This window comes from Rothia nasimurium, from assembly GCF_928381705.1.
Taxonomy (GTDB): domain Bacteria; phylum Actinomycetota; class Actinomycetes; order Actinomycetales; family Micrococcaceae; genus Rothia; species Rothia nasimurium_G.
On the sequence record NZ_CAKMSR010000005.1, the window covers coordinates 1 to 115,343 of the forward strand.

Here is a 115,343-nt window from a genome sequence, read left to right on the forward strand (position 1 = left end):
CCTATCTGCGGCACGCTCGGCGATAAGGCGCACTCTCGGTCAAATCAGGGGTGCGCTGTGGTGGGGAGGCTACGGTTAGGGCTTACCGTGCAACCGTCGGGCATAATAGAGGTCATGACCAGCCCCGACCTTACCATCACCGGCCTGACCAAGCGGTTTGGTGCGTCCGCCGTGCTTGGCGGAATTGACTTGACCGTGCCCGGCGGCAGCCTGCTCTCCCTGGTGGGGGAGTCGGGGTCGGGCAAATCCACCCTGCTGCGCATTATTGCCGGGCTGGAACAGGCTGACGCCGGCCGTGTGCTTTTCGGCCACCGGCCGGTAGGCGTTGGGGGAGGCGCCCGCATCAAAGGCTCGGCCAAGACCCGGCAGGCAGGGGCTGTGCCGGTGGGGTTTGTCTTTCAAAAACCCGTGCTCTACCCCCACCTGAGCCTGGAAGAGAACATCCTCTTCGCCCAGCGCCTGCGCGCCCAGGAGCAGCTAGACCGAGACCACTACCTTTCCCTCGTCGACACCCTGGGGCTGGGGGAGCACCTGCGCAAGAGGCCAGCGCAACTATCGGGCGGCCAGGCCCAGCGAGCCGGTATCGCCCGGGCCCTGGTGCGTAAGCCCACCCTGGTTCTCTTCGATGAGCCGCTCTCCAGCGTCGATGAGCATCTGAGCGAAGCTATCCGCGCCGACCTGCTGACCCTGCACCGCCAGCTAGGGTTCACGGGCATCTACGTCACCCACAACCCCGACGAAGCCCTCGCGATGGGCCAGCAGCTTGCGGTGCTAGAGGGCGGACGCCTGGCCCAGGTTGCCGCCCCGGGGCAGGTACTGGCCGCCCCGGCGTCCGCGCAGGTTGCCCGCCTGCTGCACCCGCTCTACAACGAGCTGCGTGTGGAGGTTGCGGGGCAGTCTGTAGCGGCCGGTATCTCCGCCCACGGTTTTGAGCGGACGGACGCCGACACCCCGGGTACCCTGCCCGTGCGGGTGCTGGGCGTGCTCGCCCATACCGCAGGCGACCGCTACAGCCTAGAAACCACCCGGGCGGTAGACCTGCCGCACGAGGAAGGTACCGTGAGACTTCCCGCCGGTAGCCCGCTCACGGCTGTGCTGCCAGAAACCCCGGTAGGCGCGGAGCAGGGGCTCTACCTGAAACTCCGACAAGATGCTCTGCACTGTTTCTCAGGGCAAAGCTAGTTTGTACCACGTGCTGACCAAAAAACCTGCCTCATCTGGTCTGTATGCGGTACAAAGGTGGATAGAAGCGGCGGTTTAAGTGATTAAGCACCCTTAAACCCGGTTTTAACTTGCCAGGGCCCCGCTAACCGTGGTTAGATGAAGTAACCAAAGACCGCCGGTCTGTGCCTTTTACAGGTACGATAAGGGCTAACCAGCCCACCTGCGTAGGTGCCGATAACAGAATACAAACCAGTTATAGCTGGGCTTGTATTATGCCTCGATGCCTGCGCGTCGGGGCATTTTTTGTTGGCCTGGCGGGATAAGAACTGGAAGGAACACCATGGCAACACAGGATAAGATTGCTGCCGTCTCTGAGATCAAGGAACTCCTTGAATCCTCAAACGGCGTAATTCTCACCGAGTACCGTGGTCTCACCGTTGCACAGATGAAGGAACTTCGTCGTGCACTGGGTGCTGAGACCGAGTACGCCGTGGTAAAGAACACTCTGACCGCTATCGCGGCTAAGGAAGTTGGCATCGACGCATTCGATGGTCAGCTCCACGGCCCCAGCGCAATCGCATTCATCAAGGGCGACTTCATTGATGCTGCGAAGGGTCTGCGTGACTTTGCCAAGGCTAACCCCCAGCTGATCGTTAAGAGCGGTTACTTCGAGGGCGAAGCTCTCGACGAAGCTGGCATCAACAAGTTTGCAAGCCTCGAATCACGCGAGGTACTTCTTGCAAAGGTCGCAGGCGGCGCAAAGGGCGCAATCGCAAAGGTTGCTCGCACCGTTGACGCTCTGCGTATCAAGCTCGAAGAGCAGGAAGGCGCAGCACCCGAGGCCGAGTAATCGCCTCGAAGCTGCCCACCGCACAGACTTCGGCCCACTTGCCCGGGCCACCCCACAATTTTCAAGCTCGCAGGCTGAAATACTGAGGCTTGCAACTGAATCAAAGAAGGAGCCAATCTCATGGCTAAGCTTTCAATCGAAGAACTCATTGAAGCATTCAAGGAACTGTCACTCGTTGAGGTTTCCGAATTCGTTAAGGCATTCGAAGAAGAATTCGACGTAACCGCAGCTGCTCCCGTTGCTGTTGCTGGTGCTGCCGGTGGCGACGCTGGTGCTGCTGAAGAGCAGTCAGAATTCGACGTTATCCTCGAATCAGCTGGCGACAAGAAGATCGGCGTTATTAAGGAAGTTCGCGCCCTCACCTCACTGGGTCTGAAGGAAGCTAAGGACCTCGTTGACGGCGCACCCAAGCCCGTTCTCGAAGGTGTTTCCAAGGAAGACGCAGAGAAGGCTAAGGAAGCTCTCGAAGGCGCTGGCGCAACCGTCACCCTCAAGTAAGTTTCTTACTTTTCTTATCTTTGGCGCAGGGGCGGCACCCGTTACGGGTTGCCGCCCTTGCGGCTTTTTGTTTAAGGACGGACGCCGCCCTCACCTCTTCCCCTGCCTGCTGGTTTTGGTTAGGCTGGGGTCATGGGTAAGACTCTGATTCGTGCATTCTGGTGCCTGTTGCTGGCCGGTGCTCTGGCCTGGCTGGCTATCCTGGTGTGGCCGGGGCACCCGGTCACCGCCTGGCTGACTACCCGCCTGGTTATAGCCCAGGCCGTCGCCTTCCCCACCCTGCTTGCGGTGGCCGGGGCGGGCGTCCTGATTGTGTCCCTACTGGTTGCGCTACGACGTGCAACCAGCGGAGCCACCCGCGCCCTTGCCGGGCTGACGGCGGTAGCCTGTGCTGTCTCTAGTCTGCTGGCTGTCACCGACCCCTACGGGGCTGCGCGCTACCATGCGCGCGGGGTGCCTGCCATTGGGTGCGTTAATATGCAGGCCTACCGGGTCACTACCTACAACGCCCTCGACACCCTGACCGACCAGGGCCTGGCCCGGCTACTGGCTGATCAACCGGATTTTCTGGTGCTCCCCGAAGTCTCACCCGACACGCCCGCTCTAGCTGGCGGGGTGCCGGGCTACCAGGTCTTTGCCTCCGCGAGCCAAAAGCCCCATATTGCCCCAACCCTGACCCTGGTCAGCGACAGGCTGGGCTCCTACACCGCGCAGGAAGTGCCCATGACCTTCGGCGCCCTGATGCTGGCTCCTGAAAATGACGATAGTGGTCACCCCTCACTGCTGGCGGTGCACACGGCCCCGCCCGTGCCCTCCTACATGCAGCAGTGGCGCGATGACCTAGCCACCATCGACCGCCTGGCCCGCGATGAGAACCGCCCTGACCTAATCGCCGGCGACTTCAACGCGACCCTGCTCCACGGCGGCCTGGCCAGTTACGCGGGGGTAGGCTCATACCTGGGTGCGGATGCTGCCCTGGCCACCCACCGGATTGAGGGCACCTGGCCAGTCGGCGGAGTGCTAGGAATGAAAGCACCCATCGACCACATCATGGTGATGCAGGGGCCACCTGCTGGTGGTGAAGAAGTGACCTACCAGCAGGTAGGTAATTCTGACCACCTGGCAGTAAGTGCCGCCGTAGACCTTTGCAGCTAGGCGCGTGGGCTAGCCCATATCATAATCTGGAAGATTTGCCGGTCTGCTCTGCACACTGCCGACCTAAGACCTGGGGAGAGGGCAGAGGGTAAGCTGGATATGACAAACGATTGACATAACCCGCCACCGCACCCCACCCAAGGAGCCCCGCGTGACTAAGCCCGGACGTCCGGACGCCGCCGAACTGCTCGCAGCCGCTGAGCAAGCCTATGCCACCTACCACGAGCAGGTACGCACCGACCCCGACTACCCGGCCCTGCACCTGGCACCGCCGGTGGGCCGCCTCAACGACCCCAACGGGCTGATCTATCATGAAGGCACCTACCACGCCTTCTACCAGTACTCCCCGGTGCACCCCACCCGAGCCGTCTTCTGGCGCTACGCCACCAGCGACGACCTCACCCACTGGCAGGACCGCGGTACCGCCATCGCCCCCACCGACTGGTTCGACAAGAACGGCTGCTACTCCGGCTCCGGCTTCGTAGGTGAGGACGGCACCTTCGAGTTCTTCTACACCGGCAACGTGAAGGACGCCGACGGCAACCGGGAGGCCTACCAGGTACTCTTCACTTCACCCGACCAGGGCAAGACCTTCACCAAGCAAGAGGTCTTTATCAACGGCCCCGAAGAGGGCTACACCGCCCACTACCGCGACCCCCACGTAGTGGAGCGCGACGGCACCTTCTACGCCGTGATCGGTGCCCAGCGCGAGGACGAAACCGGGGCCGTGGTGCTCTACTCCTCACCGGACCGCCGCACCTGGACCTTCGACGGCGAAATCACGTTCTCAGACCCGGCCCTGGCCAAGCTGGGCTATATGTACGAGTGCCCCGGCCTGATTCAGCTGCGCGATGAAGAAACCGGCGAGCTCAAGGACGTGCTGATTTTCAGCCCCCAGGGTATGGAGGCCGACGGGGAGAAGTACAACAACATCTTCCAGACCGGCTACATCGTGGGCACCCTCACCGGCACCCATTTTGAGGTCACCACCCCCTTCACCGAGCTGGACGCTGGCACCGAGTTCTATGCCCCCCAGTGCTTCCACGGAGTGGGGCAGGACGGCTCCCATGCTGTGCTCCAGGGCTGGTTCGGCAACGCCGACCAGGACGACCACCCCTCCTGGGACAACCACTGGGTACACATGCAGACCTACCCCCGCCGCCTCACCCTGCGTGCTGGCCGTATCTACCAGAACCCCGTGGATCAGCTTGATAGCGCCCTGGCACCCGCCCCGGTTAAACCCGCAGCTCATGGCGAGATTGCAGAACTGGCGGACGCCCGCGTCTGGCGCCTGCGCGGTGAGGTAGCGGTAGCCAAGCCCGTGCAGATTATCGTGGAGGACGCCGCGGGGCAGGCCCTGGTGCTGACCCTGAGCGAGGACGGTGCCCACCTGGATCGCACCGGCAGCCGCTACGCCGTGGGCGGGGCAGAGCGCCATCGCACCCTAGAGCACAGCGCTACCCGCACCTTCGACCTGCTGGTCGATGCCTCTGGAACTGAACTCTTCCTCGATGGGGGAGCCGCCGTTTTCTCATCCCGCACCTACTTCACCGGAGCTAAGCGCACCGTCCGCCTGGTAGCAGACGAGGCGGCCGTGCTGAGCCTCGAAGCTGCCCGGCTTGTAGAAGACTAGGGGAGAGGGGCCGGTGCCTTAGTGCGCGGGGCGAAAAATTTTCCGTGACCTGGCACCGGTCGGGCTCAGCAAGACCTGTCTCACAGGTTACCGGCGGTGGTAGGCTGGTGGAGACGCCGCACACAGCGGCCCCATCACTCCCAACCACTGTGAGGTGACAACCATGGCAGGTTTCTTCAAAAAGCTCTTTGGCGGTAGCGACGATACCGTAGCGCAGACCCCCGCTCCCGCAGCTGCCCCAGCAGCACCGTCCGCCGCGGGCGCGTCCGCTCTGACCGCCCACATGAACGGTACCGTTGTTGAGCTTGCCGGCGTAAGCGACCAGATGTTCGCCTCCGGTGCCCTAGGCCCCGGCGCCGCTATTGAGCCGACTTCTGGCGTAGTGGTAGCTCCTGCAGACGGCGAAGTAACCGTTGCCTTCCCCACCGGCCATGCCTTCGGCATCCGTACCGCAGACGGTCTGGAAATCCTGATTCACGTAGGCTTCGATACCGTGGAACTGGACGGCAAGTTCTTCGAACCCAAGGTCAAGAAGGGTGATACCGTCACCCGCGGCCAGGTGCTGGTGGAGTTCGATCTGGAGCAGGTTAAGGCTGCAGGTTACCCCGTGACCACCCCGCTGGTTATCACCAACGCCAAGAGCTCCGTTGCCGACCTGACAGTTGCCAACGCAGGAAGCGACGTAGCAGCCGGTGCTGACTTCATCACCGCAGCTCGCAAGGGCTAAAACAAAGCGTGAGATAGGGTCGGTGGTCACCTAACACAGGTGGCCACCGACCTTTTGTAAGGGGCTGTTTTGGCCCCTTTTTTGGTGCTAGTATGTCAAACGATTGGCATATTTGTTTTTACGCAAAACATACACACTCGCGCCGAGGCAGAACCACAGATATAGGGGGGGAGCCTGGCCCATACACCAAGGAGAAGACATGGATCATAAATCCGTGGCTGAGCGAGTCCTCACCGCCGTTGGTGGCACGGACAACATCGCAGCAGGTGCCCACTGCGCCACCCGCCTGCGACTGGTGCTCAAAGACATGAACGTCATCAACCAGGACGCCCTGGACAACGACGAGGACCTCAAGGGTACCTTTAACAACTCCGGCCAGTTCCAGATCATCGTGGGCCCCGGCGACGTTGACGAGGTCTACAAGCACATGGCCGCTTCAGGTATGAAGCAGGTCTCCAAGGACGAACTCAAGAACGTCGCAGCTAACCAGGGTAACCTCTTTACCCGCTTCATCAAGGTCGTTTCAGAAATCTTCCTGCCGATTATCCCCGTGCTGGTCGGTACCGGTCTGCTCATGGCACTCAACAATGTGCTGACCGCACCCAAGATTTTTGACCCCACCAAGTCACTGATTGAGCTTTACCCCGCATGGGAAGGCTTCGCAGGCATTGTTAACCTGCTCTCCGCAGCCGCCTTCGCCTTCCTGCCCGTCCTGGTCGGCTTCACCGCTACCAAGGTCTTTGGCGGTAACCCCTACCTGGGTATGACCATGGGCGCTGCCATGGTCTTCCCCTCCCTGGTCAACGGCTACAACGTGGCTGCCGCCCTCGAAGACGGCACCATGACCTACTGGGACGTCTTCGGTATTCAGGTGCAGCAGGCTGGCTACCAGGGCACCGTTCTGCCCGTCATCTTGGTCGCCTTCATCCTGGCCAACGTTGAGAAGTTCTTCCACAAGATTCTCAAGGGCACCATTGACTTCATGTTCACCCCCACCCTGACCCTCTTGATCACCGGCTTTGCCACCTTCATGCTGGTCGGCCCGCCCATGTTCAAGCTGGGCACCCTGCTCGGTGAAGGTATCAACTGGCTCTACACCGCAGCTGGCCCCGTGGGCGGCTTCCTCTTCGGTCTGGTCTACTCACCGATCGTCATCACCGGCCTGCACCAGTCCTTCCCGCCCATCGAACTGCAGCTACTGGCAGCAGGCGGTTCCTTCATCTTCGCTATCGCCTCCATGGCTAACGTCGCCCAGGGTGGTGCCGCCCTCGGCGTCTACCTGACCACCAAGGACAAGAAGATGAAGGCCCTGGCGGGTGCTACCGCTCCTTCAGCCTTCCTCGGCATTACCGAACCGGCCATCTTCGGTGTTAACATCCGCCTGCGCTGGCCCTTCTACATCGCAATGGGCGCATCAGCTGTTGCATCAACCCTGATTGCTCTCTTCGGTGTCAAGGCATCAGGCCTGGGTGCTGCTGGCTTCCTGGGTCTGCCTTCCATCGACCCTGCCCAAGGCATGGGTTGGATGGGCTTCATCATCGCAGTCCTCACATCGGCCGTTCTTTCCACCGGCGCTTCCTTCATCTACGGTAAGCGCGTCTTCGCCGGCCAGGTCGCCGAAGAAGAGGTTGAAGCCGCCGCTCCCGCCGCTCCCGCTGCGTTTGTAGCTGCCCCCGCGGCGTCCGCTCCCGCAGCTGCTACCGAAGGCTACGAACTGACTGCCCACCTCAACGGTACCGCCGTTGAGCTCTCCGCGGTATCAGACCCCACCTTCGCTTCCGGTGCCCTGGGTCCCGGCGCCGCCGTAGAACCCACCGAAGGCAAGCTCTACGCACCCGCCGACGGTAAGGTCACCGTGGCCTTCCCCACCGGCCACGCCATTGGCATGCGCACCGACAAGGGCGTAGAAGTCCTCATGCACATCGGCTTCGATACCGTCGAGCTGGATGGCAAGCACTTCACCCCCAAGGTCGAAAAGGGCCAGGACGTCAAGCGCGGCGACGTGCTCGTCGAGTTCGACATGGCCGCCATCAAGGCCGCAGGCTACCCCCTGACCACCCCGCTGGTCATCACCAACGCCAAGAAGACTGTTGACTCAACCGCTCTTGCCGTTGCTGCAGGCTCAACCGTGGCCGCAGGCCGCGACGAGCTGGTCAGCGTAGTCGCTAAGACCGCAGCCGTCTAAAACCTTCCCAGGGAAGAAAACCCGCCCCGTGCCCGTCCTGCTGATAAGGACGCGCGCGGGGCGGGTTGCTTTGCGCTATACCAGTACGGGGGTGCCCCTACATCTTGGCTCGTGACCCTCTTGCTCCTCGCCCGGGGGCTCGTCCAGCCTCGTAAACTCGGCTGATTCCGTGCTCTCTTGTGTGCTCGCTCGCTCGCACCCGAGCACTTCATCACGCCAGCCCCGAGCCAACGAGCTGCGATGCAGGGTCACCCCCTCCGTAGAAGGTGCAAGGAAAACTCTCTCTAGAGCTTTCTTGACCGGGTAATCTTGAAAGGTAACACCGTACCCAGGAGGATTCCATGCCCGAGCAAACCTACGACTTTACCGTGCGCGAAGCGACCGAAGCTGACTACCCCGGCGTGATCGAGGCGCTGACCAATGCCTTTGAGCACGACCCGGTCATGAACAAGGCTATGGGCGGGGACGGCCGCACCGAGACCGTCCGCGGCCTTTTTGAGTTCCAGCTGCGCACCACCTACGCCCCGAAGGGCACTATCGATATCGCCGTCACTGCCGACGGCAAGGTGCTGGGTGCTGCCCTCTGGCTCTCGCCCGAGGCCCAGAAAGGTAACCTGCTAGCCGACATTAAGGCCCTGCCCGACTACTACCGGGTGCTAGGGAAGGGGCTGGCTCGTGCCACCGTCACCGAGCTGCGCCTGCTGGCAGCCCGCCCCAAGTTCGATCACTGGTACCTCTACACCATTGGGGTGCACGAGGACGCCCGCGGCCACGGCATCGGCTCCCACCTGCTCGATTACCGCCGCGAGCGCCTGGGCGAGGTTCCCGCCTACCTGGAGGCCTCCACTTACCGGTCAGCCTCCCTCTATGCCCGCCACGGGTTTGTTGAGCTCTTCCGTTTCAAGGGTGGCAAGCCCGCCCTGGGTATGTTGCACCCGGCGCCGGTGACTCAGGTGTCGCTTCACGACCACCATAGAAGCAAGTAATATTCTTTTTTCTCTGTTCAGGGGCGCGTGAGCGTGCAAGAATACTGTTGTTTGCCGGGCTGTCTGCTTATCCCCCATAGGTGGCAGTCGGGGTGCTACCGCTACCACCGGTAGCACCGGGCAGGCACTACACACGCAACACGGAGAAAGAGCACCCCCATGCCCCTTTTCACGCTGCCACATACCCGAAAAGTTGCCAAGGCACAGCTTGCTGCTGTTACTGCGGTGACCCTGCTTGCTAGTGGCACTACCTATGCAAGAGCAACCGAAACCCCCGATGCTGCGGGAACCTACCAGGCCGGGCAGATGGGCGATAGCAGCGCCCTGGTTAAAGAAACCGACCGCCTGATAGTGACCTTTGCCGAGGGCACCACGACCGAAGAGCGCCAGACTATCGTTGACCGCGCCCTTGAAGATACCGGAGCCCTTGAGACGGCAGAGGTGGTCAAAGAGTCTGTGGGTGAGGACGCCACCACAGGCGTGATTGAAGCCAACCACCCCCTGAGTGAGGCCGAGCAGCAGAGCGCTATTGAGGCGCTGGAAGCTGACCCGGGCGTCCTTGCCGCTGAACCTGACCAGCTGGTACGGGCCGTGCAGAATGTGCACGGTACGGCCACCGGCGAACCCCTGTATAGCACCCTCTGGAACTTTAGGGCAGCTAACGTGGCCCCCGCCTGGTACCGGGCGGACGGGGCCGGAACCACCATCGCGGTGGTCGATACCGGCATCACTTACCACCCCGATCTGGCCCCTAACCTTGTGGCCGGGTATGACTTTATTTCTGATGATTCCTACGCCCGCGACGGGGGCGGACGTGACGCCGACCCCACCGATATCGGCACCTTCTCTGGTTCTACCCCCTCGAACTGGCACGGCACCCATGTAGCCGGTATCGCGGCGGCAGCAGCCCAGGGCACCGGGCTGGCGGGGGTGGCCCCGCGCGCTAAGATTCAGCCAGTGCGGGTGCTGGGCGTGAACGGCTGGGGCTATGCCTCGGACATCGCGGACGGTATCGCTTGGGCCTCCGGCGGGAACGTGCCCGGCGCGCCCCGGAACGCGACCCCGGTAACCGTCGTCAACGCCTCCTTGGCCTGGCCGTCTGATACCTGCCCGGCTGCCCTTGACGCCGCTATTAAGGGAGCCTACTCCCGGGGCGTTCCGGTAGTTGTTGCCGCCGGGAACGCGGGCGCTAACGCAAACGCCTGGACACCCTCTAACTGCTACTTCGCTATTGTGGTGGGAGCTACCGGGGGTGATAATGCTTTGACCGGTTACTCTAACTGGGGGTCAACCCTCGACGTTCTGGCCCCGGGAGGGACCGCCTGGCAGCAGGTGAACTCAACCTCTAACGCGGGGCGCACCACCGCTACAACCGCCAGCTTTGGCGGGCTCTACGGCACTTCCCAGGCAGTCCCGGTGGTAGCGGGCACTATCGCCCTGATGAAGCAGGCCAACCCTAACCTCACCATCGAGCAGATCCGAAACACCCTAAAATCTACCGGTAGCCCCGCCAGTGGCTACCGCCTGGTGAACACCGGTCAGGCTGTAGCAACCGTAACCCCGCCCCCACCTGCCTACCGGGTGATGGGCGGAATCGGTTCTTACTACCAGGCCAACGGTGGTGAAGCTGTTTTTGGTAAGCCCACCCAGAACGAGTTTGGCTCGGTCGGGGGCGGCGCTATTCAGAACTTTGACCGCGGTTACGCCCTGTACTGGACGGCCACCTACGGCACCCACGCGGTGAAATGGGGTACCGGTATTGGCGAGCACTACCGCCAGAACCGCTGGGAACTGGGCCACCTGGGCTACCCCACCAGTAGCGAGTACGCCTATTCTTACGGAGCCGCCCAGAATTTTTGGAACCCCGTGACAGGTTCCCGCTACGCCGTACTGTGGAGTGCAGAGACAGGAACCCACACCATGGTGGGTGGAGGAGCAATCGCCGGTAAATGGTACAGCATGGGCGGGCCGGACCGCCTGGGCTTCCCGTCCACATCAGAAATCGCTTTGAGCGGCGGTGGGGTAGTGCAGTTCTTCCGCAAGGGCGGCAGCCTGACCGCTATCTATTGGCACCCGGTGCACGGTACCCGCAGCGTGTCGGGTACTGGGGCTTTCTACCACTACTGGCTAGCAAATGGCTACGTCACCCGTCTGGGCTACCCGGTTACCGATGAACACCTGGGGGCAGACGGACGCATGCACCTGCGGTTCTCGTCCGGCGCTCACCTGACCTGGAGCGCGTCCGAGGGGCTGCGCCGGGTGCGCTAGCTTATGCCACCGCGCTCTCTGCCCAGAGCAGGGAGCGGGTGCTTGACCCTTCATGGAGGCTCACCGGTAGCACATCGCTGCCGGTGAGCTCTTTTTCTTCGCTATTCATGGCGTGCATGAGCTGGGCGACGGCCCGCTGGGCCATTGCGTCAATCGGCTGCACGATGGTGGTTAGCTCGGGTAGGAGGGCTCGGCTGGTTTCGGTGCCGTCAAAGCCGATGACCTGCAAGTCATCGGGCACCTGCCGGCCGCTAGAGCGGGCATAGCCCAGCACCATGGCGGCGTAGACATCGTTTGAGGCGAAGACAGCATCAACCTGCGGGTGCTCGTCGAGGTAGGTGAAGATGCGCTCGCGTTTGGTGGCCTGCGGGGTGGTGAAGCCCAGTTCGAGAATATGCGGGGTGTAACCGGCTTCGGTGACCGCTAGCTGGTAGCCGCGCTGGCGGGCGTTGTCGAGGGAGATGGTTGAGGTGATGTGCAGAATATTCGTGGCCCCGCCGTCAAGGAGTAGGCGGGTGGCCCGGTAGGCCCCGTCGAAGTTGTCGCAGCTGATGTTGGGGCCCCGGCCGGTGTGCTGCCGGTCGATGGTAATCAGGGGTGCACCCAGGTGGGGGAAGTTGGCGACGACCTGGGAGTGGGCGCCGGTGATGACGCCATCGACCTGGTTGGCTATGAGCATATCGAGGTAGCGCTGCTCTGATTCGGGGTGGTCGTTGCTGTTGCAGAGAATGGTCTTGTAGCCGATATCGGCCAGGTGGGATTCGATGCGGTAGGCCATTTCCCCGTAGAAGGGGTTGGCGACGGAGGGGAAGACTAGGCCGATGAGCTGGCTTTTTTGCCCCTGCAGGGAGCGGGCGATGGCGTTGGGCCGGTAGCCGAGCTGCTGCATGGCGTCGAAGACTTTGACGCGGGTGGTTTCGGAGAGGTAGCCCCGGTTGTTGAGCACGCGGGAGACTGTGGTGGGGGAGACGCCTGCCAGCGCAGCGACATCGCCGAGTTTTGGTTTGGGCACGCGGGGCTCCGGTCTGTTGGGGTGGGCTCGGGCTGTTCTCAATTATAGGGCCTGTCTAACAGGCCCTGGGAAGTGTTGAGCTGTGTGACGGAAGCTAAGCTGTGTCCTGAGACTGACGGCGCCGCCCCGGTAAGGGGCTAGCTGGGAAGAGGAAGGTAGGAGACAGCCTGACCGGCAGCAGCTCCGTCTGGTGGGATGAGCGCCAGAGCGTCGGCGGTGGCAAAGGAAGTGAGCATATGGGACTGGGTCTTGGGCAGGGGGGTAAGCTTTCTGCCCTCGGGGGTGGGAGTAAGGGTAGCCGGTAGCAGGCGCAGGTCGTGTTTGCGGTAGCCGGGTACCTCGTGGGTGAGGACACCGGTGGGCAGTTCGGCTAGGGGAGATGCGGTGGTGCCTGTGAGCCAGGGGGCGAGATAGGAGTAGAGGGCGGTGTAGGCCGCCAGCGGGTTGCCGGGCAGGCCCAGGACGAGCGGCGCGGCCGGGTTGCTGCTGGCCGGTAGGTGGGCGGCTAGGGCCGGGTGGCCGGGACGGATGGCTACAGATTCGAAGAGGTAGCTGGCCTGAAGGTCGTGGAGGGCACGGCGTACCCAGTCGGCGGTGGAGGTGGAGGAGCCGCCGGTAATCAGGAGCAGGTCGGCGCGGGTTGTGGTGAGCCAGTCGGTGAGTTGGGCTTTGCTATCGGGCAGGCGGGAGGTGCTGGTGACTGCCGCCCCGAGATCTTCGATGATGGAGGGGAAGGCCAGGGAGTAGGCGTCGCGCACCTGGCCGGGGCCGGGCAGACCTGCGGTAATAATTTCGTTGCCGGTGTAGGCGATAGCCACGGTGGGGCGGGCGGTTACGGTCAGGGTGTCAAGGCCGAGCGTGGCGAGGGCGCCGAGGTGCCGGGCGGTGATACGGGTGCCTGTGGCAAGCACGCTACTGCCTGCGGGGAGTTCTTCACCGGCGCGGCGGATGTCGGCCCCCGGGCTGGGGTAGCCCCGTCCACTAAAAAAACGGGGGTCGGGGCTGAGCATGTTGCCTTCTCGCAGGGCGTGTTCCTGGCGGATAACAGCTTCGGTACCCGGTGGAAGCAGCCCGCCGGTCAGAATGGGGGTTGCCTGGCCGGGGGCGAGGGGGAGGGTTTTGCGGTGGACGTTCTCGCCGTCGGCAGCTGGCGGGTGGGTCAGTACCTGCCAGGGCGGAGCCCCGGCGGTGGCGTAGCCGTCCATAGCTGAGGAATTGTAGTGGGGAACGGGCAGCAGGGCACGGGCGTCACGGGCCAGGGCTCTGCCCATGGCATTGGCGAGGGGGACCTCTTCTTCAGTGAGGGTCAGAGCTGCCCCCGCCCGGTGGAGGAGCTGCCTGGCCTGGTGCCAGCTGGTGTGGTGCACGGTGGTCCTCCTTAGGGCTGGGGCGGTGCCTGGGTGTAGCCTGCGGCGCGGGCAGCCTCCCAGGTATCAACATCGGCGGTCAGGTCGGCAGGTAGCTCTAGTCCTGCGGGCTCAAGGGGGCTGAGAAAACGGCGGACGGAGGCGTTGGCGGTATCTCCGGCAAAGGCAGGAGCCAGGGCCGCGGCCCGATAGATGCCCAGCAGGGGCTGGGTGATGCCCTCAGAGACAGCCCAATAGCCGGTGACCTCATCCGGTGCGGACGCTGCCGCCTGCAAAAATAGGGGCACAGCGGCCCGGGCTCGGGGCAGGTCGCAGGAAAGCACCAGTACCCAGTGGTGGGAGAATGCCGAAAAGTCAGGCTGGGCTGTGGCTAAGGCAGCAAGCCCGGCAGAAATACCGGCTGCTGGCCCGCTAAAGACCGGTTCTTCCCGGGTCTGTAGGACGCCTGCGGGCAGGGTGAGCTCTGCCGGGCCGACGACCACGCGGCGCTCCGCACCCGTGCAGGCGGCGAGAACTCCGTCGAGCAGGGTGTGCTCACCGTTGGAGAGCAGGGCCTTGGGTACCCCGCCGAGGCGGGAGGAGCGTCCGCCCGCCAGGATCAGGGCCGAGTAGCTGGGGGTGTTCACCGGGTTATCCTCCTAGCCACCGGCAAAGGGCGGGAGCACATCCAGGCGCTCAGCCTGCTTCAGGAGCGCCGGGTCATCGAGCTGCTCGCCGCTGGCGGCAACCCCGTCGACGAGGAAGGTGCAGCGCGGCAGAATATCGGCTAGGGTCTGGCCCGAGGGAGTGCTGCCGGTGAATTCTTCTGCCAGGTAGGTACGAACCCCGGCAAGAGTGGGAGCAGGTAGCTGGGCTGGGTCGAGGGTGAGGCTGGGGCGGCCCGCTGCCGCCCGGGCTGCGGCGAAAAAGTTAATCTGCATAGAAAGTCCTTGAATCTTAGCCGCCGATGGCGCTCATGGATCGAGTAGGTTGGGTGAAATCGGGGGTATCGAAGCCGACCGTATCTTTGCCGTGGGCCTTGGGCTTGGCCCACATGGCTCCGCGCCAGATCTGAGCCAGTTCAGTATCGCTGGCTCCGCCGCGCAGGGCGCCCATGAGGTCGGTTTCGGTCAGGGAGAAGAGGCAGGAGCGCACCTTGCCGTCGGCGGTGATGCGGGTGCGAGTGCATGCTGAGCAGAAGGGCTCGGTGACCGAGGCGATAATGCCTACCTGGCCCAGGGGCTCTGCTGTGCCGGCGTGACCCAGTGGATAGACGTCCCAGAGGGCTGCGGGGGAGGCCCCGCGCGGACGCCCGTGGGGCAGCAGGTCGTAGTGGTCAGCCAGACGCTGACGAATCTGCTCGGCGGTGATGGTGCCTTCGCGGGTCCAGTTGTGGTCGGCGTCCAGAGGCATCTGTTCGATGAAGCGGAGCTGGTAGCCGCCCTCTAAAGCCCAGGTGAGGAGTTCATGGCCCTGCTCATCGTTGACGCCGGCCATGAGGACCGCGTTGATTTTGAGGGGGGTGAGCCCGGCGGCAGCTGCGGCTTCAATACCTGTGAGTACCGAGGCTAGCTTATCCCTGCGGGTGAGCTGCGCGAACGTTTCGGGGCAGATGGTGTCGAGGGAGACGTTGACCCGGTTGAGCCCGGCCTGAACCAGGGCATCTACCTTTTTATCGAGTCCGATGCCGTTGGTCGTCAGGGCGATGGGCAGGTGGGGGTGTTCGGCGCGGACGGCAGCAATAATGTCGGTGAGGTCAGCTCGTACTAGGGGCTCGCCACCGGTAAAACGTACTTCTTCTATACCTAGTTCTCGTACGCCTACCCGCACCAGCCGGGTGACCTCATTGAGGGTTAGAAGCTGTGTTCCGGGAAGCCAGTTGAGGCCTTCAGTGGGCATGCAGTAGACACAGCGCAGGTTGCACTTGTCCATCAGAGAGATGCGCAGATCGGTGGCGGTGCGTCCCCAGCGGTCGGCAAGGGGGCCTGATGAGGGCACGCCCGGGTGTGCAGCTGCGCTGGCACCGCCGGTCACAACCGGGATAGAAGAACCCAGGGGCACCGGGGGGTTGAGGGCTGAGGACTGGGGCATACCCGCACTTTCACAAATCTTAATCGGCATTTCAGATGTAATATTTAGCCTAGCTAAACCGGGTGAAGAACACCACCTGGCTCTACACTAATCTATAGACAAAGACCCTCTGCTAGCCACTGTTACCCCGTCATTGGAGACCCCATGCGCCGCCTGAGCACCCTTCTCGTCCCCCTTCTATTGGGTCTTACCGCCTGCGGGGGAGCAGCAACCTCCCCACAGGGGCAGGACGCTGAGGTACAGCTCTTTGCCGCGGCCTCCTTAGGAGCTGTGGGCGATGAGCTCATAGCAGCCTATCGTCAAGAAAACCCGCAGGTCTCTATCACTGCCACCTACGCAGGGTCATCCCAGCTGGTTACGCAGATGGTCGAAGGCGCTACCCCCGACCTGCTCATTACAGCCGATAGCACCACCATGAACCAGGCTCTTGAAAAAGTTGAAGAGCTCGCCGATTCGACCCCTGAGACTATTGCCACCAACGCCCTGGTGCTGGCAACTGCTCCAGGTAACCCTGCCGCCATTGATAGCCTTGATGACCTGGCTGCACCCGGCGTCCTGACCGCTATCTGCGCCGAGCAGGTGCCCTGCGGACGCCTGGCCCACCAGGAACTTACCCGCCAGGGTGTAGAGCTAACCACCTCCACCGAAGAAGCTAACGTCTCGGCAGTTTCCACCAAGGTAGCCACCGGCCAGGTGGATGCCGGCTTCATCTACTCCACCGACGCCACCGCTATATCAGCCACCGACGATATCACCGTCATCACCCTGCCCCAGGTCGAACGCAACGCCTACCCCCTAGCCCTCACCGGCAGCGGTCAAGGTAAGGAAAGCGCCCAAAACTTTGCGAACTGGCTGGTCACTTCTGAGGTAGCAGCTCAGATTCTGGCCGACTATGGCTTTGAACCTGCCTAAACTAGAACTATGAGCACACCCGGCCCCGCACCCACCCCGCCGCCACGAGGACGGGCCAGCTCCTTTACATCCGTCCCCGTGCACGCCGTGCTTCCCACCCTGCTTACCCTGGCACTCATCGCGGGTCCCCTGCTGTCTCTCCTGGTTCGTACGCCCTGGGGGAGTCTGCCCCAGCTGCTGGCAGAACCAGCTGCCCTGGCTGCCGTCCGGCTCTCGGTGCTCACTGCTCTAGCTGCTACCGCTGTATCAGCCCTGCTAGGCACCCCTACAGCCCTGGTGCTGGCCACGGTTCTCGAACGGTCTCGCGCTCGCCGCCTGAGCTGGGCACTCTACGGGTTGATCTACACCCCCATCATTTTCTCCCCGGTAGTCTCTGGTCTGGCTCTGCTTTTCTTCTGGGGCAGGCGAGGGCTGCTCGGCTCCTGGCTTGAAACGGCAGGCCTCTCGGTGGCCTACACCCCGCTGGCTGTGGTTCTGGCCCAAACCTTTGTGGCCCTGCCCTTCTTTGTGGCCACCCTGGTCACCACACTGCGAGCGCTGCCTCCTGAATACGCCGAGATTGCCCGGCTTGAGGGGGCAAGCCCCACCGAGGTTACTACCCGTGTGCTCTTGCCCCTGGCTGCCCCCGGGTTGCTGACGGCAGCCGTCCTGACCTTTGCCCGCGCCCTGGGGGAGTACGGTGCCACCGTCACCTTCGCCGGGAATATTGAGGGTGTGACCCGCACTCTTCCGCTGGCTATTGACCTGGCTTTAAGCTCTAACCGCATGGACGCTGCCCTGGGGGCGGCGCTCATGCTGATCGCCCTCTACCTGGGCCTGCTGGCCGCCGGAGCCTTTGCCCTCTGGCTGGGCCGACTGAAAGGAAACCGCCGAGCATGACACAAGCCCAAGAGACCCTTGACCGGCTGCTCCCCGAGGGGGAGAGTATCGCGCCGGGCGCCTATGCTGCCTGTGTGCGTGAACTGGTCGCTGCTACCGTCACCCCCACCAGTCAGCGGTTACCCCTCCAGCAGGCCGCCGGGCGTCAACTCGCCGAATCCCTCTACGCCTTGATTCCGCAGCCCTCCTTCGCCAACTCCCAGATGGACGGCTACGCCCTGACCAGTGCAGCGGCGCAAGATGACTGCCGTGTTTTTCGGGTAGGGCCCGATATTCCCGCCGGGGCGCCCGTGGGCGGACTGCCGGTGGCTGATGATGTGGTCTACCCCGTCATGACTGGCGCTCCCGTGCCTGCTGGGTACACCACCGTGGTACCGGTTGAGCGCAGCCGCCCGCTGGTAGGGCAGCCGGACGCCGCCGGGTTTGTGGGCGAGGGTGGGCAGGTTGAGCTACCGCAGGCTTCTCCCGGTACCTTTGTGCGCTGCGTGGGGGAGGACGTTGCCGCCGGTCAGCTCCTGGCCGACGCCGGTAGCCGCCTGACTCCGGCCCTGCTTGGTGCCCTGGCTGCCCAGGGGATTGGGGAAGTGGAGGTCTACCGCCCTCTGCACCTGCTCATCATTACCGGGGGCGATGAGGTCGCTCCTGCCAGTGCTGCCCCGGCCCCGGGGCAGATATTTGATGCCAACGGGCCGGTGCTCACCGCCCTGGCCTACCAGGACGGTTGCACCACCGACCACCTGCCCATCGGGGACTCGGTAGAAGATTTCTGTGCGGCCCTGCAAAGTGCCCTAGCCCAGCGAGTACCTGATTTTATTGTGACCAGCGGCGGTATCAGCCACGGCAAATACGAGGTGGTGCGTCTGGGGTTAGCGTCTCTGGGTACTGCTCCTGCCGGTGGGGGGCGGGTGAGGGCCAGCTGGTTTGGCCATGTTGCCCAGCAGCCCGGCGGCCCCCAGGGCCTGGCCCTGCTGGGTCTTCCTGCTGGCAGGGTACTGCCGGTGGTCTGCCTGCCGGGTAATCCGGTCAGTACCCTCATCAGCTACCACTTGCTGCTGCGGCCAGCTCTGGCTCATCTGGTGGGCGAAGAACGGGAGGACGCCTGTGGCAGGCTGGTGCTCGAAGCTCCCCTTGCTGCTCCGGAAGGTAAAACCCAGTACCGGCGGGCTCAGCTTACCCGGCAGATCCAGCCGGACGGGGGCGTCCTGACCCTGCTGGCTCCGAGCGCGGCTACGGGCTCCCACCTGCTACTACAGGCAGCCCGCGCCGATGCCCTGGTGGAGCTGGAACCCGGGCGCACCTATCGCGGCGGTGAGCTGGTGCGGTATATTCCCCTGTAGATGCACCAAAAGTTACCCCGCCTGCAAATCACGTATAGTAAATACTGATTAATTTTGTGTTGAGAGGCTAGCCAAGAATCATGACCGCCCCCACCCCCACAGACCAGCTCACCCACGTGCGCGCCGACGGCAGCGCCCACATGGTCGATGTCACCGAGAAAAACGAAACCACCCGCACCGCCGTGGCTGAGGGCTATATCGTTACCCGGGCAGACGTCATTGAAAAAATCTTTGACGCCGACCTGCCCAAGGGCGACGCCCTGCCCGTGGCCCGCGTCGCCGGTATTATGGCAGCCAAGAAAACCCCCGAGATCATCCCCCTCTGCCACCCCCTGCCCCTGGGCAAAATCACCATCGACTTTGAACGGCACCCCGACCGTATCCGCATCGAGGCCCTAGTCAAAACCCACGGCGTCACAGGTGTAGAAATGGAAGCCCTCACCGCTGTCTCCGGGGCAGCGCTGACGGTCTACGACATGATCAAGGCCGTTGATAAACAAGCTGTCATAACCGGTATCAGGGTGCTGGAAAAAACCGGTGGTAAATCCGGTGACTGGAAGGTAGAACAGTGAGCAGCAGCTACACCCTGCCCAAGAACCGAACCGGCCTGGTCATCGTAGCCTCCACCCGGGCTGCCCGCGGCATCTACGAAGATAAATCCGGCCCCCTAGCGGTCACCTGGCTGCGCGACCAGGGCTTTGAAACCCCCGACGCCGTCGTCGTAGCGGACGCCGACGTCCCCGCCTACATCGACCGGCTAGTCGCTGCCGGTAACCTACCCACCTTCATCCTGACCAGCGGTGGAACCGGCCTCAACTCAGACGATACAATCGTCGAAGCTGTGCGCCCCCATCTGACCAAAGAAGTACCCGGCATCATGCACGCCTTCTGGAATCAGGGTCTTAAAAACACCCCCGCAGCTGTGCTCTCCCGCGGAATCGCAGGCGTCATCGGCACCAGCTTCATCATGACCCTGCCCGGCTCCACCGGAGGAGTCAAGGACGGCTGCACCGTACTCGAACCCCTCGTTACCCACATCTGCCGCCAGCTAGAGGACTACCATGACCACTAACCACCCAGACCCCACAGGAGCCAACCCCTACGCGGGGCGTCCGCTCGAACCGGTGGACTCCACAGTCGTTCACGCCTCCATTACCGAAGACCCCCTCGAACCGCTCCTAGCAGGAGCTAAAGAAGCGACCATGACCCGCGCCATGGGCGCCCTGGTCGTCTTCGACGGTATCGTGCGCGACCACGACCACGGGGAGCCTGTAGCGGCCCTGGCCTATACCGCCCACCCCCAGGCAACCGACTACCTGGAGCGCGTCCTGCACTCGGTGGTAGAAGAAATCCCCGGCGTGCGCCTGTGGGCAGCCCACCGTATCGGTCCCATCCCCATCGGCGAATCCGCCCTCACTGTCCTTGTGGCAGCAGCCCACCGCGGCACAGCCTTCACCGCCTGCTCCCTGGCCGCCGACCGCATCAAGGCTGAGGTGCCCATCTGGAAAGAACAAGAACTCACCGACGGCAGCGTGCAGTGGGTAGGAATCGATACGCCTACCGGCTAGAAAGGGCCCACCATGACCTCTGAACTAACCTCGCTGGCCTATCAGCTCTACGGGCGGCAGATGATCCTGCCGGAGCTGGGGCAGAAGGGGCAGGAAAAACTGAGCGCGGCAACGGTTGCGGTGCTGGGCGCTGGCGGGCTAGGCTCACCGGCCCTGCTCTACCTGGCAGGAGCAGGCGTCGGGCGCATTGTCGTAATCGATGACGACACAGTAGAAACCTCCAACCTGCACCGCCAGGTGGTTCACTCCTACGCCCGGGTCGGGGCTTCCAAGGCAGATTCAGCCGCCCAGACCCTGCGTGAACTCAACCCCCTGGTTGCGGTCGAAACCGTCAAGGAACGCCTGACCGACGCCAATGCAGAAAAACTGCTGGCCGGGGTGGACGTGCTGGTGGACGGCTCCGACAATTTCCCCACCCGCTACACCGCCTCCCGCGCCGCAGCAGCCCTGGGTATTCCCCACGTCTGGGGCGCAATCCTCGGGTTCGATGCCCAAATGAGCGTCTTTTGGGCAGGGCACGGGCCGGTCTACGAGGACCTGTACCCGCTCGAACCAGCCCCCGGTTCGGTACCCAACTGCGCAACCGCAGGGGTGATCGGTGCCCTGGCTGGGATCGTTGGAACCGCGATGGCCCTGGAAGTTATTAAGCTGCTGACCGGTATTGGGCAGCCGCTGATGGGCGAGGTGGGCTACTATACCGGTCTGACCGGCCGCTGGGAGTACATCCCCCTGCTTGCCTCTACCTCCCGCGCCGCTTCTGGTTCGGGCACCGACCCGAGCGCCCGCACTGCGGGTTCCGGTGCGGACGCCGGTGGGCAGGTAGCGGGGAAGGGGCAGGCCCCTGCACCCCTGCGTCCGCCTGCTACCGACTGGGAACCCGCTACCGCCGAACCTGACCAGTACGGTATGGAAGTTACCTGGGCTGATATTGCTGGCTCACCCTACTTTGAGGGGGTTCCCCTCATTGATGTGCGAGAGCCCCACGAGCACGCAGCGCTGGCTGTTCCGGGTAGCTTCAACCTACCCCTGTCGCTGATTGAGGCCGCTTCCACCGATCCGGCTCTAGGGTCGGCTATTGACACGATCCTGCCCAGTCACCAGGGGCGCTATGCCCTCTACTGTGCGGCGGGGGTGCGCTCGCTCAAGGCGCTGAAGCTGCTTACCGATGCTGGTTTCAGTGATCTCTACAGCGTGGAAGGTGGCATTGACTCCTGGCTGACAAGCCAGGGGTAGGGCTTCTGAGCGGGTGGTTTAAAGCCCTGCCGCCGCTGAATGTGTGTATGCCTGATGCTTAATTAGCGAAGATTTTTATTCGGTATTTATTGTGCGAATTATTGGGTAGACTGGTGCCCATGACACAGCAGGCATCACACACACCTGGGCCCGACGGGCCGCTCACTGACAAGCTCATCAAATTCGGCAAATTCTTCACCAAGTGGGACGAAACCGACGACGGCCGCGCAGCCTTCCTCAAAGGCGGCCGCGCAGGCGACGTTTTCTACCGCAACCGCTGGAGCCATGACAAGGTCGTCCGCTCCACCCACGGCGTCAACTGCACCGGCTCATGCTCCTGGCAGGTCTTCGTCAAAGACGGCGTAATCACCTGGGAAGCCCAGGCCACCGACTACCCCACCGTCGGCCCCGACCGCCCCGAATACGAACCGCGCGGCTGCCCCCGCGGCGCGGCTTTCTCCTGGTACACCTACTCACCGACCCGCGTGAAATACCCCTACATCCGCGGTGTGCTGCTTGAAATGTACCGCGAAGCCCGCGCCCGCCTGGGCGACCCCGTCGAAGCCTGGGCCTCGATCGTCTCTGACCCCGAAAAACGATCCCGCTACCTGAGCGCCCGCGGTAAGGGCGGCCTGGTGCGCGGCTCCTGGGCCGAAGCTCTCGAAATGGTGGTCGCCGCGCAGATTCACACCATCAAGACCTACGGGCCCGACCGCAACATCGGCTTCTCACCCATTCCGGCTAAGTCCATGGTCTCCCACGCCTCAGGCGCTCGCTACATTGAGCTCATCGGCGGCGTGATGACCTCCTTCTACGACTGGTACGCCGACCTGCCGGTTGCCTCACCCCAGGTCTTCGGTGACCAGACGGACGTGCGCGAGTCAGGTGACTGGTGGGACGCCACCTACCTGATGATGTGGGGCTCCAACATCCCGGTGACCCGCACCCCCGATGCCCACTGGATGGCAGAGGTGCGCTACCGCGGTACCAAGGTCGTCTCGGTTTCCCCCGACTATGCCGATAACACCAAGTTCGCCGACGAGTGGCTCCCGGCCCAGGCAGGCACCGACGCTGCCCTGGCCATGGCTATGGGTCACGTAATTCTCAAGGAGAACTTCGTTGACCGCCGCGTTGAGTTCTTCGAGAACTACGTGAGCACCTATACCGACTTCCCCTTCCTGGTCACCCTTGAGGCCCGCGAGGACGGGGTGACGGTGCCGGCTAAGTTCCTCACCGCCGCCAACCTCACCGAGCACGCCCAGGTGCCCGATGCGTCCTTCAAGACCGCCCTGCTCAACCGCGAAACCGGTGAGGTTGTGGTACCCAACGGTTCACTGGGTTACCGCTACAACGCAGAGGACGAAGGCAAGTGGAACCTGGACTTACAGGGGGTCAAACCCGCCCTGTCCATCCTTGATCTGCCGACCGGCGCCGAGCGCGCCGTCGAGATCCAGATGCCCGCCTTCGACGAGCCCTCGGGCCGCGGCAAGATTATTACCCGTGGCGTACCCACCATCACCGTCGAGGGCAAGACTGTCACCACCGTCTTTGACCTTATGCTGGCTCAGTACGGCATTGGCCGCCCCGGTCTACCCGGTACCTGGGCCACCGGGTTTGAGGACGCCGACACCCAGTACACCCCGGCCTGGCAGGAAGCCATTACCTCCGTACCCGCCGATGCTGTGATTCGCACCGCCCGCGAATTCGCCCAGAACTCCATCGATTCGGGTGGCCGCACCATGATTATCATGGGTGCCGGTATCTGCCAGTGGTACCACGGTGACACCACCTACCGCGCGATTCTAGCCCTGCTCATGATGTGCGGCGCTGAAGGCCGCAACGGCGGCGGCTGGGCCCACTACGTCGGCCAGGAAAAGGCTCGCCCCATCACCGGCTGGTCCCACATGGCCAACGCCCTGGACTGGATTCGCCCGCCGCGCACCCAGGCCGGCACCGCCTTCTGGTACATGCACACCGACCAGTTCCGCTCCGACGGCCGTACCACCGACTCTCTGCAGTCACCCCTAGCCAAGGGGGATTTGCGCGGGGTTCACACCGCGGGCGTCCTAGCCCGCTCCGTGCGCATGGGCTGGATGCCCTTCTACCCCCAGTTCCCCGAAAACTCCCTGGATTTGGCGGACGCCGGTGCCGCAGCGGTTGCCGCTGGCACCGCCGAGTCCCCGGCAGACTACGTTGCCCAGCGCCTGAACTCGGGCGACCTGGACTTCTCGGTGGAGGACGTCGATAACCCGGTCAACTGGCCCCGCACCCTGGTGCTGTGGCGCAACAACCTGCTGGGCTCGTCCGCCAAGGGCGAGGAATACTTCCTCAAGCACCTGCTCGGCACCCACAACTCGGTCATGGGTAAGGACGCCGAGGATTTCAAGCCTGCCGAGGTTAAATGGGCCCAGAGCGCGCCCGAGGGCAAGCTGGACCTGCTGGTGACCACCGACTACCGCATGACCTCATCCACCCTGCTGTCGGACATCGTCTTCCCCGCCGCTACCTGGTACGAGAAGCACGATATCTCTTCCACCGATATGCACCCCTACATCCACGCCTTCTCCCCGGCCATTACCCCGCCCTGGGAGACCAAGACCGACCACCAGGTCTTCAAGGAACTGGCCTATCTGTTCTCCAAGTGGGCAGCCAAGCACCTGGGCAAGCGCAGCGACCTGGTATCCGTGCCCCTGCAGCACGATACCCCCGGCCAGCTGGCCCAGCCCGGCGGCCATGCGCCTGACTGGAAGAACCAGGGAATTGCCGGTATCCCGGGCAAGAATATGCCCATCTTTACCGTGGTGGAGCGTGACTACCCGGCTATCTACGACATGTACACCTCGGTCGGCCCCCTGCTCTCCAAGCTGGGCACCACCACCAAGTTTGTGACCGTGGACGTCAACGAGCAGCTAGCCCAGCTGGCTGAGGAACACGGCGTCATGGGTAGCGGTAAGGGCGCTGGCCTGCCGGCTCTCGACACCGATATTAAACTGGCCGACACCATCCTGGCGCTTTCGGGTACCTCCAACGGCCCCGTGGCCCTCAAGGGCTTCAAGGCTCTGGAAAAGCGGGTGGGCAAAAAGATGCACCACCTGGCCGAGGGCAACGAAGAAAAGCGTATTACCTTCCGCGATACCCAGGACCGGCCCTGCCCCGTCTTTACCTCACCGGAATGGTCAGGTTCTGAGACCGGCGGACGCCGCTACGCCCCCTTCACCCTCAACATCGAGCAGCTCAAGCCCTTCCACACCCTCACCGGTCGTATGCACTTCTTCCTCGACCACGACTGGATGAGTGAGATGGGCGAGCAGCTGCCGGTCTACCGCCCGCCGCTGGATATGCACAACCTCTTCGGTGAACCTGAAATTGGTGAGACCGGTGACCTGTCGGTAGCTGTACGTTACGTGACGGTGCACAACAAGTGGGCTATCCACTCCTCCTACCACGACAACCTCTACATGCAGACCCTCTCCCGCGGTGGCACCCATGCCTGGATGAGCCCTCAGGACGCTGCCAAGATCGGGGTCAAGGACCATGACTGGATCGAGTGTGAGAACGCCAACGGCGTCTTCGTGGGCCGCGCGGTGGTCTCCCACCGTATGCCCGAAGGTGTGGTCTACGTGCACCACGCCCAGGAGCGCCTGGTCAACATTCCCAAGTCAGAGGTGTCGGGCAAGCGAGGCGGCATTCACAACTCCGTCACCCGCATCATGGTCAAACCCACCCACCTGATCGGTGGCTACGCCCACCAGGCCTACGCCTTCAACTACCTGGGACCCACCGGTAACCAGCGAGATATCGTTTCAAGAATTCGCCGCCGCAAGCAGGAGGTAACCTACTAATGCGCGTCATGGCACAAGTTTCAATGATCATGGCCCTCGACAAGTGCCTGGGCTGCCACACCTGCTCCGTCACCTGTAAGCAGGCCTGGACCAACCGAGCCGGAACCGAATACGTCTGGTTCAACAACGTCGAAACCCGCCCCGGCCAGGGCTACCCCCGCCGTTACGAGGACCAGGAAAAGTGGAAGGGCGGCTGGGTGCTGAACAAGCGCGGCCGCCTAGAGCTCAAGAGCGGTAACCGCTTCAAGAAGCTCTTTACCCTCTTTGCCTCCCCGGTTCAGCCCGAGCTCTCGGACTACTACGAACCATGGACCTACGACTACGAGAACCTCACCAGCGCGCCCCTGGGCGATGACTTTCCCACCGCGCGTCCCAAATCCCTGATTACCGGTGAAGATACCTCCATCGAGTGGGGCCCCAACTGGGACGACAACCTGGGCGGCGCCCACGAATCCGGCCACCTTGACCCCCTCGTGGAGAAGGTACGCCAGCAGTCAGAAGAGAAGATCAAGTTCGAATTCGAACGCACCTTCATGTTCTACCTGCCCCGCATCTGCGAGCACTGCCTCAACCCCTCCTGCATGGCATCCTGCCCCTCCGGCGCTATCTACAAGCGCGAAGAGGACGGCATCGTGCTGGTCGACCAGAACCAGTGCCGCGGCTGGCGCCAGTGTATCACCGGCTGCCCCTACAAGAAGATCTACTTCAACCACAAGAGCGGCAAAGCCGAAAAATGTACTTTCTGCTACCCCCGTATCGAACACGGTATCCCCACCGTCTGCGCCGAAACCTGCGTGGGCCGCATGCGCTACATTGGCATCTTCCTCTACGACGCTGACCGCGTCACCGAAGCTGCCTCTGTGCCCGATGAAAAGCAGCTCTACCAGGCACAGCTTGACATCATGCTCGACCCCTTCGACCCCGAGGTGATTCGCGAGGCAACCAAGCAGGGCATTCCCGACTCCTGGATTACCGCAGCCCAGAAGTCCCCGGTCTACAAGCTGGCCAAGGAATGGAAGATCGCCCTTCCCCTGCACCCCGAATACCGCACCATGCCCATGGTCTGGTACGTACCGCCGCTCTCACCCATCATCGACCTGCTCAAGGAACAGGGCCACGACGCAGAGTCCCAGGCCAACCTCTTCGGAGCCATCGACTCCCTGCGTATCCCCGTCGAATACCTTGCCGAGCTCTTCACCGCAGGTGACACCACCATCGTGGTCAATGTGCTCAAAAAGCTAGCCGCCATGCGCGCCTACATGCGAGACATCACCCTCGGCGGCGTCGGCAACGAAGAGATTGCCCACGAAGTCGGTATGACCGGTGCAGAAATGTACGAGATGTACCGCCTCATGGCCATCTCCAAGTACGAAGAACGCTACGTCATTCCTCCCGCCCATCTGGAAGACGCCCACAACCTCGAAGAAATCGGCTGCTCCCTCGACACCGACGGCGGCCCCGGCATGCTCTACGATGGAGCCTTCACCGACCCCGGCGATCGCCCCGTGCCTGTCTCCGCAGGTTCCTACGCTAACGCCGCCCGCGCCGACGGCAAGGTCGATATCTTCATGTGGGACGGCAAAACCCGCCCCGACTCCCTCTTCCCCGATACTTCCGGAAGCAAGAAGGTCTAGCCGTGGCAGGATTCTTCTCCAAACTCCTCAAACGCAACGCGGCGGAGGTGGAACCACCCACCCCGCCCTCGGGCGACCCCTTCGACATGGACTGGGGGAGCGGGCACCCCACCGACGCCGTGGTCTACCAGCTCACCAGCGTCCTCATGCGCTACCCCAGCGAAGAAACCCGCGCCCTGCTGCCCGAACTCACCGCGCTTGCCCAAGAAACCGGCAATGACTACTTAATGCGCGGTGTAGCCCGCATCAAGACCTGGTACGAGGCAACCGAGCTCGACGCCATGCAGGCTGAATATGTGCAGGAATACGACCTGTCGCGTCGCCACGCCTTCCACCTGTCCTACTGGACCGAGGGGGACACCCGCCGCCGCGGCAAGGCCCTGGCCCGTTTCAAGCAGATGTACCGCGACTCCGGCATGGTCACCACCCTGCACGGGGAACTGCCGGACTACCTGCCCATGGTTCTTGAATTCACCGCCCTGGTGGACGCCCGTGCCGGGCGGGCAGCGCTTCAGGCCTACCGGCCCTCCCTGGAACTTCTTCGCCTGGCCCTGCGCGATGACAACCTGCCTTACTACGAGCTGATTGAGGCGGTCTGCCAGACCCTGCCCGGAGTTTCCCCAGAAACCCAGGCGGACGTGCAAAAACTGGTCACCGCAGGCCCGCCCGCAGAAGCTGTCGGCCTGGCCCTGGCCCCCGGCGACCCCCGCCTGCTACCCCTTTTGCTGCCCCACGAACAGACACCCGGCGCCACCATCGGTGCCGACCATAAGAACGGAGCCACCCTGTGACCGGCACAGTTAACGCCCTCGACTTCTTCCTCTGGGGCATCTTCCCCTACATCACCCTCGCCATCGTCATCGGCGGAACCCTCTGGCGCTACAAGACCGATCAGTTCGGCTGGACCACCCGATCTTCCCAGATGTACGAGTCCAAGCTGCTGCGGATTGCCTCCCCCATGTTCCACTACGGCATCCTGGTCGTGCTCGTGGGCCACATCGTGGGTCTGGTAATCCCCAAGTCCTGGACTGACGCGGTTGGCATCTCCGAGCACTTCTACCACATCAACGCCCTGGTGCTGGGCTCCATTGCAGCGGTCGCCACCCTCATCGGCCTCTTCGCCATGATTTACCGCCGCCGCACCTCCGCCACCGTCTTCCGCGCCACCACCTGGAACGACAAGATGATGTACGTGGCCCTCACCAGCGCCATTGTCCTCGGCTCGGTAGCAACCCTCTTCAACGCTATGGAAATTGAAGGGCACCACAACTACCGTGAAACCGTCTCAGTCTGGTTCCGCTCCCTCTTCTACTTCCAGCCCAACGTCGAGGCCATGGCCAGCGCTACTACCTCCTTCCACATCCACGTCATTGTGGCCATGATCCTCTTCTGTCTCTGGCCCTTCACCCGCCTGGTGCACGCCTTCACCGCACCCCTGCACTACATCTTCCGGCCCTACATCGTCTACCGCTCGCGGGGCAAGCGTAACCACGCCCGCGGCTGGTCGCCGGTAGGCACCGCAGACTCCGTGAATAAGGACGCCCGCACGGTCGAGCGCCAGCACCACCACCACTAAGGAAAACACCATGTCTACTACGGCTGTTGCTGCGAAAGATCCGCAGCTTGCTGGCCAGTTCAAGTACGTCATTATGGCGGCCCTGGCCTCCATGATTGGCTTCTGGGGCTGGACCATGATTGGCCCCCTGGCCAAGTACTACACCGAAACCTACGGCCTGACCGAGGGACAGCGCTCCCTACTCATTGCTACCCCGGTAATCGTTGGGTCCCTGGCCCGTATTCCGGTGGGTGCACTGACCGACCGCTTCGGTGGGCGCATTATGTTCACCATCATGCTGACCCTTACCGGGTCCATGGTGCTCGTTACCGGCCTGGTGGGGCAGATGGGTAACTTCTCCCTGCTCCTGCTGGCAGCCTTCTTCCTGGGTATTGGCGGTTCTATCTTCGCGGTGGGCATCCCCTTCGCCGCGGCCTGGTTTGAACCCCACCGCAAGGGCCTAGCCACCGGTATTTTCGGCATGGGTATGGTCGGTACCGCCTGCGCTGCCTTCTTTAACCCCCGTATGCTGGCTGCCTTCGGCTACTTTCCCACCCACGTCATTATGAGCTGCGTCGCCCTGACCTACGCCGTCATTGTCTGGCTCTTCATCCGTGACTCACCCGTTATGAAGGCCCGCACCCCCGAGCCTGTTCTGCCCAAGATTCTGGCGGTGTCCAAGAAACTGGTGACCTGGCAGCTCTGCTTCATCTACGCTGTGGTCTTCGGCGCCTTCGTGGCTTTCTCCAACTTCCTGTCAACCTACATGCAGAACATCTACGGCTATGAGGCCGTTGCTGGTGGTACCTTCGCCGCCATGTTCGCAGCCTGCGCCGTGCTGGCCCGCCCCTTCGGCGGTGTCGCAGCCGATAAGTTCGGCGGCAAGCTCACCACCCTCATCGTTTTTGTTGCTATGACCGTGCTGGCTGTCTGCATCGCCTTCGAGCCCGAGAGTACCGCTGTGAACACCCTGCTTCACGTGGTCATGGCCCTCTTCGTGGGGTTCGGTACCGGCACCATTTACGGCTGGCTGGGCAAGGTCGTTCGCCCGCAGGACACCGGCACCGTATCGGGCCTGGTCTCAGCAGCCGGTGGTCTGGGCGGCTACTTCCCGCCCCTGATTATGGGCGCTGCCTACACCGCTTTCGGCAACTACTTCTGGGGCGTTCTGGCCCTTGGCGCGACCTGCGTCATCTCCATTGCGGTTTCCCTCTGGATGGCCTCAGATAAGAAGCCTGCCCGCGCCGCTTAAGCCCAGTTTGGCTCTCTCTGTTCAGGGAGATATCCGGACGCCTGCGCCCCGCTTTCCTGCCTTTGGGCAGGGGCGGGGCGCGGTTGCGTCCGCCCCGTACAATCGACTTTTCCACCCCAAAAGTCCCTCATGTGGTGCTTTGGGTGTAAGGTATGGCACAATAAGGGTTGTTACAACTAAAACGCCGTTACAACTGGTGCGGGAGAGACCGTACATGCTCGAGGTTGAGGGACCACGGGCACCGGCGCCGAAGGAGCAAACCCTCCCCGGGAAACTCTCAGGCACATGTACCGCTCAGTTAGGCAACTCTGGAGAGGGGCGTCAAACCCCCACCGAAGGGGCAAAATTCGCGCCCGCTACCAAGCGTGATGGGTAGCTGCGAACCAAAACTCTCAGGTTTTAACAGAGCGGGGAGGGCACCACCACAGGGCACCCCTGTGGGCAGGTTTACCCTCTACCCCTGGAGAGTCACCATGTCATTCATCGACCGCCACCTTGGCCCCCGCTCAAACGACCAAGAAACCATGCTCTCGGTGCTGGGCTACGACAGCCTCGGCGCCCTTATCAACGAGGTCATCCCTTCCAATATTCGCCTAGAGGGCGACCTCAACCTGCCCGCCCCCCTGACCGAGCTTGAGGCCCAGAACAAGATTGCCTCCTACGCCGCCCAGAACCAGGTCAAGCACCAGATGATCGGTGCAGGCTACTACGACGCCATCACCCCGGCCGTTATCCGCCGCAACATCCTCGAAAACCCGGGCTGGTACACCTCCTACACCCCCTACCAGCCCGAAATCTCCCAGGGCCGTCTCGAAGCTCTACTGAACTTCCAGAACACCGTCATGGAGCTGACCGGCCTGCCCATCGCCAATGCCTCCCTGCTCGATGAGGCAACCGCCGTCGCCGAGGCAGCCGTCATGATGCACCGCGCCAACCGCAAGGTTAAGAACGGCTTTTTCGCTCTCGACGCCCGCGCCCTGCCCCAGACCCTCTCGGTCGTCCGCGGCCGCGCCGAAGCTCTGGGCATTCCCTTTGTAATCACCGACTTCGCTGACGGCCTGCCCGAAGGTGACCTCTACGGCGTCATTATCTCCAACCCCGGCCACGACGGCGAAGTCCGCGACATCGAGCCGCTCATCAAGGCTGCCAAGGACCGCGGCGCCCTGGTCACTGTCATTGCCGACCTGCTGGCCCATACCCTGCTGACCGCCCCCGGCCACCAGGGTGCCGACATCGCTGTTGGCTCCTCCCAGCGCTTTGGCCTGCCCTTCTGGTATGGCGGCCCCCACGCAGCCTTCATGGCCGTCTCTAAGGGCATGGAACGCAACCTGCCCGGCCGTCTGGTCGGTGTCTCCAAGGACGCCTTCGGCAAGCCCGCCTACCGCCTGGCCCTGCAGACCCGCGAGCAGCACATCCGCCGCGAAAAGGCCACCTCTAATATCTGTACCGCCCAGGCCCTGCTAGCTATCGCTGCCGGTGCTTATGCGGTCTACCACGGCCCCGAGGGCCTGCGCGCCATCGCCAACAGCCTGCACGACAAGGCCTCCCGCATCGCTGCTGCCGGTACCGCAGCCGGCCTGAAGCTGGTCCACGACACCTTCTTCGACACCGTCGCCTTTGAAGCTGAAGGACGCGCCGACGAGCTGGTCGCCAAGGCCCTGGACGCCGGTATCAACGTCCGTAAAATCTCAGCAGATCGTATCTCCATCTCCGTGGGCGAGTCCCACACCGATGAGGTCCTGGAAGCCCTGGCAGCTGCCCTGGGCGGGGAACTGGGGGAGACCGACGCCTACGAGCTGCCCGAAGCCCTGCTGCGGACCGACGACTACATGACCCACCCGGTCTTCCACCTCTACCGCTCTGAGACCTCCATGATGCGCTACCTGCGCTCCCTCTCAGACAAGGACCTGGCCCTGGACCGCACCATGATCCCCCTGGGCTCTTGCACCATGAAGCTGAACGCAGCAGCCGAGATGGAACCCATCTCCTGGCCCAAGTTCGCCTCTATCCACCCCAACGTGCCTGCCGACCAGGCTGCCGGCTGGAAGACCCTGATTGACGAGCTCTCTGCCTGGCTAGTTGAAATCACCGGCTACGACGCTATCTCCCTGCAGCCCAACTCGGGTGCGTCCGGCGAGTACGCTGGCCTGCGTGCTATCCGTGCCTACCACGAGGCTAACGGCGATACCCAGCGCACCGTCGTCCTGATTCCCATGAGCGCCCACGGCACCAACGCTGCCTCTGCCGCCCTGGCGGGTCTGGCCGTTGCCGGTGTGGCAACCGCTCCCGACGGCTCTATCGACGTTGAAGACCTCAAGGCCAAGATTGAAAAGTACGGTGATACCATCGCCGGCATCATGATTACCTACCCCTCCACCCACGGTGTCTTTGAGGAGCAGGTCGTTGAGGTCTGCCAGCTGGTGCATGACGCCGGTGGCCAGGTTTACGTAGACGGCGCCAACCTCAACGCCCAGATGGGCCTGGCCCAGCCCGGCAAGTTCGGTGGCGACGTCTCCCACCTGAACCTGCACAAGACCTTCGCCATCCCCCACGGTGGTGGCGGCCCCGGCGTCGGCCCCGTCGCTGTTGGCGCCCACCTGGAGAAGTACCTGCCCGGCAACGGTTATGAGGCGGACGCCGACGGCCAGCTGGCAGATGCGCCCCTGCCCATCTCCCAGGCCATGTTTGGTTCAGCCGGCGTGCTGCCCATCTCCTGGATGTACATCGCCATGACCGGTGCCGAGGGCCTGCGCGCTTCCTCGGAGACCGCCATCCTCTCGGCCAACTACATCGCCAAGAAGCTGGGCTCTCTCTACCCCGTGCTGTATGCGGGTGAAACCGGCCTGGTGGCCCACGAGTGCATCCTGGATCTGCGCGAACTGACCGCCGCGTCCGGCATCACTGCCGAGGACGTCTGCAAGCGCCTCATGGACTACGGCTTCCACGCCCCCACCCTGGCCTTCCCCGTGCCCGGCACCCTCATGGTTGAGCCCACCGAGTCAGAGTCCCTGGCTGAGCTGGACCGCTTCATCGAGGCAATGACCAACATCCACGATGAAATCCAGGAAGTTATCGACGGCAAGGTCAGCGCCGAGGAATCCGTACTCCGCAACGCCCCGCACACCGCCGAGGTCGTCACCGCCGACGAGTGGACCCGCCCCTACCCCCGTTCGCAGGCCGCCTACCCCGTGCACGAGCTGCGCCTGAACAAGTACTTCACCCCCGTTGGCCGTATCGACGGTGCCGGCGGCGACCGTAACTTTGTCTGCGAATGCCCGCCCATGGAAGCCTTCGACATCGAAGTCCACAGCGCTTAAGGCTAGAAAGGTTTACCCCTATGTCACCCCAGAAAACTGCCCTCTACCAGGTCCACGTTGACCTGGGTGCCGCCTTCACCGACTTTGGCGGCTGGGATATGCCCCTCAAGTACACCAACGACGTTGAAGAGCACAAGGCCGTGCGCTCAGCTGCCGGTCTCTTCGACCTCTCCCACATGGGCGAATTCCGCGTTACCGGCCCCGACGCCGGCGCCTTCCTGGACTACGCCCTGCTCTCCAACATGTCGATTCTCAAGGTGGGCAAGGCCAAGTACTCCCTGCTTCTGGCTGAGGATGGCGGCGTCATCGACGACCTGATTACCTACCGCCTGGGTGAGGAAGAGTTCCTGGTCATTCCCAACGCCGCTAACGTGGCAGTCGACTACGAGGCTATGAGTGCCCGTACCGAGGGCTTTGACGTGACCCTGACCAACGAAACCGATGCCACCTCCCTGGTTGCGGTTCAGGGCCCTGCCTCAGAGGCTATCCTGCTCGATATGGACCCCTCCGACGCCGAGACCATCACCTCCATGGGCTACTACGCCGCTGCCCCCATCCGCTTCGGCGATATTGAGGCCTTGCTGGCTCGAACCGGCTACACCGGTGAGGACGGCTTCGAAATCTATGTCGCTAACGAGGACGCCGCTAAGCTCTGGGCCCTGGCGGCCGAGCGCGGTGAGAAGCACGGGGCTATTCCCGCAGGCCTCGCGGCTCGCGACTCCCTGCGCCTTGAAGCCGGCATGCCTCTCTACGGCCACGAACTGGGCCGCGACATTACCCCCTTCGAGTCGGGAATGGGCAAGCTGGTCGAGATTGCCCTGACCAAGAAGTCCGCCAACTTCGTGGGTAAGGACGCCCTGGTCCAGCTCTCTGAGCAGACCCCGGCTCGTTCCCTGGTCGGCCTTAAGGCCCAGGGCAAGCGCCCCGGCCGGGCGGGCTCCAAGCTGGTAGACGAGAATGGCACCGAAATCGGTGAGATTACTTCGGGTATTCCTTCACCTACCCTGGGCTACCCCGTTGCCATGGCTCTACTGGCCACCGAGCACGCTACATCAGGTGCGACCGTCAACGTCGATATCCGTGGTAAGGTTGCTCCCTTCGATATCGTCGAGCTGCCCTTCTACAAGCGCGAGAAGTAAGCCGCTCAGCGCGCCCCTATTTTAGAACCCTGTGCTACTGCCACCCCGTCACAACCGGCCTTGGGCCGGTTGGTAGCACAGGGTTCTTTCTGACCTAGGCCCCCTTGACACCCCGAAGGAATATCACCTATGGACCTCAACGACGCCCCCGACTACCTTTCTGATCCACCCCATTCAGAAGCGCAGACCAAAGCAGAAGCCCTGGACTATGACATCTCTGTCTTCGAGATGTTCTCCATCGGTATTGGCCCCTCCAGCTCCCACACCGTGGGCCCGATGCGAGCCACCAACCGGTTCATCGCCGAGCTGATTGACGCAGGCTCACTCAACGACGTCACCCGGGTCCACATCGACCTCTACGGATCTCTGGCCGCTACCGGCTCCGGGCACGGCACTATGAGCGCAGCCATTAAGGGGCTGGCCGGCTTCGTGCCCGAAACCATCGATATCGCCGCGGCCGAGGCCCTCATGGACCGCAACCAGGTAGACGGCACCCTGCCCCTGGCAGGCTACCCCTCAGCTGCCTTTGAGTCCGGCGCCCCCGGCCCCGAGGCAACCAAGGTGGGCGGGCCCGTCCTGACCTACAAGGAAGCCGATATCACCCTGCGTCCGCTCACGGTGCTGCCCCGCCACACTAACGGCATTAAGGTCACCGCCTACGCGGGGGAGAGCGTGCTGCTGGAGCGCACCTACTTCTCTATCGGTGGCGGCTTTATTGTTGAAGAACACGAAGAATCATCAGGCTCCACCGGGCTCTCCAAGGCGCCCTACCCCTTTGGATCGGGTGAAGAGCTGCTGGACATGGCCAACAGCGCGGGGCTTTCCATCGCCCAGCTCAAGATGGAAAACGAGAAGACCGAGCGGAGCGAGAGTGAAGTGCGCGCCGGAATCCTGCATATTCGGCAGGTCATGAAGGAATGTATTGGCTCCTCCCTGGAACGCATGGGCTACCTGCCCGGCCCCCTCAAGGTGCGCTGCCGAGCTGGCCAGTGGCACCGCGACCTACTGGCTGAAGACCCCAAGAAGTCCCCCGAGTTCGCTATTGACTGGGTTAATCTGATTGCTCTGGCCGTCAACGAAGAAAATGCCTTTGGCGGGCGGATCGTCACCGCCCCCACCAACGGGGCGTCCGGCATTATCCCGGCCGTGCTGCACTACGCCCTCAACTATGTGCCCTCGGTGCGTCACCGCGGTCAAAAGGTCATTGATGATGCTGTCGTCGACTTCTTCTTAGCGGCTGCCTCCATCGGTGCCCTCTACAAGAAGCGGGCCTCAATCTCTGGCGCTGAAGTGGGCTGCCAGGGCGAGGTTGGCACCGCCTCCTCTATGGCGGCAGCCGGTCTTGCCCAGGTCATGGGCGGTACCAACGAGCAGGTAGAAAACGCCGCCGAAATTGCCATGGAGCACAACCTCGGCCTGACCTGCGACCCCGTCGGTGGCCTGGTGCAGATTCCCTGTATTGAGCGCAACGCTATGGCGGCCTCCAACGCCGTTACCGCCGCCAAGATGGCCCTGCGCGGGGACGGCCAGCACCGGGTCTCCCTGGACCAGGTCATCGAAACCATGCGCCAGACCGGCGAAGATATGTCGCACCGCTACAAGGAAACCTCCATGGGCGGCCTGGCCGTCAACGTGGTGGAGTGCTAGCCGGAGTTTGCAAAAGTCGCAGAGATTGGGTATAGACAGCGCAAATGTTTTGCTGTAGCATGAATATTTGCGCTTCCCTAATCTTCTGTGCCTTCATATAGCGGTGGGCAGGTTGTAACAGGTTTTAAGTACGCCCCAGTACCCCGAACATCAATCTAGCCACTATCCCAGCACGGCACAGGTGCTATAACAGGCTAGTTTGCCTCTTCAACGGGTCCTTGAGTGTACCGCCCCTGGTGGGGGAGCGGGTACGAACAGACATGTCTGTGGAAGGATCCAATCTTGGTCGCCTCGAGCACCTCTAATACTGAAGCCGCTAACGGCGTAGGTTCGCAGCGCCGAATCTCATTCGCAAAAATTGCTGAGCCCCTGCAGGTTCCCAACCTGCTCGCGCTCCAGCTCGACAGCTTTGATCAGCTCGTCGGTAACGAACGCTGGGCAGCTAAAGCAGCTGTAGCAGCAGAAACCGGCGATACCTCCGTCAGTCAGACCTCAGGTCTTGCCGACATCTTCGAAGAAATCTCCCCGATCGAAGACTTCCAGGGCACCATGTCCCTGTCCTTCTCCGATCCCGAATTCGCTGACCCCAAGTACACCATGGAAGAGTGCAAGGATCGCGACGCGACCTACGCAGCTCCCCTGTACGTCAAGGCCGAATTCATGAACAACAACACGGGCGAAATCAAGCAGCAGACCGTGTTCATGGGTGACTTCCCCCTGATGACCGAATCCGGCACCTTCGTGATCAACGGCTCCGAGCGCGTCGTTGTTTCCCAGCTGGTTCGTTCACCCGGCGCCTACTTCGAAAAGACCGCCGACCGCACCTCCGATAAGGATATCTACACCGCGAAGATTATCCCTTCCCGCGGTGCCTGGTTCGAACTCGAAATCGACAAGCGCGACCAGGTTGGCGTCCGTCTGGACCGCCGCCGCAAGCAGTCCGTCACCACCCTGCTCAAGGCCCTGGGCTGGAGCGAAGCCAAGATTCTGGCTGAATTCGGTGAATTCGACTCCATCCGCGCCACCCTCGAGAAGGACACCGTCCAGACTCGCGAAGAGGCCCTGCTTGATATCTACCGCAAGCTGCGCCCGGGCGAACCCCCCACGGTTGACGCTGCCCAGAACCTGCTGGACAACATGTACTTCACCCCCCGCCGCTACGACCTGGCAAAGGTCGGCCGCTACAAGGTGAACCGCAAGCTCGGCATCGACACCCCCGTCAACGACCCCTCAGCATCAGTGCTGTCCCAGGACGACATCGCAGCCATGATTCGTTACCTGGTCACCCTGCACGCAGGTGGCACCAGCATCAAGGGCATCCGCGACGGCCAGGAAGTCGACATCCGCGTTGACGTTGACGACATCGACCACTTCGGCAACCGCCGCATCCGCGCCGTGGGCGAACTGATCGAGAACCAGATCCGCACCGGTCTGTCCCGCATGGAGCGCGTCGTTCGCGAGCGTATGACCACCCAGGACGTCGAGGCCATCACCCCTCAGACCCTAATCAACATCCGCCCCGTGGTTGCCTCCATCAAGGAATTCTTCGGCACCTCCCAGCTCTCCCAGTTCATGGACCAGAACAACCCGCTGGCAGGTCTGACTCACAAGCGTCGTCTCTCCGCTCTGGGCCCCGGTGGTCTCTCCCGTGACCGCGCAGGCATGGAAGTGCGAGACGTGCACCCCTCCCACTACGGCCGTATGTGCCCCATCGAAACCCCTGAAGGCCCCAACATCGGTCTGATTGGCTCGCTGGCAACCTACGCCCGCATCAACCCCTTCGGTTTCATCGAGACCCCCTACCGTATCGTCAAGAACGGTCAGGTCACCGACGAGGTCAAGTACCTCACCGCCGATGACGAAAAGGGCAACACCATCGCTCAGGCTAACGCGCCCTTGAACGCAGACATGACCTTCGCCGAAGAGCAGGTCCTCTGCCGTGCGGGCGACGGTTCTGGCGAAGCTGTGCTGGTAGACGCCTCTGAGATTGAGTTCATGGACGTCTCCCCCCGCCAGATGGTGTCTGTGGCAACCGCCCTGATTCCCTACCTGGAACACGACGACGCTAACCGAGCACTGATGGGTGCTAACATGCAGCGTCAGGCTGTGCCTCTGCTCGAATCAGAGGCACCTGTCGTTGGTACCGGTATGGAACGCTACGCAGCTCTTGACTCCGGTGACTCCGTCGTTGCTAAGAAGGCCGGTGTGGTCTCTGAGGTCTCCGCTGACCTGGTAGTCGTTCGTAACGACGATGGCACCACCACCTCCTACCCCATCCTCAAGTTCCAGCGCTCCAACCCCGGTAACTGCTACAACCACCGCGTTGTTGTTAAGGTGGGCGACCGCGTTGAAGAGCGCAGCCTGATTGCTGACGGCCCCTCAACCGACAAGGGCGAACTGGCACTCGGTAAGAACCTACTCGTGGCCTACATGTCATGGGAAGGCTTCAACTTCGAGGACGGCATCATCCTGTCCCAGCGCATGATCTCCGACGACGTGCTCACCTCAATCCACATTGAAGAGCACGAAATCGATGCCCGCGACACCAAGCTGGGTGCCGAAGAGATCACCCGCGACATCCCCAACGTCTCCGAAGAGGTGCTCTCAGCCCTCGACGAGCGCGGCATCATCCACATCGGTGCCGAGGTTGAGGCCGGCGACATCCTGGTCGGTAAGGTCACCCCCAAGGGCGAAACCGAACTGACCCCCGAAGAGCGCCTGCTGCGCGCCATCTTCGGTGAGAAGTCCCGCGAAGTCCGTGACACCTCACTCAAGGTTCCCCACGGCGAGTCCGGTACCGTTATCGGCGTCCGTATCTTCGACCGCGAAACCGACGACGAAGACCTGCCCAGCGGCGTCAACCAGCTGGTCCGCGTCTACGTTGCCCAGAAGCGCAAGATCACCGTCGGCGATAAGCTGGCAGGCCGCCACGGTAACAAGGGTGTTATTACCAAGATCCTCCCCATCGAGGACATGCCCTTCATGGAAGACGGCACCCCCGTCGACATCATCCTCAACCCGCTGGGCGTTCCCGGTCGTATGAACATCGGTCAGGTACTCGAAGTTCACACCGGCTGGCTGGCCAAGCAGGGCTGGAAGATCGAGGGCAACCCCGCCTGGCTCGACAAGCTCCACAACTTCCCCAAGGAAACCGGCCCCACCAACGTCGCAACCCCCGTGTTCGACGGTGCCGGTGAAGAGGAACTGTTCGAGCTACTGGACCACGCTAACCCCAACCGCGACGGCGACCGCCTGATCAACCGCTCAGGTAAGGCCCGCCTGCTCGATGGCCGCTCCGGCGAGCCCTTCCCCGAGCCGGTATCCGTTGGCTACCAGTACATCCTGAAGCTGCACCACCTTGTCGACGACAAGATCCACGCACGCTCCACTGGCCCCTACTCCATGATCACCCAGCAGCCCCTGGGCGGTAAGGCCCAGTTCGGTGGCCAGCGCTTCGGTGAAATGGAAGTGTGGGCACTGGAAGCATACGGTGCCGCCTACACCCTGCAGGAAATCCTGACCGTCAAGTCTGACGACGTTCACGGCCGCGTGAAGGTCTACGAAGCCATCGTTAAGGGCGAGAACATCCCCGAACCCGGTGTGCCCGAGTCCTTCAAGGTCTTGATCAAGGAAATGCAGTCCCTCTGCCTGAACGTTGAGGTTCTCTCAACCGACGGTAAGACCATCGAAATGCGCGATGTAGAAGACGAAGGCTTCCGAGCAGCAGATGACCTGGGTATTGACCTGTCCCACGCAGAGCCCAGCTCTGTCGAAGAGGTCTAAACCCTCCCATCTGTTCGAACAAGACTTCAAAACACTAGGAAAGAGATAAGGACCAAATGTCCAACGAATCTTCACTTGGTTTGATGCGTATTGGCCTGGCGACCTCCCAGAACATCCTGGACTGGTCGTACGGCGAGGTTAAGAAGCCCGAAACCATCAACTACCGAACCCTGAAGCCCGAGAAGGAAGGCCTCTTCGACGAGCGCATCTTCGGCCCTACCCGCGACTGGGAATGCTACTGCGGTAAGTACAAGCGCGTACGCTTCAAGGGCATCATCTGTGAGCGCTGTGGCGTAGAGGTAACCCGTGCCAAGGTGCGCCGCGAGCGCATGGGCCACATCGAGCTGGCAGCTCCCGTGACCCACATCTGGTACTTCAAGGGCGTACCCTCACGCCTGGGCTACCTGCTTGACCTGGCTCCCAAGGACCTGGAAAAGATCATCTACTTCGCCGCCTACATGATTACCCATGTGGACGAAGAAGCCCGCCACGAGGACCTGCCCAACCTGCAGGCCGCCCACGACCGCGACAAGAAGGTCCTGCAGGACCAGCTTGCAGCCGACATCAACCTGATCGCCCGCGAAACCGAAGAGGAACTCGCCAAGATCGAGGCTGACGGTGGCAAGGCCGCCGAAAAGCGCAAGCTGCGTGACGCAGCCGAGCGCCAGATGGCGTCCGTCCGCAAGAACGCAGAACGCGAAATCGAGCAGCTCGACCGCATCTGGGACCGCTTCAAGAACCTCAAGGTCGCTGACCTTGAAGGCGACGAAGCCCTCTACCGCGGCATGGTCGACAAGTACGGCATGTACTTCGAAGGCTCCATGGGTGCAGAAGCAATCAAGAAGCGTCTTGAGAACTTCGACATGGAAGCTGAAGCAGAAGCCCTCAAGGACATCATCCAGACCGGTAAGGGCCAGAAGAAGACCCGCGCCCTCAAGCGTCTGAAGGTTGTCAACGCCTTCCTGACCACCGACAACTCCCCGCTCGGTATGGTACTGGACTACGTTCCCGTCATCCCGCCGGAACTGCGCCCCATGGTGCAGCTCGACGGTGGCCGCTTCGCGACCTCCGACCTGAACGACCTCTACCGTCGCGTCATCAACCGCAACAACCGCCTCAAGCGTCTGCTGGAACTCGGTGCCCCCGAGATCATCGTCAACAACGAAAAGCGCATGCTGCAGGAAGCTGTTGACTCCCTCTTCGACAACGGCCGTCGCGGTCGCCCTGTCACCGGTCCCGGTAACCGCCCCCTCAAGTCCCTCTCTGACATGCTCAAGGGTAAGCAGGGTCGTTTCCGCCAGAACCTGCTGGGTAAGCGCGTTGACTACTCGGGTCGTTCCGTTATCGTCGGTGGCCCCACCCTGCAGATGCACCAGTGCGGCCTGCCCAAGCAGATGGCTCTGGAGCTCTTCAAGCCCTTCGTCATGAAGCGCCTGGTTGACCTCAACCACGCCCAGAACATCAAGTCTGCTAAGCGCATGGTCGAGCGTTTCCGCCCCCAGGTGTGGGACGTTCTCGAAGAGATCATCACCGAGCACCCCGTGCTGCTGAACCGCGCACCTACCCTGCACCGTCTGGGTATTCAGGCCTTCGAACCCCAGCTGGTCGAAGGTAAGGCTATCCAGCTGCACCCCCTGGTCTGTTCAGCATTCAACGCTGACTTCGACGGTGACCAGATGGCAGTCCACCTGCCCCTGTCACCCGAGGCTCAGGCCGAGGCCCGCATCCTCATGCTGTCCTCCAACAACATCCTGAAGCCCTCAGACGGCCGCCCCGTTGCGGTACCTGACCAGGACATGATCATCGGTCTCTTCCATCTGACCACCGCCCGTGACGGTGAGAAGAACGAAGGCCGCCTGTTCTCGTCCTACGCAGAAGCCATCATGGCTATGGACCGCCACGAGATTGAGCTCTACACCAAGGTCAAGATCGTGCTGGACGACTTCGTACCCTACGAAGGCTGGGAAGCCCCCGAAGGCTACGAGCCCGGTCAGCCCGTCCTGGTAGAAACCACCGTCGGTCAGGTCATCTTCAACGAGACCCTGCCTGCCGACTACCCCTGGTACACCGGTATTGCCGACAAGAAGTCCCTGGGTGCCCTCATCAACGACCTTGCTGAGAAGTACCCCATGCACGTGGTAGCCAAGACCCTTGACGCGCTCAAGAACACCGGCTTCTACTACGCTTCACGCTCAGGTGTGACCGTTGCGGTCTCCGATATCGCAGCGCCCCCCACCAAGCCCGCCATTATGGAAGGCTACGAGGAGCAGGCAGCCAACATCGAATCCCAGTTCGCCATGGGTCTGATCGACGACGTCGAACGCCGTACCGAACTGATCGACATTTGGACCAAGGCAACCGACGAGGTCGCCGAGGCAATGAAGGAAAACCTGGCTGAGAAGAACACCACCATTAACCGCATGGTCACCTCGGGTGCACGTGGTAACTGGATGCAGGTTCGTCAGATTGCAGGTATCCGTGGTCTGGTGTCTAACACCAAGGGTGAGATTATGCCCCGCCCGATTAAGTCTTCCTACCGTGAAGGCCTGTCGGTTCTGGAGTACTTCATCGCAACCCACGGTGCTCGTAAGGGTCTGGCAGATACCGCGCTGCGTACCGCAAACTCCGGTTACCTGACCCGTCGTCTGGTCGACGTTTCTCAGGATGTCATCGTGCGCGAGCACGACTGTGGCACCCGCCGCGGTCTGACCCTGCCCCTGATTGAGAAGGACGCCTCTGGCAAGGTTTCCCTGCACGAGAACGTCGAGTCCTCAATTCACGGCCGCGCTCTTGCTGTTGACGTTGTGGCTGAAGACGGTACCGTTCTGGCTGCTGCTGGCGCTGACGTCTCAGATATCGTCATTGACGATCTGTTCAAGGCCGGTATCGAAGAGGTTCGCGTCCGCTCCGTCCTGACCTGTGAGTCAGCAGTTGGTGTTTGTGCCCTCTGCTACGGCCGTTCCATGGCTTCAGGTAACCTGGTCGACATTGGTGAGGCCGTCGGTATTATCGCGGCTCAGTCCATTGGTGAGCCCGGTACCCAGCTGACCATGCGTACCTTCCACACCGGTGGTGTCGCATCGGCTGACGATATTACCCAGGGTCTGCCCCGTATTCAGGAACTCTTTGAGGCCCGCACCCCCAAGGGTGTTGCCCCGATTTCTGAGGTCACCGGTCGCGTCACCATCGAGGACACCGACAAGTCCCTGAAGGTTGTTGTCACCCCCGATAACGGCGATGACCCGGTAGCCTACCCCGTGCTGCGTCGTGCCCGCCTGGAAGTTGCTGAAGGTGACCACATCACCGTCGGTACCCAGCTGGTCGCCGGTGCTGTTGACCCCAAGGAGATCCTGCGTATCCGCGGTCCCCGTGAGGCTCAGAAGCACCTGGTGGACGAGGTCCAGGGCGTGTACCGCTCCCAGGGTGTAGGCATCCACGATAAGCACGTTGAGGTTATCGTTCGCCAGATGCTGCGTCGTATCACCGTCATCGACTCCGGTGAGACCAACCTGCTCCCCGGTGAGCTGGTTGAGAACATCGCCTTCCAGAACGCCAACCGTGCGGCTCTGGCTGAGGGGAAGCGCCCTGCCTCAGGTCGCCCCGAGATGATGGGTATTACCAAGGCGTCACTGGCTACCGAGTCCTGGCTGTCTGCCGCCTCCTTCCAGGAAACCACCCGCGTCCTTACTCAGGCTGCGATGGAAGGTAAGGAAGACCCGCTGGTCGGCCTCAAGGAAAACGTCATCATCGGTAAGCTCATCCCCGCCGGTACTGGCCTTGCCATGTACAACGACATCGAGGTTGAGCCCACCGACGAGGCTCGCGAGGCTCTGTTTGCTCAGACCGCAACTCCCTACAATGATTTCAGCTACGCCGAGACCAACGAGGGTGCTATCAGCCCCGAGTTCCAGGCTATTCCGCTGGATGACTACGAGTTCGGTAAGTAAACCGTCCGCCGTTAGCCCGGTATAGGTAAGGCCCTTCCCCGCACTTCTGCGGGGGAGGGCCTTGCTTGTAGGGGTATGTTTAGTCTGCGCGAGGGAACAGGTGGACGGAAGGGCGCCTATTTGCGGGGAAATCTTAGGTGAGCTGGTTGCCCTGTGCTGCCAGGAGCCTTTCGAAGTGAGTAAGGAGTTCTGCCCTGTCTGGGCTCAGGCCGGTGATGAGTTCAAAGGCATCGGCTGCCTGTCCCACTGCCATGAGCCCGCCGGGTAGTACCCGGCAGCCTATAGAACGGGCTTTCTGTATCAGCGGTGTGTTTTGCGGTAGGTAGATGACGTCGAAGACCCAGAGCTGTGAGTGCAGGTAGTCCAGGGGTAGGGGAGCGCCGGGGTGATGGTGCATGCCGATGGGGGTGGCGTTGACCAGGCCGGTAGAGGCAGCAAGAACAGCAGCTAGCTCATCCTCAGTGACGGCGCGGACGGTTGCGCCCGGGTAGAGCTCGGCCAGCTGCTGGGCTTTGGCTATAGCCCTTTGAGTATCGAGGTCAAATAGATTGAGCGTTCTAGTTCCTAAGCTGAGGAGGGCAGCTGCGGTGGCAGAACCCGCACCACCCACACCCAGCTGGGTGACCACCCTCAGATCACCGGGGGTAGGCTCAAGGTCCTGACTTAGAGCCGAGGCAAAACCACTGATATCGGTGTTATAGCCCAGGAGCCTGCCTTCTTTCGCTACCACCGTATTGACAGCCCCCAGGCGGGCGGCGGCGTCCGACACCTCATCGAGGTGCTCAAGTACCGCTTGCTTGTAGGGGAAGGTGATGTTGAAAGCGTTAAAGCCAAAGTCAAACCCCCAGTGCAGCAGATCTCCCACGGGCAGTACACCCGCTGCTCGCGCCCCGGGGCCCAGAGCATCAAGATCAACGGGGCGGTAGAGATAGCGCACACCTGCCCGGTCTGCTGCGAACTCGTGCAGGGGCGGAGTAAGAGAGGCCGTGATACCGCTACCTAGCAGGCCGACCAGGTAAGACTCGTTGGGGGTGCTCACTCGTGCTGTCCTTTTCGTGGGGTTAAAGTTCTTCCGTTCTACCACGAATCGCGGGGCAAGCCCAGCTAGCTGGAAGAGGCCCCGGTCGGTAGGCTTAGGGGAGCACACACGGGCGGGTATAAACCCGCCTATCTTTTCGCACATCTTGAGGGTTGAATGAAACTATCACGACATGTAGGGGTCAAACTTGGCGTCTTTGGGGCTGCCCTGTCTTTAGCCGCCGGGGCCTATCTGATCCCGTCCCAGGCCGACGTTGAGCTGACACCGGCGGGCGTCAATGCCCAGAATCTGGCCCAGTTGGTGAACTCCACCCAGCCTACCGCTGATAACCCCTACCTGGTCGGGGCGGGCGTAGCCGACATTACCGGTGAGGTCGCCGAGGTGGCCTTCGTGGGCTACGGTACTGACACCCAGAAGGGGTCTGGAATTCACTCCCGCCAGTACGCCCGTGCCTTTGTGGTCATTGACCCTGCCACCGGTTCCCGCAACCTGATTGTGGTACTCGATGCTCTGAGCGCCTGGAATAGCATTCGCGCTGAACTGGTGAACCGTATTCAGGCCGAACTCGGCCCCGAGTTCACCGAAGCGAACATCATGATTACGGCCTCCCACAGCCACGCCACCCCCGGCGGCGTGAGCAAGGACGTGCTCTACAACCTGGCAACCCTGGGCTTCAACGAACCCACCTTCAATAACCAGGTCAACGGGTCTATGCAGGCTATCCGCGAGGCCCTGGCCGACCTGGCCCCCGGCAACGTGACGGTCTCCAGCAGTCAGCTCACCGGTGTGGGCGTCAATCGATCGGCGGTGGCCCTGGAACAAGACCCGGCTAACCTCACCGACGAACTCATCAACGGGGTAGACCCCACCAGCACCACCTTCCGTTTTGAGCACGACGGGGTGACCCGCGCCGTCCTGAACTGGTTCGCTATTCACCCCACTTCTCTGACCAACCAGAACACCCTGGTCTCTTCAGATAACAAGGGCTATGCCCAGTACCTGCTCGAAACCGTAGACCACGGGGTCAACCTGAACGCGGGGGCTGAAGATGATGCCTTCATCGCGGCCTTTGCCAACAGCAACACCGGTGACGTCTCGCCCAACACCATGCTGCAGCCGGGTATGGGCCCCACCAACGACATGTTCACCAACCTTGAGATTCAGGGAACCAAGCAGGCGGACGCCGTCCGCACCCAGCTAGCAAGCGCAGGTACTCCAGTGGGGCAGGGCCTGGATTCCCGCATCACCTACGTGGACTTCTCCAAGGTGCAGGTGGACGCCCGGTGGACGGGCACCGGCTACGCGGGCTCTACCTGTAATGCCTCGCTGGGTGCCCCCTTTGCCGCCGGTAGCGTGGAGGATGGCCCCGGCGCAGCCGGCTTCAATGAGGGAGTTAACGCCAATAAGGTCTGGAGCGACTTCAACTGGCTGGCCTACAGCTCATCTGCCAGCTTGAGCGCCTGCCAGTACCCCAAGGCTAACCTGCTGGCCGTCCACGAGAAGGTGCAGCAGAAGCTGCCGGTGCAGGTCATGCGCTTCGGTAACTACTACCTGCTGGGTATGCCCGGCGAGCACAACGGTGCGGTCGGTGTGCAGTACCGCCAGGATATGGCGGCTCTGTTGGGAGTCGATGAGTCACAGATTATCGTGCAGGGCTACACCAACGCCTACAGCCACTATGTGACGACTCCGCAGGAATACGTTTCGCAGCAGTACGAGGGTGGGGCCACCGTATTCGGTATCAATACCATGGGGGCCTTCCGCCAGACCCTCAACACCGTTGCAACTTCCCTGCGCGATGGCACCGAGCTGCCCCTGGGCGATAAGCCCACTGTACGCACCCCCATGAAGAGCGCTGTGGGTAAGGTCTGGTACGACCTGCCCGGCGCTGGCCACTACTACGGTAAGGTGCTCACCCAGCCCGCCAACACGGCCCGGGGTGCAACCGTCAGCGCCCTCTTTGTGGGTGCCCACCCCAACAACGACCAGCAGCTGAACTCCAGCTACCTTGAAGTTCAGCGTCTAGAGGGTAACCAGTGGGTGACCGTAGCCGGTGATAACGACCCGGCTACCCGCTTCCGCTGGAAGCGGCACCTGGCGGCCCAGTCCCGCGTGACCATCGAATGGAAGATTCCTGCCGATGCGGTTCCCGGCACCTACCGGATTCTCTACCACGGGGATTCCAAGAACGGGGTCGGCACCATCACCCCCTTCACCGGGGCAACCCAGAACTTCACCGTCAGCTAGGCAGGCAGGTTCCTTCAGGATGCGGACGCCGGCACCCCCTTTCCCCTGGCAGGGGAGGGGAGCGCTGGCGTCCTTGCTCTTTTAAAAGCCTTAAGTGCCAGACATCACCCCGATTAAAGAGCTTAAAGCTGCCCCCAGAGCACACAGGGGGTAGATTAAGCCTTTCTAACCAGCTAGAGTAGTACCTGGAGTACTTAGCAGTAGTATCTACTGCCCGCACAGACACGTTCTGAGCAGTACATAAGAACCAATGGCAGAATGGACACCGTCCTTTGGCCTTGTTCGCCCGGGCATCTAGCCCGAACAGCGATCTTGAGGCCTAAATGCCATTTTTTGTTGTGTCTGGGCTCCTGCTAAGTCATAAAGATTTTCTTTTGCGCTTATCCTAAGTGACAGAAGGCAAGTAAACCGGTAGCCCCTAACGGGGCCGCCGATACCAAACGGAGAACAAGTGCCTACAATTCAGCAGTTGGTCCGTAAGGGCCGTGCACCCAAGGTCGTAAAGACCAAGGCGCCCGCACTTAAGGGCAACCCCATGAAGCGTGGCGTATGCACCCGTGTATACACCACCACCCCGAAGAAGCCGAACTCAGCACTGCGTAAGGTCGCACGTGTTAAGCTCAACGGCGGCGTCGAGGTTACCGCATACATCCCCGGTGAGGGCCACAACCTTCAGGAACACTCCATCGTGCTCGTTCGCGGTGGTCGTGTGAAGGACCTCCCCGGTGTTCGTTACAAGATTGTACGTGGCGCACTGGATACCCAGGGCGTTAAGGGCCGCGGTCAGGCTCGTTCACGCTACGGCGCAAAGAAGGAGAAGAAGTAATGCCTCGTAAGGGTCCCGCTCCTAAGCGTCCCCTCGTAAACGATCCTGTTTACGGCTCACCGCTGGTTACCCAGCTCATCAACAAGGTTCTGCTGGACGGCAAGAAGTCAACCGCTGAGCGCATCGTTTACGGTGCCCTCGAAGGCGTTGCCCAGAAGACCGGTGCAGACCCCGTAGTAACCCTCAAGAAGGCAATGGACAACGTCAAGCCTTCACTCGAGGTTCGCTCACGCCGCGTTGGCGGCGCGACCTACCAGGTCCCCGTCGAAGTTCGTGCAGGCCGCGCAACCGCTCTGGCCCTGCGCTGGCTCGTTGGCTTCTCAAAGCTCCGCCGCGAGAAGACCATGACCGAGCGTCTCATGAACGAGATCCTGGATGCATCCAACGGTCTCGGTGCCGCTGTGAAGCGTCGCGAAGACACTCACAAGATGGCCGAGTCCAACAAGGCCTTCGCACACTACCGCTGGTAATTTCTTCGTAGCCTGCCGTTATTACATACGTACATAGCGGCAGGCTTTCGGAGTTTCTCACAAGGGAGAACAAAGTGGCACTAGACGTGCTTACCGACCTGAATAAGGTCCGCAACATCGGTATTATGGCGCACATTGACGCCGGTAAGACCACCACCACCGAACGCATCCTCTTCTACACCGGTATCAACCACAAGATCGGTGAAACCCACGACGGTGCGTCCACCATGGACTGGATGGCTCAGGAACAGGAACGCGGTATTACCATTACCTCCGCGGCAACCACCTGCTTCTGGAAGAACAACCAGATCAACATCATCGACACCCCCGGCCACGTTGACTTCACCGTTGAAGTTGAGCGTTCACTGCGCGTCCTCGACGGCGCTGTTGCAGTGTTCGACGGCAAGGAAGGCGTTGAGCCCCAGTCTGAAACCGTTTGGCGCCAGGCTGACAAGTACGAAGTTCCCCGCATCTGCTTCGTCAACAAGATGGACAAGCTGGGTGCAGACTTCTACTTCACCGTAGACACCATCGTCAAGCGCCTCGGCGCTAAGCCCCTCGTTATGCAGCTGCCCATCGGCGCTGAAAACGACTTCATCGGCGTCGTTGACCTGCTCACCATGCAGGCCTACGTCTGGCCCGGCGATGCCAAGGGTGACGTTACCATGGGTGCTTCCTACGAAATCCAGGAAATCCCCGCTGACCTGCAGGAAAAGGCAGAACAGTACCGTGCCGAGCTCGTTGAAAACGTAGCAGAAGCCTCTGAAGACCTCATGGAAAAGTACCTCGAAGAGGGCGAACTGACCATCGAGGAAATCAAGGCAGGCGTTCGCGCCCTGACCGTTGCTAACGAAGCCTACCCCGTCTTCTGTGGCTCAGCATTCAAGAACCGCGGTGTTCAGCCCATGCTCGACGCAGTTCTCGACTACCTGCCCTCACCGCTGGACGTCCCCGCGATGATCGGCCACCTGCCCTCTGATGAAGAGGTTGAGGTAACCCGTAAGCCCTCAGCTGACGAGCCCTTCGCAGCTCTGGCCTTCAAGGTTGCAGCACACCCCTTCTACGGTCAGCTGACCTACATCCGCGTTTACTCCGGTAAGGCAGAACAGGGCCAGCAGGTTCTGAATGCCACCAAGGGTAAGAAGGAACGTATCGGTAAGCTCTTCCAGATGCACTCCAACAAGGAGAACCCTGTTGAAGAGATCCAGGCAGGTCACATCTACGCAGCAATCGGTCTGAAGGACACCACCACCGGTGACACCCTCTGCGACACTGCTAACCCCGTAGTTCTGGAATCCATGACCTTCCCCGCCCCCGTGATCTTCGTGGCCATCGAGCCCAAGACCAAGGGCGACCAGGAGAAGATGTCAACCGCTATCCAGAAGCTGTCTGCTGAAGACCCCACCTTCACCGTTTCACTCAACGAAGAAACCGGCCAGACCGAAATCGGCGGCATGGGCGAGCTCCACCTCGACATCATCGTTGACCGTATGAAGCGCGAATTCAAGGTTGAGGCTAACGTTGGTAAGCCCCAGGTTGCTTACCGCGAAACCATCACCAAGAAGGTCGAGAAGGTCGACTACACCCACAAGAAGCAGACCGGTGGTTCCGGTCAGTTCGCGAAGGTTCAGGTCTCCTTCGAACCCATCGCCCTCGATGCTGAAGAGCTCTACGAGTTCGACAACGTCGTCACCGGTGGTCGTGTTCCCCGCGAATACATCCCCTCCGTTGACGCCGGTATCCAGGACGCAATGCAGCTCGGTATCCTCGCTGGCTACCCCGTTGTTGGTGTCAAGGCAACCCTGATCGACGGTGCTTACCACGATGTTGACTCGTCTGAAATGGCCTTCAAGATCGCTGGTTCAATGGTCTTCAAGGAAGGCGCACGTCGCGCTGCTCCCGTCCTGCTGGAGCCCCTGATGGCTGTTGAAGTACGTACCCCCGAGGACTACATGGGCGACGTTATCGGTGACCTGAACTCACGTCGTGGTCAGATTCAGTCCATGGAAGATGCAGCAGGCGTCAAGATCGTTCACGCTCTTGTACCGCTGTCAGAAATGTTCGGTTACATCGGTGACCTCCGTTCAAAGACCCAGGGTCGTGCAGTCTTCTCCATGGAGTTCGACAGCTACGCCGAGGTTCCCAAGAACGTCGCTGATGAAATCATCCAGAAGAGCCGCGGCGAGTAATTCTCACCCGGGTGCGGCTCACCCCGTGTGAGCCGCACCGCTTTTCAAAAAAACCTTGTAATTGAACCCGTCTTCGGGTTTCGCCCCACCGGCCTTATCCGCTATTGTGGTAGCTAGACCGCCTTTTACGGCGGAGTGCGCCGGTGTGAAACCCGAGTGCAGGTTCTCAAATCTTCTCTATAGGAGGAATACTCTTGGCTAAGGCTAAGTTCGAGCGCTCCAAGCCTCACGTAAACGTCGGTACCATCGGTCACGTTGACCACGGTAAGACCACCCTGACCGCTGCAATCTCCAAGGTTCTGGCTGACAAGTACCCTGACCTGAACGAGCAGCGCGACTTCGGTATGATCGACTCCGCTCCTGAAGAGCGCCAGCGCGGTATTACCATCAACATTGCTCACATCGAGTACCAGACCGAGAAGCGTCACTACGCACACGTTGACGCCCCCGGTCACGCTGACTACGTCAAGAACATGATCACCGGTGCTGCTCAGATGGACGGCGCAATCCTCGTTGTTGCTGCCACCGACGGCCCCATGGCTCAGACCCGCGAGCACGTTCTGCTGGCTCGCCAGGTTGGCGTTCCCACCCTGCTCGTTGCTCTGAACAAGTCAGACATGGTTGAGGACGAGGAACTGCTCGACCTCGTTGAAATGGAAGTTCGCGAACTGCTCTCCTCACAGGAGTTCGACGGTGACAACGCTCCCGTTGTTCGCGTTTCCGCTCTGAAGGCTCTCGAAGGTGACCCCGAGTGGGTTGCTAAGGTTGAAGAGCTCATGGACGAGGTTGACAACTACATTCCGGACCCCGTTCGTGAGAAGGACAAGCCCTTCCTCATGCCCATCGAAGACGTCTTCACCATCACCGGTCGCGGTACCGTTGTTACCGGTCGCGCCGAGCGCGGTACCCTGAAGATCAACTCCGAAGTTGAGATCGTTGGTATCCGCCCCATCCAGAAGACCACCGTTACAGGTATCGAGATGTTCCACAAGCAGCTCGACGAAGCATGGGCAGGCGAGAACTGTGGTCTGCTGCTTCGCGGTCTGAAGCGCGACGACGTAGAGCGTGGCCAGGTTGTTGTTGAGCCCGGCTCAATCACCCCCCACACCCAGTTCGAGGCTAACGTCTACATCCTTTCCAAGGATGAAGGCGGCCGCCACAACCCCTTCTACTCGAACTACCGCCCCCAGTTCTACTTCCGCACCACCGACGTTACCGGTGTTATCACCCTTCCCGAGGGCACCGAAATGGTTATGCCCGGCGACAACACTGAGATGACCGTTGAGCTCATCCAGGAAATCGCAATGGAAGAGGGCCTCGGCTTCGCAATCCGCGAAGGTGGCCGCACCGTTGGTTCAGGTCGCGTTACCAAGATCATCAAGTAAGTTCCTTACTTCCCGATCTGAACTCCTGCTAGCGTCCAGCTAGCGGAGGGCGATAGAGGGCTGGCCCCCGCAGAGCAATCTGCGGGGGCCAGCCCCTTTTTTTTGTTTCTTGATGAGCCCCTGATAAGCAGCGTGTCTATTGATGCTTAGCCCAGGGGATAACCGGAGTCTCACGATTGCCCTGGCTCTGAGGCTGGACCTGGTTCTGAGGCTGGCTCTGGCTCTGGGCTTGAGGCTGCATTGCAGGTTCTTCTGCCCGAGCAAGGAGCCGCCAGATAACGAGCCCCATGAGAACAAAGCCCAGGAAGAGGAGCGACCAGGCATTTAAACCGTCTAAGACATAGAGCACCTGGTAGGTCAGCAGTAGAGCCGTGAGGGGAGGAGCCAACTTTTTCCCTACCATGGCGGAGGCCCCGAGAAGCGTGCCGGTGGCAGCAAGCAGCAAAATCGTATCGTAGGGGGCTAGATAGGGATAGTTGAAAGGGAGAATGAGCAGGCTATAGAAGACCTGGGCGCTAAAGGCTAACCAGAAAAGACGGGCAGGGCGATTGCTCAGACGCGGGACGCCAGCAGGCTGGGCACGCATCCATATCGGTAGCACATCAGGGCGGCCTACCATGGCCAAAAGTGCACAGCTGAGGGTAAGGGCCTGGAAGAAGTAGAACACCCCGTTATCCATATCGTGATAGAGCAGGGTCTTCAGGAGCAGGCTATTGAGCCCTAGAAGCAGGATTGCGGGCCGGGCGGCAGGGGAGACCAGCAGGAACCAGGCTAGGGTAAAAAGCAGAACAAGAAGCAGCGAGAGCGGCAAACTTTCATCGGCGAAGTATGGATAGACCCCGGTGAAGTGAGCGATAATCAGACCGGTGAGTGACATGGCCCGGTTGTGCTGGTAGCCCCACCGTCCTAGCGGGTCAGCAGGGCGTACACGCAGAGGCACACGACCCGGAACAGGAGGACGGGCAGCTTGTGCTGCTGGCAGCAGAGCCGCTCCCAGGGTAGTAATTACTAGAATACTTGCCGTAATCCACGTCAAAACAGCGACGGTGCTGAGGCTTGTGAGCCCCCATAGCAGGGTGGCCAGGCCCACGGTGAGGGCAACCGAGATAAGGGCTGACTGGGCAGCAAGGACGCCCTGGGTGCGGGGTGCTCGCAGCCAGATGAGAGCAAGCACTAGGAGTATGAGGGAGCCAAGAGCCGTGGCGGGGTTCCAGTCTGCATCTATAAGGAATAGGCCCACGGCGGCAGAGACCCAGCTCAAGACGAGGCCCACCATGTATTCCATCGGGCTTTGAGACGGAGTTCTACGAGATAGCAAGAGTATGGAGCAGGCGGCCAGGAGAGCAGTAATGCTCAGGAAGACCAGTAGCCGGGTGCGACCGGTGAAGGAAGAAAAGCTCATCAGGACGACAGCGGCGCCCACCAGGTAAATCCTAAAGGTAACCAGGGCATGAGAACGCGCTGGGGAACTCAGCAGGGGGAAGGCAGCAAGGATGCCCGCCGCCGCGACTGCCAGGGCAAGGAGAATGTACTTAGCCGGTAGGGGGCCTGCGCACAGCATGATGAGAGCCAGGGGTACAACCACATAGAACGTGGTCAAAAGCCCTACCGGTTCAAGGCCGCCAGGCGAGCGTAGCTGGGCTGGGGCGTCCTTACTGTAGGGGGAAATGAGGGGATCCGCAGCCCTGCCCTGTATTGTGCGGGTAGCCAGAGCTCTGCTCAGGGTGAGAAGGGCAGCGCAGAGGGTCAGCCCGGTATAGACCCCGAGCCCAAGGCTATGAATGCCGTACCCTATCGGTTCGGTATGAGCCATGAAGGTCAACGATACTGAGGGGCGCATCGTAATAGCTGCCGTTGTTCCGAGAAGGCCCGTGAGGAGAGCAAAAAAGGGCAAGGTCTGGGAGACAGGAAGACGCCTGTGGGGTGCAACAGGTTTTGTTGCCCGGGAACGTAGGAGAAGCTCGGCTAGGAGGTAGCTAGTGGACGCTCCTGCCGCCAGAAGGACTAGCCCCAGGTAACGGGGGCTACCTGCTACGAACCCTAGAGCAAGAACCGCGACAGCAGTGAGCGTGAGCGTGGCGAACTGAGCCCAGCGGACGGGGCGCAAGCAGGTAGCGTTGCTGCCGTCGATTTCTTGAGCGATGCCGCTCGCTGCTGGCAGGCAGAAAGCCCCAAGCAGGATCAGGGTAACCGCTAGGGGAACCGGTGGTAGAACGAAAAATCCTACCCACGCCAGAGCTAAGGCACCTAGGGGAAGATACTGACTGAGCCGGGTGCGGTAGGCCAAAAGGCCGAGGGAACCGCAGGTGGCGAGGCTGAGGAGGCCCAGGAACACCGTGCTCGAAAGATTCTCCTGCGTGAAAGAAACCAGCGGTGGTGCGGGAGCGGTATCAATAAAGGTGGGAACTGCCTGCATCTGGTCTATGAGCCATGCGAGGGCAGACGCAAGGAAAGGCTGGGCGAGTGCCCATGTAACCCAAGCATCGACGTCCGTCCGCCAGGGTAGGGGAGGGCGGGCCCAAGCCAGTACAAGCGCACTTGCCACCAGGAAAAGGGCAATAGGAATAGAGAAAGGGAACGAAATGACGCTGCGCTCATGAAGCCACAGGGCTAGGGCAGCTACTGCTAGCAAGGAATAGATACGGGCCTGGAAGTAGTAGAGCCAGGTGGGCGGCTGCCTGAGCTGGGCTCCCGCATAAAGGGTCGCCAAGGCCGCAATGATGCTGATTTCCCAGGGCGCCAGGCTGGTGTAGAAAAGGGCAGCGCCTACAGTTGCCGGAACGAAAACACGAGAAGCATCGAGAAAACCCGCGGCAAGTTGAGTAGGCATGCGGTCCTGGAAAGCCCGCAGCCAGAGAGTAAGGGCGGTTGCAAGGACGAGGAGAGCAACGAAATACCAGATCAGCGCGACTTGCAGGTTCTTTGACATGGCCAGGACGTCAGAGACCAAAAAGGCTAGGGCCAGGTAGCTCATCACCCGGGCCTGCATCAGGGCTAGGGCGCCGCAGGCGGCAAGGGTGCCGATGCAGGAAACCAGTAGCCAGAGTAGGGGCCCTGACTCCGGCCAGATGAGGGTGTAGAAAGCGAACCCGCACAGGGGGATAAGAGCTAGGGCCGTACCGGTAAAGGCGTAGGACGCCAGTCGCAGCTTGGGAACCCAGCGAAAGGTGCCCAGCCCCGCTGTATAGAAGAGAGCGGCAAGAGCAGACAGCAAAAAGGCCTGTTGCGGCGCTGTGGCTAGAGAGGTGGCCAGCAGCCCGGCGGCGCTGATAATCAGAAGACTGCCCAGGTATAGACCGATATTGAGCAGGATATTCTCTGTAGAGCGTCGGTGAGATTGGGGCCGGAAATCTGGGTGTGTGCTCATAGTTTTATCCTAGTGAGGGCGCGCACTATTGCTCGGTATATGACAGGCTTCTTCTCTCTTCTATGCAGTGCGCGGACGCCCGTGATTGAGTAGAAGAGGAAAGGAAATGCGGGCTGAATGTGGGGCTGGGCACTTCACACAGAAAAACCTTGCGGGGAAGCCTGGACTCTGGCAAGATGGATAACGTTGTTCAAGCGCTTACCGCGTGAAAGTAGCCCTGATTCCTTCTCGAATCGGGTGAAGGTAAGCCCAAATATGACCCAATCGATCAGTTCGAGGGAAAAGTGCGCTCCTTTTTGCCCTAGCAAAAAAGCGACACGCCCGAGTTCGGGGGTCGGTGCCTCGGTAGGGTGAGGAACCCGGCAGATGTCGGATTCAGCCTACGCAGAGGTGGCGCGAAAGAGACGAAGAATCATCTCTTTACCTCAAGCGCCAGATAAAAGGAGCAACCGCTCCGTTACAGGGAAGTAGACAAGAAAGAGAGTCCGACAGATGGCGGGACAGAAAATCCGCATCCGTCTGAAGTCATACGACCACGAGGTCATTGATTCTTCAGCTCGGAAAATCGTTGAGACAGTTACGCGTGCAGGCGCGACGGTAGTAGGCCCCGTGCCGCTGCCCACCGAAAAGAACGTTTACTGTGTTATCCGTTCGCCTCACAAGTACAAGGACAGCCGCGAGCACTTCGAAATGCGCACGCACAAGCGTCTGATCGACGTCGTTGATCCGACCCCCAAGGCTGTTGATGCCCTCATGCGTCTTGACCTTCCGGCAGACGTAAACATCGAAATCAAGCTGTAGAGGATCGCATCTAAATGACTAACAAGTTCGAGCGCCAGGTTAAGGGCCTGCTGGGCACCAAGCTTGGCATGACCCAGGTCTGGGACGAAAACGGCAAGTTCGTGCCCGTTACTGTCGTCAAGGCCGATTCCAACGTTATTACCCAGCTGCGCAACGCTGAGACCGATGGCTACGAAGCTATCCAGATCGGTTTCGGTGCAATCGAAGCTCGCAAGGTAACCAAGCCCCTCGCCGGTCACTTCGAGAAGGCAGGCGTAACTCCTCGCCGTCACCTCGTTGAACTGCGTACCTCAGACGCCGCTGAATACTCACTCGGTCAGGAACTGACCGTTGAGCTCTTCGAAGCTGGCCAGAAGGTCGACGTAGTTGGCAAGACCAAGGGTAAGGGCTTCGCCGGTGTTATGAAGCGTCACGGCTTCGCAGGTGTAGGTGCATCACACGGTGCCCACAAGAACCACCGTAAGCCCGGCTCAATCGGTGGCGCATCATACCCCGCACGCGTTTTCAAGGGTATGCGCATGGCAGGCCGTATGGGCGCTGCACGCCACACCACCATGAACCTCACTATTCAGGGTGTAGACGCCGAAAACAACGTTCTTCTGATCAAGGGTGCTATCCCCGGTCCTAAGGGCGGCGTTGTTCTGGTTCGCACTGCTGTGAAGGGAGCCTAATAAACCATGGCTGTCAAGACCGTAAAGGTAGACCTGCCCGCTGACATCTTCGACGCTCAGGCCTCTATTCCCCTGCTTCACCAGGTAGTAGTAGCCCAGCTCGCAGCAGCACGCCAGGGTACCCACAAGACCAAGAACCGCGGCGAAGTTTCCGGCGCAGGTCGTAAGCCTTTCAAGCAGAAGGGCACCGGCCGCGCACGTCAGGGCTCAATCCGTGCACCCCACATGACCGGTGGTGGCATCGTACACGGCCCGACCCCGCGTAGCTACGCACAGCGTACCCCCAAGAAGATGATTGCAGCTGCACTGCGCGGCGCTCTCTCAGATCGCGCTCGTCACGACCGCGTTCACGTTGTTGAAGCTCTGGTAGAAGGCACCAAGCCCTCCACCAAGGCAGCTAAGGCAGCAATCGCAGAGATCACCAGCCGCAAGAACGCACTGGTTGTCATCGACCGCAAGGACGACCTGGTAGCACTGTCAGCACGCAACCTTGAGAACGTTCACGTCATCTACGCAGATCAGCTGAACACCTACGATGTTCTGATCTCAGACGACGTCATCTTCACCAAGGATGCCTACGACGTATTCGTCGCAGTTGCTTCCAAGGCTAAGAAAGAGGCTGCTAAGTAATGTCTGTTACCACCTCAACTTTCAAGGATCCCCGCGACGTGATCATCGCTCCCGTCGTGTCGGAAAAGAGCTACGGTCAGCTCGACGAAGGTAAGTACACCTTCCTCGTAGACCCCCGCTCCAACAAGCTGGAAATCAAGCAGGCCATCGAGACCATCTTCGATGTCAAGGTTGCTTCCATCAACACCGCTAACCGTCAGGGCAAGCGCAAGCGCACCCGCTTCGGTTGGGGTGCTCGTAAGAACACCAAGCGTGCGATTGTAACCCTCAAGGAAGGTTCAATCGACCTCTTCGGCGGTCCGGCTGCATAAGCACCGGAGACCACTTTAGCGAAGGAAAGAAATATCTAAATGGGTATTCGTAAGCACAAGCCGACGACCCCGGGTCGCCGCGGCTCGAGCGTCTCAGATTTCGCAGAAATCACTCGCTCAACCCCGGAAAAGTCCCTGGTTCGTCCGCTCCCCAAGAAGGGCGGCCGTAACAATACCGGTCGCATCACTACCCGTCACAAGGGTGGTGGCCACAAGCGCCAGTACCGTCTGATCGACTTCCGTCGTCACGACAAGGACGGCGTCGACGCACGCGTTGCACACATCGAGTACGATCCCAACCGTACCGCCCGCATCGCTCTGCTCCACTACGTTGATGGCACCAAGCGTTACATCATCGCCCCCAACAAGCTCGCTCAGGGCGACATCGTAGAGTCAGGTCCCTCTGCCGACATCAAGCCCGGCAACAACCTGCCCCTGCGCAACATCCCCGTTGGTACCGTGATTCACGCTGTTGAGCTCCGCCCCGGTGGCGGCGCCAAGATGGGCCGCTCTGCTGGCGCATCCATCCAGCTGGTCGCTAAGGAAGGCAAGTACGCCCAGTTGCGTCTGCCCTCCGGCGAAATCCGCAACGTGGACGTCCGCTGCCGCGCAACCGTCGGTTCCGTCGGTAACGCTGAGCAGTCCAACATCAACTGGGGTAAGGCCGGCCGTAACCGCTGGAAGGGCATCCGCCCGACCGTCCGCGGTGTCGTCATGAACCCCGTTGACCACCCCCACGGTGGTGGTGAAGGTAAGACCTCAGGTGGCCGTCACCCGGTTAACCCCAACGGTAAGCCCGAGGGTCGTACCCGTCGCCCCAACAAGGAAAGCGACAAGCTCATTGTTCGTCGCCGTCGTACTGGCAAGAAGCGCTAAGGAGCCTGAAACATGCCTCGTAGTTTGAAGAAGGGCCCTTTCGTTGATCAGCACCTTTTCGTAAAGGTTGCAGCTCAGAACGAGAAGGGCACCAAGAACGTTATCAAGACTTGGTCCCGCCGCTCGATGATTATCCCCGACATGCTCGGTCACACCATCGCAGTGCACGACGGACGCAAGCACGTACCCGTGTTCATCACTGAGTCCATGGTTGGTCACAAGCTCGGCGAGTTTGCGCCCACCCGTACTTTCCGTGGCCACGTTAAGGACGACCGCAAGGGTAAGCGTCGCTAAGCTACGGTTCACCCCGTACCTTAGAAACGTTTTCCTTTCGGCAATAGACGAAAGAGAGATAGGCAATGGAAGCCAAGGCAACTGCGTCTTACGTACGCGTTACGCCTATGAAGGCACGCCGCGTCATCAACCTTATCCGTGGTAAGCAGGCGGAAGAGGCTCTGGCGATTCTGAAGTTCGCTCCTCAGGGCGCTTCAGAACCGGTATACAAGATCGTTGCATCAGCTGTTGCAAACGCTCGCCAGAAGGCTGCCCAGCAGGGCGTCCCCTTCAAGGAAGAAGAGCTGTTCATCAGCGAAGCATACGCGAACGAAGGTCCCACCATGAAGCGATTCCAGCCTCGTGCCCAGGGCCGTGCGTTCCGCATCAACAAGCGCACCAGCCACATCACCGTGGTAGTCGCTACCCCGGAGAAGGAGGAGGGCCGCTAAATGGGTCAGAAAATTAACCCCAACGGTTTCCGACTTGGCATCACCACCAACCACGTCTCAAAGTGGTTCGCTGACTCCAACAAGGAAGGCGAACGCTACGCAGACTTCGTTCGTGAAGATGTAAAGATCCGCGAACTCCTGTCCAAGGGCATGGAGCGCGCAGGCATCGCCAAGGTCGAAATCGAGCGTACCCGTGACCGCGTCCGTGTGGACATCCACACCGCACGTCCCGGTATCGTTATCGGCCGCCGCGGCACCGAAGCTGACCGCATCCGCGGTGAGCTCGAGAAGCTGACCGGCAAGCAGATTCAGCTGAACATCCTCGAGGTTGCTAACCCCGATCTGTCAGCTCAGCTGGTTGCACAGGGCATCGCAGAACAGCTCGCTTCACGCGTTGCTTTCCGCCGCGCCATGAAGAAGGCAATCCAGTCCGCACAGCGTGCAGGCGCAAAGGGTATCCGTATCCAGTGCTCCGGCCGTCTGGGTGGCGCTGAAATGTCACGTTCCGAGTTCTACCGCGAAGGCCGTGTGCCCCTGCACACCCTGCGTGCGAACATCGACTACGGCTTCTTCGAAGCAAAGACCACCTTCGGCCGCATCGGCGTCAAGGTTTGGATCTACAAGGGTGACCTCACCGACAACGAGCTTGCTGCACAGCAGGCTGCCGGTAACCGTCGTGGCAACGGCCGCGGTGGCGACCGTCGTCGCGCAGGTGGCCGTGGTCCCCGCCGTGAACGTCGTTCCGACAACGCTTCAGCACCCGCTGAGGCTAAGACTGCAGAAAACGGTGAGGCATAAATGCTAATTCCCCGTCGAGTAAAGTACCGCAAGCAGCATCACCCCAAGCGTTCAGGTATGGCTAAGGGTGGCACCGAGGTAGCGTTCGGCGAGTGGGGCATCCAGGCCCTGACTCCCGCATACGTCACCAACCGCCAGATTGAAGCTGCACGTATTGCAATGACCCGTCACATCAAGCGTGGCGGTAAGGTTTGGATCAACATTTATCCCGACCGTCCGCTGACCAAGAAGCCTGCTGAAACCCGTATGGGTTCCGGTAAGGGTTCACCCGAATGGTGGGTCGCAAACGTCAAGCCCGGTCGAGTCATGTTTGAACTCTCCGGCGTATCCGAAGAAGTGGCTCGTGAAGCTATGCGCCTCGCAATCCACAAGCTCCCGATGAAGGCACGCGTTGTGCGTCGCGAAGGTGGTGAATAGAAATGGCAGTTGGATCAAAGGATCTGAGCATCGACAAGCTGGCAGAGCTCTCCAATGAGAATCTGGTAGAGAAGCTGCGTGAGTCGAAGGAGGAGCTGTTCAACCTCCGTTTCCAGGCAGCCACCGGTCAGCTTGAAAATCCCGGTCGTATCCGCTCGGTCAAGCGCGACATTGCACGTATTTACACCGTGCTGCGTGAACGCGAGCTCGGTATTCGTCCCGCAACCGAAGGTTAAATCACATGAGTGAAGTAAAGACTGAAGAGCGCGGCTACCGCAAGACTCGCCGCGGCTACGTAGTGTCCGACAAGATGGACAAGACCGTAGTCGTTGAGGTCGAGGACCGCGTAAAGCACGCCCTGTACGGCAAGGTTATGCGCCGTAGCTCCAAGATCAAGGCACACGACGAGCAGAACGCTGCTGGTATCGGTGACCTCGTTCTCCTGGCCGAGACTCGTCCCCTGTCAGCCTCCAAACGCTGGCGCATCGTCGAGATCCTCGAAAAGGCTAAGTAAACCCTAGGTTTTCTTAGAAGGACAAGATAAAAGGCTCCTGTTTTCCCCTTAGGGGAAAACAGGAGCCTTTTGCCGTATCAAGGACTTTCTACCTTATTCGTCAAGCCTAGGGGAACAGGCATAGCTGAGCAGACAGGGAAGGCGAGAATCTGAGCCTATGGTTTTGAGGCTGTACTCTTCCTTACCCCTGCCGCTCAAAGTGGAATCTAACAATGGTCTTTCACCTAAAGTTTCGACCAAAGATTCGCTTCCCGTCAGCTTATACAGGGCTTCGCCACGGGTCCACAGGGTCAAGAAGGTGGGAACAAAGCATCCTGCCTCTAGGGCTTGTTTTAAACGAGCCTGGTCTGCCGGGTGAAAATAGCGGATGATCCTGATCGCCTTCTGCTCAAGGAGGGGAGCTACTCTAAGAGATTCGCAATCAATCCCTAGGTTATATTCGCCAGGGCCAAGAAGAACAGCCAGGTAATTAGCTGAATGACTGACTGAGACCGAACAGGTGGGCTGAATTGGCTTACCTGTAGGAGTTGTCTCCCAGCAGATATTTTCTATTCTCTGCCCTGTGTATGAAGCAATCGCCCTTTTAGCCAGCCACCGGTGCAAGAGCCACTGCTGGCCTAGGTGCCGGTGGCTAAACTCCTGAGCCCGTTTGTGTTCTCCTGGCTCTAGTTCTTCCCGATAGAGTGAAGGCGGAATCAAGCCCATAATCCTCTGTGAGTCATAAACCGCCATTTCTAGCTGGTCACTCCTGTGGGCGAATAGGGGTTTTATGGGCACGATGAAGCAAAGACCATGTTCGGACTGAGAATGTTCTGGCAGGCTGAAAGGATTGTTTGCATCTTTGCCTCAGTTTCTGCCAGTTCTAGGTCTGGTTCAGAACCCTGCACGATTCCAGCTCCAGCCCACAGATCAATCGTCGATCCGTAGATATGAGCTGACCGTAGGATCAAGGACCAGCGCCCCTGACCTGCTCCGTCCATCCAGCCCACGAGCCCTGCAAAGTACTGACGGGGTGTTCGTTCAAGACGGGTTATGTGGGGGAGGGCAATGGCAGCGGGAGTACCACCCACAGCTGGGGTGGGGTGTATCTGTAAAGCCAGCTGCAAAGGATTGTAGGCAGCAGGTACCTGGGCACTCATCGGCGTTCCCAGATGATACATAGAATCTGTTTCAGTGATTTCTGGTGGGCAGATAGCTCCAAGACGAACCCCCGGCATGTTCTGGAGCTGCTGGCGGATATGCTCAACCACGAAAGAATGCTCGTAGAGATCTTTGGAGGAATTGAGGAGAACCTGCTGGGCTTCTTTGAGAGTTGAGCAGGTTTGTTTGTGCCGGGATCCAGCCAGCGGGTGAGTGTAAAAATGGTGGTCACGAACATCTGCAACGACTTCGGGGCTAGCGCCTACCCACTGCTGCTGATCTGCGGTTCTTAGGCAGAATGTATCAGCTCGGGGGTTAGCCCGGTGAAGGGCACCGGCTAAATCTATCCCCTGTAGGGGTTGGTTTTCGGCTACCGTATACCGTTTATACCTTCCCAGAACAATTTTGTGCAGTTCACCCTGCTTCAGGATAGTGAGGGCTCTTTCAACAGCTGACAGGTAGTGGCGCTCTTCTGCCTGGTTGAAGGAAATATCTGCTCTTAACCTGGAAGCCGCAGACGCTTGAGGTTCTTCCCCTGGGCTAAAAAGTGTGCCCTTACCTACCAAGCCCGCGGGATCTTGAGCTTGAGGCTTGGGGGCTGCAAGCAGGTAGGCGGGTTCTTGGGGGTTGAAGGGGATGATTCCACAGACCACTTTGTCTTTGGCAGGTTTTCCCTCGCTGGAGGTAAGGGCCTGCCGGATAAATTTTCTAGCCTGAGCGGATCGTACCGGATCTTGGCAAATAGTTGAGCTTCTTACTCGATAGAGTTTTTGCTGGGTGATGAAATCAAAAGTCGCTGTATGGTTCATCGCTGGGTTGCCCCTCCATCGACGGTTAGCTCTGCCAGATTGATGTGCCTAGCCGCAGGAGACAGGAGAAAAGCAACAGGGTGGGCGATATCTGAAGGATCTGCGACCCGTCCAAGTGGAATTCCTGTTCTGTAGAGCTGAGGATTGCCGGCGATACTTTCAGCAGTTCGGTCTTCGCCGCCCCACATGGTGTGGACCATAGGGGTTAGGGTAGTGCCAGGGTTGACGACGTTGGTCCGTACCCGCCACGGTGCAAGTTCTAAGCCGAGTGATGTGGTGAAATGAGCAGCAAAGGCCTTGGACGCCCCGTAGGCTGCCATGTGCGCCCGTGGCCCGTTAGCAGCGTTGGAGGCAACAGTGACAATGGAGCGGTCTACCCCTTCTGTTTCCTGGGCCTGATTCACCATAGCGCGTGCTACTGCTTGGTAGAGGTGGACCATGGCGGTGACATTGAGAGCTAACAGAGAATCGAATTCTCGCAAATCAAGTTCTAAGACCGGTCCATGGACAAGAACACCAGCTACATGGGCCAGACCAATAAGGTCGTAATCTTGCGCTATAGCAGGAACGAAGGACCTCACCGCCTCGTGGTCGGTTAGGTCGAGAGCTACAGGGATTACTCGTGATGGCCAGCTTTTGGTATATACCTGGGCTTTTTCGAGGTTTTGGGCTGTATCGCTGGCAATGAGGTGGCAGTGCGAGAAGTCGGGCAGCTGGAGTAACAGATCGAGCAGGGCGGATCCGATTCCTCCTGCTGCGCCGGTGATGATGATTGCTTGTGGTTTGGTCATGAAAGTTCTAGGAGCTGGTTGGTGGTCGTGACGTAGCCACACCGGCTGGCGACGTAGCTGAGAGCTGAGCGATGGTAGGTAGCGTCGAAATCTGCCTGGGCATCTGAAATAAAGAAGACTTGGAAGCCCTTCATGAAGGCAGTGAGCGCGGTTGTTTGGCACCCGATATGCGAGTAAATACCGCTGATCCAGAGTTGATTTTTCCCAGCTGCCCGAAGACGTTCTTCGAGGTCTGTGCGGTAAAAGGCACAGTAGCGCCATTTCGTGAGAACGGTATCTGCGTCAGTGGGGGCAAGCTCAGAAATGATGAGGGCGTCTTCTGTTTGGGTGAGTCCTGGCCCCCAGAAGTCGGTGAGTAGGGCCCTGTCGCCAGCAGTTTGCCGGGGCGGTTGCGCCGTGTAGATTACTGGCTGTTGGTGCTGATGAGCTGTGTGGATCAGGCGTGCTGTATTGGAAATTGCGGTCTGGATAGCGGACCCAGGTGCCCGGTCGAAGGCCTGCACAAAGTAGTTTTGCATATCGTGTACTAGCAAGGCTGCGCGTTCCCTAACTGGAATCCAGTCGACGGTGTTGGGAGGAAGGTCCTGAGCGCTAAGAGTGTAGCGATCGATGGTAGGGAGCATAATCGTCCTTCAATGAGGTGGGGGTCTACAGGGGTATAGGTGACGCTGATCTTCTGCCCCGAGCTAGGCTCTCAATAAGGGTAGAAAAATTTTGCGTAATTACCATCATTAAAGATAAGGTTAGCCTATCCTGAAAAACAAGTAATGACTCCCTGAGTCCGAAGGACAGTACTGTGCCTCTTACCCGTCGACATCTTTTCCTTACAGCTAGTTTCTCTGCCTTAGCACTGTTTACTGCCTGTGCTGAAAAATCCACCGAATCTGAAACCCCATCAGATTTTGGGGCAGGACGTACGGTAACAGATATCGAGGGCAACACGGTTGCCCTTCCTGAAAACCCCCAAAGAATCGTGACCCTCTCCGAACCAACCCTTGACGCGGTATTAGCCTTGGGCATTACCCCGGTCGGAGCAGTTGCCGGACGGGGGCAAAGCGGCGCCCCCCATTACCTGGGGGATAAGGCAGCAGGTATAGAAATCGTTGGCACCGTCTCAGAACTACAGTATGAAGCGATCGGTGCTCTCTCCCCAGATTTAATTTTGGCGGACGGTACCAGTATCAATAACAGGCCCGATGTCCTCGAGATCCTGCGGAACATTGCCCCGGTCGTCTTCTGCGGCTATGCTGGCGGGCTCTGGGAAACAAACTTCACCTATGTCGCCCAGGCCTTAGGTAAGACAAGCGAAGCTGAATCTTATCTGCAGGACTACAAGGCATTTGTAGCGGCCACAGCCCAAGAACTGAACCAGAAATATAGTTCTTCAACTTTCTCTATCGTTCGATGGCAGGGGAGTGGGCCATCTTTAATTCTGAAAGAGCTCCCTGCCGGTCAAGCCCTTGAAAGTCTTGGGCTACAACGTCCTGAAAGTCAAGACAGGATGGGACGGGGCCATTCAGAACCTGTTTCTCTGGAGAATCTGGCCAGCATAGATGCGGACTACATGTTCTTGGGAACCCTGGGGGGAGCCAGCCAATCTGACCCTACAGCTGAAGGCTTAGCTAATGTCCAGGGGGCGCAACAGGCGCTAGAGCAGGCCGCAAAAACCTCCGGCTTCACAGATCTGAAAGCCTACCAGGCCGGCCGGATCCTGCTGGTTGACGGTTCGCTATGGACCTCTACCGGTGGCCCCCTGCTGATGCGAGGAATCATCGAAGACGTGAAAACACATTTGCTCTAAAACAATTTGAGAAAACATACCATGAAAACACCACAAAGTTTGTCATCCGTTCAGTACCTGCCGACCCTCACCGGACTTGCCCTGGCCGCAAGTGTTGCCGCCTCAGGTCTCGTCCTGCACCCAATCCTGGCGCCTGCTGCATTTTTGGAAGGAAGTAGCCTGGCTATTGCCCAAGAAACCAACGCTACAAAGCAGGTCACCGTAAGCCAGGTGCTGAACGATGATGGAACGGTGACGGTGAGCGGTAGTGGCTGGACCTCAACAGCCCCAGACCGCGGTGCCGTGGTTGCCTTTAAATGGGATGGGGGAGCGGTGTTCAATCATGAGCTTCCGGCTCACCCCCTGACCGGACAGCCCTTGACCGAAGCCCGTTTTGCAAACGTCAACTTCTATACGGTGGCATCACCCGACGGCACCTTTAGCGTCAATATCAAGCTGCCAGACTCAACAACAGCCCAGGTGCAGGACACAGACTGGCAGGCAGGCAGCTCTCACACACTTCAGGCCCTGGCAGGTTCGCTGGCTGACGGTGATTCCCCTGGCTCCGTAGCTGCCTCATTTACTGTTCCCTCTACAAGCCTTGAGGACACATCAACCTGGCCCTCTGTAACAGCGGGTTCTGCACAGGTGCGTATCTCACCTGTAACAACAGGGGAGCAAGCCACCATTCGACTGATTGGGCAGGGCTGGACTAAAGAGGATGGCACCAGCGCTTCAACAGTATCGATCAAACTGGAATATCTGGATACAGAAGGCAAGGTTCGCCAGTATGAACGAACCGATAGGGCGATTTCATCCTATTTGCAGTCTGTTGGGCGGGCAGCAGATCCTACGAGCTGGGGTCTGCTCATCCCAGATGCAGAGCGTGCCCAACCTGACCAGGGGCTACTAGCTGTTGGCGCTGACGGTAGCTTCGATATTGAACTCGAACTGCCTGAAGAAGTACAGAAAGGCTCAGCAGGGGACTACCTGGCAGTCTTCATACAGTCCGGGCGAAACGCTGAGGCCGATGTAACTCGTTCTGTTCGTTCTGAACCAATACCGGTCAACGGGGTAGCTGGTTCTCTTCCTAGCGATGATGACCATCAGACCGTCTGCGCCACAGACCTGGATAGCCCCACGTTTGAAATTGTCAACCCCACCGTTGAACTGGGTGGGAAACTTCGTGTCGTGGGAGAGGGCTGGTGCAATACCGAGAACCAGCGGGCAACCACTGTTGCGGTGAAAATTGATGACGGTGGAATCAGCCGGCTTGATACGTCCCTTCACTCAAATCGTACAATCTGGGCTATTTTGCACCCGGATCCCGCCACCGGCCGCATCGACGCCACCATCGACTTGCCTGACGGAACTACAGCAAGTTCTTCCCCCGCTCTGGCAGAGGGCAGCCATTCGCTGCGAGTGCTCTCTGGCTCTCTTGCCCCAGGGGACCGGGCCGTTACCTTAGGCGGCGTCGGAAAACTGGACTTCGTGATTGGGCAGTATTCTCCTCACGCCATACCAGATACGCTCTCAAGCGAAGACCTATCAGCTGCTTCTCAAGGTCACATGACGGCCCAACTCACGGGTAGAAATATGCGCGTAACCGTACCCGGGGCAGAGGCCGGCCAGTGGGTGATGATTAATCCCTATATCGGTGGGTCTGTGCGGAGCAACTGGGGCTCAGGCTGGGTCCAATTAGATGCCAATAAGTCTGTGAGCTACCTGCTACCGGAAGATCTAGCAGCAGGTGACTATCAGGTTGTCGCCCAAAGCGGGGAGCTAGAAAATTTTGGTGCCCTGCTGGGTTGGGCATCCCTCTCTGTCGCAGAAGCTCATCAGGAGACTGCGTCCACCCCGGCTACTCGACCCAGCCAATCCCAGGTGAGCGGGGCAACCGGCAACCTCTCAGCCTTCCCTGTTTCAGCTGCAGCTGGCTACAGCCTAGCTGAATCTGTCGCCCACAGCCCATTAGGTTCATCTGCCACCACAGCTGTTGGAATGAACGTCCCAGTCAGCCAGCTGGCCTCGCTGCCTTCTCAGGTGCTGCGGGCCCCCGCCCCTCGTCAGAATGTGGCCAGCCCCGTCACGAGCCCCACCGTAAAACCTGCCAGCACACCACCAGCCCCAGGAAAGGTCACCGAGCAGCCCGAAACAAGCAATAGCTCTGTTGTTCAAGCCGAAAACCCGGCAACAACCAGAAGCTCCTCGCTCCTTGACCCCAATAACCTCTTGCTGTGCGCAGCTGCAGCAGTTTTGCTCGCCACCCTCGCCCTCACCCGCCAAAAGAAAAAGTCATAAGGAAGAAGTATGTCTGTTTTCCCCAAAATGAGAGTCTTCTGCGTTGCGCTTGGTCTAGGAGTAGCCGCCTTATGCGGTCCAGTAGGTTTGGCACCTGCCCATGCCCTACCTCCGGGCGGAGCCGCAACCTCCAATACCCCCGGCACCAGTTCTAGCGTTTCACCTGCAAGCCTTCAGGCAGGCGATACTCTCACCTTCTCAGTCTCCGGTTTCCCCGCAGGCGAACAGCTCTACATCAAGGTTGATGACGGCGCAGCCTGCCCCTCAGACGCTGCCCAAGGCGCCTGCGTCGTCCACCAGCAAAAAATATCGAGTAACGGTACCGCTTCCGGTTCTTTCATCCTCTCGAAGGAACTGAGCGAAGGGCCCCATACCCTCCGCTTCCTGGCCACAGAAATTATGTACGATGCGGACGGCAACTATCAGGGGTCAAAGGGCTACACCAACCGATCGCCCGAATTTACCATCTCGGGTGTGAACGAATCATCAAGCGGTGGTACGACCGTCAACGTTGATCCGAGCGTCATCAATAGCATCGAAGAAAACGTAGCCCAGGCTGAAACTTCTAACCAGAACCAGATGGCTACTAACCCGGCCACAACAGATAGCCAGAACCAGGAGACTACTTCCTCATCAGCTGAATCTAGCGTGGCTACCGTCAGCACCGACACCGCAGCAGACGGAACCACCATCTACCTCGATGCTGAGGGTAATCCTATTAGCCAAGAAGAATATGAAGCCCTGCTAGCACAAGAAACAAGCACAGCTTCAGCCCCCGAAAGTCAGCAGGCCAGCCCATCAGCCACGATGAGCCCAACCGCCGGTGAAAGCTCAACAGCGTCAGCTCAGGCCCAAGCCAGCGCAAGCCAGGAACCCGAAGAAGAGACTGCAGCAAGTATCGCTCAGCAGGGAACCTTCCCATGGATGGGTGCGCTTGTCTTTGGGGCATCAATCATCGTGGCTGCCTTCGTCCTGCTGCGTCGTCACAAGACTTCTGAGAAATAAGCTCTCCTGAAACCACCGTATGACTACCTCACCTGTGCGCTCGCGCCTGCGAGACAAAGCCCTAGCCCCTCGGAGATACCTGGTGCTGACGGTCTGTGCGGCTGCGCTGGGTCTGACTCTTTTGCTATCCCTGAGGTTCGGTTCTAACGCCCTAGAAGGCCAAGACATATGGGCTGCTCTTGCAGGGGATAGCACTAGCCCTGCCTACACCATTGTCTGGGACCAGCGAATCCCGCGTACCCTCCTTGCCCTGGTGTGCGGGGCAGCTTTGGCTGTCGCTGGATCCCTGATGCAAACTCTGACGCGCAACCCGCTCGCTGATCCCGGTCTTCTGGGGGTCAACGCGGGAGCCTCTTTAGCCGTGGTTCTTGCCGTGGTGATTTTGGGGCCCCTCCCCATCCTGACTCTCATGGGCGCTGCTTTCATGGGAGCTTTGGTGAGCGTGGGGGCAGTCTTTGCCCTGGGTAGCTCAAAAGGGCAGTCGATGTCGCGTTTTATTTTGGCCGGTGTTGCTTTGGCAGCGTCCCTGACCGCCATCGCTCAGGCACTCCTGCTTGCTAATCAGACGGCCTATAACGAATTTCGTTTTTGGGCAGCTGGGTCCCTTGAAGGACGCGGGTATGAGGTGCTGCTTCCCGCCTCCGTCCTCGTTGGCTTAGCTCTGATCCTAGGATTTTGTCTCATTCCCTCCCTGCGTACGCTAGCGCTCGGGGCAGAAGCTGCACTGGCGCTGGGAACCTCAGTGAAAAAAATTACCTGCCTTACATTACTGACGGTGTCTCTCCTAGCGGCAATATCAACCGCCGCGATTGGCCCTCTTGCCTTCGTTGGGCTAGCGGTACCTTTTATCCTCCGAACCCTTCTGGGCAACAAGGTGGGCTGGGTGACTGCAGGGGCTGTGCTGGCAGGTCCCGCCTGGCTCATTGCAAGTGACGTTTGTGCTCGCACTATCATGGCGCCTGCAGAAATTCAGGTAGGAATCATCACCACCCTGCTTGGAGGCCCTCTCTTCCTGGCCCTGATGTCTCGACGAAAGGTACGCGAGCTATGACCTACCGCATCCGAGCCGTCACCCTCTCCGCCCTACTTAGCTCTTTACTCCTCGGACTGTGGGTTTTGATGCAGGGGGATTACAACCTCACAGTTACAGACGTTGTAGCTGCCCTCAGCGGCTCCGAAACAGGGCTGGGAAGCTATTTCGTCCGGGAAATTCGAGCTCCCCGAATACTAGCTGCCCTCCTCGTAGGAGCTGCCCTGGGACTATCGGGGGCAATTTTCCAAACCATCACCCGCAACCCTCTGGGATCCCCTGACGTCATAGGGTTCACGCACGGGGCAGCTACCGGGGCCCTCTGCGCCATGATTGTGTGGGGAACCAGTCCCTGGGGTACTGCCCTAGGCGCAATCGTAGGAGGAGCTGCCACCTCCTGCGCTGTCTATCTGCTTACTCGATCAAGAGGCCTTGAAGGGTTTCAACTGATCCTGGTTGGCCTGGGGCTAGGCGCAACCCTAGCGGCAGTAAACTCCCTGCTAGTAGTGCAGGCCTCTGTGACACAAGCTCAAACAGCAGCAGCCTGGCTGGCAGGCTCCCTGAACAGTATGACCTGGGGCAAAGTAGCCCTTCTAGCTCTCCCGCTTGCCCTGGTAGCCCCGCTACTTCTCTGGCTTGCCAGGCCCCTGCGGACCCTCAACTACGGGGATACCCTGGCCCAGGGCATCGGGGTGCCAGTAGCCAGCGTCAGGCTAATAAGCCTCATTCTGGGAGTGCTCCTGGTCGCCCTAGCAACAGCACTGACTGGCCCCATTGCCTTTGTTGCTCTTGCAGCTCCTCATATCGCCCGTCATCTGAGCCACCAAGCAGCTGGGAACCTAGGCACAGCAGCCTGCACGGGTGCCTTCATCACCCTAGTGGCAGACGCCCTAGGCCAGTTTGCCTTCCCTACCTCCCTCCAAGTCGGAGTCGTCACCGGAGCCCTCGGCGGCCTGTACCTCATTTTCCTCATCTACAGAGCACGACGTAAGGACAGCAGTGAGTAAGTTAAACGAGAGTGCGCTAGAAGCCAAAGACCTCCATGTCGCCTACGAGAAGCACCCCGTACTTCACGGTATCAACTGCTCAATCCCTCGCGAAGAGCTAACCGTGATTCTAGGTCCTAATGCCTGCGGCAAATCAACTCTTCTCAAGACCTTTGCGAGAATCCACCAGCCAACAGCAGGAGAAATATATCTTCAAGGGCAGAAAATTACAGACCTATCAAACCGGTCAATAGCCCAGACTCTAGCCCTACTACCACAGAGCCCCCACGCGCCAGACTCCGTCACCGTCGCGGACGTCGTGGCTCTAGGACGTTACCCCTACCAAGGCTTCCTGGGAAGAATGCGGAGAGAAGACCACCGTATCTGCCAAGAAGCCATGGATGCCTGCGGCATAGCAGACCTCAAAGACAGAACCCTACAAGAGCTATCCGGCGGCCAGCGACAAAGAGTGTGGATAGCAATGACCCTAGCCCAAGACACACCCCTGCTTTTACTTGATGAGCCCACCACCTACCTGGATATCACTCACCAGCTCCAGGTGCTCGATCTGGCAGCTGAACTTCACCGGCAGGGGAAAACGCTTCTGCTGGTGCTACACGACCTCAACCTGGCTTTCCGCTACGCCACTCACCTCATCCTGATGAAAGCCGGAACAATCATGGCAGAAGGTTCACCCCAAGAGATTGTCACCCCGCAAATCATTGAACAGGTCTTTGACATCAAGGCCAGTATCATCACCGACCCCCATAGCCATACCCCGCTCATGATTCCCCACGATACCCGCAACCCCTAGACCTTCATGAAACATCCAGTAGCCATGAACCAGACCCCCCAACCTCCCAAACGTCCCCGTCCTAGCCCCGTCCCTAGAACCACCTCACCCCGTATCTCAGCCCTCCTGGAGGCACGAAACTCCGGGTACCTGACGGACCAAGACCTCAGCACCCAGATCAGCCACCTGATGCATCAGCTACCCCTCCTTGAAACGAGCAAGCCTAACCACAGCATCGTCACCTTTATCTACGCCCAAACAGAGCCCCTAGAATCAGTGCTCCTGTTCGCAAATCGGCTGACAGATGAGACTAATCTTGAAGCAACACTTCTCGAAAAAATCCCCGCAACCCCCTACTGGTATGCCTCCTTTGAGCTAGAAAATAACTGGCGAGCCTCGTACTGCTTCTTACCCACCCCTCAAGGCCAGCAACCCGCCTGGCTCAGTAGCACCCACCACCCCCAGCTGAGGGCAGCACTCGATGCCGGCCAGGCAGACCCCGCCAACCCCCGCCACTGCCCGAACAGGGGAGGTAACCTGCTCTCCGTCGTTGAGCTGCCGCAGGCGCCAAATGCCCCCTATCCAGCTGACTATCGCGTACCTTATCAGCCTCACTGGAACACATACACCCCCCCAAAACTCCACCCCGATCAAGGCGCCCTAGACTACGAACTCCTTCCCATCGGCGTCCCCACCGATACCTCGCCACTCTTCATCATCTTTGACGGAGAAATATGGTCCCACCAAGGCCTGCCCGCAGCAAGTGCTCAAGCAGTCAAGGACGAAAAACTACAAGACCACTACCTGCTGCTGATCCACTCCGGCGGCCGCGAACAACGCTGGAAACAACTCGGACAAGACAGCCCCCTGCTGGCAGAGATCGCCACCGGCCTGCTGCCCCACCTGGCTCACACATACGCCCTCAGACTCCGCCCAGAACGGGCCGTCCTTGTGGGCCAAAGCCTCGGTGCGCTCGCAGCCCTCACCGGCGTCCTTACCTACCCCCAAATCTTTGGAATTGCCCTAAGCCAGTCAGCCTCCCTGTGGAACCCCTCCGCAGAACAAGCCCTGGAGAAAGCCAGCTCCACCCTGCCTCCCTCCCAAAGGCAAAAAATCCGACTCTACCTAGAATGCGGAACCCAAGAATGGGTACTCCTCGAACCCCACCAGGATTTTGTACAAGCTGCCCACACAGCAGGGATTGACGCCCAACTCACGACATATAACGGTGGCCATGACTACGCCTGTTGGAGAAACAGCCTCGTGGGCCACTTAATCCAAATCTTTCCTGCCCCTCAAAACGAAAGCTAACGCCCCATGACAAAGACGTCGGCCCGCAGCCCCCTACAGCCCATCGCCCCCATGCCCGAAGAGTTTGCCCGTACCTATCGGGAGGCTGGCTACTACCAGCCAGAGACCTTCCCCGAATTTATAGAAAAGATCTTCAAAAAATACCCCGATAACATTGCTGCCCATGGAATTAGTACCCGGGGAAACTACCCGGTATCCAGCACCGAAACTCAGAGCTGGACCTACCGGCAGCTAGAGCAGGAAGCCCATACAGCTGCCCACCATATCCGGAGCTTCGGCATTAGCCCGGGCGATCGCGTCATCTTACAGCTTCCTAACACCCTTGAATTTCTCGCCTACATGCTTGGGGCTTTTATCGCCGGTACCCTGCCCATCTTTGCCCTCCCGAAACACCGCGCTCAAGATCTGGCCCACTATGCGCGAACCACAGACGCAGCCCTGCACCTCTTTGCCCAAGGCGCAGAAAACACAGATTACTGGGCTCTTTACGCCGACTACAGTAAGCAACTCCAAAAAGAAGGGGTAGAACCTCCCCAGGCCCTAGACCTGACCCAGGCACCTGCTGTCCATCAGGAACAAGACCTGAAGTATGATCAGCCAATAGCCGACCGCGGGGCAAGAATCCTCAGCGAAAATACGGCCCTCTTCCAACTCTCTGGCGGAACCACCGGGCTATCCAAACTCATTCCCCGAACCCACGCAGATTATCTCTACTCCGTTCGTGCCTCAGCAGAAATTTGTGGGGTAACAGAAGAGACAACTAACCTCGTGGTGCTCCCTGCTGCCCATAACTTCACCATGAGCTCGCCAGGTATTTTAGGCTCTCTCTACCGCGGAGCGACCCTGGTCTTTGCCCACGACCCTAGCCCCCAAACCTCTTTTGCCCTGATTCAACGCCACCAGGTAACCCAGGTTTCCTTAGTGCCCCCGCTCCTACAGAGCTGGTTGCTCTTGGCTGAGCGTCGTTCGCTGAGCTTGCCCAGTTTAAAAGTTATTCAGGTAGGTGGGGCCAAGTTATCTCCTACCCTGGCCCGAAAAATTACGCCTCAGCTAGGGGCAACCCTGCAACAGGTCGCTGGTATGGCAGAGGGGCTGGTGAATTACACCCGGTTGGGCGATGATCCCGAAACAGTGTGTTCCGCCCAGGGCCGACCCATTAGCCCCCACGATGAAATCAAGGTCGTAGATGAACGGGGTAGGGAGGTCGGCACCGGTCAGGTAGGGGAATTGCTGACCCGCGGCCCCTATACCATCCGTCAGTACTACGGTGCTGACACCCAGTCAGGGGCCAACTTTACTGAAGATGGCTTCTACCGCACAGGGGATTTGGTGAAGATTGACGGGCTGGGAAACCTTGAAATGGTAGGCCGTATCAAAGACCAGATTAATCGCGCAGGAGAAAAGATATCGATTGATGAGCTTGAGGACGCTGCCCTGCAGTTGGCAGATATCAAGGACGCTATTGCCATCGGCATCCCAGATGAACGGCTAGGGGAAAAGGTGGGTCTGGCTCTCACCCTTCAGGAACCAGCCCAGTGCCCCACCGTGCAGTCGGTGAGGAAGCAGCTTCGGGCGTTAGGGCTGAGTGAGTACAAACTCCCAGACCAGGTTTTCGTCCTCAATGACCTACCCCTGACCAATGTTGGAAAAATTTCACGAAAAGATCTCAGGTCCCAGCTCGCACAAGAGCTGCTCGGCCCCAAGCACTCACAGTAAGGACGCTCCTATGTCACTTGACCAGCTAAAAGAACTTCTCGCCGCCTATCTTCCCCAGGGCTCACAGGATCTTGAGCCGTCTAGCAATATTTTTGATGCAGGTCTAGATTCAATGGGGGCTTTCCTCTTACTCGATGACCTGGCATCTGCCGGGTATCAGATTGAATTTACAGACTTAGTTGCCCATCCCACCCTTCACTTTTTGAGGGAGGCGACTGCCTAAGATGTCACTGACCTGGTACCCTCTTCCTCGTTCTGCTCAGGGAATCTTTTTTGCTACTGAGCTTGAGCCTGAAGGTTCTAGCTACATCACAGCTGAGCTGATAATGTTTGAAACCCTCTTGGACGCAGGGCTCCTGCGACGAGCTATCCGAGCAGTTTATGCGGAACACGAAACCCTAAGAACTGTCATTGAGCTAGGGTATAGGGGCCAGATCCAGCGGGAGGTGGTGTGGGCTGCGCTTCCAGCGGAGGAGCATAGTCAGCGTCTACAGATTCTAGAAGAGCTATCCCTTGAGGCAGCACCGGGAGATGAAGAAGCAACCGTATTAGCCTGGGCCCAGCAACGGCGCCAAAAACCCATGCCCGTGTGCCAGGGGCAGGGACTCGATTCTGCCCTGGTGCAGGTCAACGGCCAGCACTGGTTTTATCATTCCATTCACCACCTCCTTGCTGACGGTTTTGCTGCCTATGAGATCCTGCGGCAGATTTTTTCTGCCTACAGCCAGCTAGAGGCTGGCGCAGTAATGACTTTCCACAAGCGTCCTTCTCTGGCTGAGCTTGCTGAAGAAGACGCTCACCTTCAGCAGGAGCTGGAGATTCAGCGTGCCGCCTACCTGCAGAAACTACCGGAGCTTGCCTGGGGTGAGGACCCGAGCCTGGATGTTGCTCCTGGTGCTGGTGGCCCAGGGGTAGCAAATGACGTTGTGCGTGTTCGAGTCCCACTCTCTTCTGAGTTGCAGAGCACCTACCGGAAAATTGGTGACCTCGCGAGGGCTTCTTGGCCGCACATGATGGTTGCGGCAGTAGGTGCTTTTCTGGGCAGGCATCAGGGGGTGGACTCCTTCCGGGCTCTGGTTCCGCAAATGAACCGGCTGATACCGGGGCTCCCTCCTCGGCTGAGTGCTCAAACAGCTTTGAGTGCTGTGAACCTGCTTCCGCTTGTCTGCCCTGCCCGTGGTAAGGCCCGGAAAGCGCTAGAAGCGGTGCAAGCTGGGATGAAATATAACGCCGAACATGCCCTTGCGCCCTATGAAGATCTGCAGGCACGCGCCTCCCAGGAAGGGGTACTGCTGGGGGGAGCCCAGATTAATATCGTGCCCTTCGATGCCCACTTTAGTGCCGGCAGTGCAGGGAGAGGGCGCGTTATCAACGTGGCAGCCGGGCCTGTTCCCCATATGACCGTGACCGTCCGCGGGATGCCCTATCGGGGGCATGAGCTTTCGGTAGAAATCGACATCAACGCTGATCTGCTCCTGGCCCAAGATGCTGATGCTTTAGCGCAGCGACTTGTTCATTGGCTAGGCAAGTGGGCTCAGATTGCCCTCGACGATGGTTCTATGGACTCTCTGTCTTTGCTGAGTCCAGGCGATGAAGTTCTGCTGGAGTCTTTGGAGGGGGAGCACGTTGACCTAGATTTTAAGCCCCTTGCAGCTATCTTGGAGCAGAAGGCACAGGAAATCCCTCATCAGGTAGCTTTTGTTGAGGCTCCTGCCTACCAGCAGGGTTCCTGGAATTTTCAGGGGGAACGGGAACTGACTTATGCCCAGCTTCGAAATAGCAGCATGAGTTTGGCTCTTGAACTGGCTAGCTGGGGAGTAGACCGGGGGAGCAGGGTCGGGGTCCGGGGCCACCGCAGCCTCGAGTTCATGGTTGTGGTTTTTGCTCTAACCTATCTTGGAGCGGTCTATGTTCCCCTTGAGCCTTCTCTTCCGGGTAGTAGGGTTCGTAGCATGTGTCAGGACGCCGAACTTGGGTTAGTTGTGAGCAGCGATTACTTGAGTCAGCTGCAGCTTGAAGACCTATCCCAAGAGTACGGGGTGAAGGTCATGAGCTTCCCGGAACATCTTGAAGATAGGGAAGCAGAGGGTGATCTCGCTGCGTTGAAGGGGCAGACTCTTGGTGCTGATGAGCTGGCCTATATCTTGTTTACATCCGGTTCTACCGGCCGCCCCAAAGGCGTGGGTGTTAAAGCCCTAGCCCTCCACAACCGCCTCGCCTGGCAGAGTCAGCTCATTAGCCTGGGGCAGGAAGACCGGGTCTTGCATAAGACTCCTATTTCCTTTGACGTTCATATCTGGGAGCTCTATTGGGGAGTGACCCAAGGGGCGAAAACTGTGCTTTGCGCCCCGTGGGGGCACCGCGACCCCGCTTATCTAGCGAGGGTTATCAGGAGTTCTGCAATTGATGTGCTTCACTTTGTGCCAAGTATGCTGGCAGCCTTTGTGAGGTCGAAGCAGGCGCAAGAGCTCATGCAAGGATGGGATGGGCCGCGGGCCCTAGTGTGTTCCGGGGAGGCTCTTGACGCATCCTTGGTTCGGCAGACCCACCAGGTGATGGGCGCAAAAATCTATAACTTTTATGGGCCAACTGAAGCTGCAATTGACGTCACGGCTTACTGCCTGGATCTCGGGCAGGTGCCTGATCTTGTGCCCATGGGGAAACCTGTATGGAATACTGCAGTATCGATTCGGGATGCAGCGGGCCAGCTGTGCCCACCGCTGATGCGCGGTGAGCTCTACCTGCACGGAGTGCAGGTGAGTGACGGCTACCTTAACCGGCCAGATATGACAGCTGCAGCTTTTTCGTCTGACGATTTCGGTCAACCGGTCTACGCCACAGGCGATGTTGTGGTGTGGGGTAAAGATAACCTGCTGTATTACCGGGGGCGGCTAGACCAGCAAATAAAAATCCGGGGCCAAAGGGTTGAACTTACAGAAATTGAGACTGTTCTTTCTGAAGCCCCTTCTCTTGCCAGCAGCTGCCTTATCTACCGTCAGGAAGGGGCTAAGGAGTACCTCCTCGCCTTTGTCGAGGTGGCTCCCGGAATGGGCTCTGAGGAAGCGGTAGATCTTGCCCGGAATCATGTTGCCCGGCACCTGAGTGACTACATGATTCCTACCCACTGGCAGGTTCTTGAGAATCTTCCGCTGACTGTTAATGGGAAGATTGACCGCTCCCAGCTGATGGGCTATCCCCTGCCGGAGGAAGAAGTTGGGGAAGTACCCCCACCAAGTTTTACGGTTGAACGGTGTTGCCGGGTCTTTAGTCGTGTCCTAGGGCAGGAGGTGGGGGCTGCTACTGACTTTTTCTCGGCTGGTGGTCACTCCTTACTGGCCATGGTTCTGGCAGAGGAGCTGGGTCAAGAATTCGGGTGTGAGGTTTCTGTGGTGAGTATTTTTGCCAACCCTACGCCCGAGGGATTTGCTGCCAGCATGTTTCAGGAGTATTTGGACGATTTTGATCCCTGCTTGATGCTGCGTTCTGGCGACGGCGGTGCCCCCGTCATCTTTATGCCTCCAGCAGGAGGGCTGGGCTGGTGCTATGCTCCTTTGCTTTCAGCGGTTCCCGAAAGCAGCCCGGTTTTTCTGATTCAGGCTGAAGAATATTCTGGGGCCAGCAGAGGGGAGTCATCTTCTCTTACGGAGGCAGCTGGTAGGGCCCTTGAAAGACTGCTTGAGATGCAGAACTCTAACCTGCGAGGAGCTACTCTCGTGGGTTGGTCTTTAGGCGGCATGATGGCACAAGAATTGGCTTGCAGGTTGGAGGCAAGGGGGCTTCCTCCCCAGAAAGTTCTTGTTCTGGACGCCTACCCCCAGTCCTACTGGAGGACCTTCCCTCCTGCCCAAGAGGAAGACCGCTGGCGGGCTATTGCGAGATTGGGCGGCCTAGAGCTACAGCAGGAAGACCTGACAGAAGCTGGTGTCATAGAGGCCCTGAGGCTAAGTGGTAGTGCCCTTGGCTCTTTGCCGCCTGAGCGATTACAGGTCTGTTTGAAGCTGGTTCAAAAAGCGATGGAGTGGGTTCGTCAGGGAACTCCTTCCCCTCTTGAAGCTCCCCTCGTTCTACTAGCGGCTCAGCAGACATTGGATGCAGGTGCCCCCGGCCAGGCCTGGAAGGCGTATTGCTCAGATTACGAGCTTGTCGTGGCTGAGGGGGGTCATACGGACGTGCTGAAAGCGGCTCTGATTGAGCAAATTCTGCAAAGTCCTGCCAATTAAGAAAGAAAAATATGACCTAATGTGGAAAAATGCTTGCCTCTAGTCATTAATTAGGTAAAACTTAACTATGTATTCGGTAAGGCTATCCTTATATAGCGCTGAATGTATCCTAATTGGGCCTCGTTGCCCTGCCCCACCACACATGTATTAAGAGGACAGATGAAACTCACTCATCAGACACCCCGCCGTACCCGCTCCCGCTTCCTGCTTACCGGTAGTGCAACAGCAATGATGCTCGGTGCTCTTCTGGTTGCTCCTGTCACCTCAGCAGAGAGCGCATTTGCAAATGATCCTGCCCAGAACTGCACCTTCCGAGCGTTTAACGTTGCCTCAACCCAGTACCAGGGCCTGCCCGGGCAGTACCAGCTGGGGTACTCAGCGGCAAACGATACCCTGTGGGTTACAGGTTCCAGCGGGCGTCCACCTATCATGACCTCAACCCTTGCAAAGGTTGACCCGGCAACCATGCAAATTACCCACACTGTCGGTCTAAACACTGCCAGCTACTCACCTCGTGGTTGGGAAGGGGAAAACCCTGCTGGATTCCAGGTCGCGGGTGCCTACGGCGTTGGAGTTGATGACGTCAACGGCACCGTGTGGGTCACCAATACCCGCACTAACAGTGTGACGGCCTTTGACCAGACCACCATGAAGCAGGTCTTTACGACCTTGGGTCTTCCTGAGGGCCAGGCCATCACAACCGCCCATCCGCGCGAAGTGCGGGCCTCGCAGGGCAAAGTCTTCATCGGAACCCAGGGGGCTATCGTCGTTCTAGATGGCGCCACCTACCAGCATCTTGCAACCATTCCCGTCAGTGACACTTCTGGCCGGGCCGCAAGCGTCATGAATTTCGCCCTGGATGATGAAGCAGGCCTAGGCTATTTCCCTGTCTTTGGCACCCCTAAGCTGGTTGTTGTCGACCTCAATACGCTTACTGTCGTCAATGAATTTGCCCTGCAGGGTAACGACGCCAGTGCAAACCTCGTCGCATCAGATGTCACCTTTGATCGCTCACTCAACGAACTCTATGTATCAAGCCAGGGATCCAAGGGCGTCAACGCAGGCGTTGGGGTCTACGATAAGACCACCGGTGCCTTCAAGAACTGGATCAATTTTGGGACCCAGGGGCTTTCCATTGACGCTGACGAAGCCCGAGACCTGGTCTATGCAACCGACCTAGCCACCGGCTCCTACTACGTCATCGACGGGCAAACTGACCGAATTGCCAGCACCGTAACACGTACCGTCGGCGAAGGCATGGGGGCAAACGACGTTGTTGTAACCCCCCACGGTGTTATCGGTCTTGAGCGCGGAACCGCCTTTACCGGTGTGGAAGTACCTTTTACCCTTGACTACAAGACCGGCAAATACGTTACTGCCTCAACTGAAATCAAGGGCCTGCGGAATGTTGCTGCAGAGGGACAACCTGCCGACTGGCAGGAGGTTGAAGCTATACCCATCAACGCTCATGCCATGACAAAGTTCGTAGTTACCGACAATGGCACAGTGGCAGGTCAGGCGGTTACACCGGCTGAAGCAATCAATAGTTTTGAAGGCTCCAGCGCTGATGGGGCAAAGCTGGTTGTTACAAACGTTTCTGAAAATGGCCAGATGACCCTCACTGGAACCGGATTCACCCACCCCTCCGGTGGTGGCTCAGTATTGGGTCTTCTGTATGACGACAGGGCAACCCAGATGAAAGATGGTGAAGGCAACGTCGTTCGGACTATTGAAGCTGAAGCGCAAGGCAAATTCTCTGTCACCCTGCCTGTACCCACCGCGGAGAACTCCAACAACGCCTGGTTGGCTGGATCAACCCATAGGGTGCGAGTTCTCACCGGTAGCCTGAAGGACGGGGACCAGCCACGAAGCATCCCCGTGGAGGTTACTGTTGCTCCGGCTCCTCAGACCACTTGTGGAGCTCCCCAAGCCACCACAGTTGCTTCAACACTGGCAGCTTTTGCCGGCTACGGAACCTTCGTAGACTCAGCTGTAGGTATTGAGCCTACCCCTGTTCCTAGCGTTGAGCCCACCCCTGTTCCTAGTGCTGAGCCCACCCCTGTTCCTAGTGCTGAGCCCACTGCTGCTCCCAGCGTTGAGCCGTCTGTTCAGCCCACCGAAGGACCTGCGGCTTCACCCAGCACAGAACCGACCGGTGCCCCCAACTCTGACCCCAGCTCTGCACCCAGCGCAGAAGCAACAGGGCAGGCTGGCAATGGTTCAGCAGGCTCACAGCAGCAGGCGGCAGGAGCTAACCAGAGTGCCAGCGGTGCAACAAGCTCTCAGGCAGGAGCAACCACCCAGCAGACAGGTAAGCAGGCCAGCGGTGGCAGTCTGGCTCAGACCGGCGCTTCGGTTGCTGCACTAGCAGGAATCGGTGCCCTTGCACTGGTTGCAGGCTGGGTGGTATTCGTCGCTCGCCGTCGCGCTTCCTAAGCTGTAGCACGGTAGGCGGTACAACATCACTCAGTAGTAACTCCACACATTAGCTCAGGGTGGGGAGTCTCCAACGGGAGGCTCCCCACCCTGAGGCATTTACGAGGTTGCAAGATGTGTTGAAAACAACGTGCTGCTAGGACTCTTTGTAGGGAAGGTCTCTTTTCTAAGTGCTGATTAACTGGTAGAGTTTTGATTCTGTGTGGTTCTCTATGCCCACACAACCACGGTTCTTACCGTGCCACAACATAATGCCGCTACCTGGCGGGGTTCGCCCGCTCACGCGGGTCTAGATGTTCGTCGGCATGATAGGAGCCCAGGCGTGTCCGCCAACTCTTCATTTCCCTTGAGAACTGAAAGAGACCGGCGCGTCAACATCCCGTAGAAATGTTCCGCAAGGCTGGCTCACAAAATACCGTGTGTCGGAACCGGCGAGACGACAGGAGAAATATGATTCAGCAGGAGTCACGACTCAAGGTTGCTGACAACACCGGTGCGAAGGAAATCCTGACCATCCGTGTTCTCGGTGGCTCAAAGCGTCGTTACGCAGGCATTGGCGACATCATCGTCGCAACCGTCAAGGACGCAATCCCCGGCGGTACCGTAAAGAAGGGCGACGTTGTTAAGGCAGTAGTCGTCCGCACCAAGAAGGAAGTTCGTCGTCCCGACGGCTCCTACATCAAGTTCGACGAGAACTCAGCAGTAATTCTCAAGAACACCGATGGTGACCCCCGTGGCACCCGTATCTTCGGACCTGTTGGCCGCGAACTGCGCGACAAGAAGTTCATGAAGATCATTTCACTTGCTCCGGAGGTGCTCTAACTCATGGCTAAGATCAAGTCTGGCGACCTGGTACAGGTTATTTCAGGTGCAGATAAGGGTAAGCAGGGCAAGGTTCTGAAGGTATTCCCCAAGACCGAGCGCGTGCTGGTTGAAGGCGTCAAGATCGTCACCAAGCACAACAAGGCTAACCCCATGACCGGCGAAGCTGGCGGCATCGAAAAGGTTGAGGCACCGATTCACGTTTCAAACGTTGCAATCGTTGATCCCGAGACCAAGAAGCCGACCCGCGTTGGTTACCGCCTCGAGACCGTAGAGCGCAATGGCAAGGAACGCACTGTTCGCGTTCGCGTTGCCAAGAGCTCGGGTAAGGACATCTAATGACCGAAGCAAAGATTACCCCTCGTTTCAAGACTAAGTTCAACGAAGTAGTCACCCCCGCCCTGCAGGAAGAGTTCAAGTACGAGAACGTCATGCAGGCACCGAAGATCGTAAAGGTCGTCGTTAACATGGGTGTTGGTGAAGCTGCTAAGGACGCGAAGCTCATGGATGGTGCTATCCGCGACCTCACCGCTATCACCGGTCAGAAGCCGCTCGTTACCCGCGCGAAGAAGTCCATCGCACAGTTCAAGCTGCGTGAAGGTCAGCCCATCGGCGCACACGTCACCCTCCGTGGCGATCGCATGTGGGAATTCCTCGACCGCCTCGTCACCCTGGCACTTCCCCGTATCCGCGACTTCCGCGGCCTCTCGGACCGCCAGTTCGACGGTAACGGTAACTACACCTTCGGTCTGACCGAACAGTCCATGTTCCACGAAATCGATCAGGACTCAATCGATCGCGTACGTGGTATGGACATCACCGTAGTAACCACCGCAAAGACCGACGATGAAGGCCGTGCGCTTCTGAAGGCACTCGGCTTCCCGTTCAAGACCCAGTAACGACTACGTTATAGGTCCGCACCGAATCACGGTGAGGAAACCATAACGAGGAAGGGCTCAGCCCACCATGACTATGACAGATCCTGTCGCAGATATGCTGACCCGTTTGCGCAACGCAAACTCAGCACATCACGACACCGTGTCAATGCCTTACTCCAAGCTCAAGGCTCGCATCGCCGAGATCCTCAAGGCTGAAGGCTACATCGCTGACTTCAAGGAAGAGGAAGCAAAGGTCGGTAAGACCCTCACCCTCGAACTGAAGTTCGGCCCCTCACGTGAGCGCTCCATCGTAGGCGTTCGCCGCATTTCCAAGCCGGGTCTGCGTGTATACGCAAAGTCCACCAACCTGCCCCAGGTACACGGTGGCCTCGGCATCGCAATCCTGTCAACCTCTTCAGGTCTGCTCACTGACAAGCAGGCTGCGAAGAAGGGTGTTGGCGGCGAAGTCGTCGCTTACATCTGGTAGTCGGTAGAAGAGAAAGGAAGAAGAATGTCACGTATTGGACGTCTCCCCATCTCGGTTCCTGCCGGCGTTGAGGTAAAGATCGACGGCAACGTAGTTGCTGTTAAGGGTGCAAAGGGCGAGCTGACCCACGAGGTTGCTGCTCCCATCACCGTTGCACTCGAAGACGGTGTTGTCACCGTTTCCCGCCCGAACGATGAGCGTGCATCACGTTCACTGCACGGCCTGACCCGCACCCTGATTCAGAACATGATCATCGGTGTTACCGAGGGCTACTCCAAGAAGCTCGAAATCGTTGGTACCGGTTACCGCGTAACCGCTAAGGGTTCCGACCTCGAGTTCGCACTTGGCTACTCACACCCCATCACCATCGAAGCACCCGAAGGTATCACCTTCGCTGTTGAGGGCGCTAACAAGCTGACCGTTTCCGGTATCAGCAAGCAGCAGGTAGGCCAGGTAGCCGCTAACATCCGCGGTCTGCGCAAGCCCGATCCCTACAAGGGTAAGGGTGTTCGCTACGAAGGCGAGCAGATCCGTCGCAAGGTCGGAAAGGCTGGTAAGTAACAATGGCTGTAAAGACTAAGTCAGCACAGCGCGCACGCCGTCACGCACGCGTCCGCAAGTACGTTTCAGGCACCGCAGCACGCCCCCGCCTGTCCGTCACCCGCTCAGCTCGTCACATGTTCGTACAGGTCATCGATGACACCAAGGGCCTGACCCTGGCATCAGCTTCCACCATGGAAGCAGACCTGCGCGCAGCAGAGCTGGACAAGACCGCTAAGGCAAAGCGCGTCGGCGAACTCGTCGCCGAGCGTGCCAAGGCAGCAGGCATCGAAGCAGTTGTCTTCGACCGCGGTGGTAACAAGTACCACGGCCGTGTCGCAGCAGTTGCAGAAGGCGCACGCGAAGGAGGTCTGGCACTCTAATGAGCGAGCAGACTGTAAACGAAAAGGAAACTCAGGTGACTGAAGCAACCGCAGAAGCTACCGCTGAAACCTCCGAGAAGCGCGAAGCCCGCCGTAACGAGCGCGGCGAACGCCGCGGCAACCGCGGTGAGCGCCGCAACAACCGCGGCCGCGAAGAAGAGAAGGACAAGTTCATCGAGCGCGTTGTCACCATCAACCGCGTCTCCAAGGTCGTCAAGGGTGGTCGTCGCTTCAGCTTCACCGCACTCGTCGTTGTTGGTGACGGTAATGGTATGGTTGGCGTTGGCTACGGCAAGGCGAAGGAAGTTCCCGCAGCTATCTCAAAGGGTGTTGAAGAAGCAAAGAAGAACTTCTTCCGGGTACCCCGCGTTGAAGGCCGCACCATTCCTCACCGCGTTCAGGGCGAAGCAGCAGCAGGCGTAGTTATGCTCCGCCCCGCTACCGCTGGTACCGGTGTTATCGCTGGTGGTCCCGTTCGTGCCGTACTTGAGGCAGCAGGCATCCACGATGTTCTGTCCAAGTCACTCGGTTCATCGAACCAGATTAACATTGTCCACGCGACCATCGAAGCACTGCGTCAGCTCGAAGAGCCCGTAGCAGTTGCTGCACGCCGTGGTCTTCCCCAGGACGAGGTTATCCCCGGCTTCCTGCGTGTCGCTCAGTCTGAAAAGGCAGGTGCGTAATGACCGGTAAGCGTATTCAGCCCAGCGACGCAAAGCTGGAAATCACCCAGATCAAGTCCTACGTCGGTGAGAAGCAGAACATGCGCGACACCCTCCGTTCCCTGGGCCTCAAGCGCCCCGGCAACAAGGTTGTTCGCACTGCTGACCCCGTCACCTGCGGCATGATCAACACCGTAGCTCACCTGGTTCAGGTTGAGGAGGTCAAGTAAAGATGGCAAACAACGACGCTATCAAGATTCACGATCTGCGCCCGGCTCCGGGTGCCCACAAGGCTAAGACCCGCGTAGGCCGCGGTGAAGGCTCAAAGGGTAAGACCGCAGGTCGCGGTACCAAGGGTACCAAGGCACGTTACCAGGTTCGCGCCGGCTTCGAAGGTGGTCAGCTTCCGCTGCACATGCGCCTTCCCAAGCTGCGCGGCTTCAAGAACCCCTTCCGCACCGAGTACCAGGTTGTTAACCTGGACCGCATCGCGGAACTGTTCCCCGAGGGCGGCGACATCACCGTTGACGCTCTGGTAGCAGCTGGCGCAGTTCGCAAGAACGAACTGGTCAAGGTTCTGGGTACCGGCGAAATCTCAGCAGCCTACAACGTAACCGTTGACAAGGTTTCTGAGTCAGCTAAGGCCAAGATTGAGGCTGCCGGCGGTTCTGTAACCGTCAAGTAGTCCCATGACGCACCGGGGTAACCCGGACGCGGCAAACTCTTGCGGGGTGCCCCGCTCACTTCGGTGGGCGGGGCACCTTTCTTTACGCTCAGAGGGCCTGCGCTACCCACAAAAGACTTTTAAGCGATAGACTGGACAAGATTGTGTACTCGCCCCGTCCACCTGCCACTATCAGGTTGCCCGGGGCAACCTAATTTTTTGTCTCACAGGAGGACATGTGCTGACCGCTTTCGGACGGGCTTTCAAGACGCCCGACCTGCGTAATAAGCTGCTGTTCACCCTGGGTATTATCGTGATCTACCGCGTGGGCGTCTTTATTCCCGCCCCCGGTGTCTCCTACGGAAATGTGCAGCAGTGCCTGTCGACTGTTACCGCAAGCGGTGGCGTTTACGACATGATTAACCTCTTTAGCGGTGGCGCGCTGCTCCAGCTATCGATTTTTGCCCTGGGCGTTATGCCTTACATTACCGCGAGCATTATTGTTCAGCTGCTTCGCGTCGTCATTCCCCGCTTTCAGCAGCTCCATGAGGAAGGTGCCCAGGGGCAGACCAAGCTGACCCAGTACACCCGTTACCTCACCATTTTGCTTGCCCTGCTGAACGCCACCACCATTGTGTCGCTGGCTCGTTCAGGTATGCTCCTACAGGGCTGCACCCTGCCGATTATTCCCGATGACGGTATATGGAACATTCTGCTGATTATCACCGCTTTGACCGCCGGTACCGGTGTGGTCATGTGGCTGGGTGAACAGATTACCGAAAAGGGCGTGGGCAACGGTATGTCCCTGCTGATTTTCACCTCGATCGCAGCGTCCTTTCCCTCCGCTTTTGGTTCCATTCTGCAGACCCAGGGCTGGGGCATCTTCTCCGCAGTTGTCGCGGTCGGGCTGCTAGTTATCGTTGCGGTTGTCTTCGTTGAGCAGTCTCAGCGTCGCATCCCCGTGCAGTACGCCAAGCGAATGATTGGCCGCCGCACCATTGGTGGTACCACCACCTACATTCCTCTCAAGGTCAACATGGCCGGCGTTATCCCCATCATCTTCGCATCCTCCATGCTGATGGTGCCCGGCCTCATCGCCCAGTTCAACACCCCCTCAGATGGCTCAGCCCCGCCCGAGTGGGTCAACTGGATCAACACCTACCTGGTCATGGGCGATCACCCGCTCTACATGATCCTCTACTTCCTGCTGATTCTGGGCTTTGCCTACTTCTACGTCTCCATCACCTTCAACACCGAAGAAGTTGCAGGCAACATGAAGAAGTACGGCGGTTTCATCCCCGGCATCCGCGCAGGCCGCCCCACCCAGGAATACCTGAGCTACGTGCTCAACCGTATTACCCTTCCCGGCGCCATCTACGTAGCCCTACTAGCGCTCCTGCCGCTGGTAGCCTTCGTCCTCTTCGGCGCCAACCAGAATTTCCCGCTCGGCGGTGCCTCACTGCTGATCGTTATCGGCGTTGGCCTTGACACCGTCAAGCAAATCGACGCCCAGCTCCAACAACGCAACTACGAAGGACTGCTCCGATGAACCGTCTGCTCATCATTGGCCCTCCCGGTGCCGGTAAAGGCACTCAGGCCGTTAAAATCGCTGAAAAGCTGAACATCCCCGCTATCTCTACCGGCGACATCTTCCGCAAGAACATCAAGGAAGAAACCGAGCTGGGCAAGGAAGCCAAGAGCTACATCGACTCAGGTAACCTGGTCCCCGACTCCGTGACCAACCGTATGGTCCGCGCCCGCCTGGCTGAAGACGATACCGCTAACGGCTTCCTGCTCGATGGCTACCCCCGCAACACCGCCCAGGTCGGCGAGCTCGACACCATCCTCGCAGACATGGGCCAGGAAATCGGTCAGGTGCTGCTGCTCGTCGCTGACAACGATGAACTGGTCGAACGTCTGCTGGGACGCGCCGCTAAGGAAGGCCGCTCAGACGACAACGAAGAGGTCATCCGCCACCGCCTCAAGGTCTACGAAGAAGAAACCGCACCTCTCGTAGCTATCTACACCGAGCGCGGCCTCGTGACCGAAATTGACGGTCTCGGCGAGATTGACGAAGTCACCGCCCGAATCATGGACGCACTCAAGTAAACGTCCGTTCCACCTGTGCCCCCGGTCATTGCGGGGGCACAGGCTTTTAAAGCAGACTGGTGTAGTTTGACTCCACTACGCCTCACAAACCTAGCCAGGAAAGAGCACTATGCGCCGCATCGAATACAAAACAGACCGCCAGCTTGCTGAAATGGCCAGAGCAGGTGTGATCACCTCCCGTGCCCTGGACGCAGCGGTAGCAGCTGCCGCCCCCGGCGTCACCACCGCTGAACTCGATACCGTCTTCCGCGACGTCCTAGCTGAATACGGAGCAGGGTCCAACTTCCTGGGCTACTACGACTACCCGGCCACCATCTGCACCTCCGTGAACGACGTTGTCGTCCACGGTATCCCCGGCGACCTTGCCCTAGCAGAAGGCGACATGATCTCTATCGACGGCGGCGCCACAGTACAGGACGCTCGCGGCACCACCTGGCACGGCGACTCAGCCCGTACCGCCCTCATCGGCAAAGTATCGGACGCCCGCCGCGAACTCTCCGAGGTCACCCGCGCCGCCCTTTGGCACGGCATCGCAGCGCTTGCCACCGCCAAGAAAATCGGCGAAGTCGGCTTTGCCATCGAAAACTTCGTCCGCCAAGAAACCGGCGACAAGTACGGCATTATCGAAGACTTCGTCGGCCACGGTATCGGCACCTCCATGCACATGGCCCCCGACGTGCTCAACTACGCCGCCCGCGACCTCGGACCCCGCGTCAAAAAAGGCATGGCCTTCGCCATTGAACCTATGCTCGTAACCGGTGGAATCGAAACCGTCACCCTCGAGGATGAGTGGACCATTAAAACCATCGATGGGGGAGATGCCTGCCAGTGGGAACACTCCGTCTGCGTACACTCTGAGGGTATCTGGGTTCTCACCGCAGAGGACGGCGGCGCCTCCGAGCTCTCCAAGCTCGGCGTCACCGTCAAGCCCATCCCCGCCTAAACCTCGCAACCTGCCCCACCGCGTCCGCCCCGCATCACACCGAAAGCACCCACCATGACCGAAACCACCAGTGTCCCCCTGGAAATCTCCAGCGCACGGCCTGAACCCGGCCAAATCATCCTCAAAGCCCCCCGCCGCGGCAAACCCCCGCGCCACATTGCAGACTTCGACATGGCCGGCCGCCGTGCCTTCCTCGAGGAACTCGGCTACAAGCCCTTCCGAGCCGCCCAGCTTTCCAAGCACTACTTTGAACGCCTCGTCAACGACCCGGCCCAGATGACCGACCTGCCCGCAGCAGAACGCGAAAAAATGGTCGCAGACGCCATGCCCCAGCTGCTCACCACCGTCCGCACCCTCGAAGCCGACGGCGGCGACACCCTCAAAGTCGTCCACCGCCTCTTCGACGGAGCCCTCGTCGAATCCGTCATCATGCGCTACGACAACCGCGTCACCATGTGCATCTCATCCCAAGCAGGCTGCGGCATGAACTGCCCCTTCTGCGCCACTGGCCAGCAGGGCCTCACCCGCAACCTCTCAACCGCCGAAATCGTCGAACAGGTCATCGCAGGCGCCCGCTACCTCAAAGACATGAAAGGCCTCGAACAGGCCGAAGGCGGCTCCGAAGACACCCGCCCCCTGCGCGTCTCCAACATCGTCTTCATGGGCATGGGTGAAGCCCTCGCCAACTACAAAGCCACCATGGGAGCCGTCCACCGCCTCATCGACCCCGCCCCCGAAGGGCTCGGCATCTCAGCCCGCGGTATCACCATGTCCACCGTCGGACTCGTCCCCGGCATCCGCAAATTCGAACTAGAGAAACTCCCCATCACCCTAGCCCTCTCCCTCCACGCCCCCGACGACGAACTCCGCGACGAACTCATCCCCATCAACCAGCGCTGGAAAGTCGACGAAACCCTCGACGCCGCCTACGACTACTACCGCACCACCGGCCGCCGCATCTCCATCGAATACGCCCTCATCCGTGACATCAACGACCAGGGCTGGCGCGCCGACCTCCTCGGCAAAAAACTCGCCTCCCGCGGCCGCGGCTGGGTACACGTCAACCCCATCCCACTCAACCCCACCCCCGGCTCCAAATGGACAGCCTCCCGCAAGGGCGTCGAACAAAACTTCGTCGAACGCCTACGCGCCCACGGCATCCCCACCACCGTACGCGACACCCGCGGAAGCGACATCGACGGTGCCTGCGGCCAGCTGGCAGCTAAGGAAGACTAAACGCTGATGCGCAGCAGATGCGCTTTTGCCTGCTGACCCTCTCGCTGGTTCGCTAACGCTCACGAGCGATTCACGCCAGCCCCAGCCAGCAGGCTGACAGCGCATCCGCTGCGCTTAAGCCCCGGACCTTAATGTGAAGCTCGCTATGTTTTGCGAAAACCATTAACATTCCGGGGCTTTTGCCGTATATTAGTTTGTTGGTTGTCTGTGCCATGCGTTTAGTGCGCAAGCGGAGCGGTACCCGAACCCGGGAGAACGCACCGAACACAGAAAAAACACTACCAAGAGCCCCCAAGACACCTTGGGAGCACGAAAGTAAAGCGGAGGATATGGCCAAGAAAGACGGCGTCATCGAGATTGAAGGTACCGTGGTCGAAGCACTGCCCAACGCATCATTCCGCGTTGAGCTGGACAACGGACACAAAGTACTTGCACACATCTCAGGCAAGATGCGTCAGCACTACATTCGAATCCTGCCTGAGGACCGAGTAGTAGTCGAGCTCAGCCCCTACGACCTCTCACGCGGTCGTATCGTCTACCGCTACAAGTAAACACGAGCACCAAACGTCGCTAAGCAGCGGCGTTTACGCCGTGTAAAAGGGGTAAACAGTTCTCCCACCGGCTAGCCGGACACAGAACCTCTTACCCCGCCCGTCCAAAAGCATTAGCTGAAACATCAACGCAAAGGAATGCGATGAAGGTCAAGCCGAGCGTTAAGCCGATCTGCGACAAGTGCAAAGTGATCCGCCGTCACGGTGTGGTCATGGTGATCTGCGAAAACCCGCGCCACAAGCAGCGCCAGGGCTAATCACTAGCCAACGCTGACAAGACCACCCCACCAGGTGGCACAACAGAAAATGGCACCGCTCCTGCTAATAAAGCAGGATACCTCCGGGCACAGAGGCCGGGGACCGGGATAACCGGGCAGTGATGTCACAGACCTCTGCGAAAACAAGGAGAACGCCCCATGGCACGTCTCGCTGGAGTCGATATTCCCCGCGAAAAGCGCGTGGAAATTGCTCTTACTTACATCTACGGCGTGGGCAAGACCCGTGCAAAAGAAGCGCTTGCTGCAACCGGTGTTGACCCCAACACCCGCGTCAAGGACCTTGACGATACCCAGCTCGTAGCTCTTCGTGACTTCATCGAAGGCAACTACAAGGTTGAAGGTGACCTTCGCCGCGAGGTTGCTGCCGACATCCGCCGCAAGGTAGAAATCGGTAGCTACCAGGGTCTACGTCACCGCCGTGGCCTTCCCGTACACGGCCAGCGCACCAAGACCAACGCACGTACCCGCAAGGGCCCGAAGCGTACCGTCGCAGGTAAGAAGAAGTAAACAGTGTTGCCTCAGTCTTGCACATCGCGTAAGACCAACACTTCAACCAAAACTTTGTAGGAGAATCAAAAATGCCTCCCAAGACTCGCGCAGCGGCCAAGCGTACCGGCCGCCGCAAGGTTTCCAAGAACATTGTTGCCGGTCAGGCACACATCAAGTCAACCTTCAACAACACCATCGTTTCAATCACTGATCCCTCTGGTGCTGTTATTTCCTGGTCATCCGCCGGCGAAATGGGCTTCAAGGGTTCACGTAAGTCAACCCCCTACGCAGCTCAGATGGCCGCTGAGACCGCTGCAAAGCGCGCTCAGGAACACGGTGTCCGCAAGGTAGACGTTTTCGTCAAGGGCCCCGGCCCCGGTCGCGAAACCGCTATCCGCTCACTCCAGGCTACCGGCCTCGAAGTTGGCTCCATCCAGGACGTCACCCCCGTTGCTCACAACGGCTGCCGTCCTCCGAAGCGCCGCCACGTCTAAGCCCCACCGGCTAGACGCGTCCCGAACATCGGGCGACCAGTAACCTACCAGTTGCAGGTCAATGAACAGACTGCTTCGTCTGCTTCCTCACTCGTTTTTCCCAACCTGTGAGCTCATATAGCGGATGCTCACCGAAAGGAAACATAGTGCTCATTGCACAGCGCCCCATCCTGCGTGAAGAACACGTATCGGAAAACCGTTCACGCTTCACCATCGAGCCCCTCGAACCCGGCTTCGGCTACACCCTGGGTAACTCCCTCCGCCGCACCCTTCTCTCGTCCATCCCCGGTGCCGCTGTAACCAGCATCCGCATCGACGGTGTGCTGCACGAATTCAGCACTGTAGAAGGTGTGACCGAGGACGTCACCGAGATCATCTTGAACATCAAGAAACTCTCCATCTCTTCAGAGAACGACGAACCCGTCATCGCCTACCTGCGCAAGCAGGGCGAAGGTGAACTCACCGCAGGCGACATCGAGGTGCCCGCAGGCGTCGAGATCCACAACCCGGACCTCCACATCGCAACCCTCAACAACCGCGCAAACTTCAACGCAGAACTGACCATCGAACGCGGCCGCGGCTACGTCTCGGCAGCACAGAACAAGTCAGGTGACGCAGAAATCGGCCGCATCCCGGTCGACTCCATCTACTCACCCGTCCTTAAGGTCACCTTCCGCGTCAGCGCGACCCGTGTTGAGCAGCGCACCGACTTCGACTCCCTCACCCTGGACGTCGAAACCAAGGAAGCAATTGCTCCCCGCGACGCAGTCGCATCAGCAGGCAACACCCTCGTTGAGCTCTTCGGCCTGGCCCGTGAACTCAACACCGCCGCTGAAGGTATCGAAGTTGGCCCGTCACCCGCTGACGAGTCAATGGCCGCAGACCTGGCTCTGCCCATCGAAGACCTGGACATGACCGTCCGCTCCTACAACTGCCTCAAGCGCGAAGGCATCCACACCGTGGGTGAACTCGTGACCCGCAGCGAAGCAGACCTCATGGACATCCGCAACTTCGGTGCCAAGTCCATCGACGAAGTCAAGGCAAAGCTCACCGAGCTTGGCCTGTCCCTCAAGGACTCACCCGCCGGAATGGACCTTTCAGCCCGCCTGCAGGACGACGACAGCTACGGCAGCGACTACTAAGACACCGGCAGTCAACGCTTCCACGCGTTACACCAGTCAAACATCTTTGGTTCCCCTGCCGTGAGGCAGTAAGGAACGGCTTACCAGGAGAATAAATTATGCCTACTCCCACTAAGGGTCCCCGCCTCGGCGGATCACCGACCCACGAGCGCATCATGCTGAACAACCTGTCTCAGCAGCTCTTCGAGCACAAGCGCATCACCACCACCGTTACCAAGGCAAAGCGCCTGCGCCCCGTCGCCGAGCGCCTGATCACCTTCGCAAAGAAGGGTGACCTCAACGCTCGCCGTCGCGTCCTGCGCTCCATCGGTAACAAGACCGTAGTCCACGAGCTCTTCACCGTCATTGCCCCCGCAATGGCAGAGCGCCCCGGTGGCTACACCCGCATCACCAAGATCGGTAACCGCAAGGGCGACAACGCTCCCATGGCAGTTATCGAACTGGTCATGGAGCCCGTTGCAACCGCAGCAGCTGTTTCTGAAGCTACCAAGGTAGCTGAGACCGCCGCACCCGCAGCAGAAGAGACCAAGGCAGCCGCACCCGCAGCAGCTGAGTCCTCAGACCTGCCCGCAGGCGCACACGCAGCAACCGAGAACGGCGAAGCTCCCGAGGGCTTCGAAATCAAGGGCAACGCTGACTCCATGAAGTACCACGTACCCGGCTCACGCTGGTACGCAAACACCCAGGCTGAAATCTGGTTCGACACCAAGGAATCAGCTGAAGCAGCAGGTTACGCACCTGCCGGTGGTGCAGCAGCACAGACCATCTCCGAGGACTAATTCCTAGTTACCGGTAGATAGAAGGCGGCTCTTCCCCTCATAGGGAAGAGCCGCCTTTGCCTGTACAGGGTAAAGTTGAGTGAGTCCAAGCCCATCAACGAAGGAAAGCCGTGACCGAAACACTAGAGCAAGTGTATGAGCCGTGTGTGCGCGTACGCCTTGATTTTGCCTACGATGGCGGTCCCTTCGCAGGCTGGGCCAAACAACCGGGACTCATCACGGTCCAGGGCGTCCTCGAAGAAGCCCTAGCCCTCATTTTCCGCCGCCCCATCTACACGACGGTGGCAGGGCGCACCGACGCCGGAGTTCACGCCCTGCACCAGGTGGTGCACTTCAATGTTGCCCAGGACGCCTGGGAGCGACTACCCGGGCGCAGTCAGGACGCCCCAGCGTCCGCCCTATGCCGCAAACTGCGCGGAGCCCTCAGCCGGGCTTTGGCCGATGCAGAAGCAGAACTAGGGCTGCCGGCCCGCCTACAGGGCTACCTGCAAAAAGCTATTACGGTTAGCAGCTGTCAGGAGGTCCCAAGCGATTTCGATGCTCGCTTCTCGGCCCTAGAGCGTTCTTACCGGTACCTGCTCGAAGACGGGCAGGACGAAACCGGTAGTAACCCGCTCAACCGCCATCATGCCTGGCAAATCAACCCGATACTTGATCTTGATCTGATGAACCGCGCTGCCCAGAATCTGTTGGGTCTCAATGACTTCCTATCTTTCTGTAAACCTCGCCAAGGGTCTACTACGATTCGTGAGCTGCGCGAACTCCGATTTATCCGGCGGGAGGACGGCCTCATCGAGGCAACCATTAGAGCCGACGCATTTTGCCACAACATGGTGCGCACCCTCATTGCTTCCCTGGTCATGGTAGGGGAGGGGAAAAAGGACGAAGCCTGGCTCATCTCCCGTATCACCGCCCCGGTGCGCGATTCCCAGGTCCGCCTAGCTGCTCCGCGCGGTCTGGCCCTAGCCTCAATCACCTACCCTGAGGCGTCCGGCTACGCAGCCCAAAGCGAGAAAGCCCGAAACCTGCGAACCCTCTAAATCACAAGCCTGTGATTTAAACGTGAGGTCGGTCAAAACCCCGTCTTTAAAGGGCTAAGCCCTGGATTAAGAGACTTAAACTCTGTATAGTTTCATACGTTGTGCGTATACCGCCCTCATTTCGTACCCTGTTCTTCGGTCTAGTTGCAGGACAATAACGGGGAACAAGAGGTCTGAGGAAATCGGTAACGCAGATGCGTTTGGCCCTCACCCAAACCCTGCGAAAACGCACCTATGTAAACCAGCGCGATACCCAACTAGCGCTACAAGAAACGAGAAAAGGCGAAATTTTGCGCACTTACACTCCGAAGTCAGGCGACAACAACCGCCAGTGGCACATCATCGATGCCTCTGATGTTGTTCTCGGCCGTCTCGCAAGCCAGACCGCAATCCTGCTGCGCGGCAAGCACAAGCCCACCTTCGCACCCCACGTTGACATGGGTGACTCCGTCATCATCATCAACGCTGAAAAGGTTGCACTGACCGGTGCCAAGCTTGAGCAGAAGCGTGCCTACCGCCACTCCGGTTACCCCGGTGGTCTGAAGTCAGTCAACTACGCCGAACTGCTGGAAACCAACCCCGTTCGCGCCGTAGAAAAGGCTGTTAAGGGCATGCTCCCCAAGAACAAGCTAGCTGCCCAGCAGCTCAAGAACCTCAAGGTCTACGCAGGTTCCGAGCACCCCCACGCAGCTCAGCAGCCCAAGACCTACGAATTCACCCAGGTTGCCCAGTAATTCGGGCCTACGAAAGAACTATTAAAGGAGACATCGTGGCTCAGAACGAAGAGTACACCACCGAAGAAGAGCTCACCAGCTACACTTCCGAGTCCTCAGCACCCGTTGCTGAAAAGGCTGCCCGTCCCGCACTGACCGTTGGTGGTCAGGCTGTTGGCCGTCGCAAGGAAGCCGTTGCCCGCGTCCGTCTGGTACCCGGTACCGGCAAGTGGACCGTTAACGGTCGCGAGCTCGACAACTACTTCCCCAACAAGCTGCACCAGCAGGAAGTAAACGACCCCTTCAAGCTGCTTGAACTCGAAGGCGCCTACGACGTCTTCGCCCGCATCTCAGGTGGCGGCCCCTCCGGTCAGGCCGGCGCTCTGCGTCTTGGCGTTGCTCGTGCCCTGAACGAGATTGACGCTGAGAACAACCGCCCCGCCCTCAAGAAGGCAGGCTTCCTGACCCGCGACGCTCGTGTTATCGAGCGTAAGAAGGCTGGTCTTAAGAAGGCACGCAAGGCTTCACAGTTCTCAAAGCGCTAAGCTACGATTACTGGGCCTGCAGCTCAGGCTTATTGTCAAACGCCCCATTTCTCTGCGAAGAGAAATGGGGCGTTTGCCTTACCCGGCTTAGGGTCAAAAGACGTGTAACAGTGGGGTGTCTCACGTCTTGCATCTAGAATAGATGTGGAACATACGCACGAGAGAAAGGGTGCCCATGGCATCTTCGAACACCACTCGCACCTCACGCTCCACCAAGGCCGCAGGCAAGGACGCCGCTACCGAGCTAGAAACTCCCAGCACTGAAGCTGTGGAACAGGACGCCCCCCAGCAGGTTACCGACCCAAAGAAGGAAGCCGTGAAAGCGGCCCTCACCAAGGAGACCCGCCGCGTATCGGTCGTAGAGGACTACAGCGCAGAGCTTGATGAGATTTCCTCCCTCACTAAGAAACTGAGTGGGAATGCAGAGAAGTCGGACGCCTGGAAAGCCGGCTATCCCTACGACAAGAAGCTTTCCCGTAAGGAATACGAAAAAGAAAAGCGAGCCCTGCAGATCGAGCTGCTTAAACTTCAGCTCTGGGTCAAGGAAACCGGCCAGAAGGTGCTGATTATCTTCGAAGGCCGCGATGCAGCTGGTAAGGGCGGTGCCATCAAGCGCTTTATGGAGCACCTGAACCCCCGCGGTGCCCGCGTGGTTGCGCTTGAAAAGCCCACCGACGTCGAGCAGACCCAATGGTACTTCCAGCGCTACATCCAGCACCTGCCCTCCGGCGGTGAAATCGTGCTCATGGATCGCTCCTGGTACAACCGAGCAGGCGTAGAGCGCGTCATGGGCTACTGCACCTCCCAGCAGTACTACGAATTCATGCGTGAAGTGCCCGAGCTGGAGCGCATGCTGGTCAACTCTGGCGTCAAGCTGATCAAGTTCTGGTTCTCCGTCACCCGCGCAGAACAACTGGCCCGCTTCAACTCCCGCCGCACCGACCCCGTCCGCCAGTGGAAGCTGTCTCCCACCGATCTGGCCTCCCTCGATAAGTGGGATGACTACACGGCAGCTAAAGAGGCTATGTTCTTCTACACCGACACCGGCGATGCCCCCTGGACCGTTGTGAAGTCTAACGACAAGAAGCGCGCCCGCCTTGAAGCTATGCGCCACGTGCTCAACCAGTTCGACTACCCCGATAAGGACCACGCCCTGGTCGGTTCTACAGACCCGCTGATTGTGGGCAAGGGATCGGATGTTCTCGAGGACGATGTGCCAGAAAACCCAGAAGGTTTCCCCGTCCTACGCGAAGAAAAATAGAACTGAGCGCGTAGAATAATCAGTAATGTCTAGATTATTCGGAACCGACGGTGTTCGCGGCCTCGCTAACGAAGTGATTACTCCTGCTCTTGCTATGGAGCTTGCGCAGGCCGCATCCATCGTCCTTGGGTTCAATACGGTTAAAGAAGGTGTCCGCCCCAAGGCTGTTATCGCCCATGACTCCCGTATCTCAGGTGAGTTCATTGGCGCGGCAATGACCGCAGGCTTTGCAGCATCAGGTGTCGACGTGCTCGACGCGGGTATGGTGCCCACTCCCGCGGCGGCCTACCTGGTGGCAAGCACAGAAGCCGACTTCGGCGTCATGATTTCTGCTTCCCATAACGCGGCTGAAGACAACGGAATTAAATTCCTGGCTCGCGGCGGTAAGAAGCTGGATGATGCGATTGAGGACGCCATTGAGGCCCTCTATCGCTCCAAGGACTTCCGTTACCCCACCCACGGTGAGGTGGGGCGAGTCCGTCCGCTGACTGACGGTGAAGACCGCTACGTCACCCACCTGGTCTCAACCATGCCCGACCACCGCCGCCTCAACGGCCTTAAGGTTGTACTGGACTGTGCTAACGGTGCCTCATCCGGGGTTTCTCCCGACGCCTTCCGTACCCTGGGAGCCAAGGTGTTTGTGATCGGCGCTGAACCCGATGGCATTAACATCAACGACGGTGTGGGCTCGACCCACCCCGAGAAGCTTCAGGAAGCGGTCGTTCGCCACAGTGCTGACCTGGGTATTGCCCACGACGGCGACGCCGACCGCTGTATGGCTGTCGATGAGCAGGGCAACCTGGTCGATGGCGATCAGATTATGTCGATTCTGGCGCTGTCGATGAAGGAAGCAGGAACCCTCAAGGATGACACCCTGGTCGCCACTGTCATGTCTTCACTGGGCCTGGAAATCTTCCTCAAGGAACACGGCATCAAGCTAGAGCGCACCGCTGTGGGCGACCGCTACGTGCTGGAATCCATGAACAAGAACGGCTTTAACCTGGGCGGTGAGCAGTCGGGCCACGTGATTATGTCGGACCACGCCACCACCGGTGACGGCGTGTTGACCGGCCTGCATCTGGCTGCTGAAATGGCCCGTACCGGCCTGCCCCTCTCTGAGCTGGCTAACCGCATGCAGGCAACCCCCCAGAAGCTGATTAACGTCAAGGGCGTTGACCGCGCTGGCGTGGCTGGCTGTGTGCCCCTGCAAGAAGCGATTAAGGACGCCGAGGCCCAGCTGGGCGATACCGGTCGAGTTTTGCTTCGCCCCTCGGGTACCGAACCCCTAGTGCGAGTCATGGTTGAAGCTGAAACCCAGGAGGTTGCCGATGCAACCGCCCAGGCTCTAGCCGACGTCGTGGCTCGTGAACTGGCTATCTAAGGTAGCCTCCTCTTAGCCCCTGCCGGGCCCTGTTCTCCCTCACCGGGGGAGCGGTGCCCGGCTTTTTGCGCTCAAGCCTATACTTGTCTAACCTATGTGAGAAATTGTTTTCTCCGGTTATGCAAGAAACAACAGGGCATGAGAAAGCCCCGGTAGGTAACTACCGGGGCTTTCTCTATCAAAGGATAGAAAATTACTTGACGGTCAGCGCGTCGCGGATTTCCTTCAGCAGAGCAACCTGGGGATCCTCTTCCTCAACCTTTTCTTCAAGGTCGAGCTTGGCAGCACGACGCTCGTTGAACTTGTTGATGGGCATAACGATGCAGAAGTACAGGGCTGCTGCAACGATGAGGAAGTTAACAACTGCGGTCAGGAAGACACCGATTTTGACGTCGCCGAATGCTAGCCACTGATCGAAGGAAATATCTCCACCGGTCAGCATCGCGATGGCGGGCATCATGACGGACTCAACGAGAGAGTTAACTACTGCAGTAAAGGCGGTACCAATGATCAGACCGACTGCGAGGTCGATGACGTTACCGCGGGTGATGAAATCTTTAAAACCACTAAGCATGAGTTCAAGAATAGCGGTTTCTGCCAGCGGTGAACACCAATCTGAGCTGAAATTTTCGCTGTAAACCAGTGGGTTTACTTACAGGCTAGGGTAGCCTGCCAGCTTATGCTAAAAATTTGTAGGTTACCGACCGTCAACCCCTCACTAGGTACCCGTTTCTTGGTAGGTGGGGGCGGGCCCCGTACCCCAGAAATCTTCTAGCGTTTCAAACCCGGATTCCTTCAGTGCGGTGGCTTCGTCAACACCGATATAGCGCAAATGCCAGGACTCATACCAGTAGCCGGTGGTTTCGTGGTGCCACCAGGGGTAGCGCACTACAAAGCCATAGCGGTGGGCGTTCTCGGCTGCCCACAGGGCAGCTGCCGTGTCCTTGAAGCAGGGCTGGAGGTCGCAGGCGCCACCGGTTCCGATATCGAGGGCAAGACCCGTTTGATGTTCCGAATAACCGGGGCGGGCAGAAGCCACATCTGCCTGATCTGTACCGTACTGGGCAGCCCAGCTGGCGTAGGTTCCCTGCTGGGTCTCATACGACCGGTAGCCGCTGAGGGCCACCATGGGGGCACCAACTGCCGAAGCGTCAGCAAACATGCGGTGCGCTGCTTGCGCTGCCTCGGCACGAAGCAGGACGGAGCCAAACGGCTGTAAATCATCAGGAGCGTAGGTGAGAGGGGAGAGAGGATTGTGCTTATTGACGAGAACCGTCATCGATGATGCCGACTCAATATCGGCAGGACGGCGCGTGGCAGCCTGGCTAGGGGCAGCTGACTCAGCGCTCGCGCTAGAAGAAGGTGGTGCGCTCGAAGAAGCTACCTGCTGAGGAATGGAAGCCGCCACTGAGCTGGCAGACGACGGGGCGGCGTCCGGCTCAGTGGATGTGCTCTGACCGCAGGCGGTCAGCGACAGAGCCATGAGGCTACCCGCTAAAGCCAATGAAAAGTGTGAAAGATAAGAGCGCATACCTAGTTCTTCCGTAGCAGAACCTTACGAATCTTGTGATCATGGGACTTCTTCAAGATCAGTCGGGCTCGCCCACGTGTGGGGCGCACATTCTCTCGCAGGTTAGGTTCGTTGATAGAGCGCCAAATACTCAAAGCTAGCTCAACCGCTGCGTCCTCCGATAAATCGGCATACCGTTTGAAGTAGGAGTTGGGGTTGGTAAAAGCTGACCGTTGCAGCTTCAAAAACCGCTGCACATACCAGTGTTCGATGTCCCGTGTGGAGGCATCAACGTAGATAGAGAAATCAAAGAAGTCAGCCAGGCTCAGGGCTGAGCTTTTCTCGCTATCAAGCTTGGCTGGGGCTAATACATTTAAGCCCTCGACAATGAGAACGTCGGGGCTGGTAACCTCAATGCGCTCACCCTCTACGATGTCGTAGTAGAGGTGGGAATACTTAGGGGCGGTGACGAGGGGAGCACCTGACTTCACTTCTGACACAAACCTCAAGAGGGCACGGCGGTCGTAGGACTCTGGGAAACCCTTGCGTCCCATAAGCCCCCGGCGTTCTAACTCGGCATTGGGGTAGAGGAAGCCATCGGTCGTCACTAGCTGGACGTTCGGGGTTGAGGGCCAGCGCCGGAGAAGCTCCTGCAGGACGCGCGCGGTAGTGGACTTGCCGACAGCTACTGACCCTGCCACACCGATAATAAAAGGGACTTTCTGGCCTTGAAGGCCTAAAAAGTCGTTCGTCATGTGGTTAGCGCTCGCGGCTGCATTGACGTAGAGGTTGAGCAGTCGAGAAATAGGAAGATAAACCTGAGCCACCTCATCTAGATCAATGGTCTCGCCCAGACCGCGAAGCTGCTGTAGTTCGTCCTCCGTCAGCGGAACCGAAATCTCGCTAGCGAGACGCGACCAGGTATCCCGGTCTAGCTCGGTAAAAGGAGAGTATTTAGAAGAAAGCGCGGACATGCTCATTTACATCAGTCTAGAGGTCGGAAGAAAGAGCACCTAATATGACAGAGGTCTATAGAGAGGCAATAGGTTGCGACACTGTGGCGAAGACTGCAGTGGGTCAGCGAATTCTTAGATGTAAGATGAAGGCATGTGTGGAATCGTAGGATACGTAAGTCTCGGCACTGCCGCAGACGGTAAGAAATTTGACCATACCGCATACGATGTGGTTCTCGAAGGTCTGCGCCGCCAGGAATACCGCGGCTATGACTCAGCCGGTGTCGCCCTCATTGGCGATAACGGCATCGAATTCCGTAAGAAGTCAGGCAAGCTTGTTAACCTCGAAGCTGAAGTAGAAGCCAACCCGCTGCCTGCTACCACTATCGGTATTGGTCACACCCGCTGGGCTACCCACGGTGGCCCCACCGATAACAATGCTCACCCGCACGTTGTCGACAACGGCCGCCTGGCAGTTGTACACAACGGCATCATCGAAAACTTCGCAGAGCTGCGTGCAGAACTGATTGAAGAAGGCTGCGAGTTCAAGTCACAGACCGACACCGAAATTGCCGCTAACCTGATTGCCTCCATCTACAACAAGCTGGAGAGCAAGGACCTCACCGAGGCTGTCCGTCAGGCATCAAACCGCCTTGAAGGTGCCTTCACTATCCTGGTCATCCACGTTGACCACCCCGATCGTGTCGTAGCAACCCGTCGCAACTCACCCCTGGTTATTGGCCTGGGCGAAAACGAAAACTTCCTGGGCTCAGACGTCTCTGGCTTCATCGACTACACCAAGAAGGCAGTCGAAATGGGCCAGGACCAGATTGTTACCATCACCGGTAGCGACTACTCCATCATCGACTTCGAAGGTTTCCCCGCCAACGGCAAGGAATTCACCATCGAGTGGGACGCCGCTGCTGTTGAAAAGGGTGGCTACGACTCCTTCATGGAGAAGGAAATCCACGAGCAGCCCGCAGCCGTGCGCGATACCCTGCTGGGCCGCCTGGACGAAAAGGGTAACCTGACCCTCGACGAACTTAAGATTGACGACGCCACCCTGCGTTCCGTCAACAAGATCATCGTTGTCGCCTGTGGTACCGCTGCCTACGCTGGCCAGGTAGCCCGCTACGCTATCGAGCACTGGTGCCGCATCCCCACCGAGGTCGAGCTGGCCCATGAGTTCCGCTACCGTGACCCCATCGTAGATGAGAAGACCCTGGTCGTTGCCCTCTCCCAGTCCGGCGAAACCATGGACACCCTCATGGCAGTGCGCCACGCCCAGGAACAGGGAGCCAAGGTTATTTCAATCTGTAACACCAACGGCTCAACTCTGCCCCGTGAATCCGATGCAGCTCTCTACACTCACGCGGGCCCCGAGATCGCAGTTGCATCCACCAAGGCCTTCCTCTCGCAGATTGCTGCTGCCTACCTGCTCGGCCTCTACCTGGCCCAGCTGCGCGGCAACATGTACAAGGATGAAATCCGTACCATCCTTGAAGAGCTGCAGAAGATGCCCGAGAAGATTCAGGCTGTTATCGACAACGAGCAGCAGGTCAAGGATCTCGGCACCTCTATGAAGGACGCCAAGTCCGTGCTCTTCCTGGGCCGCCACGTTGGCTTCCCCGTAGCCATGGAAGGCGCCCTGAAGCTCAAGGAAATCGCCTACCTGCACGCCGAAGGTTTCGCAGCTGGCGAGCTCAAGCACGGCCCCATCGCCCTGGTGGAAGAAGGCCAGCCCATCTTCGTCATCGTCCCCTCACCCAACGGCCGCGACTCCCTGCACTCCAAGGTTGTATCTAACATCCAGGAAGTCCGCGCTCGCGGTGCAGTGACCATCGTGATTGCTGAAGAGGGCGACACCGCTGTTGAGGAACACGCAGATCACATCATCCGCATTCCTTCCTCACCCAGCCTGCTCCAGCCCCTGCTCTCCACTGTGCCCCTGCAGATCTTTGCCTGCTCAGTGGCTCATGCCAAGGGCTACGACGTTGACCAGCCCCGTAACCTGGCTAAGTCAGTAACCGTCGAGTAAAGCGCTTGTCGTAAAGACAGGAGGACCCCGTGCCCTATCAAGGTACGGGGTCCTTTTTGTCTCCCTCGACAGGGGCGTAGAATGAGCCGAAGACCTCTTCAAACAGGCACCGGCATAAAGGAGAAGCCGCCGTGATTATTGGTACCGGCACGGACGTCGTCAATATAGAGCGATTCGCTGCCCTGCTTGAGCGCACCCCGGCCCTGCTGGAACGGCTTTTTGTGCCGGGGGAGCGGGGGCTGCCCGTCCGCTCCCTAGCTGCCCGTTTTGCTGCCAAGGAGGCTGTCGCTAAGGCCCTGCGGGCTCCGGCAGGTATGTCCTGGCAGGATTGCTGGGTGGAGAAGGACGCGGACGGCGCCCCCTACCTGGTCGCAGAAGGGACGGTTGCCCGGCGAGCTGCTGAACTGGGGATCAACCGCTGGCACCTCACGATGAGCCACGATGAACCTATAGCTACCGCAACCGTTGTGGCAGAGCACCTGAGCGACAGTGACCTGTTGAACCTGTTGCGTTTAGATCCCTCTGCCCGGGGGCTGCTGTTAGCTCGCCCGGTAGAAGAGGGGAACTAGAGTGGCTAGCGCCAAAGAATTGGCCCACGGGGACGTCGAACAATATGTCACTTGCCCTACTTCTTCCTCTCATAAGTACACCCGCGGGGTGTTAGGTCTGCTGACCGGGAGCGATACCTACCCGGGTGCTGCCCTCATGTCTGCCCGGGCTGCCGTCAATACCGGGGTCGGCATGGTTCGGTTTGCTGGAACGTCCTCCCTGAACTTCCAGGTACAGCTGGCAGTGCCTGAAGCTGTATGCAGCGTGAGCGAAGCCGAGAATCTACACGTAGATGCCTGGGCTCTTGGCTCAGGTATTGCCGGCGAAGCGCGAGAAGCTGAAGCCCTGGCCGTCCTTGCGGGAGGGCAGCCGGCTGTTATTGACGCAGGTGCAGTATCCCTAGCTGCCCGGCTGGTGACTGACGGGCTAGAGCTGACGGCACACCATATTCTGACCCCTCATGCCGGTGAGCTGGTCGATGCCCTGACCTGGATTTTTGCCTTGGCGCCGTCCGCGCTCTATGCCGTGGACCCCGAGCTCACCGAGCCACCCAGCCGGGAGCAGATCGAAGCTGACCCGTACCGCTTTGCCCGCCTACTGGCTCAGGTAACGGGTGCAACTGTTCTGCTTAAGGGCAGCACGACCATCTTCGCCGCACCCACCGGTGAGCTCTTTCAGATAACCAGCGAGAACCACTGGCTGGCCACCGCCGGTAGCGGGGATACTCTCACCGGTATTCTGGGGGCTCTTCTTGCCCGCTATCAGGCAGAAGAATCCAAGCCCGGTGCCCTCTCAACTGACTACGCCAGGCTAGCGGGGGCGGCCGTCCGGGTCCACCAGTTAGCAGCAGGCCTGGTGCACGGAGCAGGGATTTCTGGCCCCACGCCACCTACCCTGGTGGCCCAGAAGATCCCAGAGGCCGTTGCCATATTCCTTGAGCTGTAGAGCCTATACCAAAGGCCGGTTACCGTAACGGTAACCGGCCTTCTTGCATACGAGTTCTAGTAGGCGCCGTCCTTGGCGAAGACCGCGCGGACGGTGCGGAAGAGAATGACGATATCGCTCATAACCGACCAGTTCTCAACATAGTAGAGGTCTAGGCGAATAGACTCTTCCCAGGAAAGATTCGAGCGGCCAGAGACCTGCCAGAGGCCGGTAATGCCGGGCTTGACTAGCAGGCGGCGGTAGGCGTCCTCTTCGTACTGCTCAACCTCAGAAGGCAGCGGGGGGCGGGGGCCTACCAGCGACATATCGCCGACAAAGACGTTCCAGAGCTGGGGAAGCTCATCGATAGAGTACTTGCGGATGAACTTGCCGATCTTAGTGATGCGGGGGTCGTCTGCCATCTTGAAGAGCACCCCGTTACCCTCGTTCTGATCCATGAGCTCCTTTTTGAGCTCTTCTGCGTTGGTTACCATGGAGCGGAACTTAATCATGTGGAAAGGAGTGCCGCGGTAGCCGACGCGTTCCTGCAGGAAGAAGATGGGTCCACCGTCCTTCTTGACCAGCAGGGCAACCGGAACCAGCAGGGGGGCCAGGAAAATTAGGCCCAGGCCCGAGGCTACAACATCGATAGCTCGCTTAATCAGGGCCTGCATGCCTTCGATGCGGGGAGTGTGAACGTGAATTAGGGGCACGCCGTTGAGGGGCTGGGTATGGATGCGGGGGCCCGCGATATCGGTCATGGCAGGTGCCATGATGAGTGCGACGTGGGCGGCTGCCAGCGCCCAGCCCAGACGGCGCAGCTCTGTGGGGTTGAGGCCGTGACCGGTGGAGACAGCTACCGCGTGAATATTGTTCTCACGGACTACCTTGAGGACCTCGGCTGCATCGGGCGAGTAGCCCAGGGTCGGGATAGCCCCCTCGGCGAGCTGGGTGCCGGGACGAGAGCGGGGCAGGTAGGCTGCTACCGGAGAGAGGCCTGATGTGCGGGCCCCCTGGAGGGTGTTGTAGAGGTGCTCGCCCGAGGCTGAGTCACCGATAATCATGACGCGGGAAAGTGCGCGCCCCTTATACCGCCAGTGAACGAGCCAGCGGCGGACGCCCCAGCGGGCGCAGAGCAGCAGAACAATGCCGATGGGGTAGGCCAGCATGACGTAGGTGCGGGCAAAATCAATTTTGGTCAGGTAGGAGAAGATTGCGATAACCGCGAAGAAGTAGGTTGTCGCTTTAGTGACGAGTCGGTATTCATCGACGCCATGGCCCAGGTAACGGATGTTGCGGCTATTGGCGATTGACAAGACAAAGAACCAAATCATGCCAAAAACGATGCCGGTTCCCACATACCCAAGCGGAAGGGGAGTACGGGATACAACTTCGGTGTTTTGAAAGCCGAAGCTGACGATATGCGACACCGTGATAGCCACCGCAATAGCCAAAATATCGACTAGGTAAAGCGCAGCTTTGACCTTAGGATGCCAGGTGCGGCGGTTACGGGTTTCTGCCCACCGCTCCTCAATGTACTGTTCGTTCACTAGTGTGTATTCCCCTAAAGATGGTGCCTGCTCCGGGTGCGAGAGTGAGGTGGGCAGACCTGTACGATTAGGCTTTTAATACTACAGTGCTAGTCGGCCTAAGAGCAGGCCGATTTTCTGAAATATGCTTCACACTTTCAGCTGAAAGTAACTTATCCTTACTGGTCAGGGTGTTCTTAGCTACTGAGACCGGCCTCTGCCAGGATGAAGTCAATCACCGGTTCATAGAGGTGAGGGGTGACGTTATCGTCCATGGGCACTGCAACGAGAATTTGCCCTTGCTCGGCTGAAACGAAAAGCCCGGGGTCGTTGCAGTCTGCAATGCCGATGGTGGGTATCCCCGCGGACGCCGCATATCCGGCGAGACCGTGATCGGCAATGACAAGCTCCGGTGTAATTCCTCGTTCCTGGAGCTGGGTCAGTGCCAGCTGCATGGGGCCTGGGAAGTGGGTATGCTGCAGGTTGCCGTACTGCTCGAACATAATGACGTCAAAGATTTGGCGGATATCGCCGTCAAGAAAACGGTCGCCCTCCTCGATGGTCAGGACGGTTGCCCCATGAGTTTTGGCTGCTGCTGCAAGACGGGCGTAGATAGGGAAAAGGCCGGCGGGGTGGCCGGTGGCAAAAAGCAGGCTTTTACCCGCCCGTACTGCGTCACCGAAGATACGGGCGTATTCGGTGAGCCCATCAATACAGAGATCAGCGCTGATGGTGTCTTGGCCCTCCCTGTGATTGGGGTCGGAGCTGGTGCCGACCCTGCGCACCATTAGCTCGAAGATGTCGTCGACGGTCCAGTCCCTGGTCCACTTCACACCGAACTCTAGGTGCTCATTGCCCTCAACAAAGCCCTGCATATGGGCGAGGTTGTTCTCACGGGCGGTTGCTACCTGCCCGGTGATCCGGGATTTATCGAGGTAGGCTGCGAATTCTGGGCGGGTCATGGAAAAGGTCACGGGGTTCCTCCTAGGAACGAGCAAGGGACTGGTAGAGCTGAATAAGGGCCTGGGCTGTTGCCTGCCAGGTAAAGTCGTGGGCGCGCCGGGCCCCGGCCTGCCCCAAAGTGCGTCGAAGCTGTGGGTCTCTCACAAGCTGTTCGATGGCGTCCGCCCAAGCAGCGGGCGTCCGCTGGGCTACCAACAGGCCGGTGGCGCCATCGGCCACCGCCTCCCTGAGCCCGTCTACCTTGCTGGCGAGCACCGGGGTGCCGCAGGCAGAGGCCTCCAGGGCAACCAGGCCAAAGGTTTCTGAGGATGAAGGGCAGGTAACGATATCGGCCTTTCGGAAAGCCTGGGCGAGGTCGGGGGTGGGCATCGAGGGAAGCAGGCGGACGCGGTCACCTAATCCCAGCTCTTCTGCTCGGGTAGCGAGACCCTGCTCATAGCTTGTGCCGGAGGTTCCAATGATGTCGAGGGTAACGTCCAGCTCTCGCGGAAGTAAGCCGAGGGCTTCAACCAGCAGGTGAGGGCCCTTGAGGTGCTGGGGGCGGCCGGCAAAGACCAGGTGGGCTGCGCCGTCCTGCCCCTCATGAAGAGGGCGGAGGCCATCGCTCGGGGAGAAAACAGAAAGGTCAACACCGGGGGCTACCGTTACCAGCTGGGATTCTTGTGCCCCGTAGAAGTCGCGCATCTGGGTAGCCTCATACTCTGTATTCACTACCAGGGCAACGGCTCTACGCACCAACGCCTGCTCGCCCCGCAAACGCACCTCGGGTTCCGGGCGCTCGCCCTCACCCAGCCGGGCGTTCTTAGCAGCTGCGGTGGTGTGCATTGTATGAACGAGCGGTACCTGCGGGTAGGCGGCAAGGGCCGCCAGACCCGAGAGCCAGTAGTGGCTGTGAATCAACTGGGGTGGTCGCGACGCTATAGCCCGAACGGCCATAGCAAAGCCCGGAACCAGCTCAGGTAGATCTTCCTTACGGGCTCCTTCAGCCTCAGGTAGGTAGAGAGCGGTAACGGTGGCCCGCTCGTGATACCGTACCTGCCCAGCTTGCTGGCGGTCGGTTGCCAGCGTAAAAACTTCCACTGTTAGCTGCGGGTTGACCTCAAGAAGAGCAGCCAAAGAACGCTCAATATAAACGTTCATGCCGCCAGCATCCCCTGATCCAGGTTGGGCCAGGGGAGAGGTATGTAGCGAAAAGATATGCAGGTGTAGCGGAAAAGAAAAACTCACATCTCTACTCTACCCCTGCCACATCTGCCCGCACCCCGTAGACGTCAGCGCAGGTGCGCTACCGGCAAACTCAACTAAGCTAGAGAAGAAAAGACCCTACGCCCAAGGAGGACACCGTGTCTATCGACAGCCTCTACCGCGCCCACGGCTTCGTGCCCCTTGACGCCCCCACAGACGCAGAACGCCTCGCCGTCATCGACCTGGACGCCGTCGAACATAACGTCCGGCGCATCAAAACCCTCATCGGCCAGCGCGCCCTCATCGCCGTGGTCAAAGCGGACGCCTACGGGCACGGGGCCCTCGACGTAGCCCGGTCGGCGGTGGCGGTAGGTGCTGACTACCTGGGCGTAGTCCACGTCACAGAAGCCCGCGCCCTCCGAGCCGGTGGCGTTACAGCCCCCATTATCGCCTGGCTCCACACCCCCCGAACCGACTTTGCCCAAGCCCTCACGGACAACCTCGAACTGGGAGTCTCAAGCACCTGGGAACTTGACGCCATCGCAACCGCCCACCGTGACAGCGGGCAGCAAGAGCCGGTCAAGGTTCACCTCAAAGTAGATACCGGACTAGGCCGCAACGGCGTGACCATGGGCGAACTACCGGCGCTCGCCGCCGCTGCCCGCCAGCTCGAAGAGGACGGGGTACTGCAGGTGGTCGGGGTATTCTCCCACCTGGCAGTAGCTGACGAACCAAAACGTACCGAAACAGCCGAACAGTCCCAGACCTTCGACCGGGCACTAGACATCCTGCGTTCTGCCGGCCTGCGCCCGACCCTGCGCCACCTTGCTAATACTCCCGCGACCTTCAGCGCGGCGTCCGTCGGCGCTGAAGAAGGACTGCTACGGGACGCCGTCCGGGTGGGTCTCGGTCTCTACGGGCTTTCCCCCCTGCCCGGGCAGACCCCAGCAGACCTGGGACTCAAGCCGGTCATGCACCTGCAAACCTTCATCAACGCCGTCAAGGAAGTCCCCGCAGGCCAAGGCGTCTCCTACGGCCTCAACTACGTGACCGACAAACCCACGACCCTGGCCCTGGTACCGGTCGGCTACGCGGACGGCGTTCCCCGAGTCGCAACCGGCGGGCCGGTCCGTATTTACCCGGCATCCGGCCCTGCCCGAACCTACCGGGCAGTGGGACGAATTGCCATGGACCAGCTGGTCGTAGACCTCGGTGAACCCGGTTTGGCTGACCCCGCAGCGGGCTTCCTGGGTGCCCCCGCCGTCCTCTTCGGAACCGGCGACAACCCGCCTGTCACCGACTGGGCAGAAGCCTCCGGAACGATTAACTACGAAATCGTCACCCGCATATCCCCGCGCGTCACCCGCATCAGCGTCGGCGGATCCTGGCGCCAGCGAGACACCGAAAGCGAGCAGTAAACCGTGACCGACCGCGTCCTTGACCTCGAAATTACCGGCCCCGAGCACACCCGCGCTATCGCCCTGGCCCTAGCCCCCCTCCTCACCGCGGGCGACGTCCTGATTCTCACCGGCGAACTGGGATCCGGCAAAACCACCTTCACCCGCTCCCTCGGCGAAGGGCTCGGGGTGCGTGAAGGCGTTATCTCACCCACCTTCGTCCTCTCCCGCGTCCACCCCAACCTGCCCGACGGCCCCCGCCCCGGCGGGCCCGACCTCGTCCACGTTGATGCCTACCGACTCGCCAGCTCAGAAGAACTCGATGACCTCGACCTGGAATACTCCCTCGACCTGTCAGTCACCGTCATCGAATGGGGCCGCGACAAAGCCGAACACCTCTCAGAATCTATTCTCGATCTGGAATTTACCCGAGTGACAGGCGCAGACCTAGCCGAGACCGACCCCTACGCCCTCTACGCCCCCGGCAGTTGGGAAGAAGAAGACGAGGACGACGGAGCCCCCGAACCACGCCGCCTCCGCCTCATCGGAAGCGGACCCCGCTGGGAAAATGCTTGGGATGAGATGGTAGAGAAGCTGAGCGGTAGCGGGGCGGAGGGCGCATAGGGGCTTTTGGGAACACCGCGGGCTCGCGCTCGCTGCCGACCCTCTCGCATGGTTCGCTTCGCTCACAATGCGATTCACGCCAGCCGCCGAGCCAGCAGCTTCGCTGCGAGCCCGCGGTGCTTCAGGAAATACCTATCACATAGTCTCCGAGCCTAAACACGCTAGACTGGTGGGGTGCTTATTCTTGCTCTTGATTCATCCGCTATTGCTTCTGTCGCCCTGGGGCGCCTGGACGGGCAGACCCTAACCCTGCTCGCTTCACGGTCAACCGAAGACACCCGCTCTCACGCCGAAGTGATGGCTCCCTTCGTCACCGAGGTATTGGCTGAAGCCGGAGTAACAGGCCAAGACATTGACGCTGTAATAACAGGTACCGGTCCTGGGCCCTTTACCGGTCTGCGCGCCGGCATCGTCACCGCTCGTTCCCTAGCTTTTGCTTGGAACAAGCCCCTCTACGGAATCATGAGTCTTACCGCCCTCGCCGAACTCGCTGAAGGTACCGCGCGGGCGTCCGGTCATACCCGTTTTCTTGTCGCCTCAGATGCCCGCCGCAAGGAAATATACTCGGCTGTCTATGAACTAACCGAGAGCGGCTACCAGTTGGAGAGCGGCCCCACCGTCGGCCCGGCCAGCGAGGTTCCCGACCTGCCAGCCTACGGTTTTGGCACCTCCCTTTACCCGGAGTCCCTGGATGCCCAGCCCGGCTTTGAGCATACCCAGCCGGACGCCGCCGCCCTGCTGGCAGCCGCTGCCCGCCTGGGCCTGACCAACCTCAGCGCCGATACGAGCGCCCTCTACCTGCGCGAATCCGATGCCAAGGTGCCGGCCGCCCGTAAGAAGGCCAGCGCCTAATGCTACTGACTGACCTCCCCACGGGTCTGGCCGACGGAGCCCAAGCCAGGGAAATGACCCTGCACGATGTCCCAGCCGTCCATACCCTAGAACTCGACCTCTTCCCGGCCGACGCCTGGCCCCTGGACATGTTCCTTGCCGAAATCACCCACGAAACCCGGGGATATGTCGTCCTGGAAATCCCTACAGAAACCGGCCCGCAGGTTATCGGCTATGCCGGGCTCATGAGCGTAGCCGACACCGCCGACGTACAAACCATCGCTGTTGCCCCCGCCTACGAGGGCCGTGGCTACGGGCGGGCTCTGCTGGATTTTCTGGCCCGCGAAGCGGCTGCCCGGGGTGCCGAACAGATGCTGTTGGAAGTACGTGCCGATAACCCCCGGGCCCAAGACCTCTACCTGAAAAACGGCTACCAGCAGATTCATGTGCGCCGCCGCTACTACAATGACGGGGTCGATGCCCTCATTATGCGCCGCGACCTGACCGAGATGACCCCTGTACAAGGAGAAACCAGCCATGACCGCTAAGACCGAACCCCTGGTACTGGGCATTGAATCCTCCTGTGATGAAACCGGCATCGGCATTGTGCGGGGTTCCACTCTGCTGACCAATACCGTCTCGTCCTCCATGAATGAGCATGTGCGCTTCGGCGGTGTGATTCCCGAAATTGCCTCCCGCGCCCACCTGGACGCTATGGTCCCTGCCCTCCAAGCTGCCCTGGACGAAGCCCAGGTGAGCTTGGATGATCTGGACGCTATCGCCGTGACCGCAGGTCCCGGGCTGGCCGGTGCCCTCATGGTTGGCGTCTCTGCCGCCAAGGCTCTGGCAACTGCCACCGGCAAGCCCCTCTACGGGATCAACCACCTGGTAGCCCATGTGGGGGTTGGTCTGCTCGATGACTGCGGTATTGAGGGGCATACGGCTGACTTCCTTGACGGCTTGCCCAGCGAAGGAATCGGGGCTCTGCTGGTCTCTGGCGGGCACACGGAAATTCTGGCCGTGCGCGATATTACCGGCGATGTTGAGCTGCTGGGGGCTACCCTGGACGATGCAGCCGGTGAAGCCTACGACAAGGTAGCCCGTCTGCTGGGTCTGCCTTACCCGGGTGGGCCGGTGATTGACCGGGCGGCTGCGGACGGCAACGGGGCAGCTTTTGCCTTCCCTCGCGGCCTATCAACCCGCAAGTTCATGGGCACCGCCGAGGAACCCGGTCCCCACCGCTACGATTTTTCCTTCTCGGGTCTGAAAACCGCGGTTGCCCGCGTCGTTGAAGGCTTTGAAGCCCGAGGCGAAGAAGTACCGGTTGCTGATATTGCCGCCTCTTTCCAGGAGGCTGTGGTCGATGTGATTACTAAGAAAGCCATGCTGGCCTGTACCGAGCGCGGTATCACCACCCTGCTGTTGGGCGGGGGAGTAGCCGCAAACTCGCGCCTGCGTCAGCTGACCGCCCAGCGCTGTGCCGAACACGGCATTAAGCTGGTCATTCCCCAGCTGAGCCTCTGCACCGATAACGGGGCTATGGTGGCGGCCCTGGGAGCCCGCCTGGTGTCAGAGGGGCGGAGCCCATCAGGCATCGACTTTACGGCAGATTCTTCCTTGCCCGTCACTAAAATTTCCCTCTAAACGGGGGTAGGTAGGCAAGCACGCAGGTGCGGGCGAGGGGCTGGAGAGAGACTTACAGCCCCTCGATGGCCTGGGTCGTTAGATCGTCCACTACCGCCTGCAGGTTGCCGTCGTTTTCGGCAGCAACTCGGCGCTGACGCTGATAGCCAGCCCCGGCCAGGCAGATACGCTCCACATCAGCCAGTTCAGTAGAGCATCCCAGGTCAGCAGCGATATCTTCTAGCTTGTTCAAGAGCCCCAGGGTGTCTTCGGTGACCAGGCGCTCGGTGTTCTGGTTATCGAGAATGACGATGGCCTCGGTGCCGTAGCGGGCAGCCCGCCACTTGTTCTCTTGCACGTGCCAGGGTTTGAGGGGCTCAATTCGCTTGCCCGCATCGAGCTGGCGGGAGAACCATTCCACCAGGCACTGGGTAAAGGCGGTCAGGGCCGTGATGTCACGAATAGAGGCCAGACCGTCGTAGGCCCGCATTTCTACCGTGCCGTATTTGGGTACGGGGCGGACGTCCCACCGGTTTTCGCTGGGGTCGTCGATGACGCCGGTGACTACCAGGTCGTTGAGGTAGTCCTCGTAGTCTTCCCAGCGTTCGAAGGTGAAGGGCAGGCCAGAGGTGGGTAGCTGCTGGAAAATCTGGGCCCGTTGGGAGGCGAACCCGGTATCTTCCCCTTCCCAGAAGGGGGAGGAGGCTGATAGGGCCAGTAGGTGGGGGTAGAAGTTGGTGAGCCCGTTGAGTACCGGCAGGGCTTTATCTCGAGAAGTGACCCCGGTGTGCACGTGTACCCCGTAGATGATTTGGCGGCGGCCCCAGAACTGGGAGCGGTCGAGCACCCGCAGGTAGCGATCCTTATCAACGACTTTTTGGTCCAGGGCTCGGGAGAAGGGGTGGGTTCCGGCTGAGAAGAAGGCTAGGCCCAGCTGGTTGGTGATGTCTTTCAGGACGCCGGTGGCCTGGGTGAGCTGGTCGGCGGCCTCCGCCGGGGTTCGGCAGATGCCGGTGACAAGCTCAACGGTATTATTCAAAAATTCGCCGGTGATATGGGCCCGGTCAGGGGCTGCTTCAAGAACCTGCGGGTGCTGTTCTTGCAGTAGTGCTAGCACTTCGTCTGCACGGGATGCCAGTTCGCGGGTTTCGGGGTCGACGAGGGCGACCTCCCATTCCACACCAATCGTGGACTGGTCTGAGGGGTGAAAAATCATGCGCTGGCTCCAGGGTCTCGGTGCGGTGCTGGTTCTATCTTAGGGGCAGGGGCTAGCGCAGAAGAATCCGGCTCACTCTATGACGCTACTGGTGAGATAGACGTAATAAACTAGGCCGGTTCGGCCCAGATGGCCAGGCGCTGGGAGGCTGCGCCCTCGCCCAGACGGGTCAGAATCAGGGTGGCTTCGCGGCCAGCCGTCCCCTTTTTCTTTTTCACCCCGGCGAGTAGGGTGGCCCGGAGCTTTTCGGGAATCACATCGACTCCCCGCTTTTTGACGGTCAGGGTGGTAATACCCTGCTCTTTGACCCAGCGGCGCAATTTTTTCTCGTTGAGGGGCATGGTACCCAGGACGCGGTAGGCCCGGCCTAGCGGGCTAGGGGCGGGGGAGTCTGAGGTTAGGTAGGCGATATTTTCATCAAGCAGGGTAGCCCCAATCGCTCGGGCGAAGTCTTCCACCAGGTGGGAGCGGACCACCGCCCCGTCGGGCTCAATCAGGTAGGCGCCCAGGTCAGTTACCTCAAGCGGCTCCCCATCGGCTGACGCTGTCAGCGGGGAAGTAATCCCGCCCAGGACCTGCCGGGTGACGGCGTCCGCCCCCAGCACGGTAGCTGAGCGAGCAACCCCGGGGCGGGCCAGGGCATTGAACCAGAGCACCACCTCCACTACGGAGCCGCCGTGACTGACCCACTCAGCCTCCACCCCGCTCGGTATCGCCTCGTGGGGTAGGGCAGGCCCCAGCTTGACTCCCATGGGGATGCCCGTTGCCGCCAACTTCTCTAAGAAGGAGAAAGGAGGGGAGAAAGCCTCGGGATCAAAGATCCGGGAGGTCGTTGAACCGCCCTCCACCTCGCGGCGGGCCGGGTCCAGCCAGAGAGCAGAGACGCGCTCGCCGGTTACGGTGGTGAGTTTTTCGAGCTCAATGTCTTCCACATTGCCCACGAGTACCTGGGCGGACGGGTAGGGGGAGAGATTGTGGGCGGTGAGGGCTGCTGTAGCGGGGTCAAGCTCAACGGACGTCACCGCTAACCCTGCGCGGGCAAAGGCGAGGGAGTCTGCCC

104 protein-coding genes and 2 riboswitches (1 of these 106 running past the window's edge) are annotated in these 115,343 nt (G+C 59.7%); of the genes, 85 read left to right on the forward strand and 19 right to left on the reverse strand.

The window, feature by feature from the left end; all coding sequences use genetic code 11:
• Window positions 1-114 precede the first annotated feature (114 nt).
• The 9 genes from L6762_RS05375 to L6762_RS05415 all read left to right on the forward strand — a co-directional run bounded on the left by L6762_RS05375 (window position 115) and on the right by L6762_RS05415 (window position 11,466).
• Complete coding sequence (locus L6762_RS05375) at window positions 115-1,182, forward strand: ABC transporter ATP-binding protein (protein WP_237185946.1); 1,068 nt, start codon at window positions 115-117, stop codon at window positions 1,180-1,182.
• Window positions 1,183-1,504: 322 nt separating this feature from the next.
• Complete coding sequence (rplJ, locus tag L6762_RS05380) at window positions 1,505-2,014, forward strand: 50S ribosomal protein L10 (protein WP_237185947.1); 510 nt, start codon at window positions 1,505-1,507, stop codon at window positions 2,012-2,014.
• A gap of 120 nt (window positions 2,015-2,134) precedes the next feature.
• Complete coding sequence (rplL, locus tag L6762_RS05385; RefSeq protein ID WP_185174250.1) at window positions 2,135-2,512, forward strand: 50S ribosomal protein L7/L12; 378 nt, start codon at window positions 2,135-2,137, stop codon at window positions 2,510-2,512.
• A 132-nt stretch (window positions 2,513-2,644) separates the two neighbouring features.
• Entirely contained in the window at window positions 2,645-3,667 is a 1,023-nt protein-coding gene (locus L6762_RS05390; RefSeq protein WP_237185948.1) for an endonuclease/exonuclease/phosphatase family protein, read from the forward strand.
• 151 nt (window positions 3,668-3,818) lie between these two features.
• Window positions 3,819-5,300: a glycoside hydrolase family 32 protein gene (locus L6762_RS05395; RefSeq protein WP_237185949.1), complete on the forward strand. Its 1,482-nt coding sequence runs from the start codon at window positions 3,819-3,821 to the stop codon at window positions 5,298-5,300.
• Between the two features lie 163 nt (window positions 5,301-5,463).
• Window positions 5,464-6,027, forward strand: coding sequence for a PTS sugar transporter subunit IIA (locus L6762_RS05400; RefSeq protein ID WP_237185950.1), 564 nt, complete (start codon window positions 5,464-5,466; stop codon window positions 6,025-6,027).
• Window positions 6,028-6,226: 199 nt separating this feature from the next.
• Window positions 6,227-8,212 (forward strand): sucrose-specific PTS transporter subunit IIBC, encoded by a 1,986-nt coding sequence (locus tag L6762_RS05405; RefSeq protein WP_237185951.1) that lies wholly within the window; start codon window positions 6,227-6,229, stop codon window positions 8,210-8,212.
• 341 nt (window positions 8,213-8,553) lie between these two features.
• Entirely contained in the window at window positions 8,554-9,198 is a 645-nt protein-coding gene (locus L6762_RS05410; RefSeq protein WP_237185952.1) for a GNAT family N-acetyltransferase, read from the forward strand.
• A gap of 159 nt (window positions 9,199-9,357) precedes the next feature.
• A complete protein-coding gene (locus L6762_RS05415; RefSeq protein WP_237185953.1) occupies window positions 9,358-11,466 on the forward strand; it encodes a S8 family serine peptidase in 2,109 nt (702 codons plus the stop codon).
• Window position 11,467: 1 nt separating this feature from the next.
• On the opposite strand, the gene L6762_RS05420 is transcribed toward L6762_RS05415, so the two are convergent.
• The 5 genes from L6762_RS05420 to moaA form a co-directional block, all read right to left on the reverse strand.
• A complete protein-coding gene (locus L6762_RS05420) occupies window positions 11,468-12,478 on the reverse strand; it encodes a LacI family DNA-binding transcriptional regulator (RefSeq protein ID WP_237185954.1) in 1,011 nt (336 codons plus the stop codon).
• 137 nt (window positions 12,479-12,615) lie between these two features.
• Window positions 12,616-13,845 carry a molybdopterin molybdotransferase MoeA gene (locus L6762_RS05425; protein ID WP_237185955.1) on the reverse strand — a complete coding sequence of 410 codons (1,230 nt, stop codon included), beginning with the start codon at window positions 13,843-13,845 and terminating at the stop codon, window positions 12,616-12,618.
• Window positions 13,846-13,856: 11 nt separating this feature from the next.
• Complete coding sequence (mobA, locus tag L6762_RS05430) at window positions 13,857-14,471, reverse strand: molybdenum cofactor guanylyltransferase (RefSeq protein WP_237185956.1); 615 nt, start codon at window positions 14,469-14,471, stop codon at window positions 13,857-13,859.
• Between the two features lie 12 nt (window positions 14,472-14,483).
• Window positions 14,484-14,765 carry a MoaD/ThiS family protein gene (locus L6762_RS05435; RefSeq protein WP_237185957.1) on the reverse strand — a complete coding sequence of 94 codons (282 nt, stop codon included), beginning with the start codon at window positions 14,763-14,765 and terminating at the stop codon, window positions 14,484-14,486.
• 16 nt (window positions 14,766-14,781) lie between these two features.
• Window positions 14,782-15,915 (reverse strand): GTP 3',8-cyclase MoaA, encoded by a 1,134-nt coding sequence (moaA, locus tag L6762_RS05440; RefSeq protein ID WP_237185958.1) that lies wholly within the window; start codon window positions 15,913-15,915, stop codon window positions 14,782-14,784.
• Window positions 15,916-16,059: 144 nt separating this feature from the next.
• Here moaA and modA point away from each other — a divergent pair, with 144 nt between their 5' ends.
• The 17 genes from modA to L6762_RS05525 all read left to right on the forward strand — a co-directional run bounded on the left by modA (window position 16,060) and on the right by L6762_RS05525 (window position 43,960).
• Window positions 16,060-16,827 carry a molybdate ABC transporter substrate-binding protein gene (modA, locus tag L6762_RS05445; RefSeq protein WP_237185959.1) on the forward strand — a complete coding sequence of 256 codons (768 nt, stop codon included), beginning with the start codon at window positions 16,060-16,062 and terminating at the stop codon, window positions 16,825-16,827.
• Window positions 16,828-16,836: 9 nt separating this feature from the next.
• Window positions 16,837-17,706 (forward strand): ABC transporter permease, encoded by an 870-nt coding sequence (locus L6762_RS05450; protein ID WP_237185960.1) that lies wholly within the window; start codon window positions 16,837-16,839, stop codon window positions 17,704-17,706.
• A complete protein-coding gene (locus tag L6762_RS05455; protein ID WP_237185961.1) occupies window positions 17,703-19,043 on the forward strand; it encodes a molybdopterin molybdotransferase MoeA in 1,341 nt (446 codons plus the stop codon). The genes L6762_RS05450 and L6762_RS05455 overlap by 4 nt, the downstream gene beginning before the upstream one ends.
• A gap of 80 nt (window positions 19,044-19,123) precedes the next feature.
• Window positions 19,124-19,615, forward strand: a complete 492-nt coding sequence (gene moaC / locus L6762_RS05460; protein WP_237185962.1) for a cyclic pyranopterin monophosphate synthase MoaC — start codon at window positions 19,124-19,126, stop codon at window positions 19,613-19,615.
• On the forward strand, window positions 19,612-20,115 hold the full coding sequence (locus L6762_RS05465; protein ID WP_237185963.1) for a MogA/MoaB family molybdenum cofactor biosynthesis protein: 504 nt from the start codon (window positions 19,612-19,614) through the stop codon (window positions 20,113-20,115). Before moaC ends, L6762_RS05465 begins: the two co-directional genes overlap by 4 nt.
• Entirely contained in the window at window positions 20,105-20,611 is a 507-nt protein-coding gene (locus tag L6762_RS05470) for a molybdenum cofactor biosynthesis protein MoaE (RefSeq protein WP_237185964.1), read from the forward strand. Before L6762_RS05465 ends, L6762_RS05470 begins: the two co-directional genes overlap by 11 nt.
• Window positions 20,612-20,623: 12 nt before the next feature.
• Window positions 20,624-21,844 carry a ThiF family adenylyltransferase gene (locus tag L6762_RS05475; RefSeq protein ID WP_237185965.1) on the forward strand — a complete coding sequence of 407 codons (1,221 nt, stop codon included), beginning with the start codon at window positions 20,624-20,626 and terminating at the stop codon, window positions 21,842-21,844.
• Window positions 21,845-21,963: 119 nt separating this feature from the next.
• The gene (locus L6762_RS05480) at window positions 21,964-25,686 is read left to right on the forward strand and encodes a nitrate reductase subunit alpha (protein ID WP_237185966.1); all 3,723 of its coding nucleotides are present in this window, start codon (window positions 21,964-21,966) and stop codon (window positions 25,684-25,686) included.
• Window positions 25,686-27,320 (forward strand): nitrate reductase subunit beta, encoded by a 1,635-nt coding sequence (gene narH, locus L6762_RS05485; protein ID WP_237185967.1) that lies wholly within the window; start codon window positions 25,686-25,688, stop codon window positions 27,318-27,320. The genes L6762_RS05480 and narH overlap by 1 nt, the downstream gene beginning before the upstream one ends.
• A gap of 2 nt (window positions 27,321-27,322) precedes the next feature.
• On the forward strand, window positions 27,323-28,111 hold the full coding sequence (gene narJ, locus L6762_RS05490) for a nitrate reductase molybdenum cofactor assembly chaperone (RefSeq protein ID WP_237185968.1): 789 nt from the start codon (window positions 27,323-27,325) through the stop codon (window positions 28,109-28,111).
• Entirely contained in the window at window positions 28,108-28,896 is a 789-nt protein-coding gene (narI, locus tag L6762_RS05495) for a respiratory nitrate reductase subunit gamma (RefSeq protein WP_237185969.1), read from the forward strand. The genes narJ and narI overlap by 4 nt, the downstream gene beginning before the upstream one ends.
• A 10-nt stretch (window positions 28,897-28,906) precedes the next feature.
• The gene (locus L6762_RS05500; protein ID WP_237185970.1) at window positions 28,907-30,127 is read left to right on the forward strand and encodes an MFS transporter; all 1,221 of its coding nucleotides are present in this window, start codon (window positions 28,907-28,909) and stop codon (window positions 30,125-30,127) included.
• Between the two features lie 189 nt (window positions 30,128-30,316).
• Window positions 30,317-30,430, forward strand: a riboswitch (glycine riboswitch).
• Window positions 30,431-30,543, forward strand: a riboswitch (glycine riboswitch).
• A gap of 57 nt (window positions 30,544-30,600) precedes the next feature.
• Window positions 30,601-33,444: an aminomethyl-transferring glycine dehydrogenase gene (gene gcvP, locus L6762_RS05505; protein WP_237185971.1), complete on the forward strand. Its 2,844-nt coding sequence runs from the start codon at window positions 30,601-30,603 to the stop codon at window positions 33,442-33,444.
• Window positions 33,445-33,464: 20 nt separating this feature from the next.
• Complete coding sequence (gcvT, locus tag L6762_RS05510; RefSeq protein WP_237185972.1) at window positions 33,465-34,583, forward strand: glycine cleavage system aminomethyltransferase GcvT; 1,119 nt, start codon at window positions 33,465-33,467, stop codon at window positions 34,581-34,583.
• A gap of 129 nt (window positions 34,584-34,712) precedes the next feature.
• Window positions 34,713-36,230 carry an L-serine ammonia-lyase gene (locus L6762_RS05515; RefSeq protein ID WP_272878687.1) on the forward strand — a complete coding sequence of 506 codons (1,518 nt, stop codon included), beginning with the start codon at window positions 34,713-34,715 and terminating at the stop codon, window positions 36,228-36,230.
• Window positions 36,231-36,512: 282 nt separating this feature from the next.
• Window positions 36,513-40,013 (forward strand): DNA-directed RNA polymerase subunit beta, encoded by a 3,501-nt coding sequence (locus L6762_RS05520; RefSeq protein WP_237185973.1) that lies wholly within the window; start codon window positions 36,513-36,515, stop codon window positions 40,011-40,013.
• A 56-nt stretch (window positions 40,014-40,069) separates the two neighbouring features.
• Window positions 40,070-43,960 carry a DNA-directed RNA polymerase subunit beta' gene (locus tag L6762_RS05525; protein ID WP_237185974.1) on the forward strand — a complete coding sequence of 1,297 codons (3,891 nt, stop codon included), beginning with the start codon at window positions 40,070-40,072 and terminating at the stop codon, window positions 43,958-43,960.
• A 133-nt stretch (window positions 43,961-44,093) separates the two neighbouring features.
• On the opposite strand, the gene L6762_RS05530 is transcribed toward L6762_RS05525, so the two are convergent.
• Window positions 44,094-44,999, reverse strand: a complete 906-nt coding sequence (locus L6762_RS05530; protein ID WP_237185975.1) for a shikimate dehydrogenase — start codon at window positions 44,997-44,999, stop codon at window positions 44,094-44,096.
• Window positions 45,000-45,155: 156 nt separating this feature from the next.
• On the opposite strand from L6762_RS05530, the gene L6762_RS05535 reads away from it, so the two are divergent.
• The 5 genes from L6762_RS05535 to tuf all read left to right on the forward strand — a co-directional run bounded on the left by L6762_RS05535 (window position 45,156) and on the right by tuf (window position 52,116).
• Window positions 45,156-47,246, forward strand: a complete 2,091-nt coding sequence (locus L6762_RS05535; RefSeq protein WP_237185976.1) for a neutral/alkaline non-lysosomal ceramidase N-terminal domain-containing protein — start codon at window positions 45,156-45,158, stop codon at window positions 47,244-47,246.
• A 451-nt stretch (window positions 47,247-47,697) separates the two neighbouring features.
• Window positions 47,698-48,072 (forward strand): 30S ribosomal protein S12, encoded by a 375-nt coding sequence (gene rpsL, locus L6762_RS05540; RefSeq protein WP_083090707.1) that lies wholly within the window; start codon window positions 47,698-47,700, stop codon window positions 48,070-48,072.
• On the forward strand, window positions 48,072-48,542 hold the full coding sequence (rpsG, locus tag L6762_RS05545; RefSeq protein WP_135012878.1) for a 30S ribosomal protein S7: 471 nt from the start codon (window positions 48,072-48,074) through the stop codon (window positions 48,540-48,542). Before rpsL ends, rpsG begins: the two co-directional genes overlap by 1 nt.
• A 74-nt stretch (window positions 48,543-48,616) precedes the next feature.
• The gene (gene fusA / locus L6762_RS05550) at window positions 48,617-50,731 is read left to right on the forward strand and encodes an elongation factor G (protein ID WP_237185977.1); all 2,115 of its coding nucleotides are present in this window, start codon (window positions 48,617-48,619) and stop codon (window positions 50,729-50,731) included.
• Window positions 50,732-50,925: 194 nt separating this feature from the next.
• The gene (gene tuf, locus L6762_RS05555) at window positions 50,926-52,116 is read left to right on the forward strand and encodes an elongation factor Tu (RefSeq protein ID WP_185174279.1); all 1,191 of its coding nucleotides are present in this window, start codon (window positions 50,926-50,928) and stop codon (window positions 52,114-52,116) included.
• 136 nt (window positions 52,117-52,252) lie between these two features.
• Here tuf and L6762_RS05560 read toward each other — a convergent pair whose 3' ends face one another.
• Window positions 52,253-55,483 (reverse strand): hypothetical protein, encoded by a 3,231-nt coding sequence (locus L6762_RS05560; RefSeq protein ID WP_237185978.1) that lies wholly within the window; start codon window positions 55,481-55,483, stop codon window positions 52,253-52,255.
• A gap of 492 nt (window positions 55,484-55,975) precedes the next feature.
• Here L6762_RS05560 and rpsJ point away from each other — a divergent pair, with 492 nt between their 5' ends.
• The 11 genes from rpsJ (at window position 55,976) to rpsQ (ending at window position 61,226) form a co-directional block, all read left to right on the forward strand.
• On the forward strand, window positions 55,976-56,284 hold the full coding sequence (rpsJ, locus tag L6762_RS05565; RefSeq protein WP_068169589.1) for a 30S ribosomal protein S10: 309 nt from the start codon (window positions 55,976-55,978) through the stop codon (window positions 56,282-56,284).
• A gap of 14 nt (window positions 56,285-56,298) precedes the next feature.
• Complete coding sequence (gene rplC / locus L6762_RS05570) at window positions 56,299-56,955, forward strand: 50S ribosomal protein L3 (protein ID WP_135012885.1); 657 nt, start codon at window positions 56,299-56,301, stop codon at window positions 56,953-56,955.
• Between the two features lie 6 nt (window positions 56,956-56,961).
• Window positions 56,962-57,585, forward strand: coding sequence for a 50S ribosomal protein L4 (rplD, locus tag L6762_RS05575; RefSeq protein ID WP_135012886.1), 624 nt, complete (start codon window positions 56,962-56,964; stop codon window positions 57,583-57,585).
• Window positions 57,585-57,896, forward strand: a complete 312-nt coding sequence (gene rplW, locus L6762_RS05580) for a 50S ribosomal protein L23 (protein WP_135012887.1) — start codon at window positions 57,585-57,587, stop codon at window positions 57,894-57,896. Before rplD ends, rplW begins: the two co-directional genes overlap by 1 nt.
• Window positions 57,897-57,935: 39 nt before the next feature.
• Entirely contained in the window at window positions 57,936-58,772 is an 837-nt protein-coding gene (gene rplB, locus L6762_RS05585; RefSeq protein ID WP_135012888.1) for a 50S ribosomal protein L2, read from the forward strand.
• Between the two features lie 12 nt (window positions 58,773-58,784).
• The gene (gene rpsS, locus L6762_RS05590; protein WP_083090719.1) at window positions 58,785-59,066 is read left to right on the forward strand and encodes a 30S ribosomal protein S19; all 282 of its coding nucleotides are present in this window, start codon (window positions 58,785-58,787) and stop codon (window positions 59,064-59,066) included.
• Window positions 59,067-59,131: 65 nt separating this feature from the next.
• Complete coding sequence (rplV, locus tag L6762_RS05595) at window positions 59,132-59,497, forward strand: 50S ribosomal protein L22 (RefSeq protein WP_083090720.1); 366 nt, start codon at window positions 59,132-59,134, stop codon at window positions 59,495-59,497.
• Entirely contained in the window at window positions 59,498-60,295 is a 798-nt protein-coding gene (rpsC, locus tag L6762_RS05600) for a 30S ribosomal protein S3 (RefSeq protein WP_185174281.1), read from the forward strand.
• The gene (gene rplP, locus L6762_RS05605; protein WP_135012890.1) at window positions 60,296-60,712 is read left to right on the forward strand and encodes a 50S ribosomal protein L16; all 417 of its coding nucleotides are present in this window, start codon (window positions 60,296-60,298) and stop codon (window positions 60,710-60,712) included.
• A gap of 2 nt (window positions 60,713-60,714) precedes the next feature.
• Window positions 60,715-60,948: a 50S ribosomal protein L29 gene (gene rpmC, locus L6762_RS05610; RefSeq protein ID WP_083090723.1), complete on the forward strand. Its 234-nt coding sequence runs from the start codon at window positions 60,715-60,717 to the stop codon at window positions 60,946-60,948.
• A gap of 5 nt (window positions 60,949-60,953) precedes the next feature.
• Window positions 60,954-61,226 carry a 30S ribosomal protein S17 gene (gene rpsQ / locus L6762_RS05615; protein WP_237185979.1) on the forward strand — a complete coding sequence of 91 codons (273 nt, stop codon included), beginning with the start codon at window positions 60,954-60,956 and terminating at the stop codon, window positions 61,224-61,226.
• Window positions 61,227-61,319: 93 nt separating this feature from the next.
• Here rpsQ and L6762_RS12030 read toward each other — a convergent pair whose 3' ends face one another.
• From L6762_RS12030 to L6762_RS05630, 4 genes are all read right to left on the reverse strand, one after another.
• Window positions 61,320-61,958, reverse strand: coding sequence for a 4'-phosphopantetheinyl transferase family protein (locus L6762_RS12030; protein ID WP_423817084.1), 639 nt, complete (start codon window positions 61,956-61,958; stop codon window positions 61,320-61,322).
• A 35-nt stretch (window positions 61,959-61,993) separates the two neighbouring features.
• Window positions 61,994-63,019 (reverse strand): isochorismate synthase, encoded by a 1,026-nt coding sequence (locus L6762_RS05620; protein ID WP_237185980.1) that lies wholly within the window; start codon window positions 63,017-63,019, stop codon window positions 61,994-61,996.
• Between the two features lie 152 nt (window positions 63,020-63,171).
• Window positions 63,172-63,966, reverse strand: coding sequence for an SDR family NAD(P)-dependent oxidoreductase (locus L6762_RS05625; protein ID WP_237185981.1), 795 nt, complete (start codon window positions 63,964-63,966; stop codon window positions 63,172-63,174).
• A complete protein-coding gene (locus L6762_RS05630) occupies window positions 63,963-64,589 on the reverse strand; it encodes an isochorismatase family protein (protein WP_237185982.1) in 627 nt (208 codons plus the stop codon). Before L6762_RS05630 ends, L6762_RS05625 begins: the two co-directional genes overlap by 4 nt.
• 173 nt (window positions 64,590-64,762) lie before the next feature.
• Between L6762_RS05630 and L6762_RS05635 the strand changes: the two genes are divergently transcribed.
• The 35 genes from L6762_RS05635 (at window position 64,763) to glmM (ending at window position 98,941) form a co-directional block, all read left to right on the forward strand.
• Window positions 64,763-65,767 carry an ABC transporter substrate-binding protein gene (locus L6762_RS05635; protein WP_237185983.1) on the forward strand — a complete coding sequence of 335 codons (1,005 nt, stop codon included), beginning with the start codon at window positions 64,763-64,765 and terminating at the stop codon, window positions 65,765-65,767.
• A gap of 21 nt (window positions 65,768-65,788) precedes the next feature.
• A complete protein-coding gene (locus L6762_RS05640) occupies window positions 65,789-68,047 on the forward strand; it encodes a hypothetical protein (protein WP_237185984.1) in 2,259 nt (752 codons plus the stop codon).
• Between the two features lie 87 nt (window positions 68,048-68,134).
• On the forward strand, window positions 68,135-69,052 hold the full coding sequence (locus tag L6762_RS05645) for a plasmid partitioning protein (RefSeq protein ID WP_237185985.1): 918 nt from the start codon (window positions 68,135-68,137) through the stop codon (window positions 69,050-69,052).
• A gap of 19 nt (window positions 69,053-69,071) precedes the next feature.
• Window positions 69,072-70,103 carry a FecCD family ABC transporter permease gene (locus L6762_RS05650; RefSeq protein ID WP_237185986.1) on the forward strand — a complete coding sequence of 344 codons (1,032 nt, stop codon included), beginning with the start codon at window positions 69,072-69,074 and terminating at the stop codon, window positions 70,101-70,103.
• Window positions 70,100-71,089 (forward strand): FecCD family ABC transporter permease, encoded by a 990-nt coding sequence (locus L6762_RS05655; RefSeq protein ID WP_237185987.1) that lies wholly within the window; start codon window positions 70,100-70,102, stop codon window positions 71,087-71,089. Before L6762_RS05650 ends, L6762_RS05655 begins: the two co-directional genes overlap by 4 nt.
• A complete protein-coding gene (locus tag L6762_RS05660; protein ID WP_237185988.1) occupies window positions 71,082-71,882 on the forward strand; it encodes an ABC transporter ATP-binding protein in 801 nt (266 codons plus the stop codon). Before L6762_RS05655 ends, L6762_RS05660 begins: the two co-directional genes overlap by 8 nt.
• Window positions 71,883-71,906: 24 nt before the next feature.
• The gene (locus tag L6762_RS05665) at window positions 71,907-73,172 is read left to right on the forward strand and encodes an enterochelin esterase domain-containing protein (RefSeq protein ID WP_237185989.1); all 1,266 of its coding nucleotides are present in this window, start codon (window positions 71,907-71,909) and stop codon (window positions 73,170-73,172) included.
• A gap of 6 nt (window positions 73,173-73,178) precedes the next feature.
• Complete coding sequence (locus L6762_RS05670) at window positions 73,179-74,888, forward strand: (2,3-dihydroxybenzoyl)adenylate synthase (protein WP_237185990.1); 1,710 nt, start codon at window positions 73,179-73,181, stop codon at window positions 74,886-74,888.
• 10 nt (window positions 74,889-74,898) lie between these two features.
• Window positions 74,899-75,111: an acyl carrier protein gene (locus L6762_RS05675; protein ID WP_237185991.1), complete on the forward strand. Its 213-nt coding sequence runs from the start codon at window positions 74,899-74,901 to the stop codon at window positions 75,109-75,111.
• A 1-nt stretch (window position 75,112) separates the two neighbouring features.
• Window positions 75,113-79,108 carry an amino acid adenylation domain-containing protein gene (locus L6762_RS05680; protein ID WP_237185992.1) on the forward strand — a complete coding sequence of 1,332 codons (3,996 nt, stop codon included), beginning with the start codon at window positions 75,113-75,115 and terminating at the stop codon, window positions 79,106-79,108.
• Window positions 79,109-79,267: 159 nt separating this feature from the next.
• On the forward strand, window positions 79,268-81,544 hold the full coding sequence (locus L6762_RS05685) for a YncE family protein (protein WP_237185993.1): 2,277 nt from the start codon (window positions 79,268-79,270) through the stop codon (window positions 81,542-81,544).
• Between the two features lie 450 nt (window positions 81,545-81,994).
• A complete protein-coding gene (gene rplN, locus L6762_RS05690) occupies window positions 81,995-82,366 on the forward strand; it encodes a 50S ribosomal protein L14 (protein WP_135013742.1) in 372 nt (123 codons plus the stop codon).
• Window positions 82,367-82,369: 3 nt separating this feature from the next.
• Window positions 82,370-82,705 (forward strand): 50S ribosomal protein L24, encoded by a 336-nt coding sequence (rplX, locus tag L6762_RS05695; protein ID WP_185174282.1) that lies wholly within the window; start codon window positions 82,370-82,372, stop codon window positions 82,703-82,705.
• Window positions 82,705-83,265: a 50S ribosomal protein L5 gene (rplE, locus tag L6762_RS05700; protein ID WP_135013744.1), complete on the forward strand. Its 561-nt coding sequence runs from the start codon at window positions 82,705-82,707 to the stop codon at window positions 83,263-83,265. Before rplX ends, rplE begins: the two co-directional genes overlap by 1 nt.
• Before the next feature lie 67 nt (window positions 83,266-83,332).
• Window positions 83,333-83,731 (forward strand): 30S ribosomal protein S8, encoded by a 399-nt coding sequence (gene rpsH / locus L6762_RS05705; RefSeq protein ID WP_135013745.1) that lies wholly within the window; start codon window positions 83,333-83,335, stop codon window positions 83,729-83,731.
• Window positions 83,732-83,755: 24 nt separating this feature from the next.
• The gene (gene rplF / locus L6762_RS05710) at window positions 83,756-84,292 is read left to right on the forward strand and encodes a 50S ribosomal protein L6 (protein WP_185174283.1); all 537 of its coding nucleotides are present in this window, start codon (window positions 83,756-83,758) and stop codon (window positions 84,290-84,292) included.
• 2 nt (window positions 84,293-84,294) lie between these two features.
• Window positions 84,295-84,654, forward strand: coding sequence for a 50S ribosomal protein L18 (gene rplR, locus L6762_RS05715; protein WP_135013747.1), 360 nt, complete (start codon window positions 84,295-84,297; stop codon window positions 84,652-84,654).
• Window positions 84,654-85,337 carry a 30S ribosomal protein S5 gene (gene rpsE / locus L6762_RS05720; protein WP_135013748.1) on the forward strand — a complete coding sequence of 228 codons (684 nt, stop codon included), beginning with the start codon at window positions 84,654-84,656 and terminating at the stop codon, window positions 85,335-85,337. Before rplR ends, rpsE begins: the two co-directional genes overlap by 1 nt.
• Entirely contained in the window at window positions 85,337-85,546 is a 210-nt protein-coding gene (gene rpmD / locus L6762_RS05725; RefSeq protein ID WP_135013749.1) for a 50S ribosomal protein L30, read from the forward strand. Before rpsE ends, rpmD begins: the two co-directional genes overlap by 1 nt.
• Window positions 85,547-85,548: 2 nt before the next feature.
• Window positions 85,549-86,001, forward strand: a complete 453-nt coding sequence (rplO, locus tag L6762_RS05730; RefSeq protein ID WP_135013750.1) for a 50S ribosomal protein L15 — start codon at window positions 85,549-85,551, stop codon at window positions 85,999-86,001.
• 217 nt (window positions 86,002-86,218) lie between these two features.
• Window positions 86,219-87,529: a preprotein translocase subunit SecY gene (secY, locus tag L6762_RS05735; RefSeq protein ID WP_237185994.1), complete on the forward strand. Its 1,311-nt coding sequence runs from the start codon at window positions 86,219-86,221 to the stop codon at window positions 87,527-87,529.
• Window positions 87,526-88,089, forward strand: coding sequence for an adenylate kinase (locus L6762_RS05740; protein WP_237185995.1), 564 nt, complete (start codon window positions 87,526-87,528; stop codon window positions 88,087-88,089). Before secY ends, L6762_RS05740 begins: the two co-directional genes overlap by 4 nt.
• Before the next feature lie 109 nt (window positions 88,090-88,198).
• Window positions 88,199-89,032 (forward strand): type I methionyl aminopeptidase, encoded by an 834-nt coding sequence (map, locus tag L6762_RS05745; RefSeq protein WP_237185996.1) that lies wholly within the window; start codon window positions 88,199-88,201, stop codon window positions 89,030-89,032.
• 54 nt (window positions 89,033-89,086) lie between these two features.
• Window positions 89,087-90,268: a 23S rRNA (adenine(2503)-C(2))-methyltransferase RlmN gene (gene rlmN, locus L6762_RS05750; protein WP_237185997.1), complete on the forward strand. Its 1,182-nt coding sequence runs from the start codon at window positions 89,087-89,089 to the stop codon at window positions 90,266-90,268.
• 329 nt (window positions 90,269-90,597) lie between these two features.
• A complete protein-coding gene (infA, locus tag L6762_RS05755; protein ID WP_083090737.1) occupies window positions 90,598-90,819 on the forward strand; it encodes a translation initiation factor IF-1 in 222 nt (73 codons plus the stop codon).
• A gap of 143 nt (window positions 90,820-90,962) precedes the next feature.
• The gene (gene rpmJ / locus L6762_RS05760; protein ID WP_004005257.1) at window positions 90,963-91,076 is read left to right on the forward strand and encodes a 50S ribosomal protein L36; all 114 of its coding nucleotides are present in this window, start codon (window positions 90,963-90,965) and stop codon (window positions 91,074-91,076) included.
• A 159-nt stretch (window positions 91,077-91,235) separates the two neighbouring features.
• Window positions 91,236-91,604, forward strand: a complete 369-nt coding sequence (gene rpsM, locus L6762_RS05765) for a 30S ribosomal protein S13 (RefSeq protein WP_083090738.1) — start codon at window positions 91,236-91,238, stop codon at window positions 91,602-91,604.
• Between the two features lie 71 nt (window positions 91,605-91,675).
• A complete protein-coding gene (gene rpsK, locus L6762_RS05770; protein WP_083090739.1) occupies window positions 91,676-92,080 on the forward strand; it encodes a 30S ribosomal protein S11 in 405 nt (134 codons plus the stop codon).
• 146 nt (window positions 92,081-92,226) lie between these two features.
• The gene (locus L6762_RS05775) at window positions 92,227-93,222 is read left to right on the forward strand and encodes a DNA-directed RNA polymerase subunit alpha (protein ID WP_135013066.1); all 996 of its coding nucleotides are present in this window, start codon (window positions 92,227-92,229) and stop codon (window positions 93,220-93,222) included.
• Between the two features lie 98 nt (window positions 93,223-93,320).
• On the forward strand, window positions 93,321-94,001 hold the full coding sequence (gene rplQ, locus L6762_RS05780; RefSeq protein WP_237185998.1) for a 50S ribosomal protein L17: 681 nt from the start codon (window positions 93,321-93,323) through the stop codon (window positions 93,999-94,001).
• Between the two features lie 110 nt (window positions 94,002-94,111).
• Window positions 94,112-95,041, forward strand: coding sequence for a tRNA pseudouridine(38-40) synthase TruA (truA, locus tag L6762_RS05785; protein WP_237185999.1), 930 nt, complete (start codon window positions 94,112-94,114; stop codon window positions 95,039-95,041).
• 290 nt (window positions 95,042-95,331) lie between these two features.
• Window positions 95,332-95,775: a 50S ribosomal protein L13 gene (gene rplM / locus L6762_RS05790; RefSeq protein WP_135013063.1), complete on the forward strand. Its 444-nt coding sequence runs from the start codon at window positions 95,332-95,334 to the stop codon at window positions 95,773-95,775.
• 35 nt (window positions 95,776-95,810) lie between these two features.
• Window positions 95,811-96,299, forward strand: coding sequence for a 30S ribosomal protein S9 (gene rpsI / locus L6762_RS05795; RefSeq protein ID WP_135013062.1), 489 nt, complete (start codon window positions 95,811-95,813; stop codon window positions 96,297-96,299).
• Window positions 96,300-96,474: 175 nt separating this feature from the next.
• On the forward strand, window positions 96,475-97,560 hold the full coding sequence (gene ppk2, locus L6762_RS05800; RefSeq protein WP_237186000.1) for a polyphosphate kinase 2: 1,086 nt from the start codon (window positions 96,475-96,477) through the stop codon (window positions 97,558-97,560).
• 25 nt (window positions 97,561-97,585) lie between these two features.
• On the forward strand, window positions 97,586-98,941 hold the full coding sequence (gene glmM / locus L6762_RS05805; protein ID WP_237186001.1) for a phosphoglucosamine mutase: 1,356 nt from the start codon (window positions 97,586-97,588) through the stop codon (window positions 98,939-98,941).
• A gap of 193 nt (window positions 98,942-99,134) precedes the next feature.
• On the opposite strand, the gene mscL is transcribed toward glmM, so the two are convergent.
• The 3 genes from mscL to coaA all read right to left on the reverse strand — a co-directional run bounded on the left by mscL (window position 99,135) and on the right by coaA (window position 101,431).
• Window positions 99,135-99,515 (reverse strand): large conductance mechanosensitive channel protein MscL, encoded by a 381-nt coding sequence (mscL, locus tag L6762_RS05810; protein WP_237186002.1) that lies wholly within the window; start codon window positions 99,513-99,515, stop codon window positions 99,135-99,137.
• A 144-nt stretch (window positions 99,516-99,659) separates the two neighbouring features.
• The gene (locus tag L6762_RS05815; protein WP_237186003.1) at window positions 99,660-100,424 is read right to left on the reverse strand and encodes a M15 family metallopeptidase; all 765 of its coding nucleotides are present in this window, start codon (window positions 100,422-100,424) and stop codon (window positions 99,660-99,662) included.
• Between the two features lie 50 nt (window positions 100,425-100,474).
• The gene (gene coaA / locus L6762_RS05820; RefSeq protein ID WP_237186004.1) at window positions 100,475-101,431 is read right to left on the reverse strand and encodes a type I pantothenate kinase; all 957 of its coding nucleotides are present in this window, start codon (window positions 101,429-101,431) and stop codon (window positions 100,475-100,477) included.
• A 127-nt stretch (window positions 101,432-101,558) separates the two neighbouring features.
• Here coaA and glmS point away from each other — a divergent pair, with 127 nt between their 5' ends.
• The 3 genes from glmS (at window position 101,559) to L6762_RS05835 (ending at window position 104,936) form a co-directional block, all read left to right on the forward strand.
• Window positions 101,559-103,442, forward strand: coding sequence for a glutamine--fructose-6-phosphate transaminase (isomerizing) (glmS, locus tag L6762_RS05825; protein ID WP_237186005.1), 1,884 nt, complete (start codon window positions 101,559-101,561; stop codon window positions 103,440-103,442).
• A 131-nt stretch (window positions 103,443-103,573) separates the two neighbouring features.
• The gene (locus L6762_RS05830; protein ID WP_237186006.1) at window positions 103,574-104,011 is read left to right on the forward strand and encodes a holo-ACP synthase; all 438 of its coding nucleotides are present in this window, start codon (window positions 103,574-103,576) and stop codon (window positions 104,009-104,011) included.
• 1 nt (window position 104,012) lies between these two features.
• The gene (locus tag L6762_RS05835) at window positions 104,013-104,936 is read left to right on the forward strand and encodes an ADP-dependent NAD(P)H-hydrate dehydratase (RefSeq protein ID WP_237186007.1); all 924 of its coding nucleotides are present in this window, start codon (window positions 104,013-104,015) and stop codon (window positions 104,934-104,936) included.
• A 56-nt stretch (window positions 104,937-104,992) separates the two neighbouring features.
• Here the strand turns inward: L6762_RS05835 and L6762_RS05840 are convergent, their stop codons facing one another.
• From L6762_RS05840 to L6762_RS05850, 3 genes are all read right to left on the reverse strand, one after another.
• Window positions 104,993-106,465, reverse strand: coding sequence for a sugar transferase (locus L6762_RS05840; RefSeq protein WP_237186008.1), 1,473 nt, complete (start codon window positions 106,463-106,465; stop codon window positions 104,993-104,995).
• Window positions 106,466-106,641: 176 nt separating this feature from the next.
• Window positions 106,642-107,418, reverse strand: a complete 777-nt coding sequence (locus tag L6762_RS05845) for a phosphatase (protein WP_237186009.1) — start codon at window positions 107,416-107,418, stop codon at window positions 106,642-106,644.
• A gap of 10 nt (window positions 107,419-107,428) precedes the next feature.
• Window positions 107,429-108,547, reverse strand: coding sequence for a glycosyltransferase (locus L6762_RS05850; protein WP_237186010.1), 1,119 nt, complete (start codon window positions 108,545-108,547; stop codon window positions 107,429-107,431).
• A gap of 203 nt (window positions 108,548-108,750) precedes the next feature.
• On the opposite strand from L6762_RS05850, the gene alr reads away from it, so the two are divergent.
• From alr to tsaD, 5 genes are all read left to right on the forward strand, one after another.
• Window positions 108,751-110,010 carry an alanine racemase gene (alr, locus tag L6762_RS05855; RefSeq protein WP_237186011.1) on the forward strand — a complete coding sequence of 420 codons (1,260 nt, stop codon included), beginning with the start codon at window positions 108,751-108,753 and terminating at the stop codon, window positions 110,008-110,010.
• A 3-nt stretch (window positions 110,011-110,013) separates the two neighbouring features.
• Complete coding sequence (tsaE, locus tag L6762_RS05860) at window positions 110,014-110,613, forward strand: tRNA (adenosine(37)-N6)-threonylcarbamoyltransferase complex ATPase subunit type 1 TsaE (RefSeq protein WP_237186012.1); 600 nt, start codon at window positions 110,014-110,016, stop codon at window positions 110,611-110,613.
• A 174-nt stretch (window positions 110,614-110,787) separates the two neighbouring features.
• Window positions 110,788-111,465 carry a tRNA (adenosine(37)-N6)-threonylcarbamoyltransferase complex dimerization subunit type 1 TsaB gene (tsaB, locus tag L6762_RS05865; protein ID WP_237186013.1) on the forward strand — a complete coding sequence of 226 codons (678 nt, stop codon included), beginning with the start codon at window positions 110,788-110,790 and terminating at the stop codon, window positions 111,463-111,465.
• The gene (gene rimI, locus L6762_RS05870) at window positions 111,465-111,992 is read left to right on the forward strand and encodes a ribosomal protein S18-alanine N-acetyltransferase (protein WP_237186014.1); all 528 of its coding nucleotides are present in this window, start codon (window positions 111,465-111,467) and stop codon (window positions 111,990-111,992) included. Before tsaB ends, rimI begins: the two co-directional genes overlap by 1 nt.
• The gene (gene tsaD, locus L6762_RS05875; RefSeq protein WP_237186015.1) at window positions 111,982-113,088 is read left to right on the forward strand and encodes a tRNA (adenosine(37)-N6)-threonylcarbamoyltransferase complex transferase subunit TsaD; all 1,107 of its coding nucleotides are present in this window, start codon (window positions 111,982-111,984) and stop codon (window positions 113,086-113,088) included. Before rimI ends, tsaD begins: the two co-directional genes overlap by 11 nt.
• A gap of 52 nt (window positions 113,089-113,140) precedes the next feature.
• Here tsaD and L6762_RS05880 read toward each other — a convergent pair whose 3' ends face one another.
• Together L6762_RS05880 and L6762_RS05885 are read right to left on the reverse strand one after the other, a co-directional pair.
• Window positions 113,141-114,283 carry a glutamate--cysteine ligase gene (locus L6762_RS05880; protein WP_237186016.1) on the reverse strand — a complete coding sequence of 381 codons (1,143 nt, stop codon included), beginning with the start codon at window positions 114,281-114,283 and terminating at the stop codon, window positions 113,141-113,143.
• A 110-nt stretch (window positions 114,284-114,393) separates the two neighbouring features.
• Window positions 114,394-115,343 carry the 3' portion of a class I SAM-dependent methyltransferase gene (locus L6762_RS05885; protein ID WP_237186017.1) on the reverse strand. It continues 331 nt past the right edge of the window, so only the last 950 of its 1,281 coding nucleotides appear in the window; its start codon lies off the right edge, out of view; its stop codon occupies window positions 114,394-114,396.

Coding starts and splice junctions, on each gene's coding strand:
- L6762_RS05410 (WP_237185952.1), top strand. CDS start 8,554: ATGCCCGAGCAAACCTACGACTTTACCGTGCGCGAAGCGACCGAAGCT.
- L6762_RS05880 (WP_237186016.1), bottom strand. CDS start 114,283: ATGATTTTTCACCCCTCAGACCAGTCCACGATTGGTGTGGAATGGGAG.
- rimI (WP_237186014.1), top strand. CDS start 111,465: ATGCTACTGACTGACCTCCCCACGGGTCTGGCCGACGGAGCCCAAGCC.
- rplQ (WP_237185998.1), top strand. CDS start 93,321: ATGCCTACTCCCACTAAGGGTCCCCGCCTCGGCGGATCACCGACCCAC.
- rpsK (WP_083090739.1), top strand. CDS start 91,676: ATGCCTCCCAAGACTCGCGCAGCGGCCAAGCGTACCGGCCGCCGCAAG.
- L6762_RS05390 (WP_237185948.1), top strand. CDS start 2,645: ATGGGTAAGACTCTGATTCGTGCATTCTGGTGCCTGTTGCTGGCCGGT.
- rplC (WP_135012885.1), top strand. CDS start 56,299: ATGACTAACAAGTTCGAGCGCCAGGTTAAGGGCCTGCTGGGCACCAAG.
- L6762_RS05400 (WP_237185950.1), top strand. CDS start 5,464: ATGGCAGGTTTCTTCAAAAAGCTCTTTGGCGGTAGCGACGATACCGTA.
- L6762_RS05515 (WP_272878687.1), top strand. CDS start 34,713: ATGGACCTCAACGACGCCCCCGACTACCTTTCTGATCCACCCCATTCA.
- rplB (WP_135012888.1), top strand. CDS start 57,936: ATGGGTATTCGTAAGCACAAGCCGACGACCCCGGGTCGCCGCGGCTCG.
- L6762_RS05405 (WP_237185951.1), top strand. CDS start 6,227: ATGGATCATAAATCCGTGGCTGAGCGAGTCCTCACCGCCGTTGGTGGC.
- L6762_RS05500 (WP_237185970.1), top strand. CDS start 28,907: ATGTCTACTACGGCTGTTGCTGCGAAAGATCCGCAGCTTGCTGGCCAG.
- L6762_RS05525 (WP_237185974.1), top strand. CDS start 40,070: ATGTCCAACGAATCTTCACTTGGTTTGATGCGTATTGGCCTGGCGACC.
- ppk2 (WP_237186000.1), top strand. CDS start 96,475: ATGGCATCTTCGAACACCACTCGCACCTCACGCTCCACCAAGGCCGCA.
- L6762_RS12030 (WP_423817084.1), bottom strand. CDS start 61,958: ATGGCGGTTTATGACTCACAGAGGATTATGGGCTTGATTCCGCCTTCA.
- moaA (WP_237185958.1), bottom strand. CDS start 15,915: ATGCCCCAGTCCTCAGCCCTCAACCCCCCGGTGCCCCTGGGTTCTTCT.
- rplE (WP_135013744.1), top strand. CDS start 82,705: ATGACCGAAGCAAAGATTACCCCTCGTTTCAAGACTAAGTTCAACGAA.
- rplX (WP_185174282.1), top strand. CDS start 82,370: ATGGCTAAGATCAAGTCTGGCGACCTGGTACAGGTTATTTCAGGTGCA.
- L6762_RS05665 (WP_237185989.1), top strand. CDS start 71,907: ATGAACCAGACCCCCCAACCTCCCAAACGTCCCCGTCCTAGCCCCGTC.
- L6762_RS05815 (WP_237186003.1), bottom strand. CDS start 100,424: ATGGCTCTGTCGCTGACCGCCTGCGGTCAGAGCACATCCACTGAGCCG.
- mscL (WP_237186002.1), bottom strand. CDS start 99,515: ATGCTTAGTGGTTTTAAAGATTTCATCACCCGCGGTAACGTCATCGAC.
- L6762_RS05680 (WP_237185992.1), top strand. CDS start 75,113: ATGTCACTGACCTGGTACCCTCTTCCTCGTTCTGCTCAGGGAATCTTT.
- narH (WP_237185967.1), top strand. CDS start 25,686: ATGCGCGTCATGGCACAAGTTTCAATGATCATGGCCCTCGACAAGTGC.
- rpsH (WP_135013745.1), top strand. CDS start 83,333: ATGACTATGACAGATCCTGTCGCAGATATGCTGACCCGTTTGCGCAAC.
- rplL (WP_185174250.1), top strand. CDS start 2,135: ATGGCTAAGCTTTCAATCGAAGAACTCATTGAAGCATTCAAGGAACTG.
- rplD (WP_135012886.1), top strand. CDS start 56,962: ATGGCTGTCAAGACCGTAAAGGTAGACCTGCCCGCTGACATCTTCGAC.
- rplF (WP_185174283.1), top strand. CDS start 83,756: ATGTCACGTATTGGACGTCTCCCCATCTCGGTTCCTGCCGGCGTTGAG.
- rpmD (WP_135013749.1), top strand. CDS start 85,337: ATGACCGGTAAGCGTATTCAGCCCAGCGACGCAAAGCTGGAAATCACC.
- rpsJ (WP_068169589.1), top strand. CDS start 55,976: ATGGCGGGACAGAAAATCCGCATCCGTCTGAAGTCATACGACCACGAG.
- L6762_RS05375 (WP_237185946.1), top strand. CDS start 115: ATGACCAGCCCCGACCTTACCATCACCGGCCTGACCAAGCGGTTTGGT.
- L6762_RS05675 (WP_237185991.1), top strand. CDS start 74,899: ATGTCACTTGACCAGCTAAAAGAACTTCTCGCCGCCTATCTTCCCCAG.
- L6762_RS05435 (WP_237185957.1), bottom strand. CDS start 14,765: ATGCAGATTAACTTTTTCGCCGCAGCCCGGGCGGCAGCGGGCCGCCCC.
- L6762_RS05560 (WP_237185978.1), bottom strand. CDS start 55,483: ATGAGCACACACCCAGATTTCCGGCCCCAATCTCACCGACGCTCTACA.
- moaC (WP_237185962.1), top strand. CDS start 19,124: ATGACCGCCCCCACCCCCACAGACCAGCTCACCCACGTGCGCGCCGAC.
- rpsG (WP_135012878.1), top strand. CDS start 48,072: ATGCCTCGTAAGGGTCCCGCTCCTAAGCGTCCCCTCGTAAACGATCCT.
- rpsQ (WP_237185979.1), top strand. CDS start 60,954: ATGAGTGAAGTAAAGACTGAAGAGCGCGGCTACCGCAAGACTCGCCGC.
- L6762_RS05455 (WP_237185961.1), top strand. CDS start 17,703: ATGACACAAGCCCAAGAGACCCTTGACCGGCTGCTCCCCGAGGGGGAG.
- coaA (WP_237186004.1), bottom strand. CDS start 101,431: ATGAGCATGTCCGCGCTTTCTTCTAAATACTCTCCTTTTACCGAGCTA.
- rplJ (WP_237185947.1), top strand. CDS start 1,505: ATGGCAACACAGGATAAGATTGCTGCCGTCTCTGAGATCAAGGAACTC.
- L6762_RS05450 (WP_237185960.1), top strand. CDS start 16,837: ATGAGCACACCCGGCCCCGCACCCACCCCGCCGCCACGAGGACGGGCC.
- rpsM (WP_083090738.1), top strand. CDS start 91,236: ATGGCACGTCTCGCTGGAGTCGATATTCCCCGCGAAAAGCGCGTGGAA.
- rplN (WP_135013742.1), top strand. CDS start 81,995: ATGATTCAGCAGGAGTCACGACTCAAGGTTGCTGACAACACCGGTGCG.
- rpsE (WP_135013748.1), top strand. CDS start 84,654: ATGAGCGAGCAGACTGTAAACGAAAAGGAAACTCAGGTGACTGAAGCA.
- L6762_RS05655 (WP_237185987.1), top strand. CDS start 70,100: ATGACCTACCGCATCCGAGCCGTCACCCTCTCCGCCCTACTTAGCTCT.
- tsaD (WP_237186015.1), top strand. CDS start 111,982: ATGACCGCTAAGACCGAACCCCTGGTACTGGGCATTGAATCCTCCTGT.
- L6762_RS05415 (WP_237185953.1), top strand. CDS start 9,358: ATGCCCCTTTTCACGCTGCCACATACCCGAAAAGTTGCCAAGGCACAG.
- rpsC (WP_185174281.1), top strand. CDS start 59,498: ATGGGTCAGAAAATTAACCCCAACGGTTTCCGACTTGGCATCACCACC.
- map (WP_237185996.1), top strand. CDS start 88,199: ATGCGCCGCATCGAATACAAAACAGACCGCCAGCTTGCTGAAATGGCC.
- L6762_RS05480 (WP_237185966.1), top strand. CDS start 21,964: ATGACACAGCAGGCATCACACACACCTGGGCCCGACGGGCCGCTCACT.
- gcvP (WP_237185971.1), top strand. CDS start 30,601: ATGTCATTCATCGACCGCCACCTTGGCCCCCGCTCAAACGACCAAGAA.
- L6762_RS05630 (WP_237185982.1), bottom strand. CDS start 64,589: ATGCTCCCTACCATCGATCGCTACACTCTTAGCGCTCAGGACCTTCCT.
- modA (WP_237185959.1), top strand. CDS start 16,060: ATGCGCCGCCTGAGCACCCTTCTCGTCCCCCTTCTATTGGGTCTTACC.
- rplR (WP_135013747.1), top strand. CDS start 84,295: ATGGCTGTAAAGACTAAGTCAGCACAGCGCGCACGCCGTCACGCACGC.
- L6762_RS05670 (WP_237185990.1), top strand. CDS start 73,179: ATGACAAAGACGTCGGCCCGCAGCCCCCTACAGCCCATCGCCCCCATG.
- rplV (WP_083090720.1), top strand. CDS start 59,132: ATGGAAGCCAAGGCAACTGCGTCTTACGTACGCGTTACGCCTATGAAG.
- glmM (WP_237186001.1), top strand. CDS start 97,586: ATGTCTAGATTATTCGGAACCGACGGTGTTCGCGGCCTCGCTAACGAA.
- rlmN (WP_237185997.1), top strand. CDS start 89,087: ATGACCGAAACCACCAGTGTCCCCCTGGAAATCTCCAGCGCACGGCCT.
- gcvT (WP_237185972.1), top strand. CDS start 33,465: ATGTCACCCCAGAAAACTGCCCTCTACCAGGTCCACGTTGACCTGGGT.
- rplP (WP_135012890.1), top strand. CDS start 60,296: ATGCTAATTCCCCGTCGAGTAAAGTACCGCAAGCAGCATCACCCCAAG.
- L6762_RS05475 (WP_237185965.1), top strand. CDS start 20,624: ATGACCTCTGAACTAACCTCGCTGGCCTATCAGCTCTACGGGCGGCAG.
- L6762_RS05650 (WP_237185986.1), top strand. CDS start 69,072: ATGACTACCTCACCTGTGCGCTCGCGCCTGCGAGACAAAGCCCTAGCC.
- L6762_RS05640 (WP_237185984.1), top strand. CDS start 65,789: ATGAAAACACCACAAAGTTTGTCATCCGTTCAGTACCTGCCGACCCTC.
- infA (WP_083090737.1), top strand. CDS start 90,598: ATGGCCAAGAAAGACGGCGTCATCGAGATTGAAGGTACCGTGGTCGAA.
- L6762_RS05850 (WP_237186010.1), bottom strand. CDS start 108,547: ATGAACGTTTATATTGAGCGTTCTTTGGCTGCTCTTCTTGAGGTCAAC.
- L6762_RS05535 (WP_237185976.1), top strand. CDS start 45,156: ATGAAACTATCACGACATGTAGGGGTCAAACTTGGCGTCTTTGGGGCT.
- L6762_RS05625 (WP_237185981.1), bottom strand. CDS start 63,966: ATGACCAAACCACAAGCAATCATCATCACCGGCGCAGCAGGAGGAATC.
- L6762_RS05740 (WP_237185995.1), top strand. CDS start 87,526: ATGAACCGTCTGCTCATCATTGGCCCTCCCGGTGCCGGTAAAGGCACT.
- rpsS (WP_083090719.1), top strand. CDS start 58,785: ATGCCTCGTAGTTTGAAGAAGGGCCCTTTCGTTGATCAGCACCTTTTC.
- L6762_RS05470 (WP_237185964.1), top strand. CDS start 20,105: ATGACCACTAACCACCCAGACCCCACAGGAGCCAACCCCTACGCGGGG.
- rplW (WP_135012887.1), top strand. CDS start 57,585: ATGTCTGTTACCACCTCAACTTTCAAGGATCCCCGCGACGTGATCATC.
- rplO (WP_135013750.1), top strand. CDS start 85,549: ATGGCAAACAACGACGCTATCAAGATTCACGATCTGCGCCCGGCTCCG.
- rpmJ (WP_004005257.1), top strand. CDS start 90,963: ATGAAGGTCAAGCCGAGCGTTAAGCCGATCTGCGACAAGTGCAAAGTG.
- L6762_RS05685 (WP_237185993.1), top strand. CDS start 79,268: ATGAAACTCACTCATCAGACACCCCGCCGTACCCGCTCCCGCTTCCTG.
- rpmC (WP_083090723.1), top strand. CDS start 60,715: ATGGCAGTTGGATCAAAGGATCTGAGCATCGACAAGCTGGCAGAGCTC.
- glmS (WP_237186005.1), top strand. CDS start 101,559: ATGTGTGGAATCGTAGGATACGTAAGTCTCGGCACTGCCGCAGACGGT.